Source organism: Peptoniphilus sp. GNH, from assembly GCA_021307325.1.
In the GTDB taxonomy this organism is placed as follows: domain Bacteria; phylum Bacillota; class Clostridia; order Tissierellales; family Peptoniphilaceae; genus KA00134.
In genome coordinates this window covers 922,747-1,038,089 of record CP089931.1, presented here as the reverse complement: position 1 = coordinate 1,038,089, position 115,343 = coordinate 922,747, and the positions used below count along the sequence as shown (strand labels likewise).

At 33.6% G+C, this 115,343-nt stretch carries 89 protein-coding genes, 1 tRNA gene, 8 pseudogenes and 1 other annotated feature (1 of these 99 running past the window's edge); of the genes and pseudogenes, 86 read left to right on the top strand and 12 right to left on the bottom strand.

What is annotated here, in order from left to right:
* The first annotated feature begins 201 nt into the window (after nt 1–201).
* The 14 genes and pseudogenes from LV469_05045 to tnpA all read left to right on the top strand — a co-directional run bounded on the left by LV469_05045 (nt 202) and on the right by tnpA (nt 13,601).
* On the top strand, nt 202–1,836 hold the full coding sequence (locus LV469_05045) for a MobA/MobL family protein (GenBank protein UHR02018.1): 1,635 nt from the start codon (nt 202–204) through the stop codon (nt 1,834–1,836).
* 73 nt (nt 1,837–1,909) lie between these two features.
* Nucleotides 1,910–2,083, top strand: coding sequence for a hypothetical protein (locus tag LV469_05040; GenBank protein UHR02017.1), 174 nt, complete (start codon nt 1,910–1,912; stop codon nt 2,081–2,083).
* A gap of 76 nt (nt 2,084–2,159) precedes the next feature.
* A pseudogene (locus LV469_05035) lies at nt 2,160–2,206 on the top strand (hypothetical protein).
* 79 nt (nt 2,207–2,285) lie between these two features.
* A complete protein-coding gene (locus LV469_05030; protein ID UHR02016.1) occupies nt 2,286–2,678 on the top strand; it encodes a DUF4368 domain-containing protein in 393 nt (130 codons plus the stop codon).
* Between the two features lie 239 nt (nt 2,679–2,917).
* Nucleotides 2,918–3,544, top strand: coding sequence for a TetR/AcrR family transcriptional regulator (locus LV469_05025; protein UHR02015.1), 627 nt, complete (start codon nt 2,918–2,920; stop codon nt 3,542–3,544).
* A gap of 4 nt (nt 3,545–3,548) precedes the next feature.
* Nucleotides 3,549–5,714, top strand: coding sequence for an ATP-binding cassette domain-containing protein (locus tag LV469_05020; GenBank protein UHR02014.1), 2,166 nt, complete (start codon nt 3,549–3,551; stop codon nt 5,712–5,714).
* A gap of 18 nt (nt 5,715–5,732) precedes the next feature.
* A complete protein-coding gene (locus LV469_05015; protein ID UHR02013.1) occupies nt 5,733–6,314 on the top strand; it encodes an MptD family putative ECF transporter S component in 582 nt (193 codons plus the stop codon).
* A gap of 9 nt (nt 6,315–6,323) precedes the next feature.
* Complete coding sequence (locus LV469_05010) at nt 6,324–8,045, top strand: ABC transporter ATP-binding protein/permease (GenBank protein ID UHR02012.1); 1,722 nt, start codon at nt 6,324–6,326, stop codon at nt 8,043–8,045.
* Nucleotides 8,046–8,059: 14 nt separating this feature from the next.
* Entirely contained in the window at nt 8,060–9,790 is a 1,731-nt protein-coding gene (locus tag LV469_05005; protein ID UHR02011.1) for an ABC transporter ATP-binding protein/permease, read from the top strand.
* A gap of 519 nt (nt 9,791–10,309) precedes the next feature.
* Nucleotides 10,310–10,483, top strand: a complete 174-nt coding sequence (locus tag LV469_05000; GenBank protein ID UHR02010.1) for a hypothetical protein — start codon at nt 10,310–10,312, stop codon at nt 10,481–10,483.
* A 183-nt stretch (nt 10,484–10,666) separates the two neighbouring features.
* Nucleotides 10,667–10,797 (top strand): annotated as a pseudogene (locus tag LV469_04995) (PcfB family protein).
* Between the two features lie 33 nt (nt 10,798–10,830).
* A complete protein-coding gene (locus LV469_04990; GenBank protein UHR02009.1) occupies nt 10,831–12,090 on the top strand; it encodes an erythromycin esterase family protein in 1,260 nt (419 codons plus the stop codon).
* A 251-nt stretch (nt 12,091–12,341) separates the two neighbouring features.
* Complete coding sequence (locus LV469_04985; GenBank protein ID UHR02008.1) at nt 12,342–12,953, top strand: class I SAM-dependent methyltransferase; 612 nt, start codon at nt 12,342–12,344, stop codon at nt 12,951–12,953.
* 192 nt (nt 12,954–13,145) lie between these two features.
* Nucleotides 13,146–13,601: an IS200/IS605 family transposase gene (tnpA, locus tag LV469_04980; GenBank protein UHR02007.1), complete on the top strand. Its 456-nt coding sequence runs from the start codon at nt 13,146–13,148 to the stop codon at nt 13,599–13,601.
* A gap of 192 nt (nt 13,602–13,793) precedes the next feature.
* Here tnpA and LV469_04975 read toward each other — a convergent pair whose 3' ends face one another.
* Nucleotides 13,794–14,786 (bottom strand): AraC family transcriptional regulator, encoded by a 993-nt coding sequence (locus LV469_04975; GenBank protein ID UHR02006.1) that lies wholly within the window; start codon nt 14,784–14,786, stop codon nt 13,794–13,796.
* Nucleotides 14,787–14,946: 160 nt separating this feature from the next.
* Here LV469_04975 and LV469_04970 point away from each other — a divergent pair, with 160 nt between their 5' ends.
* The 11 genes and pseudogenes from LV469_04970 (at nt 14,947) to LV469_04920 (ending at nt 25,706) form a co-directional block, all read left to right on the top strand.
* Nucleotides 14,947–16,701: an ABC transporter ATP-binding protein/permease gene (locus LV469_04970; protein ID UHR02005.1), complete on the top strand. Its 1,755-nt coding sequence runs from the start codon at nt 14,947–14,949 to the stop codon at nt 16,699–16,701.
* A complete protein-coding gene (locus LV469_04965) occupies nt 16,685–18,406 on the top strand; it encodes an ABC transporter ATP-binding protein/permease (protein ID UHR02004.1) in 1,722 nt (573 codons plus the stop codon). The genes LV469_04970 and LV469_04965 overlap by 17 nt, the downstream gene beginning before the upstream one ends.
* Nucleotides 18,407–18,416: 10 nt before the next feature.
* Nucleotides 18,417–18,998 (top strand): MptD family putative ECF transporter S component, encoded by a 582-nt coding sequence (locus LV469_04960; protein ID UHR02003.1) that lies wholly within the window; start codon nt 18,417–18,419, stop codon nt 18,996–18,998.
* Nucleotides 18,998–19,687, top strand: a complete 690-nt coding sequence (locus tag LV469_04955) for an energy-coupling factor transporter transmembrane protein EcfT (GenBank protein ID UHR02002.1) — start codon at nt 18,998–19,000, stop codon at nt 19,685–19,687. The genes LV469_04960 and LV469_04955 overlap by 1 nt, the downstream gene beginning before the upstream one ends.
* Nucleotides 19,681–21,045 (top strand): ATP-binding cassette domain-containing protein, encoded by a 1,365-nt coding sequence (locus tag LV469_04950; protein UHR02001.1) that lies wholly within the window; start codon nt 19,681–19,683, stop codon nt 21,043–21,045. The genes LV469_04955 and LV469_04950 overlap by 7 nt, the downstream gene beginning before the upstream one ends.
* Before the next feature lie 295 nt (nt 21,046–21,340).
* Nucleotides 21,341–21,655: pseudogene (locus LV469_04945) on the top strand (hypothetical protein).
* Nucleotides 21,656–21,739: 84 nt separating this feature from the next.
* Nucleotides 21,740–22,567, top strand: coding sequence for a class I SAM-dependent methyltransferase (locus tag LV469_04940; protein ID UHR02000.1), 828 nt, complete (start codon nt 21,740–21,742; stop codon nt 22,565–22,567).
* A gap of 53 nt (nt 22,568–22,620) precedes the next feature.
* Nucleotides 22,621–23,247: an L-2-amino-thiazoline-4-carboxylic acid hydrolase gene (locus LV469_04935; GenBank protein ID UHR01999.1), complete on the top strand. Its 627-nt coding sequence runs from the start codon at nt 22,621–22,623 to the stop codon at nt 23,245–23,247.
* Nucleotides 23,248–23,312: 65 nt separating this feature from the next.
* A pseudogene (locus tag LV469_04930) lies at nt 23,313–23,849 on the top strand (alpha/beta hydrolase).
* Nucleotides 23,850–23,859: 10 nt separating this feature from the next.
* The gene (locus LV469_04925; GenBank protein UHR01998.1) at nt 23,860–24,297 is read left to right on the top strand and encodes a GNAT family N-acetyltransferase; all 438 of its coding nucleotides are present in this window, start codon (nt 23,860–23,862) and stop codon (nt 24,295–24,297) included.
* 134 nt (nt 24,298–24,431) lie between these two features.
* Entirely contained in the window at nt 24,432–25,706 is a 1,275-nt protein-coding gene (locus LV469_04920) for an MFS transporter (protein ID UHR01997.1), read from the top strand.
* Nucleotides 25,707–25,859: 153 nt separating this feature from the next.
* Here LV469_04920 and LV469_04915 read toward each other — a convergent pair whose 3' ends face one another.
* Together LV469_04915 and LV469_04910 are read right to left on the bottom strand one after the other, a co-directional pair.
* The gene (locus LV469_04915) at nt 25,860–27,191 is read right to left on the bottom strand and encodes a relaxase/mobilization nuclease domain-containing protein (protein ID UHR01996.1); all 1,332 of its coding nucleotides are present in this window, start codon (nt 27,189–27,191) and stop codon (nt 25,860–25,862) included.
* A 1-nt stretch (nt 27,192) separates the two neighbouring features.
* Nucleotides 27,193–27,549 (bottom strand): MobC family plasmid mobilization relaxosome protein, encoded by a 357-nt coding sequence (locus LV469_04910; GenBank protein ID UHR01995.1) that lies wholly within the window; start codon nt 27,547–27,549, stop codon nt 27,193–27,195.
* A 283-nt stretch (nt 27,550–27,832) separates the two neighbouring features.
* On the opposite strand from LV469_04910, the gene LV469_04905 reads away from it, so the two are divergent.
* The 8 genes and pseudogenes from LV469_04905 to LV469_04870 all read left to right on the top strand — a co-directional run bounded on the left by LV469_04905 (nt 27,833) and on the right by LV469_04870 (nt 35,839).
* Nucleotides 27,833–28,405 (top strand): TetR/AcrR family transcriptional regulator, encoded by a 573-nt coding sequence (locus LV469_04905; GenBank protein UHR01994.1) that lies wholly within the window; start codon nt 27,833–27,835, stop codon nt 28,403–28,405.
* Nucleotides 28,406–28,455: 50 nt separating this feature from the next.
* Nucleotides 28,456–28,974 carry a ClbS/DfsB family four-helix bundle protein gene (locus LV469_04900; GenBank protein ID UHR01993.1) on the top strand — a complete coding sequence of 173 codons (519 nt, stop codon included), beginning with the start codon at nt 28,456–28,458 and terminating at the stop codon, nt 28,972–28,974.
* Nucleotides 28,975–29,114: 140 nt separating this feature from the next.
* Complete coding sequence (locus LV469_04895) at nt 29,115–30,902, top strand: ABC transporter ATP-binding protein/permease (protein UHR01992.1); 1,788 nt, start codon at nt 29,115–29,117, stop codon at nt 30,900–30,902.
* Nucleotides 30,895–32,604, top strand: a complete 1,710-nt coding sequence (locus tag LV469_04890; GenBank protein UHR01991.1) for an ABC transporter ATP-binding protein/permease — start codon at nt 30,895–30,897, stop codon at nt 32,602–32,604. Before LV469_04895 ends, LV469_04890 begins: the two co-directional genes overlap by 8 nt.
* A 2-nt stretch (nt 32,605–32,606) precedes the next feature.
* A complete protein-coding gene (locus tag LV469_04885) occupies nt 32,607–34,112 on the top strand; it encodes an ATP-binding cassette domain-containing protein (protein UHR01990.1) in 1,506 nt (501 codons plus the stop codon).
* A 1-nt stretch (nt 34,113) separates the two neighbouring features.
* The gene (locus tag LV469_04880) at nt 34,114–34,818 is read left to right on the top strand and encodes an energy-coupling factor transporter transmembrane protein EcfT (GenBank protein UHR01989.1); all 705 of its coding nucleotides are present in this window, start codon (nt 34,114–34,116) and stop codon (nt 34,816–34,818) included.
* 10 nt (nt 34,819–34,828) lie between these two features.
* Nucleotides 34,829–35,413, top strand: coding sequence for an MptD family putative ECF transporter S component (locus LV469_04875; protein ID UHR01988.1), 585 nt, complete (start codon nt 34,829–34,831; stop codon nt 35,411–35,413).
* Nucleotides 35,414–35,663: 250 nt separating this feature from the next.
* Nucleotides 35,664–35,839, top strand: a pseudogene (locus LV469_04870) (sigma-70 family RNA polymerase sigma factor).
* 220 nt (nt 35,840–36,059) lie between these two features.
* Here LV469_04870 and LV469_04865 read toward each other — a convergent pair.
* Nucleotides 36,060–36,407, bottom strand: a complete 348-nt coding sequence (locus LV469_04865; GenBank protein UHR01987.1) for a plasmid mobilization relaxosome protein MobC — start codon at nt 36,405–36,407, stop codon at nt 36,060–36,062.
* A 393-nt stretch (nt 36,408–36,800) separates the two neighbouring features.
* Between LV469_04865 and LV469_04860 the strand changes: the two genes are divergently transcribed.
* From LV469_04860 to LV469_04845, 4 genes and pseudogenes are all read left to right on the top strand, one after another.
* On the top strand, nt 36,801–37,397 hold the full coding sequence (locus LV469_04860) for a TetR/AcrR family transcriptional regulator (GenBank protein ID UHR01986.1): 597 nt from the start codon (nt 36,801–36,803) through the stop codon (nt 37,395–37,397).
* 4 nt (nt 37,398–37,401) lie between these two features.
* On the top strand, nt 37,402–39,120 hold the full coding sequence (locus tag LV469_04855; protein UHR01985.1) for an ABC transporter ATP-binding protein/permease: 1,719 nt from the start codon (nt 37,402–37,404) through the stop codon (nt 39,118–39,120).
* A complete protein-coding gene (locus tag LV469_04850) occupies nt 39,113–40,849 on the top strand; it encodes an ABC transporter ATP-binding protein/permease (protein ID UHR01984.1) in 1,737 nt (578 codons plus the stop codon). The genes LV469_04855 and LV469_04850 overlap by 8 nt, the downstream gene beginning before the upstream one ends.
* A gap of 9 nt (nt 40,850–40,858) precedes the next feature.
* Nucleotides 40,859–40,986 (top strand): annotated as a pseudogene (locus LV469_04845) (sigma-70 family RNA polymerase sigma factor).
* Between the two features lie 190 nt (nt 40,987–41,176).
* On the opposite strand, the gene LV469_04840 reads toward LV469_04845, so the two are convergent.
* Complete coding sequence (locus tag LV469_04840; protein UHR01983.1) at nt 41,177–41,533, bottom strand: MobC family plasmid mobilization relaxosome protein; 357 nt, start codon at nt 41,531–41,533, stop codon at nt 41,177–41,179.
* A 366-nt stretch (nt 41,534–41,899) separates the two neighbouring features.
* Between LV469_04840 and LV469_04835 the strand changes: the two genes are divergently transcribed.
* From LV469_04835 to LV469_04775, 13 genes and pseudogenes are all read left to right on the top strand, one after another.
* A complete protein-coding gene (locus tag LV469_04835; GenBank protein ID UHR01982.1) occupies nt 41,900–42,487 on the top strand; it encodes an MptD family putative ECF transporter S component in 588 nt (195 codons plus the stop codon).
* The gene (locus LV469_04830; protein ID UHR01981.1) at nt 42,487–43,203 is read left to right on the top strand and encodes an energy-coupling factor transporter transmembrane protein EcfT; all 717 of its coding nucleotides are present in this window, start codon (nt 42,487–42,489) and stop codon (nt 43,201–43,203) included. The genes LV469_04835 and LV469_04830 overlap by 1 nt, the downstream gene beginning before the upstream one ends.
* Nucleotides 43,204–43,212: 9 nt before the next feature.
* The gene (locus LV469_04825; protein ID UHR01980.1) at nt 43,213–44,685 is read left to right on the top strand and encodes an ABC transporter ATP-binding protein; all 1,473 of its coding nucleotides are present in this window, start codon (nt 43,213–43,215) and stop codon (nt 44,683–44,685) included.
* 32 nt (nt 44,686–44,717) lie between these two features.
* Nucleotides 44,718–45,644: an AraC family transcriptional regulator gene (locus LV469_04820; protein UHR01979.1), complete on the top strand. Its 927-nt coding sequence runs from the start codon at nt 44,718–44,720 to the stop codon at nt 45,642–45,644.
* A 96-nt stretch (nt 45,645–45,740) separates the two neighbouring features.
* The gene (locus tag LV469_04815) at nt 45,741–47,510 is read left to right on the top strand and encodes an ABC transporter ATP-binding protein/permease (protein UHR01978.1); all 1,770 of its coding nucleotides are present in this window, start codon (nt 45,741–45,743) and stop codon (nt 47,508–47,510) included.
* Nucleotides 47,510–49,258 carry an ABC transporter ATP-binding protein/permease gene (locus tag LV469_04810; GenBank protein ID UHR01977.1) on the top strand — a complete coding sequence of 583 codons (1,749 nt, stop codon included), beginning with the start codon at nt 47,510–47,512 and terminating at the stop codon, nt 49,256–49,258. The genes LV469_04815 and LV469_04810 overlap by 1 nt, the downstream gene beginning before the upstream one ends.
* A gap of 236 nt (nt 49,259–49,494) precedes the next feature.
* Nucleotides 49,495–49,685: pseudogene (locus LV469_04805) on the top strand (sigma-70 family RNA polymerase sigma factor).
* A 72-nt stretch (nt 49,686–49,757) separates the two neighbouring features.
* Nucleotides 49,758–50,216 carry a GNAT family N-acetyltransferase gene (locus tag LV469_04800; protein UHR01976.1) on the top strand — a complete coding sequence of 153 codons (459 nt, stop codon included), beginning with the start codon at nt 49,758–49,760 and terminating at the stop codon, nt 50,214–50,216.
* Between the two features lie 404 nt (nt 50,217–50,620).
* Nucleotides 50,621–51,646, top strand: coding sequence for an alpha/beta fold hydrolase (locus LV469_04795; protein UHR01975.1), 1,026 nt, complete (start codon nt 50,621–50,623; stop codon nt 51,644–51,646).
* Nucleotides 51,647–52,192: 546 nt separating this feature from the next.
* A complete protein-coding gene (locus LV469_04790) occupies nt 52,193–53,131 on the top strand; it encodes an alpha/beta hydrolase (protein UHR01974.1) in 939 nt (312 codons plus the stop codon).
* 170 nt (nt 53,132–53,301) lie between these two features.
* Nucleotides 53,302–53,919, top strand: coding sequence for a methyltransferase domain-containing protein (locus LV469_04785; GenBank protein ID UHR01973.1), 618 nt, complete (start codon nt 53,302–53,304; stop codon nt 53,917–53,919).
* A gap of 182 nt (nt 53,920–54,101) precedes the next feature.
* Nucleotides 54,102–54,193, top strand: a tRNA-Ser gene (locus LV469_04780).
* A 140-nt stretch (nt 54,194–54,333) separates the two neighbouring features.
* On the top strand, nt 54,334–55,002 hold the full coding sequence (locus LV469_04775) for a DUF1275 domain-containing protein (protein ID UHR01972.1): 669 nt from the start codon (nt 54,334–54,336) through the stop codon (nt 55,000–55,002).
* A 149-nt stretch (nt 55,003–55,151) separates the two neighbouring features.
* Here the strand turns inward: LV469_04775 and LV469_04770 are convergent, their stop codons facing one another.
* Nucleotides 55,152–56,072 (bottom strand): L-lactate dehydrogenase, encoded by a 921-nt coding sequence (locus tag LV469_04770; protein UHR01971.1) that lies wholly within the window; start codon nt 56,070–56,072, stop codon nt 55,152–55,154.
* A 275-nt stretch (nt 56,073–56,347) separates the two neighbouring features.
* On the opposite strand from LV469_04770, the gene LV469_04765 reads away from it, so the two are divergent.
* On the top strand, nt 56,348–61,162 hold the full coding sequence (locus LV469_04765; protein ID UHR01970.1) for an S-layer homology domain-containing protein: 4,815 nt from the start codon (nt 56,348–56,350) through the stop codon (nt 61,160–61,162).
* Nucleotides 61,163–61,485: 323 nt separating this feature from the next.
* Nucleotides 61,486–69,099: an InlB B-repeat-containing protein gene (locus LV469_04760; GenBank protein UHR01969.1), complete on the top strand. Its 7,614-nt coding sequence runs from the start codon at nt 61,486–61,488 to the stop codon at nt 69,097–69,099.
* Nucleotides 69,100–69,203: 104 nt separating this feature from the next.
* Here LV469_04760 and LV469_04755 read toward each other — a convergent pair whose 3' ends face one another.
* Nucleotides 69,204–69,941 (bottom strand): TIGR02206 family membrane protein, encoded by a 738-nt coding sequence (locus tag LV469_04755; GenBank protein UHR01968.1) that lies wholly within the window; start codon nt 69,939–69,941, stop codon nt 69,204–69,206.
* A 102-nt stretch (nt 69,942–70,043) separates the two neighbouring features.
* Here LV469_04755 and LV469_04750 point away from each other — a divergent pair, with 102 nt between their 5' ends.
* From LV469_04750 to LV469_04700, 11 genes are all read left to right on the top strand, one after another.
* On the top strand, nt 70,044–71,753 hold the full coding sequence (locus LV469_04750) for a proline--tRNA ligase (protein UHR01967.1): 1,710 nt from the start codon (nt 70,044–70,046) through the stop codon (nt 71,751–71,753).
* A gap of 118 nt (nt 71,754–71,871) precedes the next feature.
* On the top strand, nt 71,872–73,194 hold the full coding sequence (hisS, locus tag LV469_04745) for a histidine--tRNA ligase (GenBank protein UHR01966.1): 1,323 nt from the start codon (nt 71,872–71,874) through the stop codon (nt 73,192–73,194).
* 27 nt (nt 73,195–73,221) lie between these two features.
* Nucleotides 73,222–74,874, top strand: a complete 1,653-nt coding sequence (locus LV469_04740; GenBank protein UHR01965.1) for a formate--tetrahydrofolate ligase — start codon at nt 73,222–73,224, stop codon at nt 74,872–74,874.
* 8 nt (nt 74,875–74,882) lie between these two features.
* Nucleotides 74,883–75,509 carry a cyclodeaminase/cyclohydrolase family protein gene (locus LV469_04735; protein UHR01964.1) on the top strand — a complete coding sequence of 209 codons (627 nt, stop codon included), beginning with the start codon at nt 74,883–74,885 and terminating at the stop codon, nt 75,507–75,509.
* Nucleotides 75,506–76,129, top strand: coding sequence for a ribonuclease H family protein (locus LV469_04730; protein ID UHR01963.1), 624 nt, complete (start codon nt 75,506–75,508; stop codon nt 76,127–76,129). Before LV469_04735 ends, LV469_04730 begins: the two co-directional genes overlap by 4 nt.
* A complete protein-coding gene (locus LV469_04725) occupies nt 76,110–76,556 on the top strand; it encodes a cytidine/deoxycytidylate deaminase family protein (protein ID UHR01962.1) in 447 nt (148 codons plus the stop codon). Before LV469_04730 ends, LV469_04725 begins: the two co-directional genes overlap by 20 nt.
* Nucleotides 76,540–76,983 (top strand): large conductance mechanosensitive channel protein MscL, encoded by a 444-nt coding sequence (mscL, locus tag LV469_04720; GenBank protein ID UHR01961.1) that lies wholly within the window; start codon nt 76,540–76,542, stop codon nt 76,981–76,983. The genes LV469_04725 and mscL overlap by 17 nt, the downstream gene beginning before the upstream one ends.
* A 3-nt stretch (nt 76,984–76,986) precedes the next feature.
* A complete protein-coding gene (locus tag LV469_04715) occupies nt 76,987–78,126 on the top strand; it encodes a patatin-like phospholipase family protein (protein UHR01960.1) in 1,140 nt (379 codons plus the stop codon).
* Nucleotides 78,116–78,757, top strand: a complete 642-nt coding sequence (locus LV469_04710; GenBank protein UHR01959.1) for a CoA pyrophosphatase — start codon at nt 78,116–78,118, stop codon at nt 78,755–78,757. Before LV469_04715 ends, LV469_04710 begins: the two co-directional genes overlap by 11 nt.
* A gap of 348 nt (nt 78,758–79,105) precedes the next feature.
* The gene (locus tag LV469_04705; protein UHR01958.1) at nt 79,106–80,125 is read left to right on the top strand and encodes a G5 domain-containing protein; all 1,020 of its coding nucleotides are present in this window, start codon (nt 79,106–79,108) and stop codon (nt 80,123–80,125) included.
* A 223-nt stretch (nt 80,126–80,348) separates the two neighbouring features.
* Nucleotides 80,349–81,491 carry an iron-containing alcohol dehydrogenase gene (locus LV469_04700; protein UHR01957.1) on the top strand — a complete coding sequence of 381 codons (1,143 nt, stop codon included), beginning with the start codon at nt 80,349–80,351 and terminating at the stop codon, nt 81,489–81,491.
* 72 nt (nt 81,492–81,563) lie between these two features.
* Here the strand turns inward: LV469_04700 and brnQ are convergent, their stop codons facing one another.
* On the bottom strand, nt 81,564–82,895 hold the full coding sequence (gene brnQ / locus LV469_04695; protein ID UHR01956.1) for a branched-chain amino acid transport system II carrier protein: 1,332 nt from the start codon (nt 82,893–82,895) through the stop codon (nt 81,564–81,566).
* A 63-nt stretch (nt 82,896–82,958) separates the two neighbouring features.
* Nucleotides 82,959–83,190: a binding site (T-box leader), on the bottom strand.
* A gap of 189 nt (nt 83,191–83,379) precedes the next feature.
* Between brnQ and LV469_04690 the strand changes: the two genes are divergently transcribed.
* Entirely contained in the window at nt 83,380–83,811 is a 432-nt protein-coding gene (locus tag LV469_04690; GenBank protein UHR01955.1) for a rhodanese-like domain-containing protein, read from the top strand.
* A gap of 25 nt (nt 83,812–83,836) precedes the next feature.
* Here LV469_04690 and LV469_04685 read toward each other — a convergent pair whose 3' ends face one another.
* Entirely contained in the window at nt 83,837–84,370 is a 534-nt protein-coding gene (locus LV469_04685; protein UHR01954.1) for a hypothetical protein, read from the bottom strand.
* 83 nt (nt 84,371–84,453) lie between these two features.
* Between LV469_04685 and LV469_04680 the strand changes: the two genes are divergently transcribed.
* From LV469_04680 to LV469_04635, 10 genes are all read left to right on the top strand, one after another.
* Nucleotides 84,454–85,497, top strand: coding sequence for an ABC transporter substrate-binding protein (locus LV469_04680; protein UHR01953.1), 1,044 nt, complete (start codon nt 84,454–84,456; stop codon nt 85,495–85,497).
* Entirely contained in the window at nt 85,484–86,221 is a 738-nt protein-coding gene (locus LV469_04675) for an ABC transporter permease subunit (GenBank protein UHR01952.1), read from the top strand. The genes LV469_04680 and LV469_04675 overlap by 14 nt, the downstream gene beginning before the upstream one ends.
* Nucleotides 86,214–86,786, top strand: coding sequence for an ATP-binding cassette domain-containing protein (locus LV469_04670; GenBank protein ID UHR01951.1), 573 nt, complete (start codon nt 86,214–86,216; stop codon nt 86,784–86,786). Before LV469_04675 ends, LV469_04670 begins: the two co-directional genes overlap by 8 nt.
* Nucleotides 86,787–87,767, top strand: a complete 981-nt coding sequence (locus tag LV469_04665) for a polysaccharide deacetylase family protein (GenBank protein UHR01950.1) — start codon at nt 86,787–86,789, stop codon at nt 87,765–87,767. It abuts the gene before it with no gap.
* Nucleotides 87,768–87,771: 4 nt separating this feature from the next.
* On the top strand, nt 87,772–88,473 hold the full coding sequence (locus LV469_04660; GenBank protein ID UHR01949.1) for an ABC transporter ATP-binding protein: 702 nt from the start codon (nt 87,772–87,774) through the stop codon (nt 88,471–88,473).
* Between the two features lie 12 nt (nt 88,474–88,485).
* Complete coding sequence (locus tag LV469_04655; protein ID UHR01948.1) at nt 88,486–92,415, top strand: FtsX-like permease family protein; 3,930 nt, start codon at nt 88,486–88,488, stop codon at nt 92,413–92,415.
* Between the two features lie 206 nt (nt 92,416–92,621).
* Nucleotides 92,622–94,181, top strand: coding sequence for an acyl CoA:acetate/3-ketoacid CoA transferase (locus tag LV469_04650; protein ID UHR01947.1), 1,560 nt, complete (start codon nt 92,622–92,624; stop codon nt 94,179–94,181).
* Between the two features lie 18 nt (nt 94,182–94,199).
* Nucleotides 94,200–95,597, top strand: a complete 1,398-nt coding sequence (locus LV469_04645; protein UHR01946.1) for a GntP family permease — start codon at nt 94,200–94,202, stop codon at nt 95,595–95,597.
* Between the two features lie 329 nt (nt 95,598–95,926).
* Nucleotides 95,927–96,274: a Spx/MgsR family RNA polymerase-binding regulatory protein gene (locus tag LV469_04640; GenBank protein ID UHR01945.1), complete on the top strand. Its 348-nt coding sequence runs from the start codon at nt 95,927–95,929 to the stop codon at nt 96,272–96,274.
* A gap of 92 nt (nt 96,275–96,366) precedes the next feature.
* Complete coding sequence (locus tag LV469_04635; protein ID UHR01944.1) at nt 96,367–96,861, top strand: DUF4342 domain-containing protein; 495 nt, start codon at nt 96,367–96,369, stop codon at nt 96,859–96,861.
* A gap of 226 nt (nt 96,862–97,087) precedes the next feature.
* Here LV469_04635 and LV469_04630 read toward each other — a convergent pair whose 3' ends face one another.
* The 3 genes from LV469_04630 to LV469_04620 all read right to left on the bottom strand — a co-directional run bounded on the left by LV469_04630 (nt 97,088) and on the right by LV469_04620 (nt 101,851).
* Nucleotides 97,088–99,376, bottom strand: a complete 2,289-nt coding sequence (locus LV469_04630) for a bifunctional dihydroorotate dehydrogenase B NAD binding subunit/NADPH-dependent glutamate synthase (GenBank protein UHR01943.1) — start codon at nt 99,374–99,376, stop codon at nt 97,088–97,090.
* Between the two features lie 181 nt (nt 99,377–99,557).
* Entirely contained in the window at nt 99,558–100,928 is a 1,371-nt protein-coding gene (locus LV469_04625) for a TIGR00366 family protein (GenBank protein UHR01942.1), read from the bottom strand.
* Between the two features lie 14 nt (nt 100,929–100,942).
* Nucleotides 100,943–101,851 (bottom strand): 3-keto-5-aminohexanoate cleavage protein, encoded by a 909-nt coding sequence (locus LV469_04620; GenBank protein ID UHR01941.1) that lies wholly within the window; start codon nt 101,849–101,851, stop codon nt 100,943–100,945.
* A 212-nt stretch (nt 101,852–102,063) separates the two neighbouring features.
* Between LV469_04620 and LV469_04615 the strand changes: the two genes are divergently transcribed.
* From LV469_04615 to LV469_04560, 12 genes and pseudogenes are all read left to right on the top strand, one after another.
* Nucleotides 102,064–103,467: a sigma 54-interacting transcriptional regulator gene (locus tag LV469_04615; GenBank protein ID UHR01940.1), complete on the top strand. Its 1,404-nt coding sequence runs from the start codon at nt 102,064–102,066 to the stop codon at nt 103,465–103,467.
* 75 nt (nt 103,468–103,542) lie between these two features.
* Nucleotides 103,543–105,291 carry an oligoendopeptidase F gene (pepF, locus tag LV469_04610; protein ID UHR01939.1) on the top strand — a complete coding sequence of 583 codons (1,749 nt, stop codon included), beginning with the start codon at nt 103,543–103,545 and terminating at the stop codon, nt 105,289–105,291.
* A 110-nt stretch (nt 105,292–105,401) separates the two neighbouring features.
* Nucleotides 105,402–106,250 (top strand): Cof-type HAD-IIB family hydrolase, encoded by an 849-nt coding sequence (locus LV469_04605; protein UHR01938.1) that lies wholly within the window; start codon nt 105,402–105,404, stop codon nt 106,248–106,250.
* Nucleotides 106,241–107,098 carry a ribosome biogenesis GTPase YlqF gene (ylqF, locus tag LV469_04600; protein UHR01937.1) on the top strand — a complete coding sequence of 286 codons (858 nt, stop codon included), beginning with the start codon at nt 106,241–106,243 and terminating at the stop codon, nt 107,096–107,098. Before LV469_04605 ends, ylqF begins: the two co-directional genes overlap by 10 nt.
* The gene (locus LV469_04595) at nt 107,085–107,699 is read left to right on the top strand and encodes a ribonuclease HII (GenBank protein UHR01936.1); all 615 of its coding nucleotides are present in this window, start codon (nt 107,085–107,087) and stop codon (nt 107,697–107,699) included. Before ylqF ends, LV469_04595 begins: the two co-directional genes overlap by 14 nt.
* Nucleotides 107,689–108,045, top strand: coding sequence for a YraN family protein (locus tag LV469_04590; protein ID UHR01935.1), 357 nt, complete (start codon nt 107,689–107,691; stop codon nt 108,043–108,045). The genes LV469_04595 and LV469_04590 overlap by 11 nt, the downstream gene beginning before the upstream one ends.
* A gap of 2 nt (nt 108,046–108,047) precedes the next feature.
* Nucleotides 108,048–109,571 (top strand): annotated as a pseudogene (locus LV469_04585) (YifB family Mg chelatase-like AAA ATPase).
* Nucleotides 109,571–110,653: a DNA-processing protein DprA gene (gene dprA, locus LV469_04580; protein UHR03567.1), complete on the top strand. Its 1,083-nt coding sequence runs from the start codon at nt 109,571–109,573 to the stop codon at nt 110,651–110,653. The pseudogene LV469_04585 and the gene dprA overlap by 1 nt, the downstream one beginning before the upstream one ends.
* 14 nt (nt 110,654–110,667) lie before the next feature.
* The gene (topA, locus tag LV469_04575) at nt 110,668–112,752 is read left to right on the top strand and encodes a type I DNA topoisomerase (protein UHR03566.1); all 2,085 of its coding nucleotides are present in this window, start codon (nt 110,668–110,670) and stop codon (nt 112,750–112,752) included.
* Nucleotides 112,742–114,109 (top strand): GspE/PulE family protein, encoded by a 1,368-nt coding sequence (locus LV469_04570; protein UHR03565.1) that lies wholly within the window; start codon nt 112,742–112,744, stop codon nt 114,107–114,109. The genes topA and LV469_04570 overlap by 11 nt, the downstream gene beginning before the upstream one ends.
* Nucleotides 114,106–115,284 carry a type II secretion system F family protein gene (locus tag LV469_04565; protein ID UHR03564.1) on the top strand — a complete coding sequence of 393 codons (1,179 nt, stop codon included), beginning with the start codon at nt 114,106–114,108 and terminating at the stop codon, nt 115,282–115,284. Before LV469_04570 ends, LV469_04565 begins: the two co-directional genes overlap by 4 nt.
* 10 nt (nt 115,285–115,294) lie before the next feature.
* Nucleotides 115,295–115,343, top strand: the beginning of a protein-coding gene (locus LV469_04560) for a Sir2 family NAD-dependent protein deacetylase (protein ID UHR03563.1). 692 nt of this gene lie beyond the right edge of the window; 49 of the gene's 741 nt are visible here — the first part of the coding sequence; its start codon is at nt 115,295–115,297; the stop codon falls past the right edge of the window.

Sequence of the window (115,343 nt, the reverse complement as noted above, 5' to 3'; positions counted from 1 at the left end):
CGCCCTTGACTTTTAAAATTTGAAATGAAAGTAACAATTAAGCCGACTAACTGCCTGTACCCGTAAGGGTGAAACAACAAAATTAATTCAGTAGTCGGCTTTTTTTAATTCTATCATTTCAAAACGCTCATTCACAAAGTGGATATAAAAAATCTATTAAGCCTCCACCTAAAACAACAAGAAAGAAAGGAAGTGATAAAAATGGCAGACAGTTTTCATTTTTCAGTAAACATAATATCAAGAGGAAAAGGCAAAAGTGCAGTAGCAAGTGCAGCATATATAAGTGGAGAAAAAATAAAAAATGAATGGGACGGAGTAACCCATGACTACACCAAAAAACAAGGAGTAATTAGCAAAGAAATATATTTGCCAGATCAAGCAACAAAAGAATATAAAGACCGAAAAACCTTGTGGAACTCGGTAGAACTATTTGAGAAAAATTCTAATGCCCAACTTGCAAGAAACTTTATCATATCTTTACCAAAAGAGTTAAGCATAGAAGAAAATAAAAAGATGATAGAAGAATATGTTCAAAACAAATTTGTAAAAGAGGGAATGATAGTAGACCTAGCAATTCATGATGAAAGTAGAGATGGAAATCAAAACATTCATGCTCATATAATGACCATAGTAAGACCAATAAATGAAGATGGAACATGGGGGCAAAAAAGTAAAAAAGAATATATCCTAGATGAAAAAGGAGAAAAGATTTTAAGCAAAAATGGAAAACCAAAGACAAGAAAAGTAGAACTAACAACATGGAACGATAAAGGCAATGTAGAAAAATGGAGAGAAAATTTTTCAGACCTTTGCAACGAATGCTTAGCAAAAAATAATATAGAAAAAAGAGTAGACCATAGGAGTTTTAAAAGACAAGGCATAAAACAAATACCAACAATACATCTAGGGGCAAGTGCTAGTGCAATGGAAAGAAAAGGAATAAGAACAGAAAAAGGAGATATAAATCGTGAAATAAAAAAACAGAATGAACTATTAAAAAACATAGGCAATGAAATAAAGAAAATAACATCATGGTTAGCAGGCTTTAAAGATAAGCTAAAAGAATCATACAAGGAATATAAAGACCAAAGTAAAAAGCAAATAGAAAATGAATCAGGACTCTTTAACCTCTATGAATATTTAAGCTTTTATCAAGAAATGCAAGAAAATAATAGAGCTGAATTATCATTTTATGGGAAAAGAAACAAGGCAATCTATGATCTAAAAAGATATGCAAGTGGAATAAATTATCTAAGAGAAAACAAAATAAAAACCATATCAGACCTACAAGGGCATATAAATAACCTAAGAAGCAAAAACTCTGAAATATATAAGACCATAAAAGAAAACAGTCAAAAGATAGAAGACCTTAATAAGTGTTTAGCCTATGCAAAGACTGTAAGAAAAACAAAAGCAACCTACCAAGAATATGAAAGCAAGAAAATATTCAAAGAAAGCTTCTACAAGAATAATCAAAAGGAAATAGACCAACATATAAGGGCAAGAACCTTAATTGAAAAAATTAGTGGAAAGAAAAATTTAAGAGAAAAAGAATGGATAGGAGAAATCAAAAACTTAGAAGATGAAATCAGTAAATTAAATACAGAGTCAGAGAAGATAAGGGAAAGATACAAGGAAATAAATCATATCAAATATGCAGTAGAAGTAGTAAATAAAGAATATGGTATCGACCTATCAATAGAAATTGACAAGGCGATTAAGAGAGGAGAAAAAGAAAGTATCATAGAAAAGATAAAAGAATATAAGCAAGATAGTGATATGTTTAATAAAAAAAGACAATCAACCAAAGACTATTACAAAAATCAAGAAAGATAAGACCTGGTAAAAATATTTTATCCAAGCTACAATATGACCAAGAAAATAAAGGCAGATCTAGGAGGTAATAGAGATGAATAAAAGGCAAGAGCTAATAGATGAACTCATAAAAGCAGACCAAGATGGAAAATATAAAACATATAAAAGCACAGAAGAAATAAAAGCAATGAATAATGAGGAAATACAGATTATATATTCCAACATGAAAAACTATCTATCAGACAAAAGAACACATATAAACTACTAAAGGTGGAAAAGCCGGATTTAAAAGAGATTGGTCAGGCAGAAAAACAGATAAAAGCCGCCCCCCTAAAGATGAATATATTTGTTCAACATATAACTTAGCAAAAGGGAATTTTGAAGAAAAATGTTCATCACACTATATCAGGAACGAAGTTCTTAATAAATTAGTTTTAGAGACTATCAAAGAAGTAAGCGAGTATATAAAGTTGAATGAAGAAGAATTTATAAAAAAAGTGTACTCAACCTCAAAAGAGCAAATGGCATTAGAAAAATCCATTGAACATTCAAAAAGTATATTAAAAAACTTTGAGGAAGATAGTATTAGAGCAGATAAGTTTATATCACTTGTAAAGAAATATGCTGATTTTAGCGAACTTACAACTCCAATGATAAATGAATTTGTAGATAAGATACTGGTTCACGAGGGTAAATGGGATAACTATGAAAGAACACAGGAAGTTGAAATATACCTGAACTTTATTGGCAAGTTTGAATTGCCACAAGAAGAACCTAAAGAACTTACGCAATATCAACTTGATGAACTAGAGAAGCTAAGGAAAAAGAGAGAGAAGAAGCGAGAGTATAATTACAGATATTAAAAAAAGAAAAAAGCCAGTATGGAAAAAAATTATGACTTTGTGGTCGGCGTAGTTTTAAAACTGCACCGACTATTTTATTTCATACAAATAAATATGTAAATCAGTAAATTTTCTAAAAAACATCTTACAACTATTGTTAGATAAAACTAACTGATGTATAATCAATAATATCATTATTGATAATTTGATTATTGATTATACTATTAAAATTAAAGTTTTGTAAGAATGGAGGAATGGACATGGCAAATAGAAACCATGAACTTGATAAACCAATCATTGAAGCTGCTAAAATAGAGTTTTTGCAAAATGGATTTCAGGCTGCTTCAATAGGCAATATTGCTAAAAGAGCGGGAGTTACAACGGGAGCAATCTATACAAGGTATAAAGGGAAAGATGAACTTTTTTATAGTTTGATAAAAGAATTTTTAGAAGCTATAAGTGTGAAAAGAAAAGAGAACGAATACTCGTATAGGGAATATTGCGTAGATAAAAACTTTGATCATTTTTTGCGTAGCATTCAGAAAGAAACCAAAGGATATGTAGATGTGTTATTTAAATATTATGAGGAGTGCAAACTAATACTTTGCTCAAGTAAAGGCAGTTCTGTAGAAGCAATATTTCGTGAAATGATGAATAAAAAAATTTCCATAACAAAACAATTTATAAGGGAAAATATAGACCCGAATATAAGTGAGATGAAATTAGATTTGGTAGAGCTTTTGATGAATCAACAATTTAGTGCTTTTAAATTAGTGATTGAAAAAGGATATAGCAAAGAGGAGACAATCGAGTACACAAAAATGCTCGGCGAATTTATTGGGGCGGGTTGGGAAAAGATATTTGATGAAATTATAAATAGGTATTGAATTTATGTACGATAAAGGCAAGAAGGACGAAAATATTTTAGATTTTAAAATAGATTTTTCCTATGAAGGCAAAAAGGAAAAGTCGTTAGATGATGTAATTGGCAGCATATCAAAAGGAGATTGCATAGTTCTTTGTGGCGAAAGTGGATGTGGAAAATCAACATTACTTAGGTGCTTAAACCATTTAATACCAGAGTTCTATGATGGGATATTTAATGGCTATATCTTGGTAAATAGCAACAATATAGAAAACAAGAACATTGGAGAAGTTGGAGAATTGATTTCGTCCGTTTTTCAAGATCCAAGAAGTCAATTTTTTACAATGGAAAGCGATACGGAAATATCTTTTGGACTTGAAAATAAAGGGTTAAGCCAGGAAATAATAAAAAGAAGAACAGAAGAAGCTTTTTCAAAATTTGGCTTGGAGTATTTGAAAAACAGGGAAGTATTCAAACTTTCAAGCGGAGAGCGTCAACTAATAGCGATTATGTCTGCTTGGGCAATGGATACGGATATTATTTTACTTGACGAGCCAACTGCAAACTTAGATTATTTAGCCATAGAAAAACTGAAAAATATCTTATTGCTTCTAAAAGAAGATGGAAAAACTCTAATAATCAGTGAACATAGGCTTTACTATTTGAAAGAGTTGGCTGATGAATATTGGCTAATAAAAAATGGAAGCTTTTATGAAAAGTATGATAAGGACGATTTTAAGATATTTTCTAAGGATGAATTAAATAATTTGTGTTTACGAGTTACGGATTTGAATCAGATTGAGGTTCAGAAGAAGTGTTCTAATGTTGTCAATGATAAATTAGAGGTAAAAAATATATCCTTTGGATATAAAAAACAATATATTTTAAATGATTTGTCGTTTATAGCTTATTTGGGAGAAGTGACTTGCTTGATTGGCAAAAATGGTTCAGGTAAAACCACCTTAGGAAAATGTGTATGTGGACTATTGAAACCAAAAAAGGGAAGAGTTTTTTTAAAGGAAAAAGAATTGAGCCATAGGCAGCTATCGCAGGATAGCCTATTTATTATGCAAGAAGCTGAATTTCAATTTTTTACAAATTCTGTATTATCTGAACTGAAGTACGGTGTAAATCGAAACAAATATGATGAGATAGAAGCTCTACTTAAAAAGTTTGATATGTGGAAATATCGTGATAGACATCCATTTTCTCTTTCAGGTGGGCAAATGCAAAAATTAACCTTAATGATGGCGTATCTTTCGGATAAAAGTGTGGTTATTTTAGATGAACCAACCTCAGGAATGGACAAAAAAAGTTTAGATGCTGTAGTGGGATTGATAAACGATATGAAAAAGAAAAAAATCGTGATAACAATTAGCCATGACTTAGAATTTATTTCATCAGTTGCGGATAAATGTTTGGAACTTGATGATGGAACGATACAAAGGATTTGTGAAGTAAAAGAGAATAGAGATATTGAAAGCATTAAAAGTATATTTGAAAAAGATTTAGAACATCAACCTCCGGCAAAAAGAGAAAAAAATCTTTTAGATCCGAGAACAAATATTTTGTTTTGGCTTCTTTGTATGGTTGCAGTAGGAATCGACAATAAAAGTTTGATTTTTGAATGCAATTTATTAGCTCTCGTTTTTTCTCTTGCAAATAGAAGATATAAGACTTTAGGAATTACTTCTATCATTATAGGACTTATTTACGGTCTTGAAATCATATATCCGAATGAAATTACAATGTTTACGGCAAATTTGTTTCCTAGATTTATTTTAATATTTCTACTATTTCCTATTATTCTTGGAGGTAGAGGGGCAACAAATATGCTCGCGGGACTTAGAAAAATAAGAATACCTGAGAAGTTATTATTGATTCTTGCAGTTTCTTTCAGGTTTTTCCCGGTGCTAAGGAATGATTTTAAATTACTTAGACATGTGCTTAGAAATAGAGGAAGTTGCAAGCATAAAAATATAATAAAAGAAAAAATAGATTATCTTGAGGCTCTGATTGTATCACTCATTTTTCGAGTGATAAGAATAGGGGAAACTTTATCAGCTTCAGCAGAAACAAGAGGAATTGCTTTAAATCATAAAAAATCATCTTATGTTACTTTACAGTTCAATTTATGCGATTACATATTGATGATTGGAATGATAGTAATTTTGATGATAAATATTTTATAAAAATAGGAGGACTTAATCATGAACAAAAACAAATTGAAAGCGAAAGATATCATTACAGTTACTTTATTATCATTGTGTAACATTTTGATATTTTCGATTGGAACATTCATGTATGCAACACCAATTACCATACTCTTAACACCGGTGCTTTACTCATTATTACAGGGTATTGTTTTCTATGTTATCGGAGTGAAAGTGAAAAAAAGAGGAGCGTTTTTTATATATTCCCTTATTCAAGGAGTGATAGCATTCTATCCACCATATATTTTGATGTTTGTAATTTCAGGATTGATAGCAGAGTTTTTATTATATAAAAAAGGTTATGGTAATTTAAAAGTTATTGGAGTCAGCTATGTTATTCAGCAAACTTTGGCTTCAATTGGAAGTGTAATTTATCCATATACAATAGCCTTGAATAAAACTATAGGAGCCATGAAACAAAAGGAGTTAGCTTCAAATATTATAGCGGCAGGCAAAATGATTTCTTCTTGGGGAACGCTGGTTTTACTTGCCTTAGTTATAGTTTCAGCAATCGCAGGAGCTTATATAGGTAGCAAGGTCGTAAGGAAACATATTTTAGAAAAAGAAGCTAATGCATAGGGTGAAGTCATGAAAAAAGAGAAAGAACCAAACTTTTTTAAAGAAATGGATTCGTTTATAAAGCCATACAAAAAAAGATATATTTTATCTGTTATGCTAAGTATGCTTTCTGTTCTATGCGAACTGTTATCCTACGCTTTTGTTGGAATTTTAGCGGGATATATCTTCAAAGGATTTCATGGAAACAACATGATATATGTCTTGATTTTCACTATAATCTGCAAAATATCAGGGGTGCTGCTTTCAAATATTTCAACACTTATATCTCATAAAGCAGCATACTTAACGCTAAAGGACTTAAGATATGCAATTTGTGATAAATTTGTTAGATTGCCGATGGGATATTTTGATATGAATCCTAGTGGAACATTAAAAACGATATTGGTAGATAGGGTGGAAGATATAGAAAAAACATTAGCACATCTACTTCCTGAGATGACTGCAAATTTATTGATACCTATTGCCATGATTGTTTGGATGCTTGCAGTTAATATTAAGCTTACCGGGATTATATTTCTTTGGGTTATATTTGGACTATCAATCGGAATGCTTATGATGATTGGATATAAGAAAAAATATGAGGGACAAGTACAGGCACAAAAGAATATGAATCAAGCGGTTATAGAGTATGTCAAGGGGATTGATGTAATTAAAACTTTCAATATGGAAGATAGCTCCTATGCTAAATATAAAAATGCAGTCATACGCCATGCGGAGTATGCTATAAACTGGATGAAAAGCTCACAGATTTATGCGTCTCTTTCCTATAGCATAGCTCCTGTATCTATATTTCCAACAATTGTTGTGGGATTGATATTTTTTAATAATGGGTTTCTTACTGAGCAAAGTTTATTTTTGTTTATGATGATTTCTCTTGGAATATTTAAACCGATTGTTAAAGCATCCAGTTATGTTGACCAATTGGCACAGATGGGAACTGTTACTAAGGAAATAAAAGGAATCTTAGATTATCCGGAACTTAAGAGAAGTGAGAATTCTAATTTAAAAGAAAAAATGACATACGACATAGCGTTTGAAAATTTACAATTTTCTTATGATGGTACAAAAAATGATGTTGATGATGTGAATTTAACCATTAAAGAAAAAACTATGACTGCAATTATTGGTACTTCAGGTTCAGGAAAATCAACTCTAATGAAACTTTTAGCCGGATTTTGGGATTTTGAGAAAGGAAACATAAAAATAGGTGGTATAGGGGTAAAAGACCTTTCAATGAATGATCTGAATACTCTTATATCCTATGTGGATCAAAATACATTTTTATTTGATGATACTATTTTGGAAAATATTAGAATAGGTAAAAAAGATGCAACGAATGATGAGGTGATAGAAGCTGCTAAAAGAGCCGGTTGTCATGATTTTATTCTAACTTTGCCTGATGGATATGACACCATCGCAGGGGATAGGTTATCCGGTGGAGAAAAGCAAAGAATAGCTATTGCCAGAGCAATTCTAAAAAATGCTCCAATTATCATATTAGATGAAGCAACTGCAAGTACAGATATTGAAAATGAAGAAAAAATTCAAGGAGAGTTACTGGAATTTACCAAAGGAAAAACACTAATTGTTATTACACATAAAATTAAAACTGTCATAAATGCAGATAAGATCATATATATGGAAAATGGGAAAATCATTTGCGATGGAAAACATGAAGAACTTATTAAGTCGTGTTCTGCGTATAAGCATTTATATGAAATAGCAAATTGATTGGAGGTGAGAATATGTTTGAAGCTATAAAAAGTGTAAGGAACTTTAGTAAGAAAAGGCAAGGCAGTTTAGTCAAAATTTTAATTCTATCATTTATAGAAGGCATATTCGTTATGCTGAAAATGATAGCAATAATTTTAGCGGTAAACGCCATGTTTAATAGTAATTTAATGGACAATTATATTTATAAGGTAATGATACTCGGAATTGTATGTATCATCGGAGTATTTGGTCTTGGTTATTTCACACAACTGGGTTCTGTATCCGTTGGATTTGAGATGGCGAAAGATAAAAGGTTATATTTTGGCTCATTATTTAAAAAACTCTATTTAGGGTTCTTTAGCAAAAATTCAGTAGGAAATATAAACTCAACACTGACTACATCTATTTCAACTGTAGAACAAGTCGCACCAATCATTTTAATTCATGTGATAGGTGGAATTTTATCTGCTATATCAATAGTTTTAGGATTTGCTTACTATGAATGGCAAGTTTCCGTTGTAATATTTGCAGGCATATTAACATATTTGTTTGTAGTTAATTATCAAATGAAAATTTCAAGAAGCGAAGCTCCCAAAAGACAATTAGCACAAACAAAATTAACGGAAAGTGCTATTGAATTTATACAGGGAATAAGCGTAATTAAGGCTTTTGGTATGGGAGAAAAAGATGAAAGAGTAAAAAAAGATATAGATGGTAGTTGTGTTAATAATATAAATTTATCCGAAAAATCTATTCCCTCAAGCATAGGTGCCGGTCTTACGATACAACTGTTTGAAATTATGATTATTAGCTATGCGTTTTTTATGTGGAATAGTGGAGAAATTTCTCCTCAAAAAGCCATCAATTTATTGATTATGAGCTTTGTAATATTCCAGTCTGTAAGTCAAGCAGGTTCTATTCTTTCTATGATTGGGCTTTTAGATAGTTCACTAAAGGATATAAGCAGTATGGAAAATGCTGAAGAAATAAAGGTATTATCACCTATTCAAAATATAAAATCCAATGAAATAGAATTTAAAAACGTGAGTTTTTCTTACGGAAAAGGAGAAGCTTTAAAGGGAATATCAGTAGCTCTTAAACCGAACACACTTACAGCGATTATCGGACCTTCAGGTTCAGGAAAAACAACGTTTTGCAAGCTTATACCGAGATTTTATGATGTAAGCGAAGGAGAAATTCTGATTGGTGGAGCAAAAATAACAAATATCTCCACCGAAGAATTGATGAAAAATATAAGTATGGTATTTCAAAATGTGTATTTGTTTGAAGATACAATTATGAATAATATTCGTTTGGCAAAGCCAAATGCCAGTGATGAGGATATTATATCCGCTGCAAAAAAAGCGCGCTGTCATGACTTTATAAAAAGCTTGCAAAAAGGATACGAAACTAAAATTGGCGAAGCGGGTAGCACTTTATCCGGCGGAGAAAAACAAAGAATAGCGATAGCTAGAGCAATACTCAAAGATGCTCCCATTGTGATTTTAGATGAATTTACCAGTGCTTTAGATGTAGAAAATGAACGCCATATTTTGCAAGCCATCGATAATTTAGTACAGAATAAAACAGTTATTATGATTGCACACAGGTTAGAAACTGTTAGGAAAGCAGATAACATCATAGTTTTAGATAAAGGGGAAATAGCACAAGAAGGAACGCATAATGAGCTTATAACTCAAGATGGGATATATAAATCATTCATTTCAATAAGAGAGCGAGCAAATAAATGGAGTTTTAAGTAAATACATCTATTTTGATGTTTGACTAAATAGATGAGTATTTAATGGGAGATGACGATGTTTTTTGATAATAAAAGTTTTTGAAAGTAACTTTTAACACAAAAATTAAATAATTCAATAACAATAAGAGTTAATTTGATTGTTATTTTCGGAGGACTTTTTACGCCAAAGTGGAGAAGTCCTCCTTTTTTATTCTCAGAAAACCATGATGTCATACGCAATAAAGGCAGCAAAAGAATCCATAAATCTTGAAAAAGAAATAAGAAAAAAGGTGAATAATATTTAGAAAAAGCAAATGGAGTATGATTTTAAATAAGCCATAGCCAAGGTAAATAAAAAAGAAAAAGAAAGTATCATAGAAAAAATAAAAGAGTATAAGCAAGATAGTGATAAGTTTAATAAAAAAAGACAAATGACTAAAGACTTTTATAAAAATCAAGAAAGATAAGACCTGGTAAAAATATCTTATCCAAGCTATAATATGACCAAGAAAATAAAGGCAGATCTAGGAGGTAATAGAAGATGAATAAAAGGCAAGAGCTAATAGATGAACTCATAAAAGCAGATCAAGATGGAACATACAAAACATATAAAAGCACAGAAGAAATAAAAGCGATGGACAATGAAGAAATACAGATTATATATTCCAACATGAAAAACTATCTATCAGACAAAAGAACACACATAAACTACTAAAGGTGGAAAGGCATTGTAAGCTATTTTAAAGTATAAAAGGTACAAATACCTAAGAAATATATAAAATCATCAAAATAAAGCATTCCACCACCAAGAACAACCAAATAAAAACAATCAAAGGGAAGTATAGAAAAATTAAAGTCTATACTTCCCTTTTTTTAATTCAAAAAAAGGAGATAAAACATGATAAACGAAGAAATAAGTAAAGAAGCAGGTCAAGCAGCACAAACCATAATAACATACACAATAAAGGCAGCAAAAGCGAAAATGGAAGCAGAAAAAGAAGCGGCAAAATAAGAAGCAACAGTATGATAAAATATTAAAAAAATGTAGTAAGAGGTGAGAAAATGATAAAGAAAATATTTAAAGGAATTTTAATTTTTTTAGTATCCCTTATTATTCTTATAGGGATTGGAGATTTTTTATGGATTAATCTTCCGAAGTTAAATGCCAGAAAAAATATTTCTGATATAGAAGACTATGGCAAAGCTGTAAGCCAAATAAACTTAGATGACAATATACAAGTCGTTGGACTTGGGGAAGCGGCTCACGGGAATTCTGATTTTCAAGATTTAAAATTAGAAGTTATAAAGACTTTAGTTGAAAAAAATAATTTAAAGAGCTTTGCTATTGAAGCTGATTTTGGCGAAGGAATGATAATCAACAATTACATTCACGGAAACAAGAGAGATGAAAATATTTCAAGAATTTTTTCTTTTAATATTTATCACACAAAGAATATGAGCGATCTTATAAATTATATGTTTGACTACAATCAAAAAGCCAAGGATGAGGACAAACTTTCTTTTTACGGCTTTGACATGCAAAATCCAGAAAAATCTATTGATTTAATATTAGATTTTTGTAAGGAAAATAATATATTACAAGAAAAAGACTTGAAAAAGGAGCTTTCTTTTATAAAAGATGAAAAAATTAAGATTTCACAGATAAAAGATAAGGAAGCTTTGTTGTTAGAGATAAAAGCTTATGCAGACGCCCTATCCTCTTCAGATGCAAAAATAGCTTCAAGAGCTCTTACAAATATATTAAATAGTATAAAATATTACGAATTAGATTTTAATGACTATGTAAAAGTAAATAATGTTAGAGATGAGCTTATGGCTGAGAATGTTAAATGGATAAGTGATTTTGAAAAATCAAAGGGAAATAAGATGCTTTTAATTTCTGGACACAACGGTCACATTGCAAAAAGTGAAAAATTTTATGAGCCAATGGGGTCTCACTTAAAGAAAATTTTTGGAGAAAAATATTTTATTATTGGAACAGACTTTTATAAGGGAATTGTTAATATCAATGTGGCTGGTCCAGATAACAAGAGGTCAAACCATGTCTTTGTATCTGCTGATCCTTTAGCTTACAGTGCGAGAAAATTTAAAGGAAAATATTATTTAGATTTTACAAAAGTTAAAGATGGAGAAACTTTTGACCTTATAAATAAAGAAATCAACATGATAAGTCTGGGTGAAGGATATTCTCCTCTTATGAAATTCATGCCAAGGACTTATAGGGTAAAGGAAGTTCCAAAAGATTTATATGACGCAATGATCTTTGTTTATTATGCAAAGCCAATTGCTGTTAATGATTAATATTATTTATGAAAGAGATGGAAGATGTTAGAAGTTCAAAATATAAAAAAGATATGACCAGAGAAATTTAAGGGAGTAACGAAAAGTCACACCCTTAAATAACCATAATAACAAGAATTCCGAAAATCGGAAATCAAGAATTTCGATTATCGAAAATCTGGGAAATATCAATGTAGAAAGGATATAAAATTGAATAAAGATAAAATTCATGATAAAATTACACTAATAATAGTTATCAATAGGAGATAGAAATGTTAAAAAAATTTTTTGAAAATGTAAAAAATCCTAAAAATAATTTCGGTGGTCGTTTCATGGTGAAAGAAATGAACATTGGTCACGAAAAATTGGCGAAATGGGGCAGATCCTTTTTGAATATTAAAACCTCGGATGTAGTTTTAGATCTAGGATGTGGTGGTGGACGTAATGTTCAATACTTCCTAACAAAGGCTAAAAAAGTATATGGAATGGACTATTCAAAAACAAGTGTAGATATTGCAAGTTCAGTAAATAGCGAAGCTATAAAAGATGGCAGGTGTAAAATTATTGAAGCAGACGTGGCTAAGTTACCTTTTGAAGATGAATCCATAAATATAGTAACTGCCTTTGAAACAATTTATTTTTGGAAGAATATAGAAGTATCTTTTAGGGAAATCCATCGTGTTCTAGTAAAAGACGGTCAGTTTCTAATATGCAACGAAGGAGCATATAGAGAGCATAAAAACATAAAAAAATGGGCGGATATGCTAGATTTTGAAGTTTATTCTCCCGAATATCTTACAGAAACATTGAATAAGATAGGATTTAAATGTGAATACCATCTGGACGAGAAAGAGCATCTAGTATTTTTAGCTAGAAAATTATAAAAAAATTGTGAATAATGAAAAATAAATTTTTAGGAGAAGTAGAGAAAAAATCTACTTCTTTTTGTAATTAGAAAACCCCCAGTTAGACTGGGGGTTCCGTTTAGCTTCAGCGATGAAAAACTGATAAAAAAGACCCCCATGTTAAAATAAATTTGTGGTTTACCAAAACACAAAAACAACAGGAGGTCTTTAATGAATTTAAATCACACTCACAGTCTATCACATACAAAATGGAACTGTAAATATCACATAGTATTCGCACCAAAATATAGAAGAAAAGAATTTTATGGAAGTAAAAGATTGGAAATAGGAGCAATATTAAGAGAATTATGCAGTTGGAAAGAAGTAAATATAATAGAAGCAGAAGTATGCCCTGACCATATACACATGCTATTAGAAATACCACCCAAAATATCAGTATCAAGTTTTATGGGATTTTTGAAAGGAAAGAGCAGCATAATGATATATGAAAAATGGGGAAACTTAAAATATAAATATAGAGGCAGACAATTTTGGTGCCGAGGATATTATGTAGATACTGCAGGGAAGAACACCAAAGCAATACAAGAGTATATACAAAACCAGCTGAAAGAAGACGAATTAAGCGGCCAGATAACAATGGACAATATAGACCCCTTTAGGGGTTAGCAAGTAGAAATTGCAAGTGGTAAACCACAGGCGTCCTTGAGACGCAGCAAGTAAAAAAGGCCCTTTGGGCCGCATAAGAAAAACCCCCAGCTACGCCGGGGGATGATTATTGCTTTTTACCAAATTTATATATACCTATAAAAATATATAGAAACTCATATAAGATAAAGGCCTATAAATATAAAAATTACTTTAATCATAATAATCACATTTTAAATTGTGATGTTTGCAAGCTAAATTACGAACATCACTAGGAAGTTTTCCCTTGTATCTTTTGTAATAAATGGAAAATTTGCTATGGGATGTGTATCCGACAGATTCAGCTATTTCCTTTATAGGTAGTTCGGTATTTAAGAGAAGAGTTTCAGCTACATTCATTCTTTTTCTTTGAGTGTATTCTGTAATGCTTTGACCATATTTTTCTTTGAACAAATTTTTTAATTTTGTTCCACTCATTTTAGATATTTTTTCAAGGGTTTCCTGATTTACATTCATGGCGAAATGATCATCTAAAAACTTAGATACATCTTCAAGTGCTTTATTATCATCAGACTCAATTTTATATTTATTTCTATTTAAGTATGTATCGATTATTATACTTATCCACTCATTTGCTTTAGCTTTAAAGAAAAAATCAGCGGCAGGAACGTCCATCTTACAATTTAATATTTCCAATGCAACTTTTTCTAAGGATTTTGTAAGAATTATTTGATTCGGTTGAAGTAAAGCTGAATAAAATGATTCCGGATTAATGTTAATAGATGCTAAATGTTTTTCTATTAGCTCTTTTTTAAAACCGATGGAAACAGCAAGATAGTAAGAGTTCTCGTGTAATAAAAATAGGAAGTCATCTCTTATATTATCAAAATCAAGAGTATATAAGGAGTTTGCAGTAAGAGTTTGATATGGATTAAACTTTTCTCCGTTTGCGCTTACAATGTAGCTTGAATATATTGAAACATAATCTGACATACTATAAGTATTATTTTTAACTACTTCCTCACTGATATAAAAATCAAGTATATCAATAATGAAGCCGTCTCCTTTATAAAACCAATATAGGCCTTCTCCATAAGTAGAGTCCTCTTTTTTCCAACAAAAAGTGTGGCCTGCACTTGAATATTTCTTGTTATTTTTAAATTCATCTACTTTCATATAATCTTTTACAAAATCAAAATATGTCATAATATACCTATCCCTTTTAGACAATATCCCAATTAGCCTTATTAATTCAAAACTATTGTATTAGTAATTATGCCAGACGTATAATAGAAAAGCAATGATAATTACTATCAGCTAATTAAATTCATATCTAAAAGGAATATCAAAGAAAGGAGATAATATTATGAAGATTTACAAAAAACTATTTGCTTATGTACAGGATAAAAAATATCTTGGTTTTTTAGCTATAGTCTTTTCTGCTATATCTGCTGTACTTACGGTATATGGATTTTATTTAATCTACAAATTTCTGGATAATTTAATAATTAATTCAGATTTATCTGGTGCAGAGAGCATAGCATTAAAATCTGTTATCACACTAACATGTGGAGCAATATTTTATTCTGTTTCAGGAACATGTTCTCACATACTAGGTTTTAGGCTTGAAACAAATTTAAGAAAAAGGGGGATAGACGGCTTAGAGAAAGCAAGTTTTAGGTTCTTTGACCTAAATCCATCTGGTCAAATAAGAAAGATCATAGATGACAACGCCGCGCAAACTCATCAGGTTGTAGCTCACATGATTCCCGATAGTTCTCAGGCAATAGTTACACCCGTACTTGTACTTGCACTCGGCTTTATAGTAAGTATAAGAGTTGGCATAACTTTGCTTGCTCTTACCATAATCGATGGCTTAATTTTAGGTGCAATGATGGGAGAGCAAGAATTTATGAAGATATACCAAGAAGCTCTATCTAAACTAAGTGCAGAGACTGTTGAATACGTTAGAGGTATGCAGGTAGTAAAGATATTTAGAGCAAATGTAGAGTCATTTAAAAGCTTTTACAAGGCAATAAAAGATTACTCGAAGTATGCTTATAATTATACACTATCTTGTAAAAAACCTTATATTTTGTATCAATGGTTATTTTTTGGTTTTATTGCAATTTTAATTATTCCTATAGTTTATTTTATGACTAGCTTAGGCAGCGCCAAGGCGATTTTAATTGAGCTTATTATGATTTTATTCTTATCAGGAGTTCTCTTTGTTTCATTTATGAGGATGATGTGGTACGCTATGTATATTTCTCAAGGCAATTATGCAGTAGATACTTTAGAGGCACTTTACAATGATATGCAAAAAGACAAATTGGTCCATGGTGATGTCAATAATTTTAAAAACTACAATATAGACTTTGACAATGTTAGCTTTGCTTATAATGACAAGGCCGTCATTGAAAATTTATCCTTTAAATTAGAAGAAGGAAAGTCCTATGCGCTAGTCGGTTCATCGGGATCAGGTAAATCAACAGTAGCAAAACTTATATCGGGTTTTTACAATGTTAATGAAGGAAGCATAAAGATAGGCGGCGTAGCAATAAGTGAATACTCTGATGAAGCTTTAATTAAAGCCATTTCCTTTGTTTTTCAAGATTCAAAATTATTCAAGAAAAGTATTTATGACAATGTAGCTTTAGCTAATCAAGATGCGAGCAAAGATGACGTTATGAAAGCCTTAAAATTAGCAGGATGCGATTTGATATTAGACAAATTCCCAGAAAGAGAAAATACTATCATAGGCTCAAAAGGAGTTTATTTATCTGGTGGAGAAAAACAAAGAATCGCAATTGCCAGAGCAATTTTAAAGGATTCTAAAATTATTATTATGGATGAAGCATCAGCATCTATTGACCCAGATAACGAGTTTGAATTGCAAAAAGCTTTCAAGAATCTTATGAAGGGTAAAACAGTTATCATGATTGCACACAGACTATCTACAATTAAAGACCTTGATGAAATACTTGTTATGGATTGTGGCAAAATTATAGAAAGAGGTTCTGACAAAGAATTAATGTCAAGTGATACAAAGTATAAGAGACTGCAAGAAATGTTTAACAGTGCGAATGAATGGAGGGTTTCAAATGAAGGAGTTTTATAAAAAAAGATTTGCTCTTACAGATAAAGGAGCAAGAAATTTAAGTAAAGCAACACTGGCTTCATTTTTCGTTTATTGTATAAACATGCTTCCTGCGATATTACTAATGATTTTTGCTCAGGAAGTTTTGGAAAATATTGTTAAAAGCAAGGGATTTTATATAGCATTCTCAGTTTTTACCTTGATAGTAATGTATATTTTGCTTTCTATCGAATACGATAAATTATATAGAACAACATATCAAGAAAGTGCGGACTTAAGAATAAGGACAGCAGAGAATTTATCAAAATTACCTATATCATACTTTTCTAAACACGATATTTCAGACCTAGCACAGACAATCATGTCTGATATTGAAGGTATAGAGCATGCAATGAGCCACTCGATACCCAAAGTGGGCGGTATGGCACTCTTCTTCCCACTAATATCCATTATGATGCTAGTGAGCAATGTCAAGATGGGTTTAGCTGTACTTATACCAACGATATTAAGCTTTATATTTATACCACTATCTAAAAAACATCAGGTTAAGGGACAAAAAAGATATTATGACGTCTTAAGAGAAAACTCAGAAAGCTTTCAAGAAAATATCGAGATGCAAATGGAGATCAAAGCCTATGGCTTATCAGAGGAAATGAAAGATAAGCTATATGAAAAAATGGATAAAAGTGAAAAAGTGCACTTAAAGACAGAGATAGGACTTATTTTAATTATGTCACTTTCATCAATTTTTAGCTTTATTTCCCTTGCTGTTGTGATATTTGTTGGCGTAAATCTAATTATTAATAAAGAGATAAGCGCCCTCTACCTTATAGGATATTTACTAGCGGCTATGAAGATAAAAGACGCTCTTGATGCATCTAAAGAGGGAATGATGGAGATATTTTATTTATCGCCTAAAATTGAAAGATTAAAAGAAATTCAAAATCAAGATTTACAAGAGGGCGAAGTCTATAATCTGCAAAAATTCGATATTGCTCTAAAAGATGTTGAATTTGCTTATAATAATGACGCAAAAGTTTTAAATGGCGTAAGTTTTAAAGCTAAGCAGGGAGAGGTAACTGCTTTAGTAGGCGCAAGCGGATGCGGAAAAACAACCATCTTAAAACTTATATCAAGACTTTATGATTATGATGAGGGACAAATCTTAATCGATGGCAAAGATATAAAAGAAATATCAACAGAATCTCTTTTTGATAAGGTGTCTATTGTTTTTCAAGATGTAGTTCTCTTTAATCAAAGCGTTATGGAAAATATTAGGCTTGGTAAGCAAGACGCAAGTGATGAAGAAGTTAAAAGAGCAGCAAAACTTGCAAACTGCACAGATTTCATAGAAAAAATGGATAAGGGTTTCGATACTCTTATTGGTGAAAACGGTGCTGAGCTATCAGGCGGAGAAAGACAAAGATTATCAATAGCCAGAGCCTTCTTAAAAGATGCACCGATATTGATCTTAGACGAGATAGCAGCAAGCCTTGATGTTGACAACGAGAAAAAAATTCAAGAGTCTTTAAATAATTTAATTAAAGATAAGACAGTTGTAATTATTTCACACAGAATGAAATCCATAGAAAATTCTGACATGATAGTAGTTCTTGAAAACGGAAGAGTAGAAAGCCAAGGCAAACATGGAGAGCTTTTACAAAAATCAAAAGTTTACAAGAATTTAATAGAAAAGACAAAAATGGCAGAAGAATTTATTTATTAGGAGGATTAAAATGGATACTAAAAAATTAAAAGTAAAAGATTTAGTAAGTATCGGTGTTTTTGCCGTAATTTATTTCGTCTTGATGTTTGGTGTTGGCATGATGGGTATGATTCCAATATTGTTTTTAGTTTACCCAACAGTTTTGGGCATAATCTCAGGGCCTGTTCTTATGTTATTTATGGCTAAAGTTCAAAAACCATGGGCACTATTTATACTCGGCATGATATCACCACTTGTGATGTTTGCTATGGGACATACTTATGTAGTTGCAGTCTTATCACTTATAGTAATGATAATAGCAGAATTAATTAGAAAGATTGGCAATTATAATTCATTTAAATACAATATGCTTTCTTATGCAATCTTCAGCACATGGATATGTAGCTCTTTAATGCAAATGCTTTTAGCTAAAGAAAAATATATTGAATTATCTATGATGATGGGAAAAGATTATGTTGATGCAATGGAAAAACTAATAACTTATCCTCACATGGCTTTAGTAGCTTTAGGCGCTTTTATAGGAGGAATAATTGGAGCATATATAGGCAAGGCCCTATTGAAAAAACACTTTGAAAAAGCAGGCATTGTATAATGCCTACTTTTTCTTCAAATGCTCCCTTTAATCCAAACCCCATCAGTAAGATATTAGTTGTATTCATCACAGGCTTAACAGTTGCGCATAGCATAAACATCCGTTTTGAGCTAGCGATTGTATGTCTTATTGGTATTTTACTTTATTTGAATGGTTACAAAAAAACACTTTTCAAATGGATAGTTTTATGCGCAATATTATATGCTTTACCTAATTTTATGGCCCTATCTAATATAAATCCAATAATTAAGATGTTTTTAAGCTTATTTATTATCTTCAGAATGTTTTTATTGCCATTTATGGCAGCAAGCTTCATGATAAAGACCTCTGATGTAGGCGCAATAATTTCATCAATGGATAAGCTTAAAATTTCAAAAAATCTTTCCATACCTATTGCGGTTATGTTTAGATTCTTTCCATCTTTTAAAGAAGAGAAGAAAAACATCAAAATGGCTATGAGGGTAAGAGGGATAAATTTTATAAACCCAATCGAATATCTTGAATATGTTTCAGTGCCGCTACTAATTATATCTTCAAACATTGCAGATGATATAGCAAAAGCGGCAGAAACAAAGGCAATAGAAAATCCAATTGCCAAGACCAGATATACTCGTGTAAAGGTACAGCTAATTGACTTTGTCTATGTTTTAGTAATTGCTGGACTTATTGTGGGAGGCTTAATATGGTAGAAATTAAAAATTTAAGCCTTGATTATGGCAAAGAACATATAATAGATGATATATCACTATCCATAGCTGAGGGAGAGTGTGTGTTATTTACAGGAAAAAGCGGAAGTGGCAAGTCATCTTTAATAAATTCTATAAACGGACTAGCTGTAAGATATGATAATGCAAAGACAAAGGGCGAAATAATTATTGATGGTAAAAATATAAAAGATTTGGAGCTTTATCAAATCTCGATGCTTGTCTCAACTGTTTTTCAAAATCCTAAGACTTATTTTTTTAATGTCAATACGACATTAGAATTATTATTTTACTTAGAAAATATTGGCCTTGCAAGAGAAGAGATGGACAAGCGTTTGAATGAGATGCTAGAAATTTTCCCGATAAAAAATCTTTTGAACAGAAATATATTTAATTTATCTGGCGGCGAAAAACAAATACTTTGCATTGCTGCTTCTTATATAGCAGGCACAAAGATCATAGTTATGGATGAGCCATCATCAAATTTGGACATTAAAAGCATAGATGTTTTGACAAAGATGCTAAAGATACTAAAAGAAAAGGGCATAAGCATAATTCTAGCTGAGCATAGAATTTATTATTTGATGGACATAGTTGACCGTGTATTTTTAATAGATAAGGGCAAAATTAAAAAAACTTATACTAGAAGTGAATTTTTAAAGCTAGATACAAGGGACTTAAATGATTTAGCCTTAAGGGATAAGAAGCTAACTAAGTTGGTAGTTTCTCATTTAAAAGGAGATGGAGAGTATCAGATAAAAAATCTTAGCTATAAATTTAATGATGGTGAATATTTAAGTGTAAAAAACACTTCTTTTAAACTTGGGGAAATTTATGGCATAATAGGATTCAATGGACAAGGAAAGTCAACGCTCTTAAGATGTTTAATTGGCCTTGAGAAAAAATCAAAAGAAGAAATTTATTTTAAAGGAGAGAAACTATCTAAAAAAGAAAGACTAAAAAACTCTTCGCTTGTTATGCAAGACGTAAATCATCAATTATTTACAGATGAAGTATTCAAAGAACTCAGTCTAGGTGTAAAGAATTTTGATGAAGAAAAGGCAAAAATCATTTTAAAAGATTTAGGCTTAGATGAATTTATTGAAAGACATCCAATGAGTTTATCAGGAGGACAAAAGCAAAGACTTGCAATAGCATCTGTTATGTGTAAAGATTCTCAGTTTGTCTATTTCGATGAGCCTACAAGTGGTATGGATTATTCAAATATGATAAAAATACCTGAGCTAATTAAAAAATATAGAAATAAAGATAAAATAATTTTTGTAGTCTCCCATGATATAGAATTTTTAAATGAAGTGGCAGATGAGATTTTTGAATTGTAAAATAGAGTTTGTTAAACATGTCAATAGAACTGGGAGATTATTTATAAATTTCATGATATTTATTTATGGTATTAATATTTTCCGTATCTTTAGGGAAATTCTTTATTTACTTACATTAATTAAAGAGATGAGGAATAAAAATTGGCAGTCTTCGGACTGCCTTTATTTGTTTAGTTTAATGTAGTAAACCATATGATTGAAAGGAATCTGTGTTATATGCTACAATTAAACTGATAATTGATATCATCTAAGCGAAAGAATGTGCTTAACTGTGACTTTATATAAGAGTATATTGATAGGTCTTTTATCAAGGTACGAAGACAAGGGAGCTTTTGATGAATTTTTAAAATTTTTAAAATTCCAGGCAAAAATAGTTTTTGGAATTGCGGCTTTAGCAAACATAGCATTAGCTTGGGTAATTTTATTTGGATTCACAGTATTTCCAAGATGGCAAGTTTTATTTACACCTATATTTCTTTTGCTCTTTACTCCTCTTACTGGGAGGTTACCAAAGGGACTGCATATGATTATTCGCAGAGGCTGGTTTAACTTAATATATTTTGTTTACTACTTATCTTTATTGATAAATTATACTAATATCAATTTATAAGATTATAAAGTAAAGGATTAAAATTATTGTTTTAGTTGTTAAAGGCAAATTTTATATAATTTATTATTTACAGGAGGAAATTTTATGAAACGAGTAAATTTTATGGATGACGATAAAACAAAGGCTGACTACAAAAATTGGGTTCCCAAAAGCTTGTTAAAGAATTTAATATTTGCAAGCCTTACAGCTTTCATCCTATTTATAGCCTTTGGTGTCAGTGATTTTGTATTTAGTGGAAGAACTCGTCTAATATGTGCCCTTATTCTTGGGCTTGCAACGTTGATACTTATTTTCTTTGCAAGCTGGATGAGATTTTTATATAGGGCTTTTGATTACAACGGGAAAAGAAAGCTTGCCAAAGTCATAATAGAGGGGACTGCCGACTATGTAAAGATCCCAGATGGTGGCGTGGGTTTAGATTTAGGATGTGGTAGCGGTGCACTTACAATTGCTTGCGCAAAGAAAAATCCAAAAGCGACCATGGTGGGTTGTGACATATGGAGGGGCTCATACAAAAGTGAATTTTCTAAGGAACTCTGTAAAAATAATGCAAAATTAGAGGGAGTAGAAAATGTGAGATTTGAAAATGGTAATGCAGTGAATCTTCCTTTTAAAGATGAAAGTTTTGATGCAGTAACTAGCAACTATGTTTATCACAATATTACAGGGAAAAACAAACAAAAACTTTTACTGGAAACATTTCGTGTACTAAAAAAAGGTGGAGTTTTTGTCATTCATGATTTGATGAGCAAGTCAAGATACGGTGATTTGAATAAATTTATGGAAAAGCTTAAACAAGATGGCTACGAAGATGTGCAATTAATTGATACAACAAAGGGTCTTTTTATGAGTCACAAAGAATCTTTATTCCTTGGACTTTCTGGCTCAACCCTTCTTATTGGGAAAAAATAAAATTGTATATAAATTACTATAAAAAATTTTAGAAAGTTGATGGGGTGTGCAAGATGAAATACAAGGGTTTTTATTTCTTATTATTTAAAGGTCCAATGAAGAAAGTTCTTATAGAAAAATATAATAAAGCATATGCTTCAGAAATTATTAAAAAGAGCAAAAAAGTTTATCGAGAACTTGTAAAAAATATGGACGATATCGGCGAGGATAATCCCATGGCATACAATGAGATGTTCGCCCTTGTCTTTGTTGCTCCATATATAGCAAGTGAGAAAAAAATTCCGCCGGAGACCGTCCAGGAAATGATGCGTCGCTCTCTTTATACTTTCAAATGGTTTTTTTCCTTGATTAATCTCAATACTAAAAGGGGAAAAGAGGCCAATAAGAAAAATATTCTTAAGTATTACAAGTGGTATACAGAGGAAAAAGAAAAGCTCTATCCCACATCTTTTAAAGTTGATTTTGAGGGAGAACCCTATGAGGGTGCTTGTTATTACAGAATTACTCGTTGTCCCATTTGTGCTTATATAAAGAAGTTGGGTGTAGATGAATTAATGCCACTATTCTGTGAACTTGATGAGCTTATGATAAGCTTTCAACATGGAGTTTTACACAGAAAAGAAACTATCGCTAAGGGAGGAGACTTTTGTGATTACTTCATCTTGGGAGATAAAGAGTAATAGATAATTTTATTATTAGAGAGGATATTTTTACTTGCTTTTGAAAAAAATTAAATAATGAGGAATTAAATGAAATGGGCGGGAGTGTCTATGGAATGTGCGGATTTTCCATGGGAGCAACAATTGCGGTTGAACTCATCGGAAGAGGAAATGTTTCTGCTTCGAAAGTACTACTAGATGCGGCGATTACTGCAGAGTTGGGTCTTATGGCAATGCCTTTTACATATGCTTTTATCATTGGAACAAGTAGAATCAAAAATAAAAAGCCAATACCTAAATTTATATTAGATAAGATTATGGGCAAGGATAATCTAAGCGTAATAGAAATGATGTATCCGAAAATTCCAAAAAATACTATTAAAAACGCCTGCAAGTTTATCTATCATTATAAAGTCCCGGATAATTTATCCAAATTTTCAAATCCAGTTTTGTTTTGGAGAGGAAGCGAAGAGCTAATCCCTGAAAAAAGTGAAAATATATTAAGAGAAAATCTTCCACAAATGGAAACGGAAGTGTTTGAAGGGATGGGTCACGGACAATTTCTCCACGAACATCCCAAAGAATACGCTGAGAAACTAAAAATATTTTTGGAAAATAAATAAGGAGAATAATATGGAAATTAGAAAAATATCAAAAGCAGATTTAGAAGAATTAGCAAAGTTAATGATAGATGTCTATAATGCTCCACCTTGGAATAATAAATGGACAGTGGAAACAGCCTTGGAATCCTTAATAGATATTTCAGACTTTTCAAAATTTTTTGGCAATGTAATTGTCGATGGAAATAAAATATTCGGTGCAATAATTGGTCATATAAGAAGATATTCTAGTGAATCAACTTTTTATATCGATGAGTTTTTTATTGCTGAAAAATATAGGGGGACTGGTCTTGCAAAAAACCTTTATCAAACGAGTATAAAAGAATTGCAGCAAAGAGGTATAAGCGGTGCATTTTTCACTACTTTAAAAAATTCTCGAGCCTATAATTTTTATGTAAAACAGGGTGCTTGGGATTTGGATGATTCAGCATGCTTTTACCATCAATTTTAGTAAATTTTTATCATGTCGAAAGGTGTTTATTTGAAAAATTATCAGAGATAAGGCAGATATAAGCTTGGGAATGAACGGATATGAATAAAGTGCGAATAATAGTTAAAGTATTAGGAAAATAGAAAGGGGTTTAAATGATGAAAAAACCGATTAAAACTTTATTAAAAAACAAGAGCTATCTTAGCTATTTTTTTGCGACAACATTTTCTATGGGCTCTAGCAATATTCTTCAATTTACCCTGGCCCTATATATTTTGGAAAAAACAGGATCGCCACTTGTATATGCTTCAATACTTTCCATTATAGTTATCCCAAGAATTTTACTCACTCCTGTGGGTGGAGTTGTAGGTGATAGACTAAAACGAATAAGCATAATGAAAACTTTAAATATGGTGCAAATTTTAGTTATGACCATATATGCGGTTTACTCAGGTATCTGTGGCGATATTTCACTCGTATCAGTATATATTCTTGTTATAATTTTAGAGATGGTTGAGGTATTTTATAATTCAGCCGAAAGCTCTATACTATCTGAGATTATAGATAAGGATTTAATGGAAGAAGCTGTTACTTTATCAAGAGTCGATGATGGCATTGTATATATTACAACTCCAATGCTGGCAGCATTTATATATAAGAGCTTTGGAATTTTTGGTTCCTTTGTTTTGATAAGTGTTTTATTAGTTTTCTCCCTAATATTAAACTTCTTTATTGAAACACCCTTTGCTGATGAATTAAAGGAGAAGAATGCTAAGGGCATCAAATCTTTCTTTACTGAATTTATTGAAGGCATTAATGAGTTAAGGAAGGACAGGTTCTCAAAAATTTTTGTAATAGTAGCTCCCTTAATTAATTTTTCATTTTCAGCTATCTTTAGTGTTGTTATAACATATGTATTCTTGGAGGTATTTAAAACGAGTGAGTATATCTATGGTATGTATAGGATGGCAACTGCAGGTATAAGTATCCTGCTGCCGTTCTTGATACTTCCAATTATTAAAAAGATTAAACCGGAAAAATTATTAAAGTACAGTGCCATATCTATAGCCGGATTTCTGTTTTTAATTGCTTGGTGTGTTTATTATGGAATGGGAGCCGGAAAAAACAATATTGTTTTGGTAGTAGGTCTAATAACATTTTTAGATTGCCTGGTAATTAGTTCGGTTATGCCGTTAAATATAGCTACACAAGTATTTTTTCAAAAAAATATTAAAAATGAATTTAGAAGTAGAATTATGTCAGTTTTTAGCATGCTTGCATTATCATCTATACCCTTAGGAAATATGTTCTATGGATTTTTGGCAAATATTATGCCGGCATATATGTGTATATTTATTGCAAGTTTAGCTGTACTGATTGCCTACCCACTTATTTTGTATATATCGAAAGATAAAAGTGTTTATAATTAAAAAATATAAATAGATAAATTAGAGGCATTAAAATAGTTCTTATTTTTGCTAAGAAAATATTGTAATGCCTTTAGCTTTAAATATTATTAATGTTAGATTTATAGTTCTTTTAGTTTATGCGTGTTAAATAAGGGATATAAGTGTAAATTAATTTTATCTTTCTACTTCCTTCCCATAATAATTTTCATAGTTTTTCCTATACTGAACAAGGTCAGAAAATTGTTCTTTATTCAAAGAATACTCTTGCATAAGGGTGTTCTTTTTTTCTTGCAATTCATCGAGTTTCGTTAATATTTCTTTTGTATTTGGTAGTTTTTTATAGCTTTCTAAAATTTCTTTTGTGGCTATTTTATAGACGGAAAGTTCACTATAATATTCTTCTGCAAATTGCTTGTCTTTAGGATTTTTCTTGTGGTATTTATAGATTTCACGATACTTATTTATAGTATTTATATTTTCCATATCTTGGGATAAACTCTTCATCTCAGTTTCAATTTTCTTTATTTTATCTAATAAGTCTTGTCTATCATCAGCAGACTTTTTGATCAGGTCATCGAGTTGAGTAATTGAATTAATTCCTTGTTCTCTTAATCTAATTATTGAATCAGCCATAGTTTTGATATTGTGTTTTCTTGCCCAGACTTCGTAACCTTTAGATGATTGAGCTTTTTCATTAGTAGATATATCAATAACATTTCCTACACGTTTTTTAATAGGATTAGCTTTGTTTTTAATCGCTAAATCTATTCTTTCTTTGATTTTTTCTTCAGTATAATCTTCTCCGATAGTCTTAGCTCTTGTAAATCTTTGCTTATCTTTATGACGAAAAGCAATGTGTTTACCAAACTTAATTTCATAATCAAGAGTTTTCATATTTTCCAAAAACTCTTCCCATGAGTTAGACCTATTAATCATTCTATCTATATCAAATTGCAGTTTAGACTTCCAAGAATTTCCTTTCTTGTTTTGGTCATATTCGTACCAAGATTTACCTGCAGTTTTATATTTTCTTTTGTAAGCTTCATAATATTCATCAATGACTGAAAGCTTGTTTTCTTTACATAATTCGTCACTTTGATACCTAATTTTATGGTAAGATTTTTTGTTAGATTGGTAGCATTTACCAGTCTTGTAATTAACATTATTAAAAATAATATGGTTATGGATATGCTCTCTATCTATATGAGTTGCAAGAACAAATTTATAATCTTCTTTTAAAATTTTTTTACATAATTCCATTCCTATCTCGTGAGCTTTTATAGGATCAACCTCTCCTGGTAGAAAAGATTGTATTAAATGTCTAGCCAAAACTGTACCTTTAGTATCATTGTCTTCTCTAGTTTTCATAAATTGAATATGAGCAGTAGATGGATGACATTTGAATGAAGATACCAAGACTTTTTCATCAGTTTTTTCACTCTTAGTTATATAATCTATTGCCAAATTTAGAGTTGATTTTATTGGATGTATTTTTGTAATTGCCATACTAATCACCAGAACTTTCTTTTGATTTTTTAAGAAGTAGGGAATGGATCTGCCATATTTCTTTTGATAATTTTTCTATCTGTTTATTCATTGATTCAATTTCATTTTTGTAAATAACACCAGTCGTATTAGTTGCTTTTGCAATCTGGTTTATATTATTTGTTGCATTTGAAAGTAGCCATTGTAGGTTTCTAAATGGTTCTAAATCTACAACATAAATCTCTTTTTCTAATACACATTTCCTAAGAAAGTGGGACATAGTTTTACAATTTGCAAGCTTCATTTTCTTTTCAAAGATTTCTTTTTCTTCATCTGTTAAATATATTTTAAGCTGATTATTTCTTTTTCTATTATCCATAGTATATCTCCTTATCATAAAATATTGGGGTCTTAGGGTTCTCCCTAACAAGGTAAAATTGATAAAAAAAGAAGCAGTCCATAAAGGTTCTGCTTCATCAATTTTTCGTAAGTGGGTACTCACTTACTGTGTTTGCTATTATAGTTATAAGCGTTAAGCGTGTTATTTATAATAAATGAATTATACCATACTCAGAATATAATTTCAGGGCACTATTGAAAAATATTGAATTTAGATTTATTATTAAATCAAGATTCAGTATTTTATTTGAAAGAGGTGTGATATGGCACAAGTATTGAAAGAAGAAGTTAGAAATAGGATACTTGATGCAGCAGAAAAAGTATTTTACAAAAATGATTATAGAGGTGCTAAATTAACAGAAATTGCAAAAGAAGCAGATATTCCTGTGGCATTAATTTATACCTATTTTAAAAATAAGGAAGTTTTGTTTGATGCATTAGTAAGTTCTGTTTATATAAACTTCGAGTCAGCTTTTAATGAGGAAGAATCCTTGGAAAAAGGTTCTGCTTCTGAAAGATTTGATGAGGTTGGAGAAAAATATATTCACGAGCTTTTAAAAGAGCGTAAGAAGTTAATTATTTTAATGGATAAAAGCTCAGGAACAAAGCATATAGAAGCAAAACAAAAACTCATATCGCAAATGCAGGTTCATATTGAAGTAAGTTTAAAAAGACAATCGAAACAGGAATATGATCCAATGCTTGCCCATATTTTAGCCAGTAACTTTACAGAGGGACTTCTTGAAATAGCAAGGCATTATCAAAGTGAAAAGTGGGCAAAAGATATGCTAAAACTTATTGCAAAGTGTTATTACAAGGGAGTGGAATCATTGTAAGTTGATTTGATATTTAAATGCGATAAATTTAAATTTTTGGAGGAGATATTTTGAAGATATATAAAGATAAAGAAGAACTGAAATCTGAGATAAATAAAAGTTTTGAAAAGTATATTTCTGAATTTGATATTATTCCTGAATCTCTCAAAGATAAGAGAGTCCCTGAAGTTGACAGAACACCAGCAGAAAATCTTGCTTATCAACTCGGATGGACAACATTAGTTTTGAAATGGGAAAAAGATGAGAAAAACGGTTTTGAAGTAAAGACACCGTCGGATATGTTTAAATGGAATCAACTTGGAGAATTATATCAGTGGTTTACCGATACTTATGCTCATTTATCGATAGAAGAATTAAAGAAACGATTGAAAGAAAATATTATATCTATCTATACAATGATTGATACACTAAGTGAAGAAGAATTATTTCAACCGCATATGAGAAAATGGGCTGATGAAGCTACTAAAACAGCGACATGGGAAGTTTATAAGTTTATTCATGTTAATACGGTTGCCCCTTTTGGAACGTTTAGAACTAAGATTAGAAAATGGAAAAAGATTGTGCTATAATTTTTGATTTGCTGATACAGTAATTTAAAAAAATATAGTGATCGGATAAAATAGACTTTGCGTAATCAGCAAAGTCTTACTTTAAACCTTAATACTGAATTAAAATTCAATATTATTCAATTTTGAAAGGAGAGTTGTTCATGCCGGAAAAAGAATTAAGAAAAAAAGTGATTGGGAAAAACGGTTTATCCAATTCACTTCTTGCTTTAAAAATAGTATTTGATTTGATACCACAAATCTTACTCGTATATTTGATTAGTTCTTTAATTACAAACAATATTAACGAAGGTAATTTAAAGTATATATTTTTGGGAATCTTTATATCGTTTGTATTAAAAGGAGTGTTTTATTATTTTGCAACAAAGGTTGCCCATGAGAAAGCATACGAAAAATTAACAGAACTTAGGTTAGATATTATCGGTCATCTGAAAAAACTAAGTTTGGGATTCTTTAAAGAACATAATACAGGAGAGCTTACCAACATTGTCCAACATGATGTAGAACAAGTGGAAGTATATCTTGCTCATGGTCTCCCTGAAATAATGTCAGTTACACTTCTGCCTACCATTATTTTTGTAGCTATGATTTTTGTGGATTGGCGTCTTGCTCTTGGGATGATTGCCGGAGTTCCACTCATGTATTTGGTAAAAGTTCTTTCACAGAAAACAATGGATAAAAACTTTGCGATTTACTTCAATCATGAAAACAGAATGAGAGAAGAGCTAATGGAATATGTAAAAAATATTTCTGTGATTAAGGCTTTTGCTAAAGAAGAGGAAATTAGTGAAAGAACATTAAAAACGGCAAGAGAATATATTTACTGGGTTAAAAAGAGCATGGGGATGGTTACAATTCCAATGGGACTCATTGACATATTTATGGAAATTGGAGTGGTTATTGTCATGATTTTGGGAAGCATATTTCTTTATCATGGAAATATTACAACGCCTAATTTTATCCTTGCCATTATTTTATCGTCTGCTTTTACTGCTTCTATAAGTAAGACAGCTACATTGCAACATTTTTCTATTGTGTTTAAGGAAGCGTTAAAGGCGATAGGGAAAGTATTAACAGTTCCACTTCCAAACAAAAAGACAGAACAAGGTTTAGAATTTGGAAACATAGAATTTAAAGATGTGAATTTTGCATACGAAAAAGATAGCTTTGAGCTTAAAAATATCAATTTGAATTTTAAGAAAAATAGTTTGAACGCCTTTGTAGGAGCAAGCGGTTGTGGAAAGAGTACGGTATCTAATTTGCTTATGGGATTTTGGGATGCAGATGAAGGACAAATACTGATAAATGGAAAAGATATAAAAGAATATAGTCAAGAAAATATCTCAATGCTGATTGGTAGTGTGCAACAAGAAGTTATCCTTTTTGACTTAAGTATTTTTGAAAATATAGCAATTGGAAAACTAAATGCAACAAAAGAAGAAGTCATAGAAGCTGCTAAAAAAGCAAGATGCCATAATTTTATTTCAGCATTGCCAAATGGATATGAAACACGAGTAGGTGAAATGGGAGTTAAGTTATCCGGTGGAGAAAAACAAAGAATATCAATTGCGAGAATGATACTTAAAAATGCACCGATTTTGATATTAGATGAAGCAATGGCAGCTGTTGATAGTGAAAATGAAAGACTAATCGGTGAAGCGATCGATGATTTAAGTAAGGATAAAACCATCATTACAATTGCTCATCATCTAAATACGATTAGAGATTCAGACCAAATTATCGTAATGGATAAAGGTCTTGTTCTTGATGCAGGAAGTCATGAAGAGCTGATGAAAAGATGTGAGTTCTATAAGGATATGGTTGAAGCACAGAACAAGGTAGATAGATGGAATTTGAAAGACGAAAGTCTTTCACGAGCAAGAAACGAAGTGGATTGCGAGTGTACGGAGGTGGTAACAGAAAATGTTTAGAGAAATGTTAAAACTACTTACAAAAACCGGCAAGAGAGATTTGATTATATCAAGTGTATTCTTTGCCCTTTATGGACTCAGTTCCATAGCCATGATTGTTATCGTATTTTCTATACTGTTCCAAATCTTTGACGGAACGAGCTTAGCAAGTCTGTATAAATATTTTATTGCGATTGGATTACTTGTAGTCTTCAAAGGTATTTGTAATATGTTCGCAGATATGAAAAAGCATAGTGCAGGTTTTGATATTGTTCAGCAAATCAGAGAACGCATGATTATCAAATTAAAGAAATTCAGCTTGGGATTTTATACCAATGAAAGACTGGGCGAGATCAACACAATTTTACACAAAGATGTTGATAATATGTCCCTTGTTGTAGGACACATGTGGTCAAGAATGTTTGGTGATTTTTTGATAGGTGCAGTCGTATTTGTTGGTCTTGCAAATATTGATATAAAGTTGGCACTGATAATGGCTGTATCTGTTCCGATTGCACTTATCTTTTTATATCTGACAATTAAGCAATCTGAAAAAATAGAGAATCAGAATAACTCAGCACTTCTTGATATGGTTAGCCTATTTGTTGAATATGTGAGAGGAATACCTGTATTAAAGAGTTTTTCTAACAATAAGAGCTTGGATAATGAGCTTATGAATAAAACAAAGAAGTTTGGAGAAACAAGTAAATCAGCTTCAAGATTTAAGGCAAAACAATTATCTATATTTGGATTTTTGCTGGATATTGGATATTTGGTTCTTTTAATTGCAGGAACAATATTTGTTGTAAAGGGAAATCTTGATGTACTTAATTTTATTATCTTTGCGGTAATTTCAAAAGAGTTTTATAAGCCATTCGCTTCTATGGAACAACACTATATGTACTATGTTTCGGCGGTAGATAGTTACGAAAGACTTTCAAAAATTTTATATGCCGATGTAATCCCAGATAAAGTGAATGGAATTATTCCGAAAGACAATGATATAGCTTTTGAAAACATAGATTTTTCCTACGAAAAAGACGAATTTAAAATGGAAAACTTGAACTTTTCTATTGCTGAAAAGACAATGACAGCCTTAGTTGGAGAATCAGGAAGTGGAAAGACTACGATAACCAACTTGCTTTTAAGATTTTATGATGTGCATAAAGGGAAAATTACACTCGGAGGAATTGATATAAGGGATATTCCTTATGATGAGCTTTTAGATCGCATTAGTATTGTCATGCAAAATGTTCAACTGTTTGATAACACGATTGAAGAAAATATCAGGGTAGGTAAAAAAGAAGCAACGAAAGAAGAAATCATTGAAGCTGCAAAGAAAGCAAGGATACATGATTTCATTATGAGTTTACCAAAAGGTTATGAAACTGATATTGGAGAAAATGGTGGGATTTTATCAGGTGGACAAAGACAAAGAATATCTATGGCAAGAGCTTTTCTAAAGGATGCACCTATTTTAATTCTTGATGAAATGACAAGTAATGTTGATCCTGTAAATGAATCCTTGATACAAGATGCCATTACAGAACTCGCAAAGAATAGAACTGTACTTGTAGTGGCTCATCATTTAAAAACAATTCAAAAAGCTGACCAAATTCTCGTATTTCAAAAAGGAAATTTACTTGAAAAAGGAAAGCATGGCGAACTTCTTGCAAAAAATGGTTACTACACAAAATTATGGAAAGCTCAGTATGAGGTATAACCATGATTTTGCTAAAAAATGTTTATTATGAATGGGAAGATGGACGAACTGCTTTAAAAAATGTCAATCTTGAAATTAGAAAAGGTGAATTTGTTTTAATTTCAGGGAAAAGTGGAAGTGGTAAAAGTACTCTTGGAAGTGTGATGAATGGTCTTATTCCACATTATTACAAAGGCAAAATGAAAGGGGAAGCCTTTGCGTCCGGAAAAGATATAAGCAAATTATCGCTTCATGAAATAGGGCATATTGTAGGGACTGTATTTCAAGATCCAAGAAGTCAATTTTTTACGACAACGACAGATGAAGAAATAGCTTTTGGGCTTCAAACCATTTGCAAATCAAGAGATGAAATAAAACAGAGAGTAGAAGAAGTATATGCAGAACTGGATATTGAGGAACTGAAAGGAAAATCTGTTTTTGAATTATCAAGCGGACAGAAACAAAAGATAGCTATTGCAAGTATCTATGCGATGAATCCGAAAGTTTTAATTTTAGATGAACCTTCAGCAAATTTGGATATGAAAGCAACATTTGACCTATTTTTAATTTTGGAAAAATTAAAGAAAAAAGGAACAACAGTTGTTCTAATTGAACATCGTTTGTACTATGTAAAATCTTTATTTGACCGTTTTCTTTTGGTGAAAGATGGAGAAATTGCACTGGACTTGAGTCGGGAAGAAGTTATTCATCTTGAAGGGGAGTTTTGGGATGAGAATGGACTAAGAACTCTTGAATTAGAAGAATATAGGATAAGTGAGAAGAAAGACTCATATCAATTAAATGATGAAAGTATAAACGGAAAAGGCTTGAGATTTTGCTATCCGAATGTAGCTAAGGATGGAAAGAAGCAAAAACAGTACATTTTAAATCATCTTGATTTTAATATGGAGTGCGGAATAGCCATTGGTCTTATCGGCTTAAATGGTACCGGAAAAACTACCTTTGCAAGAGTGATTTCAGGACTTGAGAAGATAAAAGAGGGGAAGATATGGACGGGGAAAGATAATTCGCTTAATCATAAAGATTTAATGGATATGTCATATTTTGTCTTTCAAGATTCAGACTATCAGTTGTTTTCGGAAAGTGTACTTGATGAAATGCTGCTTGGTATTTCAAGTAAAGATAAAAAAGAAAATACTCAAAAGGCAAAGTCTATTTTGAATGTACTTGGCTTAGATAAATACATTGATAAGCATCCGTTTGCTTTATCAAGAGGAGAAAAACAAAGACTCACAATAGCTTGTGGAATGATGAAACAGGCAAAAGTTTTTATCTATGATGAACCAACATCAGGTTGTGATAAAGACTCAATGCTTTCAGTGGCAAAATTAATTGAAGAACAATTAAAAAATGGAACAACAGTTTTGGTGATAAGTCATGATTTTGAGTTTTTAGCGAACACAGTGAGTAAGCTCTGGGTAATGGGAGATGGAAAAATAGAAAGTGTTTTGAATATGAGTGAAAGTAATAAAATTCTCATATTGGACAAGATGAGAGGAGGTAGATAACTTGATGGATAGAAAAACAGTCGATCCGAGAATAAAACTTACTCTACTTCCAATTGTTGGATTTACGAGCTTTTTTATAAGCGATACAATTCTACTTTTCGGACTGATTCTCTTTGCCTTTTTTCTGTATGTATACAGCAGTATGTGGAAAAGAGCATTACGCTTTATTTTGTTTTTTGTGATTTTATACTGCATAGAGTTATGGCTTGGAAAGTTTTGTGAAGCAAGTATCGTATTTGCAATATATATGTTTATTTACTTTGCATCAAGGATGACCTTAATTGCTATGTTTGGTGGATATATAACAAAGACTACAAGTGTAAGTGAAATGCTTGAAGCATTAAATAGAATGAAAGTACCAAGAAGCATTGGTATACCTTTTAGTGTTTTGCTTAGGTTTGTACCAACTATAAAAATAGAACTCAAGGCATTAAAAGAGAATATGAAGATTCGAGGAATCGTAACAAGTAGATTTTTCCCGTTGCTACATCCAATTAAATATATTGAATATACGCTTGTTCCGCTTTTAATGAGAATGATTAAGATTTCAGATGAACTGTCAGCTTCAGCACTCATTAGAGGACTTGATAGTGATGCGAACAGGGTTACATTAACAAAATTGAGGTTTAGATGGGCGGATTTGTTGATTGGACTATTAGGAGCTTTGATGATTGCTCTTGTGATAGTAATACAGAAAATTTATTAGGAGGACTTTTATGAAAAACAAATTAAATGGTCGTGATTTTATTACAATCGGAATCTTTAATGCAATTGGAATTGTCATATACATGGTGGTTGCATTTGCTATGGCAACAACAGTGATTGGAGGATTTATTGCTTCAGGAGTTAGCTTTATGGTAGCTGCTACCGTTTATATACTTATGGCTTTGAAAGTTAAAAAGAAGGGCGTATTTACAATATCAGGAACGCTTCTTGGTTTAATTGCATTGTCAGGAGGACATTTGCCTCATGCAGTCTTTGCTGTAATCGGTGGGATTATATGTGATTTGATTATAGGAAATTATGAGAGCAAGGGACGAATGATTATTGGATATGGGACATTTGCATTAGCAGATTTTTTAGGGACTGTAATTCCTGTGATTTTATTCGGAACTGCTTCTTTTGTGGAAAGAGCATCAAAATGGAAAATGAGCGAAGCACAAATAAATGAAGTATTATCTTATTTTAAAGTTTCGTGGGCTGTAGGCTTTGGTTTGATAACTTTTATTCTTGCTTGCATAGGAGCTTTTGTTGCAACAAGAATACTTAAAAAACATTTTGAAAAAGCCGGAGTGATTTAATCGATTTATATTAGTGAGAGAAAAAAGGATTAAATAATGGAGGTAATTGCTATGTATTATTTAGGGTATGTTATTCATATAGAAAAAAACAATATACCTTTTTGATACTGGTAATTATCATAAAAAATCAAATTTAAAATATAAGGAAAGAGCAAGTTTCGTTCATTTTAGAGGACTTCTTATGCCAAGATGCAGGAGTCCTCCTTTTTTGTCTAAAAACGCAGACAAAAAAATAAATGGAGTAAATAAAATGCCAAAAGAATATTACCTTTATGTCAACGGACAAAAGGTCAAAGTCAGTGAAGATATTTATAAAGTCTACTGGCGAGAAAAAGAACACGAAAAGTATTTAGAGCAGGTGGACAAGAAAAACCACTTTCTCTTTTTTCGTCCCTAAATCATGATGGGAACTTTGAAGATAATCTATAAGATAAAAATGTTGATGTGGAAAAAGTTGTAGCTACACAAATGATGATTTAAGCATAAAAAATGTATCAACACTCACCCTTTTATCAGTATTTAGGTTGATACACAAAATTATTTACAGACCCTTTCATCAGTTTTTTCACTTTTAGTAATGTAATTTATTGCTAAATTTAGAGTTGATTTTATAGGATGTATTTTTGTAATTGCCATACTAATTACTTTAACTTTCTTTTGATTTATTAAGAAGTAGGGAATGGATCTGCCATATTTCTTTAGATAATTTTTCTATCTGTTTATTCATTGATTTGATTTCATTCTTATAAATAACACCAGTTGTATTAGTTGCTTTTGCAATCTTGTTTATAGTATTTGTTGCATTCGAAAGTAGCCATTGTAGGTTTCTGAATGGTTCTAAATCTACAACATAAATTTCTTTTTCTAATACGCATTTCCTAAGAAAGTGGGACATAGTTTTGCAATTAGCAAGTTTCATTTTCTTTTGAAAAGCTTCCTTTTCTTCTTTAGTTAGTTTAATTTCTATTCTTTCATTTCTAAATCTATTTGCCATTTTATTCTCTTTTATAAAATATATTTTGGGGTCTTAGGGTTCTCCCTAACAAGGTAAAAATTAGCAATAGACTTCAACCAATCGCTAACTATATTAGCTCTTGGGAAGTCCTTGCATAGCACCTACCAAACACTCAAGTAAACTTTCGTGTGGTTAGGTGCGTAAAAAAATGGAGCATTCCGTAAAGGTCTGCTCCATTAATTTTTTCGTAAGTGTACGTACACTTACTGTGCTTGCTATTAAAGTTATAAGCGTCAAGCGTGTATTAAGTTTTATTAATTATACCGCATTTAAAGAAATTAATTAAGAAGTATAAACGAATGCATTGACAATGATTATCAGTGCTGATACAATAATACCGACAGCAGTGTCGGTTTGGAGGTTATTTATGAAATGAAAATGGAAGCTGATGAAAGAAAAAAGCAGATTAGACAAGCAGCTATGAAAGTCTTTTTGGATAAGGGATTTAGAAATACAGTTATGAATGACATTATGGAAGCTACTGGGCTTTCTAGAGGTGGCTTGTATCATCATTATGGTTCTACGCATGAAATCTTATACGACATTATGATGGAAGGTAATTTAAATAGAAAAGATATTGTTCAAAAATCAAGTTATGATGAAGGATTAATATTAAGTCCACATTTGTTTTCAAGAATGATTATAGACAAGATACTTGCAGATAATGATTATGTAAAGCTTTATGTTATGTTTTTATGTGAGTTAAAAGAAAGTGATGATCTGAAAGAACTATATGTGAAAATAAAAAAAGAGTCCATACAAGTATTTAAGGAATTGTTTTCTACTTTGTTTAACGAGTTACCTTCTGATGAAACATTTGAATTTATGATTAATATTATGAATTCTGGATTGATGGCTTGCGAAATTTTGAATGCACGTGAGAATTTTACAAAAAATAAGATATATCTAACTGAAATGATAGAGACTTATTTTATAAATGTAATGAAAAAAGATGAAGAAAGGAGTTAAATTTATGGATCTATTAAAAAAATACATTAAGAGAAATAAAGCACCATATTTTATTTCTGTCTTGTTTGCAATACTTGGAGTAATTTCAAATCTTTTTGTATATATTATTCTAAGTAAGATAATTATATCATTAATTGATGGTAGTCAAGATTTTTATTACTATATAAATAAAATTTTCTTTATACTTTCATGTCTTATAATCAAAGAAGTGTTTATGTTTTTGTCAACAATGATTTCTCATAAAACAGCTTATAAAATAATACGAGATATAAGAAAAAGCCTTATGGAAAAATTATTTAATATGCCATTAGGAGATATATTGAATGAATCTACTGGTAAGTTAAAAGACATAATTGTAAATCAAGTTGATAATACTGAAACAACATTGGCTCATATGATACCTGAGATGACAGCTAATTTAGTCGGACCTATAATATTATTTGTTTACATGTTAATTTTAGATTATAGACTAAGTTTAATATCTTTAATTCCATTAGTTATTGGTGGATTTTTTATGGCAGGGCCCATGAAAAGAATGAAGGTAAAGTTTCCGCAAGCAGTTAAAATTGGTCAAGATATGAATAATTCCGTGGTTGAATATATAAATGGAATAGAGGTTATTAAAACATTTAATCAAGGCGAAAAATCTTATAGAAAATACAGGGACAATGTATATAAAAAGGCAAATTACTATTATGATTGGATGGGGGAAAATACAAGAGACTATGCGATAAGTATGTCTATTGCTCCAGTTGGTATTTTGACAATTATACCATTTGGTTTATATTTCTGTATGAATGGTTCACTAGATGGTGGTGTATTTTTAACATTGATAATCCTTTCTTTTGGGACTATCCAAAATATTATGAGAGTAATGACTTTTGAAGATGATATTGGAAGAATGTCAACTATTTTCGAAGAGATTAAAAATATACTTTCTGCGAGAGAATTATCTCATAAAAATGAAAATTTGGATATAAAAAATTATAATATAGAGATAAAAAACGTAGATTTTTCTTATGAAAAAGATAAGCAGGTACTAAACAATATAAATATAAATATAGAAGAAGGAAGTGTTAATGCTTTAGTAGGCGAATCGGGTTCGGGTAAGTCGACTATTGCAAAACTAATTTCAGGATTTTGGGACGTAGATAGTGGTTCTATAAGTATAGGAAATGTAAATATTAAAGATATGTCCCTTGAAAAGCTATCTACTATTATTTCCTATGTAGCACAAGATAATTTTCTTTTTGATATGTCAATTAAAGATAACATCAGGATAGGAAATGAAAATGCAAGTGATGAGGAAATAATTGAAGTATGTAAGAAAGCAGCCTGCCATGATTTTATAATGAAGTTGTCAGATGGATATGATACAAGGGTAGGAGAAGCTGGCAAACATTTATCTGGAGGAGAAAGGCAAAGAATATCAATTGCAAGAGCTATGATAAAGAATGCTCCAATAGTTATTTTAGACGAGGCTACCTCTTATATCGATCCTGAAAATGAAGCCTTGATTCAAGATGCAATATCAGAACTGGTCAAAGGGAAAACTCTAATTATAATTGCCCATCGTTTAAAGACAATAACAGATGTAGATAATATATTTGTAATTAAAAATGGAGAACTTGCATGTAAAGGAAGTCATGAAGAGCTTTTGAAGGAATCAAAAGATTATCACGATCTTTGGGAAACTGCCTTGAAAGGAGAAGAAAATGCTTAGTGTTTTTAAAAAAATATGGAATTTTTCTATTGAAGAACAAGTGTATATAAAAAAATCAATCTTTGCTAATTTTTTCGGTTCTATTTTTAATGCTCTACAATTTGCAGCCATTTATTATGCGATTTTTGGGATAGTAAACAAGGATATAAGCTTTAAAACAATAGGAATATCAAGTTTATTTTTATTAATTAGTATAGCCGGAGTAATTATTTCAAAAAATTCCTCTATGCTCAAACAAACACATGCCGGATATTTTATGGCTGGACACAAGAGAATTGAATTAGGTGAAAAAATAAAAAAAGTTCCCATGGGATTTTTCTCAAGTTTAAGCCTTGGAAATTTAACAACTATTGCAACTACTAACTTAGATAATATAGAGACTTGGGTTCCAACTTTGTATATTATGGTTTTCGGTGGTATGCTTAATGCTATTGTTTTTATCTTATCCTTATTTTTATTTTCTTATAAGGTAGGTCTTGTAGCAATAGTTGGCTCTATTGTATTTTTGTTGATTGTTGCTCGTATGCAAAAAAGGTCTAGTAAAAATGCAGACAAGATTCATGAGATTCAGGTATCACTTACCAAAGAAGTCTTATCAACATTGCAAGGAATGCAAATTATAAAATCATACAATCTAAGAGGAAGTAACAATAAAAAACTTGATAAAAGCTTTGATGGTGCAAGCAAATATTCTTTTGATTTAGAAAAAACTATAATGCCATATAGTTTATTAGCTAAAATAATAATAGCTATAACAATTTGTTTGATGTTATTTATATCAATAAACTTATATTTTGTTGAAAACAGTCAAATAGTCAATACTATTATGATACTTATAGCAAGTTTTGTAATATTTGATGGGCTTATAACATCTGGCTCTGCTATGGCAATGCTAAGAATGGTTGAGAATGCAATAGATTCTTATTCTTATGTAAATGATATAGAAGATATGGAAGAAGGAGGAGTCTCAGAGCCTATAAAAAATCACAACATAGTCTTTAAAAATGTATCATTTTCTTATGATGATAGACCAATTTTAAAAAATGTATCAGCAGAGATAAAAGAAAATACCATGACTGCTATAGTTGGTCCATCTGGTTCTGGTAAAACAACATTTTGCAATCTAATAGCGAGATTTTGGGATGTAAATTCTGGTGAAATTTTAATAGGTGGAAAAAATATTAAAGACTATAAGATAGAAAATCTTATGAATTCTATTTCTATGGTCTTCCAAGACGTCTATCTCTTTGAAGATACAATTGAAAACAATATAAAATTTGGAAAACAAGATGCAAGTCACGATGATGTGGTTGAGGCTGCAAAAAAAGCAAGATGTCATGAATTTATAGAAGCTTTACCAGAAGGATATAACACTATAATAGGAGAAGGTGGAGCAAGTCTATCAGGTGGAGAAAAACAAAGAATATCCATTGCAAGAGCTATGCTTAAAGATGCAGACATCATAATTTTTGATGAAGCCACAGCAAATATAGACCCAGAAAATGAAGATAAATTAAAAGAAGCCATAGAACAACTTACGAAAAATAAAACAGTAATTATGATTGCCCATAGACTAAAAACAATTAGAAATGCGGATCAAATTTTAGTTTTAAAAGATGGAGAAATAGTAGAACGAGGAAATCACGAAGAACTGATTAAAAATAATGGACTTTACTCTGACCTTATCAATGCAAAAGCTAAGGCAGAATCATGGAAATTAAATAATTGATAGTAAGAAATATTTAAAGTCTTTGAACAGGAAAAACATTTAGAGCAGGTGGACAAGAAAAACCACTTGCTCTTTTTTCGTCCCTAAATCATGATGGAAATCTTGAAGATAATCTAGAAGATAAAAATGTTGATGTATAAAAAGTTGTAGCTACACAAATGATGATTGAAGCATAAAAAATGTATCAACCCTTATTCTTTAATCAGGATTTAGGTTGATACACAAAATTATTTACAGACCCTTTCATCAGTTTTTTCACTCTTAGTTATATAGTCTATTGCCAAATTTAGAGTTGATTTTATAGGGTGTATTTTTGTAATAGCCATACTAATCACCAGAACTTTCTTTTAATTTATTAAGAAGTAGAGAATGGATCTGCCATAGCTCTTTTGAGAAATGTTCAATCTCTTTTTTTATATCACTTATGTCCTCTTTGTAGATTATACCTGTCGAATTTACTCGCTTTGCAATCTGATTGATGTTGTTTGTTGCATTAGAAAGCAGCCATTGTAGGTTTCTAAATGGTTCTAAATCTACAACATAAATTTCTTTTTCTAACACACATTTTCTAAGAAAGTGGGACATAGTTTTGCAATTAGCAAGTTTCATTTTCTTTTCAAAAACTTCTTTTTCTTCATCTGTTAAATATATTTTAAGCTGATTTTTTCTCTTTCTATTATCCATAGTATATCTCCTTATCATAAAATATCGGGGTCTTAGGGTTCTCCCCAACTAGGTAAAATTGATAAAAAAAGAAGCAGATCCCCAAGGGCTGCTTCATCAATTTTTTCGTAAGTGTCCGTACACTTACTGTGCTTGCTACAAAAGATATAAAAGAATAGTTTGTAAAACAAGCATTAAGCAAATTATTATTATGGTTATATCACAAGTAGTAGATTTTATAAATCTTTTAGAAATGGTTTGTTTTATAAAAAGCAAACCATTCAGAGCGACATAGGGCTTTTTGGGGCGGAAAGAAAAAAATGATAAATGCTATCATGGTTAAAGTTAGTATAAGCTAATCAATATTATATGGACGAGGTGAGATATATGGAGAAACAAAATAAACTTGAAGCAAAGGACTTGATCAATATTGGAATTTTTACAGTAGTATATTTTATGATTGAATTTGCTGTTTCAATGTTAGGATATATTCCGATATTTAATTTACTATTAGTTTTTTTATGCCCATTAGTTTGTGGTATACCAAGCATATTCTATATAGTTAAGGTCAAGAAGTTTGGTGTAATTTCAATAACAGGAATATTATTAGGTCTTTTTTATATGCTAATGGGTGGTGGCATAGTTGTCCTCGCTTTTGGGATTATCTTTGGATTTTTAGGAGATTTGATAATAAAAAAAGGTAAATATGAACAATGGAAATATATTTCTATTGGATATAGCGTATTTTCTTTTTGGATAGTTGGATGTGTTGCAAGATTGTTTATTGGAAGAGAAGCATATTTGGCTAAGGTAGCTGAAGGGTATGGTAAAGTATATGCAGAATCGTTGCGTATGTATACGCCATATTGGATTATTCCTGTGCTGTTTATTATTAGTTTTATAGGAGCATATTTAGGTTCGCTATTAGGAAAGAGTATTCTAAAAAAGCATCTTAAAAAAGCAGGAATAGTGTAATGATAGAAGAAACAGTAGTTAGATATAAACCATCATATATTACAATAGATCCACGCACAAAAATTTTTCTTATGGTAACTGTAACGAGCATCATGGCTACTGGAAGCAGTCATGGTGCTATGTTTTATTTGCGGCATCTTTTAATGGTTCTGTCCTTTGTTGCATTATTTATTTCTAAAAAAGGTAAAGCAGCTATAAGATTTTTGATATTGTATTTGATTATATTTGCATTAAATTTTGTTGTTTTACCTTATACGACAGGATTTTTGAGTTTTTTGGTATTAGCAACAGTAGGGATATATACAAATATATTGCCGGGATTTATTATGGGTTACTATTTAATCAGTACCACTTCTGTTAGTGAATTTATCGCAGCTATGGAAAAACTTAAAGTGTCATATAAAATCATTATTCCATTTTCGGTAGTATTTAGATTTTTTCCAACAGTAAAAGAAGAATATATTTCTATACAAAATGCCATGAAAATAAAAGGTGTAACAATAAGGAAGAGTCCAATAGAAATGATTGAGTATAGATTAGTTCCTTTGCTAATATCTGTAACAAAAATTGGTGAGGAATTATCTGCATCAGCTTTGACAAGAGGGTTAGGATCTCCGATTAAAAGAACTAATATTTGCAAAATCGGACTAAAAAAAATAGATTATTTTCTGCTTTTACTTGCGAGCTTATGTTGGGTTGTTTTTATATTTTTTTAGGAGCAAAATATGATTGAATTTAAAAATGTATCATTTAGATATGAAGAACAAAAAAAATACTCCATTCAAAATATAAACATAAAAATTAAGTCAGGTCAGATAGCTTTGGTTTGCGGAACTTCGGGTAGCGGAAAGACTACTTTAACTAAATTAATTAATGGCTTGATTCCCAATTATTATAATGGGGAACTTAATGGTACTGTGTGTATAAATGGAGTTGAAGTAAGTAAAATCCCGTTGTATGAAACAGCGAAATATGTAGGAAGTGTATTTCAAAATCCTAAAACTCAATTTTTCACAATTGATACTACAAGTGAATTGGCATTTTGTTTGGAGAATTTTGGATTACCTGAAAAAGAAATTGAAGATAGAATACTAAAAGTAAGTAATGAATTAAGTATTGAAAACTTAATGGGGAGAAATATATTTAACTTATCGGGAGGAGAAAAGCAAAAAATAGCATGTTCTTGTGTTTTTGTAAGTGGGCAAGAAATAATTGTATTAGATGAACCTTCATCTAATTTAGATATTTCAGCAACTATGGAACTTAGAAAATTAATTAAATTATGGAAAGAACAAGGCAAAACAGTAGTAATTTCTGAACATAGAATATATTATCTTAAAGGCTTAATAGATAGAGTAATTCATTTGAAAGATGGAAATATCTATGGTGAATACACGGAAGAAGAATTCAATAAATTCATGGAAAAAGATAAATGCAAAGCTGGATTAAGACCTTTGGATTTAAATACTTTTCCATTTTGTTTGAGCAATGAAGTTAAATGTGAAAGCCAATTTACAATTTCTGATGTCATATATAGTTATCAGAAAGGTGGGTACATACTAAAAATAGGAGAGATAAAGTTACCACAAAATAGGATTATTGGCATCATTGGTCATAATGGTGCAGGAAAATCAACATTTGCTGATTGCTTGTGTGGAATAAGTAAAAATGATAAAAGTGTAATTTCTTATGGGGGTAGATTATACTACAAAAAGAAGAAATTTAAATTGTGTTTTTTAGTTATGCAAGATGTTAATCACCAACTATTTACTGAAAGTGTTGAAGATGAAATGTTGTTGTCCATGACACAAAAAGATAAAAATAAGTTGCATAATATACTAAAAGAATTAAATCTATATTCACTTAAAAATAAGCATCCGATGTCATTGTCTGGAGGGGAAAAACAAAGAATTGCAATAGCGAGTGCGTTAGTTTCAAGTAGAGATTTTATTATTCTTGATGAACCTACAAGTGGATTAGACTTATTTCACATGAGAATGGTTGCTGATGAATTAAAGAAACTTAAAAGTAGAGGTAAGTCTATTTTTTTGATAACTCATGATTATGAGATGCTATTAAGTTCTTGTGATTATATTTTACACTTAGAGGATGGCAAAGTTAAAGATAGTTATTTTTTAGATGGAGAAGGTATAAAGAAAATAAAAAAATATTTTATAAGAGAGGAAGTGAGTCCTTAAAAATGTTAAATACGAAAATGATTGAAGAAAGTATGGAATTGTTAACTCGAAGCAACACTTGCTCTACATATAAAATGGGAGTTGATGGAGAAGATGGAACTGTATTGTATTATAGTGTTTGCCCAGGAATTTCAGTAATGTATAATAACTTTCATATTGAAAAAGGACCAGATAGAGTTATAAGGGACAGTAATTCTTTTAGTATACACTATTGTATTGAAGGTAGGATAGAAGCGGAAGTTTCATCTGGAGAATATTTGTATTTAGGTGCTGGTGATGTGTTGCTTGAAAAACTTGATTCCAAATATAGATATTGTAGCTTTCCAACAAAACATTATCATGGGATAACAATCACTTTTTCTCCTGATGAAATGGATGAAAATTTGAATACATTATTGTTAAATTTTTCAATAGATATTAATAGAATTAAGGAAACATTTTTATCAAAGTATGTACCTTTTGTTATACATGAGGATGTGATTATTAATCATATTTTTGAAGAACTTTATAAAATTCCGGAACTGTTAAAATATGATTATTTAAAATTGAAAGTAATTGAACTGTTGATGCTCTTGAGAGTAGTAGAAAATAAAAATGGGAATTATAAATATCAATATTTTTACAAATCGCAGATTGAAAAAGTAAAAGATATTAAAGAGTTTATAACAAATAATATTGAAGAGCATTTTACGATGGAAGAATTATCACAAAAATATGATATCCCGTTGTCTACATTAAAGAAATGTTTTAAAGCAGTTTATGGAGAGCCTATTTATCAATTTATTAGAAATTATAGGATGAATATAGCCTCGACATTGTTGATAAAAACAGATGATTCTATTATCGTTATTGCTGGCAAGGTTGGATATACGAATAGCAGTAAATTTACTGAAGCGTTCAAGAGTGTTATAGGAAAAACTCCGACAGAATATAGAAAAACAGTTATCCAAACAGAGTGAGTACACACTGTTTAAAGGAGAAATAAAATAGAATATTTTTTAAAATAGAATTGTCAATAGAATTGACAGTTCTATTTTTTTAGGAGGTTAAAAACTATGAAACAAAAAAGTTGGATTTCAATAGCTTTTTCGTTTGCATCGCAATGCAAATGGAGAATAATTTTATCGGTAATTTTTGCCATTATAGGAGTATTCGCTGGAATAGTGCCATATTGGTGTATATACAAGATTATTACTTTGTTTGTAAATAAAAATATAATCTTAAATCAAATTTTATATTACTGTATTATAGCTGTTTTGGGATATGGACTTAGATATTTATTTCATGGTATTTCAACAACATTGTCTCATTTTTCTGCATATAAAATACTTGAAAACATAAGGATGAGTTTGGCTAAAAAGTTAATTGATGCTCCTTTAGGATATGTATTAGGGGAATCTGTCGGAAAACTAAAAAGTGTAATAGTTGATAGAGTAGAAACAATTGAGTTGCCATTAGCCCATGTGATTCCTGAATGTATATCGAATATAACTCTTTCTATAAGTGTGTTTGCTTATTTGGTGTTTATAGATTGGAGAATGGCGATTTCCATGTTAATTACAGTCCCAATTGCAGGAACAGCGTATATGCTTATGATGAGAAATTTTAATGAGGAATATGCAAAATACATGGAAACAAGCAATTATGTTAACGGAGTAATTGTTGAATATGTAGAAGGTATTGAAGTAATTAAGGCTTTTAATCAATCAACCAATTCATATAAACGATTTGTAGAAGCCATAGAAACCTTCAGAGACTCAACACTGGCGTGGTATAAGGGTGTTTGGAAATATATGAATTTTGGTAACGCAGTACTTCCATCTACATTTTTGGGTGTGTTACCAGTAGGATTGATACTCTATTTGAACGGAGAAATCTCCCCGCAGAATTTAGTTATTTCTTTAATTTTATCATTGGGAGTAGTGGGACCTATGATGAATTTTACTAATTATATAAATGAAGCAAAGGCAATAGAATATGCTTTACATGATGTAGATAAATTACTTCAAATACCAGTATTGAGTAATTCAAAACAAGATACTGAAATAACAGACTATAATATTAAACTTCAAAATGTTTCTTTCTCATATGATGGAAATATGGCGAACAAAGTGTTATCTAAAATAAATTGTATCTTTGAAAACAAACAATTCATAGCTTTAGTTGGACCATCTGGTAGTGGAAAAACGACAATAGCGAGATTAATAGCAAGATTTTGGGATACCACAGAAGGAAATATTTATATTGGTGGAAAGGATATTAAAGACATACCTATTTCAAAGTTAAATGAATTAATCAGCTTTGTTACACAAGACACATATCTATTTAACTGTTCTGTTAAAGAAAATATTAGATTAGGGAATCCGGAAGCAACAGATGATGAAGTTTTCCAAGCAGCAAAATTAGCTTGCTGCGATGAATTTATTCAAACATTAGAAGACGGATATGACACAATTGTAGGAAATGCAGGAAATAAATTATCTGGTGGAGAAAAACAGAGGATTTCTATTGCAAGAATGATTTTAAAAAATTCTCCGATTGTTATATTGGATGAAGCTACTGCATTTACAGATCCTGAGAATGAAAGCAAGTTACAACAATCTTTAGGGGCATTATCGAAAGGAAAGTTATTGTTGGTAATAGCTCATAGGCTTTCTACTATTAAAAATGCAGACAGAATTTTTGTAATAAATAGTGGAGAAATTCAGGCGGTTGGAAAGCATGAGGAATTATTAGATACTAATAATCTTTATAAAAATATGTGGCTTGCACATATTGGGGCAAAAAATTGGTCTGCAAATTCAAACGGGAAGGAGGAGTTGTAATGTTCAGAATGATAAAAAGGCTTATAAATTGGACTGGAAATTTTAAAAAGCGTATCTATACAGGGTTTGTATATGCTTTTATAAATAGTATTTTCACATCAATGCCAATAATTCTTGCTGCATACGGATTGAAATTAATTTGGAATGATTACAATGGTGTTCAACAAATTGATTATAAGCAGATATTATATATAAGCATTTTAATGATTATTGTGGTAGGTGGGAGATTTGTATTTTCTTATTTAAGGGCGTGTTCGCAAGAAAGTGTAGGTTGTGAAGCTACTGCAAAGCAGCGTATTCGATTAGGAAATATTTTGAAGCGAGTTTCTCTTGGATTCTTTAATAGCAATAATATGGGCGAAATTTCTTCTGCGGTTACAACAGACCTTTCTTTTATTGAAATGTTATCTATGAATATGATTAATACTGTTGTTAATGGATATATTACAGTTTTCGTTATGATTTCGTTTTTGCTATTTTATTGCCCATTAGCAGGAGTTGTTTCGTTGGTTGGAGTAGTTTTATCTGCGATATTCTTATATATTGCAGATAAAATTAGTGATAGAAATGCGAGTTTGCATCAGAAAGCTCAAGATGACATCGTGGAAAATACAATTGAGTTTTTAAGGGGTATGCAAACAATAAAAGCATTTAAACAAGAAGGAGTATCAATTAAAGGGATTGAAACAGCATATAAAAATCATAAGGATCTCAATATTAGAATTGAAATAGAAAACTGTCCGTACAATTGCTTGCATCAATTTATTCTTAAAGCGGCATCTATTGGAATAGTGGCAGTAAGTGCGTATTTAACATATGTTGGTAAAATGGATTTAAACATAATGCTTATGATGGATATGTTTTCATTTGTGATGTTTAGTCAAATAGAGCCTTTGAGTAACGCAATTCATGTTATAGAAGTTGTGAATAAAACATTAGATAAATTGTCCAAGATAGAAAATGCGGAGATTATAGATGAGAATGGTAAAGAGGTTGATTTAAATCATTATGATATAAAATTTTCTGATGTTTGTTTTTCGTATGATAAAAAGCAGATATTAAATAATATATCTTTTGACATTTACGAAGGTAGTACGACTGCTATTGTAGGTCCATCTGGTAGTGGAAAGACAACTATTTGTAATTTGATAGCACGATTTTATGATGTAAATAGTGGATCAATAACTATTGGAGGTCATAATATAAAAGATATAACCTGCGATAGTTTATTAAAGAACATATCAATGGTATTTCAAAAAGTATATCTATTTAATGACAGTATAAAAAATAATATATTATTCGGTAATCCGAGTGCAAGTGATGAAGAAATTATAGAAGCATCAAAAAAAGCACATTGTCATGACTTTATTTCAAAATTACCTAATGGATATGACACTATTATAGGAGATGCGGGAGCAACATTATCTGGAGGTGAAAAACAGCGTATTTCAATAGCAAGAGCTATTCTAAAGGACTCACCTATTGTAATTCTTGATGAAGCAACAGCAAGTATTGATCCTGAAAATGAGCATTTGATTCAAAAAGCAATAAGCTCTCTAACGAAAGGTAAAACTGTCATTGTAATTGCTCATAGGTTAGCAACAATACAAGACTCAGATCAAATATTAGTTATTGATAATGGCAGAGTAGTTCAGCAAGGTACTCATAGAGAATTAGTTGTTCAAGATGGTACTTATAAAAGATTTATTGATATTAAAGAAAGTGCAGAAGGATGGTGCATTAAATGAATTAAATGATTAGGAGGAGTTATGATAGCATTACAATTTTTAGAAATAGTATGTAGAACAAAGAATTGTTTTTGGGATTTGTAATTTATCATATATTCCATTTTTATATCCATATTTATATATTGAAAAAATAATCAAATTCTTTCATTTTAGAGGACTTCTTATGCCTATGTGCAGAAGTCCTCCATTTCTTTTTTGTCTTAAAATGCAGACAAAAAAGAAATGGAGGAAATTAAATGCCAAAAGAATATTACCTTTATGTCAACGGACAAAGGGTTAAAGTCAGCGAGCAGATATATAAAGTCTACTGGCGAGAAAAAGAACACGAAAAGTATTTAGAGCAGGTGGACAAGAAAAACCACTTGCTCTTTTTTCATCGTTGGATCATGACGGATGCTTTGTATATAATATTTCTGATGAAGCTATAGCTATTCTTTTTAGAGAGTAAAACAAAATTAATCGTGAGTTAATTGCTAGAATATTTATAAAGAGGTAAATTGTGGAATATACTTTTGAAAAACTAAACAAAGATAATTTTAATAAGTATTATGATTATTTGTTATTGGCAATGGCATTGGAACCGGAACTTATGTGTTCATCTGATACAAGCAAAGAAGAACTTTATAAAAGATTAGATGATGAATTAACAAAAAGAAGCACTTCAATACTTGCGATGCATGAAGATAAAGTAGTCGGAAGAATAGAATATCATTTTTATTCTTGTTTTCAAGACGGATATAGAATATGCTATGTTGACTGGGTGTATGTACTATCTGAGAATAGAAATAAAGGGATAGCAAAAAAGTTATTTGATGAAATGACTAAAGATTGTGTTAAAAATAATATTGATGAGTTTAGATTAATAAGAGCTACAAATAAAAATGCAAATGACTTTTACGAAAGTTTTAAATCGGCCCAAATTTGTGAAATGCCATTTTTTATAAAATCTTTACATTAAAATATTTAGATATAGTGGTGAAAGGTCAAGTTTTAGAACGGTTTAACCTACAAATAATATTTAGAGATCGACATAGCGGTTTAGCTAAAGGGAGTTATAAAGTGATTAATAATAATCAACAGCGCCCGACACGCCCCTAATTAAGCGGACAAAGTCGGGTTTTTATTGCAAAACAACTACTACTTATGTCGGGGTTTACTCATTAAGTATTTTATCATGAGTAAATATAGAATAAACGACCAAACACTTGAATGAATTATGGACAAATACTTGTTAATGAGTTTTATAATCATTATCCTAGGTTAGTGTAATCAATTCAGCATTAAAGATGATATAATAACAGCAAACAGATTTTTATTAAATATTATTAGAATTTGCATATTATTTTAAAAGAAGGTCATAAAATGAAGAAAATATTTTTTAGAATTTTTTTGCTTGTCATTATTATACTAGCTTTAGTTTTTATTCTTAGAATATATAATGACCATAAGTATAAAGATACAAATGCTTTGAAATTTCCAGAATATTTTAAAGATGTAACTAATACAAGTCTATATCCTACAGATATTGACGGAGTTGATGTAACTTATGTAGATGAGGGTAAAATGCAAGGCTTTAGATTTGTACCCAAGGAAAAATCGCATAAGGGTCTTGTAATTTGTTTTGGAGGTTCTGAAGGAAGTCCAAATTTTGAAAATGCTAAAAGATTAGCTGAGGATGGTTATGAAACCTTTGCTCTATTTATGTTTGGTATGAAAAATCAAGAACAAACTCTGAGAAAAATTCCCTTAGAACAATTTGAAGATGTCATTAATTATATAAATAAAAATATAAAAGACAATAAACCGATAAGTGTTTTGGGAGCGTCAAAAGGGGCAGAATATGCACTTAATTTGGCTAGCAAATATCCTGAAATAGATAATCTGATTTTGATAGCACCTTCAGCTTATAATTTTGCGGGTCTAGATTTTAAAGATTATGGTTCATCATGGACATATAAAAGCGAGGAGCTTCCATATATAGATATTAAAAAATCATCATTTAACTTATTTTTAAAAAATATTCTTGTTCCAGCTATTATTAAAAGTCCTATTAGCTTTAAAGATACTTATAACAGCGCAATAGAAAAAGACTCATCAAGCCAAGATAAACTAATACCAATAAAAGATATTAAGGCAAATATATTGATGATAGTAGGCGAAGATGATTTGATGTGGAATAGCCTTGCCATGGCAAATAAAATAAAGGAACAAAACCCTAAGGCAAAGATCTATTCTTATAAAGAAGCAGGGCATATATTTGCTGGCAATGGTATTTTAGATTTAGGAAAAATTAGAGTTGCGACAGGTGGAACAGCTCAAGGCAATGAAAAAGCAAAAAGTGAATCAAGAAAAACTATTGATGCTTTCTTAAAAGAAAATCATAAATAGAGAAACGAAAGTTGATAGAAATTATAGGTAAAATTATGATAATAGACAGTTATGATAAAGACACAGAGCCAAGTATAAGTCTAAAAGACTTTTATGGGAAAAATATTTGAAAGAGAAATGCTTGGTAATGTTTTCGAAAAGTATTCTAGAATAGTTACTCGATAACTTTGAATATAAGGACAGATAAATAAATCTAAGTTCACTAAATAAATATTAAATACTTTAAGCACTTACAAAATTGTAGGTGCTTTTTTGATACCTAATAAAAAGAATAATTTTAGACAGGAAAAGTATTATAAATCATATAAAATATCTTTCCATTTTAAGAAAAAATTAATGCCTCTGGCAATGAGGATAAAATTATAAATTTTTTTAATTCCATTGGAAATGAAAGCCCTAGTATAATTTAAAAATGAAAAATTGAATAAATTATTGATGTAAAAAAGAGTATAATTAAATAAGTGGACAGTAGAGGAGCGGCTTAGAGCTAATTGGTTTTATGTGAAAGGCTTTAAGGATGGTTATAATCTTAAATGGAGGTGTAAAATGAGCGCTATATATCAAATTGCAGCTGGCATAGTCAGACTTTTAAATGTCAAAAAAATGTTTTTAAAGGACAAGGAAGAGATGCTTGAGTATGCAAAAGGAGAAAATGCAAAAGTAGTTTTTGAGCTGGATAAGGCGCAAAAAAGGGCGGCTAGAAAAAAATATTATCTTTTCGACAGAGATGTAATGGGATATAGGCTGCTTTCATATCAAGAAAATCGAGACTTCGCTAAGGGAGCTGTCCTATATCTTTTTGGTGGAGGAATGATCACCCAGCCGAATAAATTAGATTTTTCTCTATCTGAAAGAATAATGGAAAAAACCCATAAAGATGTGTGGTTTTTATTTTACCCTCTTTGCTCCGAAGATGTAAATGTTAAAAAGACATATGATGTTTCTCTAGAAGCCTACAAGCTCATGACCGAGATATATGAAGAAAAAAACATAAGTGTGCTTGGATTTTCATCTGGAGCTTGCCTATCTCTTGGAATTTTTTTACATAATAACGCCTTGGGTAGACCTCTTAAAATGCCCGGCAAGATTATTTCAGTTTCACCCGGCGGCATACCCGATGTAACTCTTGAGGAAAATAAGAAAATTTGGGAGGAATTAAAAGAACTTAACCATAAAGACGTAATGATTGATCCTACATATCTAAAGACAGCAAGGGAAATATTAAAAGGCGATCAAGACCTGCCAGAATATATGCTAGACGGGACTGTGGGAGATTTTACCGACTTTCCCAAAACATATTTTTATTATGGAGAAAATGAATGCCTCTATGCCTTTGCGGACGAATTTAAAAAAGCAATGGAAAAATACCATATCCCCTATGAAATCATTGTCGGCAAGGGGATGTGCCACTGTTATCCTCTAGTGAGATTTTTTAGAGAGGGTAGAGTTGCACAAGATGAAATTATTGAATTGCTAAAAAAATAGTTAAGAGAAAGTGAATCTTGAAATGATAAAAATAAGTTTTAACCTAAAGTCAGGTGGCTTTGTAACTTTATTTTATAGGTGGATAAATTACATTAATAGAATATTCTCTTGTTAGATTTACCCAGATGGGTATAATGAAAAATAAATAATTGAATTAAGACGGAGGTAAAATGTTAAACAATAAAGGGTTTGATTTATGGGCCGATAATTACGATGAAAGTGTTGCTATTTACGATAATGATGAATCGTATCCATTTGCAGGTTATAAAAAGATGCTAAACGAAATATATAATCGCATATTAGATTCATCATGTAAAAATGTTTTGGATATCGGGTTTGGCACAGGTACTTTGATATCCAGATTATATGAACATGGACTTGAAATATATGGGCAAGATTTTTCTAAAAGGATGCTAGAGATAGCACAAGAAAAAATGCCTAAATCCAAGCTTTTTGAGGGTGATATTTCCAAGGGTTTGGTAGATCCTCTTTTAGAAAACAAATACGATGTCATAATTGCAACATACTCACTTCATCATTTAACTGATTCTGAGAAAGCTATTTTATTAAAAAGCTTACTTGATCTATTGGATGAAGGTGGAGTGATATACATTGCAGATGTGGCATTTGAATCACGTGATGAGCATAATAAATGTATGAAAGAAGTAGGAGATGAATGGGATGAGGATGAAATTTATTTTGTAATAGATGAGTTTTCGTCCTATTTTCCAGAAATAAAATTTGAAAAATTTTCTAAATGTGCAGGTCTAATCACATTAAAAAAATAAGTTTGAAAAAATAAATAGCAATTTTAATAGAGCGCTTACTAAATGTAGGCGCTTTTTAGGACTTTGGAAAATTTTTCTATTTTATTTATCTTGCATAATCTAGGACAAATAAAGAGCGGGGGATTAGTAAAAAATCTTGAAAAGCCTTTTTCTTTGTGGTAAACTGTCTTAGTAGCTCGAATGGAGAAATACCCAAGTGGCTGAAGGGGCTCCCCTGCTAAGGGAGTAGACCTCGTTGAGGGGTGCGAGGGTTCAAATCCCTCTTTCTCCGCCAAGATCCCAAGAGGGATCTTTTTTTATGCCCATAAAAAGACCTACATAGATTTTTTATAGCGTAACATCTATAATTGAGATAACAGTAATCAATAAAATTTACTTTAGAAGATTTAATCGGCTATTAATAAGGAGGAAGATATGAGAAAAGATTTTTCGAAGACCCTTTTTATAGTCCTTATAATAAATTTTATAGGTGGCTTTATGGACGGATATTCCTACCTCATAAGAGGGGGGCTTTTCGTAAATGCTCAAACGGGAAATATTATAATTTTTGCCAAGGGTCTGGCTTTGAAAGACTATCTCCTGGCCTACCATTCTCTGATTCCGCTTGTGTTTTTTTCGGCTGGAGTCTTGTTGTCCACCTATGTCGAAGAGAAAAAAAGACTCGGCGTCTATTTTTGGAAGGAGACCATAATATTTTTTGAAATGCTGGTAGTGGTATTTGTGGCTCTTATGCCTGATGGATTTAATCTGCTAGCAAATGGATTTATGGCATTTGCAGCAGCCTTGCAGGTAAACGCCTTTAGATCGGCAATAAATATGGATTATCCCACGACCCTCTTTCTTGGCAATGTTAGAAATACAATGGAGCTAGTGGCAAAATATGCCATTTATAAGAGTAGACCTCATGGGCTTATGGCTTTAAAATATTTGGCAATAATAGCTACTTTTATTTTGGGAGCTTTTGTGGGCTTTATCCTTTCGGACATCTTTCACCATTTTGCCCTGCTATTTTTAGAGCTGATCCTTTTTGCAGTCTGGATGACTCTTTTAAAAAAGGGCAGACGGATTAAAAAGTCTTTATAAATCATAGGACTATTTCAGAATATTGAAATAATTAATAAGAAAAAATAAAATTAACATTAAAAAACACAAGTCCAAATTTTGAGTAGACTTGTGTTTTTATAATTGTCTTTGCAAGCAAAACCACCTGTTATAAAACAGGTGGCATTTTTCTATTTGTACTTATCTCTGTTGAACTTCAAGACTTCTTCAGAGTGTTTCAACTTCTTCAATTCTTCTTCTGTAAGGTCAAGCTCTAAGGCTTTTTCCATGCCGCCCTTACCGAGAACACATGGTGTCGACAGATAGATATCATCAAGACCATACATGCCATTTAGAAGGGTAGATACAAGGATTATTTTCTTTCTGTCATTTACAATTGCATCTATCATAGAGCAAACTGTATTTCCTATACCGCATTGGGTGTGGCCCTTGCCGTCTACTACTCTCCAGGCTCTTTCTCTGACGAGATTTTCAACTTCAACTCTTGAGAAATCTCTCGGATTTGCCTTCAAATATTCATCCAATTTTATATTGCTAATTAGGATATTTGACCAAGCGACAAATTGGCTTTCGCCATGTTCGCCCATGGTAATACCCCTCACATCTGAAGGATCTATTTCCAAAATTTTTGCAAGAGTTGTATTTAGTCTTACAGTGTCAAGAGCTGTGCCTGATCCGATAACTCTTTCTTTAGGAAAGCCACTTGCCTTGTAAACCAGGTTAGCCATCAAGTCGCAAGGATTGCTTACAACTATAAATATACCCTTAAAACCAGCCGCTACTATTTCTTTTACATAAGCTTCGGTAGCGTCTTTAAATTGCACATATTCTTGAAGTCTATCGTTGATACCGGACAAATCGCCAGTGGCAAGCACTATGATGTCCCTATCAGCCATATCGGCATAAGAACCCCAGCCCATCTTTACATAGTGGGGATAGAAGCTTGAAGCATCTTCTATATCCATGGCTTGAGCCTTGGCCTTTTCTTCGATTATATCGTTGTATTTGATATCAGATACTATGCCCATTTTTGCTGCTGTATATCCAACAGCAAAGCCGACAGCACCTGCACCTATAATACCTAATTTCATAAATATCACCTCGAAACTAATTATAACAATATAAGAATAATTTGTAAAATAATTAGCAAATAAATAATCACCAATAAAAAAATTGATAACTTTTAAATATACATAATAAAGCGTTAGCTTTTCAATCTTTGTAGGTTTTTTGAATTAGATTATTAATAAGTGAGGAGAAAAAAATTTGTAAATTAAAAATTTTAGAAAAAAATTAATACAATAGACAATCCTTATCAATTAATGATAGAATTACAATTAAACAAGTATTAAAAAAGGAGGAATAAATGAAAGGATATTTTAAAAAAATGTTTGTGCTCTTGTTAGCACTAATTATAAGTATATCTTCTCTGGGAAGTGGTGCTTATGCAGAGAGTGCGTACTTTCGAGATGAAAATCAAGATGAAATGTATAATCTAAACGAAAGTATAACTGAACCAGTCCTAAACCCTGAATACACATACTACATCAATCACAAGGACGAATTTATTTACGGATATATCCCAGAAAAATACATAAACACAAGGGAGAAAAGCAGTCTTAGAACCAGAAATAGAAGGTCTTTAGATCAATTGAGGGAAGCAGGGTTTCCCCAAAAATATGATTCAAGAGAAAGAAATATTATAAGCCCTGTAAAAAATCAGTACATGGCGGGAATTTGTTGGGCCTTCTCATCTCTTTCGACGATTGAAACTCTTTTGCTAAAAGAAGGCAAGGGAGAATTTGATTTTTCTGAAGGCCACATGGCATACAATGCATCTAAGGATGTGGACTTGGAAAGGGGCGGCAACAATCTGATTGCCATGAGATATTTTTCAAGACTGGCAGGGCCTGTTCAAGAAAAAAATGCTAAAGAATACGAAATCTTAGAGAACAATCCAAAAGCAGGTAGCAAAACTTTTGACAATAGGACAGTAAATCTCATGGATGATGCCGACAAACAATTACACGAATTTTATGTGCCGGACATGATAGAGCTAGATTGCAACGTGGATAATATAAAAAAATGTGTCATGGAATACGGCTCTGTTGCGAGTGGATACTATGATGATGACGGTTTTAATGATGCTTATGGATATGAAAAGACCAATCCTAAAGACAAGTATCACAGAGTCAAAACACAAGATTCTGGAAATTTAGGCGAAAGGGCTATAGTCAATCACCAAGTCACAATAGTGGGTTGGGATGACGAAATGAAAATCATCAACAAGAAAAACGAAGAAGCTAGGGGAGCTTTTTTAGTAAAAAATTCTTGGGGCAAGAAAAAAGTCGGAGAAAAAGAGGATGGATTTATGTGGATATCCTATGACTCCTTTACTAAAGGGAAAAGAGATCCCCTATTCATCTTTCCGAGAATAGAAGATGCTAAAGACAAGTCTACTCACATCTATACCTACTCTGACTACAAGGGCAACAGAACTGAAATTGGAAATGGAAGCAATGCCAACGGGGCGATAAATATCTATAAGAGACATACCAAAGAGCCTGAAAAGTTAACTGATGTGAGATTTTATAATAGCTCCAATACCCCGATATGGTATGAGATATATTTGACAGAAGATAGTGACAATTTCAAAACTCAAGAGAGAACTTTCAACTATCAGGGAGAGAAATTTAAAAAACTCATTATAAAAGACAATTCAAATTGGAAAAAAATAGCAAGTGGAAACTTGAGCCATGCGGGATTTTATACAATCAAAATAAATGACGACATAAGCCTATCCAAGGACAAGTTTGCCCTAAAATTCAGAAGCAACGCAAAGACTATTTCTTGTTACGACTACCAAAGCAATCAAGATGTGTCCTTCCTTTATAATGGCCCAGAAAGCGAATCATATTACAACATAGACAGAAACTTCACTCTAGGTGCCTTGACAAAAGAGATAGACATGTCGGCGGTGCAAGTATCTGTCTTAGATAAGTTTGAAAAAGTAAAAGAAAATTATAAGCTTGAAGAAATAAATCCGCTTAAGGTGGAAATAAAAAACATAGGTAACACAGATATAAGCAAGCTAAACATCAGCTTGGAAGGCAAAGACGAGGCATCTTTTGACATAGTTGAAGGTGAGCTTTCAGATGTAAATCTAACAAAGGGTTCCAGCTTAGAAATCAAAATAAAGCCCAAAGAAGGACTAAAAGCAAAAAGCCAAGTGGGCGAAGCTTATGAAGCTTATCTGAGTATTTCGGCAGAAAATTTAAAGCCAGTAAAATCTGACAGCTTTAAATTCCAAGTAGAAAAAGATATAGAAGTAAACAAAGAGATTGTTGAATTTGGAGATGAGGATTTAAAAGAATTTATTTTAGACCTTTTAAAAAATAAGAATCATTCCACAAGAAGGGGTAGAGGCCAGCTTAAAGCTGATATAATTTTAGATAACCCCAACTATGAAAAGGATAAAGATAGCGAAGATCTATATGACTTTGAAATGAAAATGTTCAAGAAATTCACATATAGGGGGAAAGGTCTAAAAGACACTAAAGGTCTAGAAAAAATGACCAATCTCACAGAGCTAGCCTTGCAAGGAAACAAAATAGCAAGCTTGGATTTCTTAAAAGACTTTAAAAATTTGACGATTTTAAAAGTTAATTCTAATGAAATAGAAGACATAACACCACTAAAAAACTTAGCAGGATTAAAGACTTTATATATCAATGAAAATAAAATAAAAGACTTTTCGCCTATAAAAGACTTGAGCTTATCACAATATAAATTCGCCTTTGGCAATCAAAATATCGACATCAAGCTAAAAGAAAATGCCTTTAGCCTAAACTTAATTGACAAAGAAGGCAGAGACTATAATCTGGAAGAGGCAAAACTCGGCTCTAGCTTAAACGGAGATTATCAAAACATAATTGAAAGAGGCGAAAATGGCATTTACAAATTCATACAAAAGCCAGAAAATACGGTAGTAAATATAGGAAAAGCCAAAGATACAGGAACTCCAATATGGATAATAAATATAGATGCATCTGCTCTTCCCAAGCATGAAGATGAAAAGCCAAACCCAAATGAAGGCGGAGGCAATGAAGAAGAAAAGCCGACTCCACCAAGCCAAAGAACAAGGGTAGATTTTGAAATAGACGACACGCTAAAAAATATATCTGTCCTCAAAGAAGCCCTTTTGAAAATTTTAAAATCTGGAGAAAAAGACTTTGAGTCTAAGGATGGATACGGAGGAGAAATTTCTGCTGCGCTTTCTAAAACTTACAAAAAGCCCCAAGCAGAAAATGAAATTTTCGAAGACGAAATGGCTCTATTTACTAATCTAAGCATCACAAAAAACATGTACTTGGTGAGCCTAAAAGGACTTGAAAATGCGACAAACCTAGAGAACTTGACTCTTTTTGAAAACTCAATAAGAAATCTAAGTCCTATCAAGACTCTAAAAAACTTGAAAACTATAAACATGGACTCAAATTATATAGAAGATATCAGTGCTTTGGAAAATCTATCCAGTCTGCAATCTATAAGTTTTATAAATAACGAGATTAAAGACATGGCTTCCTTGCAAAATCTGAAAAATTTGAAACTTATTGATCTTGGCAAAAATGAGATTCAAGATTTGAGTCCCTTGAAAAATCTAGACAAGTTAGAGAATTTGAGCCTATATGACAATAAAATAGAAGACATAAGCACTTTGAAAAATTTGCCAGGCATCAAATATCTTAGATTGGAAAACAACAACATAAAAGATGTCTCGGACCTTGAAGGGCACAAAGTATTCGCAAACTTTTCCTTTGCAAACAATAAAATTTGCGACTTCTCAGCCTTGAAAAATACAATAAGAGGCTATACCTATGCAAGGGTCACAAACGATCAAAGAATAGAGCTCACACCAGAAAAAAGTCCCTTCACTCTAGTTTTAAAAGACTGCAGCGGCAAGAGCTATGACTTGAAAGCAGATTTCATAGAAAAAGTAGGAGAAAACACCTACAAGTACAAGGCTCAAACTAAAAATACAATAAGAGTAAAGGATGATTTTTATAGCAAAATAGAAGGAAAATATGCCTGGATTGTGACAATTGATCCTGTAAAGTTAATGCAAGCTGACAAGGAAAAACTTGAAAAGGCAATAGAAGATGGCGAAAATAAAATAAATCAACTGCAAAAATTGTCGCCAGAAGAAAAGAAAGACTTTATAGAAAAGATTAAAAAGGCCCAAGATCCAGCTCAAATTGAAAAAATAAATAAAAAAGCAGCTAATCTTGATAAGACTAGAAAAGATGAAGAAGCAGCAGCTGATGCAAGGCTCAAGGAGCAAAAGGACAAGACTTTAGAAAAAATAAAAAGTCTTGTGTATTTGACAGATGCTCAAAGAAAAGAAATAGAGACAAAAATTGCAGCGGCATCCGATCTAAATGTCCTCAATGAGATAATTGAAAGTGCTACAAGACAAAATGAAATAAATAAAAATTCTAAAGAAGAACCCAAAGAGGATAAAAAAGAGGACAAAAAGATAGAGGACAAGAAACCTGAAAATAGGTTCGTCTTTGACATTTCCCAAGTACCAAGAGCAAAAACCGAAAAAACCCAATCAAAAGAAGAACCTAAAATGCAAGAAAAGACCGACTATCAAGACATAAAAAATCACTGGGCAGAAAAACAGATAAAATATGCCCTAGAAAAAGGCTACTTCAAAGAAATAGTAGATGGTCAAGATTTCAAACCTGAAGCCAAAATCACCAGAGCAGAATTTGTGTCGATTTTAGGCCGAAGGGCGGGCATAGACGAAAGCAAATTTAAACTCAAAAAATTCAAAGACATAAACTCAAACAAGTATTATGCTTCCTATATAGCCTGGGCATACGAAAACAAAATAATCCAAGGTAGGAGCGAGAACTCCTTTGCCCCGGACAAGGAAATGACAAGAGAAGAAATGGCTGTCATCTTGACGAGATTTAATAAAATCATCAAACTAGACCTGAAAGAAAAAGATGCGAAAAACTTCAGTGATACACATGAAATCTCAAGCTGGGCAAGAGAATCTGTAAAAGAACTTTCAAGGCTAAATATCATAAAGGGCATGGGCAAGAATAAATTTAGTCCCAAGACCGGTTTAACCAGGGCGCAGATAGCAACCATAATCTATACAATCAAATAACAAATCTAAAACAGAGATCCAAGAGGTCTCTGTTTTTTTGATAAAAAAGATGAAAAAATACGAAAAAAAAGTTCGAATAATTAAAAAAATAAAAATAAATAAAACAATAAGATAATTAAAAAATCGCCAATAAAAATAAAAAAATGAAATTCATATCAAAAAAAACACTTAGATTATTGATTTATAGGCAATTTTAACATATGATGAGTGTATATAGATACAAATTTATTCGCCAGTCGAATTCTAATTTACATAGATTAAATTTTTAAAGCTGGAGAAGATATGAAATTTGTCAAGAAGAAAAGGAGAGAATAAAAGGGAACATGGAAAACTATTTAAAGAAGATGATGACACTTATACTCGCCATATTGATGCTCTTATCTGCACCCATTGGGGCCTTTGCAGAGGTTAATAAAGAGGATAACATCAATTATGACATCACACCCCTTATGTACAAGAGGGATGTGAACAAATTGGATGTCAAACCTGCAAAAGCAGATAATGCAAAAGAATTTGTCAAAAACCCAGTGCAACCAAATATCTATACATTTCGTACAGATTACAAGGTACAAAGGGGAGAGTATTATAGAGTCAACTATCAACCCTATGTGGCAACGGTAGGAGAAAAAGCTAGTGAAGATGAAAAGGCCAAGGTCAACAGGGATATTTTAATTCCCGACATGCCGGGCTATGACAAGCCAACATATGCAGACTCATTTAAAATCGACTACAAAACTGTAAAATCAAAAGCGGAAGGTGGAGAACAAACCGCAAATAAGTTTGAGGGAAAGCAAGAGTTCAAATACAAGGCAAAAGAAAATGAAATAAAGGTAAAACACATCTTCCAAAGCTTGGAAGACTTTTCCAAATACACCAATTCTGACGGAAGCGTTACAGATCAAGAAGGAAGATATATAGTGCCTGTAAATCCTTCAAATAAAAAGGGGGACAAAAGCGCCGAAGGTGTTGAAAAGATAACTTTACAAAAGGGCAACACTGGTTCGACCATTACAGTAAATCCTTTGGAAGAAAAAGATAGGCCTGGATATGTCCAAGAAAATGACTACGTCAGCATGCAAGTGCCAGATGATGCCAGCAATTTTAAGATAGAGTATCGCTACAGAATCGCCCACTATGATGTAATATTTGATACAGATGGTGGCACACCAATTCCAAGCCGCACCCTTTATTATTCACAAGAAATTCCAAAAATAGATGAAAAAAGCATACCTAAAAAGGATGGATGTGTTTTCCTAGGATGGAAGCCGTCTAATGATATCGTATCAGCTGATAATAGAAGGTTTAAAAAAGATAATATTATAACTAAGGCTGATGGCAGACCGTCCCTTGATCTAGATGTAAAGCTAAAGATGCCAGCTCTAAAGCTGGGTAACAAGGTAGAAGAAAGAGAAAAGCTTGTTTTCAAAGCCACTTGGAAGGAGAAAGAAAAGGCAGACTTCGCTGTCCAATTTTGGGCAGAAAAGGCAGACCATGCTGATAATGCATCTTTTTTAGAAAAGTACGAATATATAGGTACTCATATCTATAAAGATATTGATAGGGGTTTTAGACCTTATCTAGCTGATATGCCAATAAATGGCATAAAATTCCCTGACCTAGATGATGCCCGTCTAAAAAAAATATGGAGTGGTGCTAAATTTTATAAGAATATGTATAAGGAATTAAACAAGTTTTATGTTTACAACAAAGAATTAACTGAAAGAGAAAATTTAGAACCGATAGACCCTGAACATCCTAACAAGGTTAGAGAAATTAAGCCGGTTTCATCAACTGGTAAAACGGTCTACAACATCTACTATGATAGACAAGTCTACGACCTTTATTTCACCAAATCTAACGCCTTATCTGATAAAGAAACTTTTTACCCTGAGATTTGGGGATACGATTCAAAAAAATATAAGCAGGTAAGATTAGGTGGACCAGGAGACCCTTACCACTTCAAGGCTCGCTTCAACGAGGTGATGTATAAGTGGCCAAACGATGCCATGCAAACTAAGGGCTTTACTCCTGGATTGCAAAGTTTTGGTTGGGGACCAAACTATAGTGCGCCGAATTGGCCAAGGTATTTGGACACCCCTCCTTATAGGCTAAATGCAGATGAGTTTGTCGATATGGAAAACTATGATAGTTGGGGTGGCTATGTGAAAGAAATCGATGGCGGCAATGGTGTAAAGATAAAAGCCAAAGATTTTACAACTATCTCTTTCGGTATAAAACAGCAGAAGGATTCTATCCCTCACCATATGGACTTTTGGATGGATGGATTTAAGCCGAATGAAAAAATAATAGCCTATGACCTAGTTCGGACCAAGGCGGATACATCTTCCCTAACATATGGTCACAAGTACCCAATAGTTCAAGGTTTCACCCCTTATGGTTATAATGCTAAGTCTGGATGGCCAAGTATTAAAGAGGGTGAAGAGGAGCATGGTAGAGTTAGTGAAGATGACATTGATAATATAAACGATGAACGTGAAGAAATTACCCCCTATCCTGAAACAAAAGAGCGACACTATGACATTTATGGAAATGTATGCAATGTAGGCCAACTAAACTTTATAAAAGATTTTTTTAACGATGCTGATGAATTTGGAGATTCTTTGGATGGGGATGAATTTGAAGAAAATGGCTATTTACGATTCTTCTACCATCGCAACAAGTATCCTTTGAGGTTTAACTATGACCCGTCAAAGACCAAGGGCGATGATGAATTTAATAGCACCAACTCCTTGGAAACTTTATACCAATTCCCACTAGTTAACTTAGATCCTAAGATAGTGGCAAAAGAAGACGAAGAAATAAAAGCTGGCACAATAACAAAGAGAGAAAAATTCAAAATAGATAATCCCCAAAATCTGAAGGAGATGGGTCTTAATGAACTTATATTTGTAGATCCTAAAGATGGCAAACTAAAGGTTAAAAGACCAGACAACATCACAGATCAAATGGAATTTAAAGGCTGGGCTCTAGATCCTGCAGGCACAAAACTTATTTATCTAAACGAAAATGAAATTATGCCTACTCACCCTGTCAACCTCTATGCTAAATGGGCAGAACCTGACTACCGTTGGAAAATCACTTTTGATTCTAATGGAGGAAACTTAAAATCACTTAGTGAAAATGAAATCACAACAGAAAGAAAGACCATCAAGGTAGGGGACATAGGATTTGAAGAAAAGAAAACTTATCCTGAAAAAGACGAAAACAGTGATAAAGACAAGCAAATCTTTACTGTAGTCCAAAGACAAAAACTCGTAAAACCAGTGAACCCTGAAAGGAAGGGCTATGATTTTATGGGTTGGGAAGTCATTCGATACAAAAAGAATGCAAAAGGCGACTATACAGAAGAACTAGATGAAGGTAAAAGTAATGACTATAAAGGAAAATACAAAGTTCCCGAACTATACGCTTTTGGCAACGATGTGGTGTCGCCTCTTTATTTAAAGGCTATTTGGGTGCCCAACCAAAAAGTGGATATCAAGGTCAAACACTATATGTTGGACAATGATTATAAGTTAGATGCCAGAATAAAAAATAACCCTAGAGAAGTCACTCTTGAAGACAAACGTGCTGGATATATGGTTGCGACAGTCGGAGAAATGCAAAATAGTAAGTACATCTTGGCTTCCAAGGACGAATTGGGCTGCTACAAGGATAAAGATGGCAATTTTGTAGAGGGTAGATTAGACAATACTGAAAAGGTTATAGATGGTAAGACCATAAAAGAAATATATAAGGACTATAACGAAAAGATCAAGCTAAATAACTCATTTTTCCAAACTTTTGAAGTAGTTCCAAAAAGGATTTTAGATGCAGAGAATAAGCTGATTGATAATCCTAATTTCAAAGAAAATGAATCCAATATCTTCAGATTCTTTTATAGACCTTTTAGAACTCGTAACTACAAGGTCAACTATATAGATGAAAGAGGCAAGGAAGAAATAGAAAATTGCATCAAGAAAATGGAACTTGGAAAGCTTGATGATTTGAAAGATGATGAATACTTTAAACGATTGACAAAAGAAGAGCAAGAAGCGAAAATTACAGATTTAAATAAGGCTAACAAGGTCAAATTCGGCGAAAACAAGGCGGCTTTAAAAGAAATTTTAGATAAATATAGCATTGTGGCTGCGGAAAGTGTAATAAGCCAATGCCGCCATTACGACGCCAGAAACTATAGACCAATACCAGGATGGGTTTTAGCAGATGGAGAAAAGCCGCAAAAACAACTCTTTTATGATGTGAATGAAAACACCAACGAATTGTTGGGCATCAATGGAACTGGAGCCGATGAGATTATTTTCTACTATAAGGATGCAAGAGTTATAGAAGTCACAGATCCAAAAGACCCAGTACCAGATGGTTATGTAAGAGTTACCTTCAAGGTAGATGAGACAAACAAGGGTGGAGTATTTAAGGACAAAGCCGGAAAAGAAGTAACAGCAATTTACTATGATGTAATCAAGGGATTAAAGTCTGATAAGCTTCCTCATCCAATAATCTGGGAAGATGGCAAAGACGCTAGTGGAAATCCTAAAGCAAAAGAAGAAGGCAGATACTATATCACTCCAGATTCAGGTAAGAGCTTTAGCAAGTGGGACAATGAAAAGTGGCTTAATGAGTCAACTGACATCCAAAGGCCCTATACTTTCACTGCCTATTTTGACTGGTCTGGTGCTGCTGCTAAGGGCATGGTCATAACAGAAGCTTTCAAAGATGATAAGGCGGATGCGACAAAAAACTGGTCGAATAAATTTGCTCCGACTCTTGAAAATCTAAAGAAGCAAATTGTTTGGAAAGAAAAAGTAAAGGAAAATGGAAGAGAAAAACTTGTAGAAAAAGAACTTCCTCAAGATACAACTGTTGAACTTTTTGACGACAAAGACCAGGCTTTAACTGATGAAAAAGTTTTTGAATTAGTAAATGAAAAGAAAAAAGCTGACAAGGATGAGCTGGTTCGCACAGTAAATATCAAGGCTAAAGTTAAATTTAAAGATAAAAAGGACACACAAGAGCTTGTTATTCCGATAAAGATTTACAAGAATGTCTACGAAGCCTTGAATGAGAATGCTGACAAGCCTAAATTCCTATCAGATGCAGAAAAACTAGAAGCAAAAGATGGCGGCTTGAAAGATGTAACTGGAGACTATATAAAAGTAAGGGTAAAACCAAACAAGGACTTTGATGCAAGAGACTCAAAAGTTTATTATGTAAACAAAAATGCTTGGGTAGAAATACCGAAAATAGACACTGCAGGCGATTCTAGATTCACAAACTGGACAGCAGACAAGAAAGCACAAAATGAAGAAGAAAAAGAAAATGGCATCTTCGACTTTACAAAGCGCCACAAATTCACAGAAGAAACCTTGATCACACCAAGATCTGCACAAGATGTGGTAGAACAAACAGACCCGGCAAATAAACCGGACGTACCAGCAAGCTATGTAAAAGTCATAATAGACAAGACGGAAAAAGCAGCACTTGAAGCAGACGAAAAACAAAGTCAAACCTTCTGGGTAAACCCAACAAAAGAAGTGGCAATAACAGTTTCAAATCCAAAAGGCAAAGAAGACCAAGAAGTCGAACTAAAAGACAATAATGGAGAATCTCTAGGCACTCAAAAAGTAAAATACAACTTCGACAAGTGGCAAAAGATAAAAGAAGGAGCAGATGACAACAGCTTAACAGACCTAAATCCAGTCTTAGACATAGACTTAGCTAAAAACAAATTCACACAAAAAGTTACCCTAATAAAAGCAAGCTATGAAGAAGAAATAGACGCAAAAGAATTAATAGGAAAAAGCACGATTGCTCCCCTAGATACGCCTAAGGGAAAAGAAATCACATCTGATATATTAAAAGGCAAGATAACTCCACCAGACGGCAAGCAAATAGGCTCAATACAAGTAATTAGCACTCCGAATAAAGACGAGGTTGGAAAAGCGGAAGCAAAAGTAATAATAAAATACACCGATGGAACAACAGAAGGCTCAGACGCAAACCCAATCAAAATACCTGTAGAAGTGCATGATAACATAGTCAAAGCAGGGTCAAATGGAGAAAGACCAAAAGAAGCCCTTGAAAACTATGTAAAAATTACTTTAAAAGCCAAAGAAGGCGGAAAACTAGAAGGCACACTCACAGGCGACTTCATCTATTATGTATCACCAGAAGTAGAAATAGATTTAGAAGCAATAGCAGCATCAATCAAAAAGACACCAGACACTGGATACTTTGTGAATGGAGAAAATTGGACTAATGCAAATGGCAAGACCCTAAAAGGACAATTTGCACAAGAGGCAGTTTTCGAATTTGAATTTGAAAAGTCAAATGACATAATTACTAAAACTGATGATAGCGTTAAAAAGCCAGAAGGCTATGTAACAGTCACCTTCAAAACAGATGGCAATGGAAAAGTAGATGGCAAAGATGAAATAGTCTACTTCGTAAATCCAAACGCTGGTATTAAAATAGGCCAAACAAAAACACCGGACAACAAGACCATAGTAATACCAAAGGTCACTGCGAATGAAGATTGCGAATTTAAAGAATGGCAAGAAAATATTGACGAAGGTTCAGTTATCAAAGGAAACAAAGAATTTGTTGCTATCTTTAAAGCAATAGAAAAGACGGTAACATTGATTTATGAAAATGGTGGAGCTGATGTAAGAGGAACAGTGCCAGATGCTATAAGGGTAAAAGTTGGTACCGTAGTTAACTTGGCAAACAAAGGCAAATTACAAAAAGAAAATGCGGTATTTGCAGGCTGGAAGATAGATGACACAACTTATGGAGAGGGAGATCAAATAACATTAAATGAAAATAAAACAGCCATAGCCCAATGGACAAGCACTAAGCACACCGTAACCTTCATCTCAATGGGAGGAAGCAACGTAAAAAGTCAAGAAGTTTCCCATGGACAAAAACTACAAGCCTTTGACGAACCAAAACTTGAAGGCAAAGTATTCGTCGGTTGGAAAGAAAAAGGCAAAGAAAATGAGGCCGCTTACTTCGATTTAAACACAAGCATAGAAGAAAACAAAACCCTAATAGCTACTTGGCAAGACCCAGTAAAAGAAATAAGAGAAAACGACCAAGTAGAACCACAATTTATAAAAGTAAGCTTCAAACAAGAAGCAAATGGAAGTCTAAACAAAGAAGAAGTCACCTACAAAGTTGCAAAAGACCTATCCTTTGAAGACGCAAAACAAGCCGGAATGAAAGTGCCAGAAATAAAAGCAGCAAAATACTACAAAGCCATAGGCTGGGACAAGGAACTCAAACTAGAAGGACAAGACATAGTCTTTAACGCCAAATACGAATCAGAAGACATCATCCCAATAGATCCAAACATACCAGACGACCAAATAAAAGCAAATAGGCCAGACGGTATGATAATCGTAACCTTCAAAGTAGCAGAAGCTGATACAGACAAAGCCTTCATAAAAGCTATAAGAAAATTCTACGTAAGAAAAGACAAAGAAGTAACAATAGACCCGCCAACAGTCTACAACAAAACCATGGACTACACATTCAAAGGCTGGGAAGGAAAAACTCTTGAAAACAACAAACTAGTCATAACCTTCACAGAAGACACAGAAATAAAAGCACTTGGAGCAAGCCTGCCACAAATGGAAATCCAATTACCAAGAGCAGGCTACAAGACAGTCTATGTACTAAGCAACCTAAATGGTGCAAGCGGAAAACTCGCAGTAAAAATAAATGGAACTTGGAAAGAATATACAGCAGAAACCAAAACTGTAAGAAGCAGAAGGGGAAGAAGAATAATAAGTCAAGACTTTACAACCTTCACCCTAGAAAAACAACTAATAGCAGGAGATCAAATCCGTTACTGGGCTGAAAAAGACGGAGTAAAATCCGAAGTAAGAGAATATACAGTAAAAAGTTTTAACTAAGAAATACGTAGAATATGTATAAAGAAAAGAGCAGTTTGAGACTGCTCTTTTTTTAAATATTTAATTTTTCATAAAAAAACGGCGACCTCAAGTCGCCATAAAAATTATTTTAGAGTTTGGTTTGACATTTCATCGTCCTTAGACAAAAGGTGGATGAAGATGTATTTCGCCTTATATATAACAATCATGATTAAATCGTAAACTATCAAGGCTAGGACCTTGTAACCAACTGAGCCCAAATTATTTAAAAGAAGCTCGGATGCTATTGGTGGGCTTGTGAAAAAACCGTAATCTGATTTTAAGAAGAAGTTCACTATGATTAAAAAGATATTAAAACATAGGGTAATCTTTCTCACAGTAGAAAGGGGGAGCTTGTTGTTTCCGTCTTTAGCAACTACCACCGTCATCATAAAGAGGACGCTGTGGTAGAGGAAAAATAAGACGAGAAGTATATGGGGGAAGGCAAAAGGATCTGGAATCGGATGCAAAAGTGCCAAGATGCCACCCATGAGTCCCCAGTAAAAGATGATTGTACCCAGAGCATTGGAAGGTCTAAGAAAGTAGATAAGAGAGAGTATGGCAACTATCCTACAATGATAGAGGGGCAGGGACTCTTTAAGACCTGAATAGCCTGTGAATATATAAAAACCGTATCGGTTTACTATATCAAAAATTAAAAGCGAGGCGAGAACTTTTTTTAATTTTCCTATTTCATCTTTATTTAATCTGGATGCCAGAATAACTAAGCTGGCTACAAAAAGAATAAATGCCAGATGCATGGGTGAATAGGCTTTGAAAGCCCCGTCAGGCTGTGTTCTATAAAATTCTTTTAAAAAGTTCATAATTCCTCCTTTGGATAGTAAGATTCTATCATAAGAGCTTAAAATCTTGCAAGAGAGGATTTTTGTAGTAAAATTATATTATATGAATAAAAGGAGACAGACATGAAATTATCTAAATTTTATATGCCTACCTTAAAGGAGGACCCTCAAGATGCAGAGGTGGCTTCCCATAAATTTTTGGTTAGAGCTGGAATGATTAGAAGAAGTGCATCAGGACTTTATTCTTACTTGCCCTTGGGATATAGGGTTGTAAGGAAGATTGAAAATATTGTAAGAGAAACTATGGATAAATATGGTTCTCAAGAGATTTTGATGGGGGCTCTTCAACCCAAGGAGATTTGGGAAGAGTCTGGCAGATGGGCAGTTTTTGGACCGGAAATGTTCAAGTTGACGGACAGAGCTAATAGAGAGTATTGCCTAGGACCTACCGCTGAAGAGTATTTTACTTCTCTTATAAAAAATGAGGTTTCTTCTTATAAGGACCTACCTCTTAATATATATCAAATTCAAACTAAGTATAGGGATGAGAAGAGACCCAGATTTGGAATTAATAGATCCAGGGAATTTTTGATGAAGGATGCCTATTCTTTTGATAGAGATGTCGAAGGGATGAAGGAGTCCTATATGAATATGTATAGGGCTTATGAGGAGATTTTTGACAGATTGGAGTTAAATTACAAGGTGGTGGAAGGAGATTCTGGAGCCATGGGAGGCAATAAGAGCCATGAGTTTATAGCTCTTGCTGAAACTGGGGAAGGTGTGATTGCCTATTCGGAAAAGACTTCCTATGCTGCAACTGATGAAAAGGCTCCCGTAAACTATCAACTTCCTAAAAGAGAAGATAGGCTTGATCTTGAAAAGGTGGCGACTCCAAATTGCAAGAGCATAGAAGAAGTGGCGGCTTTTTTGGGCATTGAACTTAGAAGGTGTGCCAAGGCCATCTTATTAAAGGCAGAAGATGAAAAGTTTTTGGTTTTGATACCCGGAGATAGGGAACTCAATATGTCTAAGCTTTGTGGTTATCTTGGAATACCAGAACATGAAATAGAAATGCAAGATGAAAAGGATATAGAATCCATTGGCGGTGTGGCTGGATATACAGGTCCTCTTGGCATCAAAAAGGCCAGGATAATTGCAGATGCTAGACTAAGAGATATGGACAATTTGATTGTGGGAGCAAATGAAGAAGGCTACCACCTAAGAAATGTAAACATGCAAAGAGATTTTACTGCTGAGCTGGTTGATGACCTTTTAATGGTAAGAGAGGGCGACCTTGTGCCAGCCGGAGATGAAACTTTTAAGTTTGCAAGAGGTATCGAGGTCGGCAATATTTTCCAATTGGGAACTAAGTATTCCAAGTCCATGCATGCGACTTTCTTAGATGAAAATGGCAAGGAGCAATTTTTCGTGATGGGCTCTTATGGAGTTGGAGTGACTAGATCTGTGGCAGCCTTGGTTGAACAATTCCACGATGATGACGGGATAATCTGGCCTATGACTGTGGCACCTTATCATGTGATTATAACTTGCGTAAATCCAAAGAAAGAAGAACAACTGCAAGTGGCTGAAGAAATCTATGAAGAATTTAAGAAGGCTGGAGCGGAAGTCCTTTTAGATGACAGAGATGAGAGAGCTGGAGTCAAGTTTAAGGATAGGGACCTCATAGGTATTCCTATAAGAATCACTGTTGGCAAGAAGGCGTCTGAAAATCTTGTAGAATATTCTAGAAGAGCTGATAGAGAAAATCATGAAGTGTCTTCTAAAGACGCTATAAAGATGGCCTTAGAAGAAATAAAAAAAGAAATTAAATAAAAGAAATTAAATAATAAAATAACCGGGTCTAGAACCCGGTTTTTTTAAAATTCCAAGATGACTTGACAGCCTATAAAGAGGCTCTTTATGCTATACTTAATAAAAAAGGAGAGATATTATGAGAGAAATTATAAAACCGTCTACGCTTCCGGGATTTGGCGAACTTTTACCTAAAGATCAAATTTTATTTAATAGATTACTTGAAATAATAAGAAAAAATTATGAATTTCACGGATTTTATCCCTTGGATACTCCAGTTTTGGAAAAGACAGAGGTCTTGCTTGCCAAGGGAGGAGGAGAAACTGCAGCTCAGGTTTATTCTTTTACAAAGGGTAGCACTGAGATGAGTATGCGTTTTGATCTTACCGTGCCTCTTGCAAGATATGTTGCTGAACATATTTCAGATTTAGCTTTTCCTTTTAAACGCTATCAAATTGGCAAGGTTTATAGGGGCGAAAGGGCACAGAGAGGTCGCTTTAGAGAGTTTTACCAATGCGATATAGATGTTATTGGTAATGAGAAGTTATCTTTGGTAAATGATGCCGAGATGCCTGTTATAATTGCAAAAATATTTAGAGAAATGGGCTTTGAGGATTTCAAAATTTGTGTAAATAATAGGAAAATTCTCACGGGTTTTTATAGATCCTTGGGGGTTTGCGATGCGACTTCTGTACTTAGAATTGTGGACAAGCTCGACAAGATTGGTATTTGCAAGGTCAAGGAACTTTTAGAGGATGAGGGCTTAAAGGCTGATCAGATTGAAAAAATTTCTGATTTTCTAAAAATAAAGGGTAACAGAGAAGAAATCTTGCTAGCTCTGGAAGGGCTTGGCATTGAGGATGAAGATTTTAAGCTTGGTGTTGATGAGCTTTCAAAGCTCACTTCTTATATGGAAGATTTTGGCATTGAAAGAAAGAATTACAAGATAGATTTAAAAATTGCCAGGGGACTTGACTATTATACCGGCTCTGTCTATGAAACCTTTTTAGATGCCTATCCAGAGCTGGGCTCTGTCTGCTCGGGTGGTAGGTATGATGATTTGGCTGCCAACTATACCAAGGCAAAGCTTCCAGGGGTGGGGATTTCGATTGGACTATCAAGACTATTTTTCCAACTCACTGAAAAGAAGCTAATAGAGTCAAAGAATCAGTCTATGGTTGATGTTCTTGTCATTCCTATGGATGATTGCATAGAAGAAGGAATCAAGCTTATCAAAAAATTGAGGGACAGAGAAATCTCTACTAGTATATATACTGAAGCTGGCAAAATGGGCAAGAAGTTTAAGTATGCTGATGATTTGGAAATCCCCTATGTAATAGTTTTGGGCAAGGATGAAATCGAAAAAGGCATTTATGGTTTGAAAGATATGAAGGAAGGAAATCAAGAAAATTTGGATTTTGAAAGTCTATGCAAAAAACTTTCAAGTCTTGCAGGCGTTTAAATATTATTTACAAAATTGGAGGGAAAAATGAAGACAGACATTCAAATTGCTAAGGAAACCACTTTAAAACCCATAGACGATTTGGCAAAGGATTTGGGACTTGCCAAGGATGCTATTGAGCTATATGGCCCCTACAAGGCCAAGATAGACTACAAGAAGATAACTGGCGACAGAAAAGGCAAGCTTGTGCTTGTTACGGCAATGAGTCCAACTCCTGCAGGCGAAGGCAAGACCACAGTTAGCATAGGTCTTTCTGAAGGCTTAAATAAACTTGGAATAAAGTCCATGTTGGCATTGAGAGAGCCTTCTTTGGGGCCTGTTTTCGGCATCAAGGGGGGAGCGGCTGGAGGAGGATATTCACAAGTGCTCCCCATGGAAGATATAAATTTGCATTTTACAGGAGACCTTCATGCCATCACTTCTGCCAACAATTTGCTGGCGGCTCTTTTGGATAATCACATGCATCAAGGCTTTGAACCAGAGATTGATCCGAGAAAGATAAATTTCAAAAGGGTTTTGAATATGAATGACCGCTCACTTAGGAATATAGTTTTGGGTCTTGGTGGAGAGCTTGCATCTATTCCTAGAGAGGAACATTTTATGATAACTGCAGCAAGTGAAATTATGGCAATAGTCTGTCTAGCAGAAAATCTTGAAGACCTAAAAGAGAGAATAGGAAGGATAATAGTTGCTTATACAAGAGATGATAAGCCCGTCTATGCGAGTGATATAGGAGCTGCTGATGCTGTTACCATTCTTTTGAAGGATGCTATAAAGCCCAACTTAGTTCAAACCTGCGAGAACACTCCGGCAATAATCCATGGTGGACCTTTTGCCAATATTGCGCACGGTTGCAATAGTGTAATAGCAACAAAGACAGCTCTTTCTCTTTCTGATGTGGTGATTACAGAAGCAGGTTTTGGAGCTGACTTGGGGGCTGAAAAATTTTTTGACATAAAATGTGGATGCTCGGGTCTTAGCCCAGATGCTGTTGTCTTGGTGGTTACTATAAGGGCCCTTAAGTACCATGGTGGATTGAAGGACTTGTCTTTAGTTGATTTGCAAGCCATTAGAAGGGGATTTTCCAACGTGGGAAGACATTGCCAAAATTTGAAAAAATATGGCTTGCCGCTTATTGTTGCCATTAACCACTTCTACAAGGACACTGATGAAGAGATTGATTTAGTTAAGGAGCTTTTAAAAGAAGAAGGCATAAAAGCTCAAATAAGCAAGGGCTTTGAATTGGGGGGTCAAGGTGCAGAGGATTTGGCTAAGCTACTTTTAGAAACTTTAAAAGAAGGTAAAAATTTCAAACCTCTTTATTCTTATGAGGATTCTATAAAATCAAAGATTGAAAAAATTGCCAAGGAAATTTATAGGGCCTCTCATGTATCGTATTCGACTGTAGCAAATAAAAAAATAGCTCAATTAGAAAAAAATGACCTCGATAAGCTTCCTATTTGTATAGCTAAAACTCAATACTCCTTTTCTGATAATAAGGATTTATTGGGAGCTCCAGAAGATTTTGAATTTACAATATCAGACATCAACATATCAAACGGAGCAGGTTTCATAGTGGCTCTTTCGGGAGACATGATGGTCATGCCTGGTCTTAACAAAAACCCAGCTGCTAAGAATATGAAAATTGATGCTAATGGAAATATAGAGGGACTTTTCTAGTGGTAAGTATGTTAATCGATAAGACTGTAATAGAATTTGCAAAAGAACTTTCCTCTTCTTCACCGACACCAGGTGGGGGAGCGGCAAGTGCCTATACTGGTCTTTTGAGCATTTCTCTTGCCATGATGGTTACAAATCTGACTCTTAAAAATAAGTCTTATGAAGCAGTTCATAAAAAAATGCAAAGATTACTTGAAAAGGGTGAGGACTTAAAGGCTGATTTGCAAGTTCTAATAGATGAAGATGCCAAGGCTTTTGAAAATCTCATGGCTGCTTACAGACTGCCAAAATATGAAAAAGCTGTTTCATCTTTTAGAAGTGATGAAATAGCAAAGGCTCTAGTAAAAGCTGTGGATGTGCCTTTTGAAATAGCCTACAAGACATTTGAAGTCTATCCCATTTTAAAAATGCTGCTTGAAGATGGCAACAAAAATGCCATAACTGATGTGGGAGCGAGTGCTTCTTTGGCAAATGCCGCTATAAAAGGTGCACTTTTAAATGTGTATATAAACATCAAATCTTTCAAGGACTACAATAAAGCCGAAAAATTAAGAACGGAGGCCTTGGAACTAGAGAAGATCTCAAGTGCTTTGGCAAAGGATATAGAAGAGGAAGTAAAGGCGGAACTCCTATGACAAGCATCAGCTATTATGTGGTAAAAAAAGGAAGAAAACCGGGTATTTATACAAGTTGGCAAGAGTGTAAAGAACAAGTGCATGGATACAAGGGAGGCATATATAAAAAGTTTAAGACTCTTAAAGAGGCAGAGGCTTTTTTTAATGATTCAGAAGGCGAAAATGATAAAAAAGAAGAAAAAGATTTAAAAGAGGGAGAAGTCATAGCCTATGTAGACGGCTCTTTTCAAGTTAAAACTTTTAGATATTCTTTCGGATATCTTCTAATAGGAAAAGATTTTTACGAAGAGGGCAAGAAGGCCTTTGAAAAATCGGATATGTCTTCTATGAGAAATGTAGCAGGAGAAATTGAGGGAGCCATGTATGCCATGAAAAGAGCGGTTGAACGTGGTTATAAAAAGCTCTATTTGCACTATGACTACACAGGAATTGAGATGTGGGCAAAGAAGGCGTGGAAGGCAAACCTAAAAGGCACTAAGGCCTATTCTGATTTTTACGAAAATATAAAAAAAGATATAGATGTCGACTTTATACATGTCATGGCACATACGGGCATAGAGTACAACGAGAGAGTTGACAAATTGGCAAAGGAGGCCTTGGATGAGAAAGTCTTGGACTGATTATTTTATGGAAATTACAGAGATGGTGGCAACTAGATCAACTTGTGATCGGGCCTTGGTGGGATGCGTTCTAGTAAATGATGAAAACAGAATAATCTCTACTGGCTACAATGGTTCTGTTGCTGGCAATCCCCATTGTGATGATGTAGGTCACACCTTAAGGGACGGTCACTGTATCGCCACTATTCACGCTGAGATGAACGCCCTTTTATATTGTGCAAAAGAAGGCATATCTGTGAGAGGAGCTAGGGCATATATTACACATTTTCCCTGTTTAAATTGTGCCAAGGCTCTTATTCAGGCAGGCATTAAGGAGATAATTTACAAGGTGGATTATAGAAAAGACCCATATGCGATTGAGCTTTTCAAAAAAAACAAGCTGAAAGTATCAAGGTATAAGGAGGGAAAACTTGAAGAAATTTATTGAAGAATTTAAAGGTTTTATTGCTAGGGGAAACGTCATAGACATGGCAGTCGGTGTCATCATAGGTGGTGCTTTTGGAAAAATTGTATCATCTTTAGTTGAAGACATCATTATGCCACCCATATCCATGATATTATCAGGGGTTGATATTCAAAACATGTTCTTTTCACTTGATGGAAAGAAATATGCGTCGCTTGCAGAGGCAAAAGAAGCCGCAGCTCCAGTCTTTGCCTATGGAAATTTTTTGCAGACGGTAATAAATTTTCTAATCATAGCCTTTGTAATTTTTGTAGTTATAAAGCAAATGGCAAGATTTAAGTCTAAAAAGGAAGTAGAAAATAGCGAACAGGCAAGCAAAACTTGCCCCTATTGCAAGAGTCAGATAAATCTTGAGGCTACTAGATGTCCTCATTGCACATCGGAGTTATAAATTATGGAAAAATATTCTTTAGTTTTAGAAGGAGGCGGCTCAAAGGGGGCCTATCAAGTAGGCGCCTTTATCGCACTTAAAGAAAATGGATACGAATTCAAGACCATAGTAGGCACCTCAATAGGAGCTATAAATGGAGCCATGTTTGCTCAAAATGATTTGCAAAAGTGCATTAATCTTTGGGAAAATATGGACTTAAATAAAAATATGGGTTTTGAAGAAACTTTAGATGATGAAAATCAAGATGATTCATCCAAGCTAGAAGATGCGCTGTCGTTTATATCTGGAAATTTGAAAAATATCAAAAACTTAATTTCAAGCGGAGGTAGGATGGATCCCAAGCCCTTGAAAGACTTGGTAAATCTTGCCGTAGATGAAGAAAAGCTCAGAAAATCCGACATAAATTTTGGGCTGGTAACTTTTAATATCACAGACAGAAAGACGGAAGAAGTCTTTATAGATGATATTCCGGAGGGCAAACTTAAAAATTATGTAATGGCATCTGCCTATCACCCAGCCTTTAAACTGGAACCGATTGATGGCAAGTACTACCTAGACGGAGGAGCCACCAACCGCATCCCCCATTCTATGGTGGACAAGCTAGAAGAAAAGATTATAATAGTGAGGACTAGACCCAGAGATTTTAGAAACTTACTCTTTCCAAAGGATGCAATAGTCATTGAGCCACTTGAAAAATTAGCATCATCTATGAGTTTTGACTCGGACAAGTCTAAGACTCTTATAAAACTTGGCTATTTGGATGCTATGAAAATTATAAAAGGACTAAAGGGCAAGGAATATTATTTTAAGCCCATAGGAGAATTGCAAGCTGAGAAGATATTAAGAAATGTGTATCTATCATCTATGGAAGACTTTATAAAGGAAAAAAATATAAAAGGCAAGTCTATCATAAGATGTCTTTATGAGGACAGATTTAGTTCGATAGCCAAGGGACTAGGCTTGGATAGAAGTTTTAGTCTGGAAGATTTGCTCTTTGCCCTTATAGAAAGAGAACTTTCAATATTTAAGTTGGATAAACTGAGAGTAAGAAGCCTACAAGAATCCATAAATGAAATCTCGGAAGCTTCAAAAAAAGTGGATTCAGCTTATTTGAAAAAACTTGTAGAGTCCTATGAAGAATAAAGAAGCCTTAAACAAAATCGCAAGCATAGTAGAAAGACACAGACCATCTATAATTGATGCCGGGGATAAGTATGCCGTATTTATCCCCTTGATTGAAGTGGACGGGAAAATATGTTTGCTTTACGAAGTTAGATCGGCAAGTCTTAGAAGGCAACCAGGAGAGATTTCCTTTCCTGGTGGCAAGATAGACAAGGGGGAAGGGGCAGGCCAGGCTGCTCTTAGAGAAACTTGTGAGGAACTTTTGTTAACTAGACAAAAACTCGAATATTTTGGAGAGCTAGACTTTATCTACACTCAGTCGGGGACACAAATTTATTGCTTTGCAGGGCTTATAAAAGACATAACTTTAGAAAATATAAGACCCAACAAAGACGAAGTCGAGAAAGTTTTTTGCATACCTCTTGACTATCTGATAGAAACAGAACCCGAAGTTCATAGTTTAGATATTGGAATTTTAAAATCGGACACCTTTCCCTATGATTTAATACCTGGAGGAAAAGCTTATAAATTTGCAAAAGGAGTTCACAAGATTTACTTTTATAAATATGCAGGCTATTTGGTCTGGGGTCTTACAGCAAAATTGACCTATAATTTTATAAAAATACTAAAATCGAATAAATTTTGGCGATAAAGTCATTCAAAGATGGGATGGCTTTATTTTTTTGACTTAAAATCTCATTAAAAATGGGAAGAAGTCAGATGTAACCAAATTGTAATAAATTAAAGAGGACATTTTTTAGAAAATGTTCGAAAAACGTGATTATCACTAAAAAGATAAAAATGATAAAAATAAGCCTAATATTACGAAAATATTACAGAAAATGGCAAAGCAAGTAAAATACACAAGTTCCAAAGGTAACAAAATAGTTACAAAAAAATTGACAAAATAGTCCTTGATCCATATAATCTAATAAGAATCAAAAAGTTACAAAAAAGTAACACTCTTATTTTTTGTAGCGGGAGGTTAGAGATTTAAAATATGCAGATAGGAAAGACAAGGCTCAATAAGGGCTATTTATTTTTCTTTATGAGTTTTTTGCTTTTATTTTCAGTAATTTCAATAACTTATGCTCAAATACTTGGCACTAAGGTGAATTTGAAAATAAAGGGAAAAGATAAGGAAGTCGTGACTTATGCGACAACCGTAAAGGATTTTATAAAACAAGAGAAAATAATTTTGGACAAAAACCAAGCTGTAAGTCCAAGTTTGGATACAGAAATTGTAGATGGCATGACCATTTCAATTTCAGGACTTGCTAGCTACACAGTGATTGATGAAAAAGGCAAGCATTTATTAGAATCTTCTGGATCAACTGTAGAAGAAGTCCTGGAAAATTCAGAAATTAAGCTTGGCAACGAAGATTATACAAGGCCGGCAAGATCAGAAGAGATTGAAGCTGGACAAGAAATTGAAATTTTTAGGATCAAGCACACAGAAACTACAATCGAACAAGAAGAAAGTTTTGATGTTGTAGAAAAAATAAATGAAAATCTAAAAAAAGATCAAAGAAGAGTAATCCAAAAGGGTAAGACGGGGATTATAACTGAAAAAGTTAGAAATACTTACGCAAATGGAGAACTGATAACTCAAGAAATTTTAGACACTAAAGTCACTAGAAAACCAGTTACTGAAATAGTAGAAGTTGGAAATAGCGAAGCAGTAAAAGAAGTTGTACAAGCCTCTGATAACTCTTTTGATCCGACAACAGCAAAAAAAGTATTCACAATGGAAGCTACAGCCTATGACCCATCTGCTGGCTCAAAAACTGCAATGGGAACTAGAGCTAGAGTAGGTGCGGTTGCAGTTGACCCAAAAGTGATTCCACTAGGATCAAAACTCTATATAGAAACAACAGATGGATGGCCGTCTTATGGCTATGCAGTAGCAGAAGATACAGGTGGAGCTATCAAGGGTAAGAAGATAGACCTCTTCTTTAACTCTAAGTCAACAGCTCTTAAGTTTGGCAGAAGACTTGTAAAAGTATATGTAATTGAATAAGAAATGAAAAACGTCGTGAAAAGCGGCGTTTTTTTAATGTTTAAATCGGATGTAGTTCTAGAAACTTTTACAATGAAAAATTTAAAAATAAAAAAAGCCATATTGTAATAAATATTAGTCGAGAAAAATAAAAAATTGACAAGCAAAAAAAGAAATGATAAAATTTAAATAAGTTCGCATAAGGGAAATAAAATTGTATTTACGAACAAGGAGGTTTTTAAAAATGATTTATTATGTACCACCAGTTAATTTACTGGGAAGGGGTTGTTTGGCAGAGCTTGGGGAACCTGTGAAGAGATTAGGTCTAAAAAAGGCTCTAGTTGTCAGCGATAATTTCTTGAAATCTAATGGAACAGTTGACAAGGTTTGTGATGTTTTACATAAGGCTGATATAAAAACAGTCGTATATACTGATGTAAAACCAAACCCAACTGTTAAAAATGTAGAAGGCGGATTGGCACTTCTAAAAAAAGAAGGATGTGACTTTGTAGTATCCATCGGGGGAGGATCTCCGCAAGACTGTGGTAAGGCGATAGCTGTACTAGCAACAAATGGTGGATGTGTTCAAGACTACGAAGGCATCAACAAGACTGAAAAAGAAAGTCTTCCAATAGTTGCGATTGCGACAACAGCAGGAACTTCTGCAGAAGTTACAATAAACTATGTAATTACAGATGAAGATAGAAAAATAAAGATGATTTTGGTGGATAACAATGCCCTCGCTAAGATAACTGTAAATGATCCTGAACTGATGATTTCAAAGCCTGCTGCGCTTACAGCTGCGACAGGAATGGATGCTCTTACTCATGCAATTGAAGCTGTAGTTGCTGCTGGAGCAAATGATGTTACAGATGCCACAGCCCTTTATTCAATAAAACTAATATTTGAAAACTTAGAAGATGCAGTTAAAAATGGAAGCGACATCAAGGCAAGAGAAATGATGACTTTTGCTTGCTTCTTAAATGGAATTGCTTTTTCAAATGCTGGACTTGGAAATGTGCACGCTATGGCTCATCAACTAGGAGGTCTATACGATCTTCCACACGGAGTTTGCAATGCTATGCTTCTTGGAGTAGTTGAGGAAGAAAATGCTAAATCAGCTCCAGGCAAATTTAGAGATATAGCAAGAGTAATCGGATATGATGTAGAAAATAGATCTGACAAGCAATGTGTAGACTATGTAATAGGAAGAATAAATGAACTTGCTAAAAAAGTAGGAATTCCTGAATCACTAAAGCAAGTAGGAGTTGAAAATCCTGATTATGATACTTTAGCAGAAAATGCAATGAAGGATGCTTGTGCAGGAGCCAACCCAGTATTTTTTGACAAGGAAAAATTAATAGAACTATTTAAGAAAATTTCTTGAGACTTTAATATAAAAAATACCAATAAAAAACATAGGTCATCTAGTAGACCTATGTTTTTTTTGTATAAATTTTCAAGCATTTTGTCTTCTTGTAGCTAAACAAGAAAGCTTAGATAGCAATGTTGTCAAAAGAAGTACTACAAAACAAGGGAGAATCCATGACAGGCCTTGAGCTGCAAGTGGAAGGGATTCTTCAAATTGAGTTAAGTAGGGAACTTTAATATTAAATACTTTATATAGCATTTCAATAAGCGGTAAAAATACAGTCACAAAAGATGCCGTTAAGTATGACAGCTTTGTGTAGTGCATAAAATCGTGGCTTATACCCATAAATATCAGAAGTAAGGCTACGGGGTAAATTAAAGTTAAAAGTGGCACAGAGAAGCTAAGAAGGTTATTTAAACCGAAGTTAGCAACTACAAAGGAGAAGAAAGTCCAGATTATTATCCAAGTTCTGTAACTCAATTTTTCCTTGAATAGGTGGTGGAAATACTCTCCGCCACTTGTTATAAGGCCTATGCAAGTTGTAAGACAAGCTAGGGTAAATATTGCTGCTAGTAGGACAAGACCGAAATTGCCGAAAGATAATTTTACTGCTTGGGCAAGTATTACAGCTCCGTTTTTAGCTCCAACAAAAACACCTGATGTTGTCATGCCAATACTTGAAAGCATAAAATATACAATAAAGAGGACAAGACCTGCCAAAAATCCAGCCTTGACAGTGTATTTTGTGACTTCGTTGGTGTCCTTGATGCCAAATCTTCTTATAGCTAGGGCAATTACATGGCCAAAATTCAAAGCGGCAACTGCATCCATTGTGTCATATCCAGATAGAAAGCCTTTCAAAAGTGGAGAGGCTTTGTAGTCGCCAAGGGGAGCGGCAACATTTTTTTGAAGAAATATAACTCTTACAAACATCAAAAAAATCATGATTAATAAGGCGGGTGTCAGATATTTGCCGACTCTTTTTACAAGTTTGTTGGGCTTTAAAGCGACCCAAAGTGCCACACTAAAAAAGATTAGGGTGTAGACAAGTCTTGCTGTAAACACATTTATAGACTTGGGAAGATAAGGGAGTATTGCCATTTCAAAGGGGACACTTCCAGCTCTTGGGATGCCTAGTCCGGGACCTATGGAAATATAAATTGCTGTTGTAAAAATTATTGCAAAGCTTGGGCCTACTCTTTTGGCAAGATTTAAAAGGCCGCTAGTCCTTCCGACTACTATGGAGCCAATAACTGGGAAAAGGACAGCTGTCACAGAAAATCCCAAAAGACTTATTAGAGTAAATCTTCCTGCTTGATTACCCAAAAGGGGTGGAAAAATTAAGTTTCCTGCTCCGAAAAACAGTCCAAATAACATAATACTTACCTGCAAAAATTGACTTCTTGTTAGTTTTTTCATTCTAGTTTCTCCTTGTATAAATTGTTTAAATTTTATAAATAAAAAAAGTCCCTTGTCTTATAGACAAAGGACGAAAATTCCGCGTTACCACCTTTTATTCTTATTAAAATAATAAGCACTCAAGCATCTATCAATGCCGGGTGTAGATAACGCCTACCAAAGCGTCAAGTCTTACTTTTGTTTCAGACTTGCAAAAAGAAAAATGATTTTCAATCTCGCCGCAATTATGAGCTTTCACCAAGCGCCCACTCTCTAAAAATCTAAACGAGCTTACTCTTTTTTTCAAGTTTTATTATAAAATTTAAATTATTGAAGCAATGATAATATATTTTTAAATGCTTGTCAAGAAAGTTGGGGAAATATTTTTTGGATTTTTTCTTTTCTTGCTTAAATCACTTAAAAAATGTAATATAAAGCTATATGCAAGAAGGCTAGAGTAAATTTTCTTAGAAATGATTTATATAAAACTAAGAGGAGGAGATTTATGGGACTTTTCAAAAAGAAAAAGCTTCAGGAAGAGAAGCGTTACATAGGCAAGGTTAGCAAAAATTATAGATTTAAATCTAAAAAGGCAGCCAGCGTTTTGACTTTTATTTTAGTTTTGATAGCCTTATATATGGGCTTGCAAGGTGTTTTTGGAGACAAGATAAGCGCTTATAAGGCAAAAGAAATCTTGAATAGGGGTGGAGTTCTAATAGATATTTCTTCAGAGACCCTTTATGAAAAGGGGCATATCATGGGAGCTGAAAATGTACCTTATGATAAGTTGAAAGAATCTGGTCTTGAATATGACCATGAAAAGAACATAGTGATATGTGGCAGAAATGGAATAAGGACTTCAAAGGCAGTCAAGTATCTGAGGTCTTTAGGTTATAAAAATGTATATGATTTGGGGTCTTTGGACTCTTTTAGATAAAAATCGGGTGAACTTACCCGATTTTTTAATGCAAAATTTTTTTAAGCAAGTCTAAAAGATTGGCATAAACCAAGTCAAAAGGCTCTTCGCCATTTAGCTTATAATCATAAAGCCCTTCGTAATCTGTAAAAGAAGCCAGGCGATCTTTTATTTTTAAATGAGAGTCATTCCTCATCTGCATTCTTTCAAGGCAGGTATTTTTAGATATGTCCAAATATATGCCGATTACCTTGCTAGGATAGAGGTTTTTTAAATTTTTGATGCCCTCTTTTTCAAGTGCCAGGATGGCATTTTCTTTGCCGAGGTATTTTTCTACTTCTCTTTTTAGACTGCCATAGTAATTTTTGGAAAAGACAGTGTATTCTACAAATTCGCCATCTGAAATTTTCTTTTCAAAATCTTCTTTAGAAAGAAAGATGTAGTCTTCTCCATTTACCTCCAATGGCCTTATTTGTCTACTTGTTGCAGTTATGATTCTTTTTATATTAAATTCTTTTACGAGTTTTTTGATAAGACTTGTCTTACCTGATCCTGAATTTCCGAGCAATACGACTAGCATAACGACCCCTTTGATTAAGTTTATATTTAGATATTTGAAATGAGATATTATTAATACTATAATAACATTAAGAGGTGGGAAAAATGAAAAATAAAAAAATATTCTTGTTAGTTCTTATTTGTTTGATGAGCTTTGGCCTTTTTGCCTGCTCAAGCAATAAGGCTAATGCACCAAAAGAAGGAAATAAGGTCGAAGCCAAGGAAGACAAGAATAATAAAAAAGACGAAAAAGACGAAAAAGACGAAAAGGATTCTGATTTCAAAATGCCGAGAGTTGCAGCTTTGAAAGGTCCAACTGCCATGGGCATGTCTAAGATGTTTGAAGAAGATCAATCTAATTTGACAATCCTTACAGCACCAGATCAAGTTGTAGCAGGTCTTAGTAAGGGAGAATTTGATGTGGCTGCAATACCAAGCAACATGGCATCTATTCTCTACAACAAGACTGAAGGAAAGCTTCTAAAGGTCGCTGCTATAAACACTCTTGGTAATCTTTATATAGCATCAAGTGATGCAAGTATAAAATTTATTCCTGATTTAAAGGGAAAGAAGATTGTTTCTGCAGGTCAAGGAGCAAGTCCGGAGTATGTTTTGAACTACCTTCTAGAAAAGAATGGCTTGGCTCCTGATGATGTTACAATCGAATGGAAGTCTGAGCATCAAGAAGTGTTGGCATCTAGCGGAGAAGATAACACAGTGCTTTTGCTACCACAACCTTTTATGACTATTGCTCTTAGCAAAGATAAGACCTTGGTTGAAAATATTGATCTCAACAAAGAGTATAAGAAGGCAACTCAAGGAAGACCTATGGTCATGGGTGTACTTGTTGTGAGCAAGGCCTACCTTGAAAATTCTAAAAAAGATTTTGAAGAATTTCTAGATAAATACGAAGATTCTATTAAATTTGTAAATGAAAATCCTAAAGAGGCCGCAGCCATTATAGAAAAGCTTGGCATAGCTCCAGCAGCTCTTGCTGAAAAGGCAATTCCAAAGGCAAATATGTCATATGAAGATGGAATGGACATGAAAAGAGATTTGGAAGGATTTTTGAGTGTATTGGAAAAGGCAAATCCAAAATCAATCGGTGGAAAGATGCCTGGAGAGGATTTTTATTTTGTGGAAGACTAGAGCTTATAAAATAGCGTCACTGGCTTTTTGGGTCCTCGTTTGGCAACTTATAAGCATGAAGATAGGAGAGGGGATACTTTTTGTGTCTCCTCTACTTGTATTTAAGGAGTTCTTGGGCCTTTTTTTAAAGAAACATTTTTATGTGGATGTGCTTGCAACTGCTCTAAGAGTTTTGGCTGGATTTTCAATCGGAGCTTTTGTGGGTGTATTTTTGGGCATCTTTTCATACAAGAGTAAAATTGTAAAAGAACTCTTGCAGCCTTTTATGAATATGGTAAGGGCTACACCTGTGGTGTCATTTATCGTACTGGCTCTTATATTTATAAAGATTAACCTCTTGCCAGTTTTGATAGTTTCGCTTATAGTGGCCCCTCTTTTTTACTTTGTAAGTCTTGGAAGCTTGAAGTCAGTGCCAAAATCCTACTTAGACCTTGCAAAAGTGTTCAAATTTTCAAAAAAAAGAATTGTAAAATACATATATATGCCTAGACTACTTAGAGATTTGAAGCCTGCTCTTTCAACTGGAATCGGCTTTGCATTCAAGTCTGGACTGGCAGCTGAAGTCCTGGCAAGACCAGGCATAGGACTTGGCCATAGAATTTATGAGGGCAAGGTTTACATGGAAACATCAGAGGTGTTTACCTATACTTTTGCAGCTATAATTTTGTCCGTGGTTTTTGAAAAATTGATGCTTAGACTTATGAGGAGGAGACGAGATGATTGAAATAAAAAATCTGAATAAGTCTTTTGGCGATAAAGAAATCTTAAAAAATTTTAATCTGAGTATAAAAGAGGGAGAAAGACTAGCCATTTTTGGCAAGAGTGGCATAGGAAAATCGACTCTTTTAAAGATTATAGAAGGACTTTGCCCCTATGATTCGGGTGAAATAATTTTTGCTAAGCCACCTATTTTTAAAACTGTCTTTCAAGAAAATATCCTCTTTGAAGACATGAGCTTATATGAAAACATCTTGGCAGTAGGTGAATTTTCTAGAAAACAAGTCTTGGAACACTTGAAGGCTCTTGACATGGAAGGCGAAATTGACAGACCTGTGAGGGAAATTTCTGGGGGGATGAAAAGAAGACTTGCAATTATAAGAGCTATAATTTTTCCTGGAAACATTTTTGTGATGGATGAGGGGCTAAGAGAGGTTGATGAAAAGACAAAAGCTTTTATAATAGAATATATCAATGATAATACAAAAAATTTGACTGTGATTTTTACCAGCCACAACAGGGATGATATTAAAGCTCTTAGGGCTGATAGAGTCTTAGAACTTGGAGGATAGATGAAAAAGTTTTTTAAAGCTTTATTTGTGCTTATATTTTTAGTGGCAGTGGGTATTTTATGCTTTATGATTTTTTTAAATGTCAAAGGGATAAATCCCATAAACTATGCCGAGAAACTGGGATTTAAAAGTGAGAACAAAAAAATTTTCATAAAGAGGGTTAAGGAAAGTGAAGAAAAAATCCCTGAGCCTCAAGATGATAAAGAGGCTATGGAGTCTGCTCTTTCATATAAACAAAGAGTTGGAAAATTTCCAATTTTAACCTATCATTACTTTATACCAGGAGATCAAAAAACTAAAAATTATGCAATAGTAAATGCCAATGAGTTTGAAACTATGATTAAGAAACTTTTGAATTTGGGGTATACTTTTATTGACACGAGAGATATAAAAGAAGCACTCTATGAAACTGGTAGTCTACCTAAGAAATCTGTTATGATTTCAATGGATGATGGTTACAGAAATAATTATGAAATAGCCTATCCAATTTTAAAAAAATATAAGGTGAAAGCTACAATTTTTGTAATTGGGACTGCTGTTGGTAGTAATGATAGATTTTTGACTTGGGATATGATAAAAGAGATGTCGGATTCGGGGCTTGTGGATATAGAAAACCACACTTATGATATGCATTCTTTCGCTGAAGAATCGGTTGACAAGAAAATTCCCAAGCTTGCCTATAAGTTTCCGACAGAAACAGATGAAGAATATGTGGAAAGAATTCAAGATGACCTTATAAAAAATAATCTGGTGATAGAAAAGCATACAGGAAAAAGACCTGTTGCCCTTTCTTATCCGGGAGGATTTTGGAACAAGAATATCCAAAAGGCCACTATAAACGCTGGCCTCTATATGGGCTTTATAGGAGCCAACAACGATAATGTCGATATTAAAAATTCGTCCATCTACAAGATAATCAGATACAATGTTTATCCGGGTATGGATCTGGATGGATTTATAAAAAAACTAGAAAGGGATTGATGTCATGCCTTTTATCCAAGTCAGAGATTTAGTTAAAAAATTTAAAGCGGGAGAGGGCTATATAGTTGCCAACGACCATATAAGTTTTGATGTTGAAGAGGGAGAGTTTTGTATAATTGTAGGCCCTTCTGGAGCTGGCAAGTCAACTCTTTTAAATATAATTGGCGGTATGGATACGGCAGACTCTGGAGAGCTCATAGTAGATGGCAAAAATATAGTGGGCCTTTCAGAAAAAGAACTCACCAAATACAGAAGAGAAGATGTGGGTTTTGTTTTTCAATTTTATAATTTGATACCAAATTTGACTAGCCTTGAAAATGTAGAGTTGGCAAGTCAAATTGTAAAAGATGCTCACGATTCTGAAGAAATTTTAAAAGAACTGGGGCTTTCGGACAGGATGCAAAATTTCCCATCTCAACTTTCGGGAGGAGAGCAACAGAGGGTCTCCATAGCAAGAGCCTTGGCAAAAAGGCCTAAGCTTTTGCTCTGCGATGAGCCAACTGGAGCCCTGGACTACCACACCGGTAAACAAGTTTTAAAAATCTTGCAAGACACTTGCAAGAACACAAAGATGACAGTGATTCTTATAACTCATAATCAGGCCATAACACCTATGGCTGATAGGGTCATTGAGATAAAGGATGCGAAACTTTCTCTCATGAAAACAAATAGCAAGCCTAAATCTGTGGATACTATAGAATGGTAGAAGTGATCGAGTATGAAGCGCAGGCTGGAAAATATTAATTTAATAAGAGAAATAAGGGGATCTTTTTCTCGTTTTATATCTATTCTCATGATAGTGGGCCTGGGCGTTTTTGTCTTTGTCGGTCTTTTGGTAACTGGGCCTGTCATGAGACATACTCTAAATGAAGCTATCGACAAATCCAATATGGAGGATATAGAGATAATCTGCTCCATGGGTTTTAGAGATGAGGATATAGAAAAAATAAAGAGTCAAACAGGGCTAGAAGATTATGAAATCTTGTATGATATTGACACCACTGAAAAAGACAACGGTTCAGTCTTTAAACTTATTTGTCTACCCCAAAAAATGGGACTTCCCATTGTAACAGAAGGAAGACTGCCTTCAAATTCGGGAGAAATTATCCTAGATGAAAGTGCAGAGAATGAAGGATTCAAACTGGGCGACACTATAAGTTTTTCCAAAGAAGTAGATAAATTTAATCTGGAAAAAACAAAAAAAGACAAGCTCAAGACTTATACATTTAAGATAGTTGGACTTTGCGACTCAACCAATTATATAGCAAATTATTACAGAGGCGTTTCTCAAAGGGGGCTTGGCCAAATCAAGCATTATGGATATATTCCAGAACAAAGCTTTGAAGATAAGACATACACCATTGCAAAGATTCGCTACAAAGATACTAAAGGACTTTTGACCACATCCAAAAAATACAAGCAAAAGCTAAGTTCGCATTTGGATGATCTCACCTTGGATTTCAAGTATGACCCCGAGAGAAGACTAAAAGAAAATAGGGATAAGATAGAAAAGAGTTTGGCTGATGGCAAAGACCAAATAAATAAGGCAAGGCTAGAATTAGATGATGCCAAAAACAAGATATTGACAGGAAAAGACAAACTAAAATCTGGTGAAAAGGCTTATATATCTGGCAAAAAAACTTATGACCAAAAGATATATGATGCCGAAAAAGAATTGGAAAACTCCAAGACTGATTTGGACAAGGGCTCTGACAAGCTCGAAAAATCAGAAGGACAATTACAAGAGGGCAAGGCCAGTCTTTTAGAGGGCAAGAAAAAACTTGATCAAGCAAAAGCTCTCTTAGATGAAAATTCGCTCAAATATCAAAATGGAATGCAGGACTATAAAGAGGGCAAGGGCAAGCTTGAGGCTAGCGAGGACTTCTTGATAAAGAGCAAGAGACAATTAGATGAGGCCTTTGCAAAACTTCTCGAAGGAAAGACCAAGTTAGAAGCAAACAAAAAGCAACTCGACTCTGGAAAGGCTCAACTGGATGAGGGACAAAGGGCTTTTGAAGAAAATCAAGCCAAGATAGATAGGGCCTTTGCTGAAGCTAAAACTCAACTAGTCCAATATGGACTTGTAAAAGAAGATGACTCCATAGACCAGGCTTTGGGAAAGATAAATGGCATAAAAGAAGCTTTAGACAAGTTGCCTGCGCAAGGCTTGGAATTTGGAAGCGAAATAGACAAGCAGATTAAGGATTTAGAAGCTGAAATCGAAAGACTAGATCCTGTAAATGACAGCGACAAAATAGCAAATTTAAATATCCAGTTGGCAAGTTTAAAAATGCTAAAAAAAGAAATAGATGGCATCAAGGAGAAGTATCCACAAATAAACTTGGCAAATTTGAAGGCTGTAAAAGAACAAATTGCAGCAGCAGAATCAGGACTTGAGCAACTTTCAAGTGGACAAAAAGCACTCGATCAAGCAAAAATAGAACTTGAAAAAAATAAAGCCAAATATGAAGCGGGACTTTCAGCCTATAATGAAGGACTAAAGACCTTGGATGAATCTGAAATCCAATACCAAGAAGGCCTAGAAAAATATCAAAAAGGCTATGAAGAATATTTAAAGGGACTTAAAAAACTTCAAGATGCCAAGGAAGAACTGGATGCAGGAAAGACAAAACTAGATCAAGGCAAGCTCGACTACAAAAAAGGGCTTTTAGATTATGAAAAAAATAAGGCCAAGCTCGACTCAGCTCAAATTGATTTGGAAAAGGGCAAGGCAAAGCTGCAAGCTGGGAAAAATTCTTACGATGCAGGTTTAAAGAGATTTCAAGACGAAAAAATCAAAGGCCAAGCTAGCCTTGACAAATCCAAGGCTAAACTTCAAAAGGCAAGGTTTGACATAGAAGAAGCGGAAAAGAAATTTCAAACAGAATCTAAAAAGGCAGAAGAAAAAATTAGAGATGGTCAAAAAGACCTCGACCACACAAGGGATATTTTGCAAATATTGGAAAAACCTCAATACGAAATCATCTCAAGAAACAAAAATTTTTCAGTCGACCAATATATAGATTACTCAAAAAGGGTAGACCTTCTCTCGGGAATATTTCCAATCTTCTTTTTTGCCATAGCTATGCTTGTATCTTTTACTACCATGAAGAGGATGGTAGAAGAAGAGAGAATAGAAATAGGTACCCACAAGGCACTGGGATATTCTCCAGCCTATATAGCAAGAAAATATTTCGCCTATGGATCTCTAGCGGCAACCATAGGAGGAAGTATAGGAGCCTTAATAGGACATACTAGCCTTGCAAGGCTTATAGGAAATGCCTATTCAACATCGACAATTTTTCAAGACAAACTAATTTTCAAATTTTATCCTCAATGGGTAATCTTAGCTATGGCTCTTGGCATTGGCTTTACAGGAGTGACAGCCATCTTGACAGTGTATTCTAGTTTGAGAGAAAAAACGGCTACTCTTTTAAGAGGAAAGCCACCCAAGAAGGGCACCAGAATTTTCTTAGAAAAAATAGGACCTCTCTGGAAGAGGATGAATTTCTTTAAAAAAGTCACAGCCAGAAATCTCTTCCGCTACAAGGGAAGGATGATCATGACCATAGTAGGCATCATGGGCTGTGTTGCTCTTTTAGTCTTGGGATTTGGACTAAAAGGATCGGTTAGAGGAGTGTCTGAAAAACAATTTTTCGAAATATTCAAATACCAAGCCTCGGTCATATACAATAAAAATTTGGATAGAGAATCTTTTATAGCCTATACAAAGACTTTAAACGAAAATAAGCAAATTAAATCTTATAGAGAATATCTGCAAAAATCTCTATCATTCGACTACAAAGACAGACACCAAGAAGTAAGCCTCATAGTGCCTGGTGACAAGGATACAATGAAAGAAGATATATTTCTTAGAAAAAGAGGTCACAAAGAAAACCTAGACCTACCAGACAAGAAAGCCATAATCTCAGAAAAAATGGCAAATCTGATGCGAGTTAAAAAGGGGGACAAGATACAAGTAAAAGATGACTTTGGAACAAGTTATGATATAAGAGTTGGCGAAATTTGCGAAAACTATGTAGGTCACTACATCTACATGGACAAGGACTACTACCAAAAAGTCTTCGGTCAAGAATTTAGATCTAACATGGACCTCATAAGCTTCAATACAAACGATGCGAAAATGCAAGATAAAATCAAGGCAGAACTTCTAGACTATAAGTCGGTCCTAGCAGTAACAGACCTAACCCTTGCCCAAAATGCGATGGGACAATTTGAATTTTCCATAAGCCTTGTTGAATTAGTAATTTCAATTTCATCAAGCCTTTTGGCATTAATAGTCCTCTACAATCTTACCAACATAAATATAGAAGAAAGACGAAGGGAAATTTCGACCATCAAAGTCTTGGGCTTCTACACTGACGAAGCAGTAAAATATATTTACAGGGAAACATGGGCCTTGACCTTCATGGGAATGGTTCTTGGACTTATAATGGGAAAAGTGCTTCACTATCTAGTCGTATCAGTAGTCACACCACCAAATGCCATGCTATCCCCAACCCTACTTTTAAGGTCCTACTTTATAGCACTTGCAATAACAGTAGTCATCACATTTTTAACCAGACTAATCTTTTATAAAAAGATAAAAAATACAAACATGGTCGAAGCTCTAAAAGCGGTAGAGTAAAATAAAAATGTAGAATAGAAATAACAGGTGAGCATTCTAGCTTATCTGTTATTTTTTTATTTAAAATTTTATTATTAATAAATAGTTGCGCCAACCTAAAGTTTAAAAATTATCTTGCATATATATATATATATATAATCAAAACATAAGCTTTTGCTTCAAAAATTAAGCAAAATGTTTAAATTTAAATTAAAGGGGGAGCGTTAATGAAGGTCAAATTTTTAACTGCAAGAGAAGCGGTTAATCTAATATTTGACGGTGCAGTTGTAGGAACCGGAGGATTTGTTGGAGTTGGGGTTCCAGAAGAGCTTGAAGCTATATTGGAAGAACGTTATTTGGAAACATCCAGTCCTAGAAATTTAACTATTTATTATGCTGCAGGTCAAGGGGATGGAAAGGATAGAGCACTTAATCATCTAGCCCATGAAGGATTAATAAAAAGAGTAATCGGAGGACATTGGAACTTGGCTCCGAAGCTACAAGCCTTAGCTTTAGAAAATAAGATTGAAGCTTATAATTTTCCACAAGGAGTCATTTCACATATGTTTAGGGATGCGGCTTCATCAAAACCATTTACATATACTAGAGTTGGGCTTAAAACATTTGTTGATCCTGACCTAGAGGGTGGAAAATTAAATGAAATAAGCAAAGAGGATATAGTAAAAAAAGAAAAAATAAATGGAGAGGAATTTCTTTTATATCCTACTCCAAAGTTAGATTTTGTGATACTAAGAGGAACGTTCTCAGACGAAAATGGTAATATAAGCTTGCAGGAAGAGGCAGCTTATGGAGAAACTGTTGCAATGGCTATGGCTTGTAGAAATAACGGTGGAAAAGTTATAGTCCAAGTAAAAGATATTGTCAAAAAAGGAAGTTTAGATCCTAGATTTATTAAGCTTTCAGAAGCCATGGTGGATGTAGTTGTAAAGACATCGGATGTGGAAAAATATCACAGACAAACATTTGGTTCAGTCTATAACCCTAAGTATTCTGGAGCCTTGAAAGCTGCAGATGGAGATGTTGCTGCACCCAAGATGGATAATCGTAAAATAATAGGAAGAATTGGAGCAAAGATGATGAAAGCCAATTCAGTTGTCAATTTAGGCATAGGAATTCCTGAACTTGTCGCAGCTGTTTTAAATGAAGAAGGTCAAGGCGACAAAATGACCATGACGGTTGAATCTGGAATACATGGAGGAACACCAGCAGGAGGAACTGATTTTGGTGCTGTTGTGAATCCTGATATTATTTTGGATCAAGATAGACAATTTGATTTTTATGATGGAGGCGGCTTGGATATAACTTTTTTGGGTCTTGCACAATGCGATGAGAAAGGGAATATAAACGTATCCAAATTTGGTCCAAAAATTCCTGGATGTGGAGGATTTATAAATATATCGCAAAACACTAAAAGAGTTGTATTTTGTGGAACTTTTACAGCAGGTGGTTTAAAACAAGAAATAAAAGACGGTAAACTTAACATTATTCAAGAAGGAAAAATGAAAAAGTTTATTAAAAAAGTTGAGCAAGTAACTTTTTCTGCTGATTATGCAAATGAAACAGGTCAGGAAGTAACATATGTAACAGAACGAGCTATTTTTGAACTTACACCTGACGGATTATTACTCACTCATATTGCACCAGGAGTAAGAGTACAAGAAGATATCATAGATCAGATGGAATTTAAACCTATTGTTGCAAAAGAATTGGAAATTATTGATCCGATTATTTTTAATGAAGGTTTAATGAATTTAGAATTGAAATAAGCAATAAAGGAGAAAAACATGACAATAGGAGTTATATCAATAATTGTTTCGCTAATATTACTAATGTATCTTGCCTATAGAGGATTCTCAGTAATAGCAATTGCACCAATATTAGCCCTTTGTGCTGTTTCAGTCGCAGCACTAGCTTTAGGACAAAGTCCTGAAGTAATGGCTCATTATACAGAGCTATTTATGTTAAATGTAGGTAATTATGTAAGAAATTTCTTTCCAATATTTCTATTGGGAGCTGTTTTTGGAAAACTTCTTGAAGCATCTGGAAGTGCAGATTCTATATCTGAATATGTAACTTCAAAGTTAGGATCAAAAAATGCTATATTAGCTGTTGTTTTGTCTTGTGCAATTTTGACATATGGAGGAGTTTCCTTATTCGTAGTTTCGTTTGCCATATATCCAATTGGAGCAAAGTTATTTAGGGAAGCTGGAATAAATAAGAGATTGTTACCAGGGGCAATAGCCTTAGGTGCATTTACATTTACTATGACAGCACTGCCAGGCTCCCCACAAATACAAAATGCAATTCCAATGAAATATCTTGGAACAGACGCATATGCAGCACCTATATTAGGTCTTGTTGCTAGTGCAATAATGTTTGGAGGAGGCATGTTATGGCTTATAAGTAGGGCAAAGTTCTTTTCCAAAAAATATCCTGGATATGGAGAATGGAAAGAAGATTTAATACAATTTGACGAAGAACATTTAAAGAATATGCCATCAGTTATAGTGGCTGCTTTACCGATATTAGTTTGTTTAATTACAAATTATGTACTGTCTAAACATGTATTTCCTAATCAAAATTTAGAATATCTTGAAAAATATAAAACTACAGCAAAAGCTGTAATAGGAAACTGGTCTCTTATTTTAGCATTGCTTCTTGCGATAGTAGTTACAATAATATTAAATCATAAGAGAATGAAAGATATTGTTGGAACAGTAAATTCTGGAGTAAGTGGATCATTTTTAGCAATATTTAATACTGCATCTGAAACAGGATATGGAAATTTAATAGCATCAATGACAGCTTTTACTGTAATAGCATCAGTAATAACAAGTATATCATCTAATACACTTGTAACAGCTGGTATATCTACGTCTGTATTAGCTGGATTTACCGGTTCGGCATCGGGCGGATTATCCATTGCTTTAAATACAATGGGCGATCAATTGCTTCAATCAGCAACAGCAGCTGGAATAAGACCTGAAGTTTTACACAGAGTAGCATCTGTTGCTTGCGGAGGAATGGATACTTTACCCCATAACGGAGCAGTTATAACTTTACTTGCAATAACACAAATGAAGCATAGAGATTCATATTTAGATATAGGTATGAATACTGTAATAATACCACTTATAGCACTTGCTGTAATCATGGTTTTAGGTTCAATGGGAATTGCATGATATTAAGTAGTTATTGATTTATTTTATGATTGGACTGCTCCATTCTTGCACTCACCATCTCTTTAGAGATTGGAGCAGCTGGTCTGTATAGATTAATAAAATGTGTTGAAGGGAGATGTTAAAGAATTTTTTAGAAGAATTAAAATGGAATAAGAATTATAGATTTTAAACTGATTCGATTAACTGCTATAAAATTGATTAAAGATAGAAATTTATAATTGCGTTTATCAAAAATCTCCAGGCTATTTGAGCTTGGAGATTTTTTAAAAATTAAATTTTATAGATTTAAAAACTTCTAAGAGTGGTATATTCTCCTATAGGAGGATATTATGATTTACATTTGCTATAAAAGATGCTCTACTTGCAAAAAAGTAGAAGATATCATGAAAGATAAGAACATTTCATATGATTTGAGGGAAATAGACAAAGAAAATCCGACCAAGGAAGAACTAAAAAAATGGCACGAAAGCTCAGGACTTGACATTAAAAAGTTTTTCAACACTTCTGGACAAATTTACAGACAAATGAATCTAAAAGACAAGCTAGATACTATGAGTCTTGATGAAAAGTACGAGCTACTTGCAACAAATGGCTTGCTTGTAAAAAGACCAATTCTTCTAAACGGAAAGGATGTATATGTAGGTCCTCAAGTCAAAAAATATTTGGAATCGCTTTAATTTTATTTTAGTCAAATCTTTGCCTATACTTAGGGATTTGGACTAGAATGTGATTTTGCTATGTTATAAAATTTAAAAAGGAGGGAAAGTTTATGATAAATTTGGAAAAGATAGATTATGTAATGTCTGCTAGTGGTTGTTCTTTTGAGGAAGTCAGAGAGGCTCTCGTGCAAACAGATGGAGATGTGGATTTGGCTATTGCTTATTTGAAGGGCAAAAAAACTGGTAAAGACGACAAGTCATCGACATTTCAAGAAAAAGTTGAAATTTTTGCAGATGATATAGTATCTTCTGTCAAAGAAATTTGGAAGAAGGGCAATGCATCAAGGCTTCTTGTAACAGATGAAAAGGGGCAAGTGCTTTTAAACATTCCTCTAACTGCAAGTCTTGTGACAGTAGCCTTGAGTCCACTTTTGTTCTTGTTAGGTATTGGTATGATAGTGATTTCTAAGGCTGAATTTAAGCTGATTATGGAGGATGGCAAGGAAATCGACTTAAAAGACTATATAAGAAAAAATAAAAAATCCGATGACAAAGACAGTCTAGATATTGTAGTCCTAGACGAAGAAGACAAAGAAGATAAATAAGCTAACGAGTATAAATAGTTAAAAGTCCAGTCTAAAAGGCTGGGCTTTTTTATTAAGAGTTTTTGAAAAATTAAAATGCCTTAAAAAACTTTACACTAAAAATCTGCAAGAATAATTTATTTTAAACCTATGTAAAAATAATATAAAAGAGACTCCCTAAAGAGCCTCTCAAATTTACATCTCTAAAAATAAAACATTAGATAAATATATTCTCAAAGTAAAATACTTAAAGCAAATATTCTGCAATGGACTTGGCAGCTTCTTTGCCAGCACCCATGGCAAGTATAACTGTGGCAGCACCTGTTACAGCATCGCCACCTGCATACACACCTTCCTTGGATGTCTTGCCATGTTCATCGGCTACTATGCATTTCCATTTATTGATTTCAAGTCCTTGAGTTGTAGATGAAATCAAGGGATTTGGTCTAGTACCAAGGGCCATCACAACAGTGTCTGTTTCGATTACATATTCGCTTCCTGGGATGGGGATAGGTCTTTTTCTGCCAGACTCGTCAGCTTCTCCCAGTTCATTTTTTATAACTCTTAGACCAGTAACCCATCCATTTTCATCGCCCAAGATTTCAACGGGATTGGTTAGCATGGAAAATTTAATACCTTCTTCAAGGGCGTGGTGGACCTCCTCTAGTCGAGCAGGAAGCTCCGTTTGAGTCCTTCTATATACAACAGTTACATCGGCCCCGAGTCTTTTTGCAACTCTGGCAGCATCCATTGCAACATTTCCACCACCTATAATCGCAACTTTTTTGCCCACCTTTATAGGAGTGTCATATCCTTCTTTAAAAGATTTCATAAGATTATTTCTTGTCAAAAATTCATTTGCAGAAAAAACTCCGTTTAAAGACTCGCCCTTTATATTCATAAAAATCGGTAGGCCAGCACCAGAGCCTATGAAAACAGCATCAAAGCCCTTGTCAAACATTTCATCAATTGTGATTGTACGACCTACAACAACATCGTTTTTAATTTTAACTCCGAGAGATTTTAAATTTTCGACTTCGTAAAGCACAACATCATCGGGTAATCTAAACTCGGGTATGCCATAGACCAATACCCCGCCAGGAAGGTGGAGAGCTTCAAAAATGGTGACCTCAAAACCCATTTTAGCAAGTTCACCAGCACAAGTAAGACCGGCAGGACCAGCCCCTATAACTGCAACTTTTTTGCCATTTAAAGGAGCCTTGTCAAGAAAATTTATGTGATTATTTCTGGCATAATCAGCAGCAAATCTCTCCAACCTGCCTATGGACACAGCGTCCCCTCTTTTTGTGAGCACGCATTTTTCTTCACATTGTTTTTCTTGAGGACACACCCTGCCACAAACAGCAGGTAAAGCAGTGTGCCTTGCAAGGACTTTGCTAGACTCTTCAAAATTTCCCTTGGCAATCTCTCTTATAAACCCTGGTATATCAACAGATACTGGACAACCCTTAACACAAGATGGCTTTTTGCAATCCAAACATCTGTTAGCTTCATATACAGCTTGAGGATAGTCATAGCCCAGACAAACCTCATCAAAATTTTTGTTGCGGACATTAGGATTTTGTTCCGGCACAGGAATGCGAGTGAAACGATTTTTCTTCATATCATTTACTATGTCCTCATCAATTTTGAACTTAGCATGAGAAGCATCCACGGCCTTTTTTAAATTGCATACGTGATCTTTGGTCTTTAAAAGCTCATCTGGCTTAGCCATATATTGAGCCTGCCTTTTAATAGCTGTATCAAAATCAACCAAATGGCCATCAAACTCAGGCCCTTCAACACAGGCAAACTTGACATCACAACCGACATTGACCCTACAAGCACCACACATACCAGTGCCATCGACCATAATAGGATTTAGAGAAACAATCGTAGGAATCTGCAGCTTTTTAGTCGCAAGGCAAACAAACTTCATCATAATCATAGGACCTATGGCGACACACACATCATAAGACTTACCTCTATTTATCAAATCTTTAAGTAAGTCGGTTACATTTCCCCTAAAGCCATAAGAGCCATCATCAGTACATATATGCACTTCTTTGGCAGCATCTCTCATCTTGTCCTCAAAAATTATATAGTCTTTAGATTTAGCACCAATTATGACCTCGCAGTCCAGGCCCTTTTCCTTAAACCATTTTACTTGAGCATATACAGGAGCAGCCCCTATACCACCAGAAACAAAAATATATTTTTTAGTTTTTAAAAGAGCCAAATCCTCATTCACAAACTCAGAATAGACTCCGAGAGGGCCCACAACATCTTTCAAAAATCCGCCCTCAGAAATAGCATTTATTTTTTTTGTAGCAAGTCCAGCAGATTGGACAACTATATCAACAGTCCCCTTGTCCTTGTCAAAATCCGCAATAGTAAGAGGAATCCTCTCCGCAAACTCATCAGCAATAACAATCAAAAACTGACCCGGAAGAGCAGACTCGGCAATCAAGGGAGCCTCTATACGCAACATATAAACATTTGGTGCCAAAAAATCTTTTTTAACAACCTTAAACATAAATCACCTCAAAAAATTTCCCCAAATAAAAGAATATAATTCTTTTATAATATAACATAAAGTAGTTAAAATAATAAATCGTAAAGATAAAAAAGGATGTAGACCAATAAGGTCGACACCCTTTTTTTATAAATACTAAATAAATTTTATGAATTTATAAAACATATTGCTAAAATCTATTCTATATACCGAAAAATTTAATCCATATAAACAAAGATGCTAATATGATTATTCCAGTCCATAAGAAAATACTTACCATGAACCCCATTATATCTCTGACACCTAATTTGGCAATACCTAATATAGGCAATGCCCAGAAAGGTTGAATCATATTTGTCCATGTGTCTCCCCAGCACAAAGCTGTGACAATTATTCCTGGTGATACACTTAAAGCTTTTGCGGCGGGGAGCATAACAGGAGCTTGAACAGCCCATTGACCACCGGCAGAAGGAATAAACATATTTACTATAGCGGCACTTGCAAATGTTGTAAATGGAAGAGTTGTAGGGGTAGATATTTCTGCCAACTTAGTAGTTAGAAGACCGCCTATAGATATTCCAGCTGCGTTTTTGCCTGCCATCATACCCATTATTCCAGCATAGAAGGGGAACTGCAATATTATTCCAGCAGAGCTTGAAGCGGCATCTTTAATTGCATTTACATAATTTATAGGAGTTTTATGCAAAAGCACTCCTAAAGCTAAAAGACCAAGATTCATAATATCTATGTTTAGAGATCCTTTTAAAATTACAAAGTGGTGGAAAATATAAACCAATCCGGCTATAAATATTAAAATGGATACCAATGGACTATTTTCAATCCAATTTGCAAAATTCTTCTCTAGATTTTTGGGCTCAACTTTTGATTTCAATTCATCTTCGTCAATTAATCTAGGATCAATAGTGACTGTTTTATCAGGAGATGGATGCATTGCGGCGTTCAAAAGAGGAAGGGTTATTAACATTGCAACAAGTGCCATTAGCGTTGCTGGATGATAAGCTGTTTGTATAAGAGGTATTACATTTGTATATGCACCACCAGTAATTTTTGAAAGTTCTTCGGGATTACTAGCGGCTTTTAATGTTATTGAACTTGTTAAAACTGTAAGCATAAAAGTTGAGTAGGCAGATGCAGCTAATAGTCTGAAATCTACACCTTTTACTTTTTTAGCAAGTTCTTTTGCGAAAATAGCTCCTATAACCAGTCCAAATCCCCATTGTGCCATGCAGCAAAGACCTGTTACAAAAGTACACAAGGCAACTGCTTGTTTTGGTGTCTTTGGAATAGAGGAAAGTCTTTGCAAGATTCTTTTAAATATGGGTGCTGATGCTAAACAGTTTCCAAGCATTACAACCAAACTCATTTGCATTGCGAATCCCAAAAGTCCCCAGAATCCGTTACCCCAATGCACTATCATGGAGTAAGGACTTTCTCCATTAAAAGCTATTCCTGAAATAAACAGGATTACTGACAAAAATACAGCGAAAATAAATGGGTCAGGAAGCCATTTATTTGCAATATTGATACAAGCATTTGTAAACTTCTTAAACATATGATTCATCCCCCTCAACTCAATAAAATTTGTCTAGCCTCATTAGGATTAGCAATCTCAATGCCAAGCTCATTCAAAATTCTTCTAAATTTTTCTATTTGCTCAGCAGATGATTTTGCTAATTTGCCTTTTTCAATATATAAGTTATCCTCAAGACCTAAACGGGCATTTCCGCCAAGTATAGCAGCTGTTGTTGTTATATTAAATTGTTGTTTGCCAGCAGCAGCACAAGACCAAACTATATCTTCTCCCAAAACTTTTTTAGCAGTATTAGCCAAAAGAAGCAGGTTATCTATACTTGCAGGTAGACCTCCTAATACTCCGAGAACAAATTGTAAATAAATTTTTCCGCCTATTTTGCCTTTATCTTTTAAATATTTTAAATTATAAATCATTCCTAGATCATAGACTTCGAATTCGGGCTTTGTGTGATATGTATTCATTATTTTTACATAATCTTCAATTCCCTGAAATGTATTTGGGAAAGTAGTATCATATGTAGCCTTGGTAAAAGGAACTTCCCAATCATATATGGCATTGCCATCGGCTTCTATTTTATTTCCTATATCAGCAAAACAAAAATTCATAGATCCAGCATTACAAGATGCTAAATCTGCTTTGCAGATAGGAACAGCTTTTAGCCTTTCTTCAACGCTCATACCTATTGCACCACCTGTAGTGATTCCTATTACAACATCACACCTTGACCTAACCCCATCAACTATGTATTTCATTACATTAGGATCACTTGTAGGGCTACCATCTTTTTCACTTCTTCCGTGTAAATGAACCACTGCTGCTCCAGCATTTGCCGCTTCAACCGCTTGATCAATTATTTGATCGGGTGTGATTGGCAAATATTTTGAAAGTGTAGGTGTGTGAACTGCACCAGTTATAGCAGCTGTTAAAACAATTTTTTTCAAGAATACCTCCTAAATCAAAATAACGATTTCCCGCATAACGAGAAAAGAGTTTTTATTAACATCTACTACAATAGCAAAGAATGTGCCAAAATATTTAAAAATATGAATTAGATATTCTCAAGCTATTTGACCGTATCAACATAAAGTGTTTATAATATAAAACAAAAACTATATGAAAATATAAACATGTTTATTAAATAAAACATATTGGGGTGGTTAAAATTAGTCTTGATTTTAAAAATGTTGATTTTGAAAAAATATGCGAAAATGTCTTTGATGGAATATTTGTTGCAGATAGAAATGGAAATGCGATTTATATAAATTCTTCTTATGCAAACTATGCTGGTACTCCTAGAGAAGAGATAGTTGGCAAGAATATAAAAGAATTAGATGGAGTATTATATAGGGGTTCTGTTGGCTTGGATGTAATAAGAAAAAAAGATAGGATAGATTCAATAGGATACCTCTTTAAAAATAAAATCCCTGTATTAGTTACGGGTGTACCTGTATTTGATGAAGCTGGAAATGTTGAAATGGTAGTTATAAGCAATAGAAACTTAACTGAACTAGATAAGCTAAAGCGAGACTTAGAGGAAATCAAAATATCCCTTAACAAAAACAAAGAAAGCTTAAATTATATTATAAATAAAGACGTTTCAAGCAAGAAAATTATATTTAGTTCAAATAAAATGAAAAAGTTAATTGCTTATCTGGATGAGATAGCAAAGACGGATGCCAGTGTTTTAATTACGGGGGAGACTGGTACAGGAAAAGAACTAATAGCTAATTACATTTTTCAAAATTCAAGTAGAAAGAATGGACCTTTTATAAAGATAAATTGTGCAACTATTCCTGGCAATTTGATCGAGTCAGAATTATTCGGCTATGAACCAGGATCCTTTACAGGTGCATCTAAAAATGGAAAAACAGGCATATTTGAATTGGCTAATAAGGGTACTATATTACTAGATGAGATAGGTGAATTACCTCTTAAGTTACAGTCAAAGCTATTTAGAGTTCTTCAAGAGAAAGAAATTTTCAAGATAGGTGGGCAAAAGCCAATTCCAATAGATGTTAGAATTTTGTCGGCTACAAATTCTGATCTCGTTAAGGAAATAAACAATGGAAGATTTAGAGAAGATCTATATTATAGGTTAAATGTCATTCCTACATATGTACCATCTTTGAAAGAACGACCTGATGATATAAGGTTGTTGGCTGATCATTTTTTGTATATCTATAATAAAAAGTATGATAAAAGTTTAACTCTTGAAGACACCCATTATAAAGCTTTGGAAGAATATGATTGGCCTGGGAACATAAGAGAACTCGAAAGTGTAATTGAAAGACTTGTAGTAACAAATAAAAGATTAAGATATTCTTCAATTTCTTTTGAAAGAAGTAAAAAAATCAACCTTAACAGTAATAGTGATGAAGAGTCTTATGAAGATGCTTTAGAGTATTTTGAAAAAAATCTTTTCAAAAGCAAACTATCTAAACACAATAGTTTGAGGCAGGCTGCAAAGTCGTTAAAAATTAGCCCAAGTACTTTAAGTGTTAAGTGTAAAAAATATGGAATAGTAGTCCATGAATTTTTGGGCAAGGATTTAAAATAAACTGATGTAATTTGTCGGAATTATTGTGTTTGGTATATAATTTTCTTATAATTTAGATATAGAAAGGAGTTTTTTATGGATAAATATAAATGGGATTTGAGTAAAATGATTAGGGATGAGGCTCATTTTGAAAGCGAGGTAAGCGATTTAAAGGGCCTTTATTCTCGCATAAAGATGCTTGAGGCTGATTTTAAGCAAAATTTCAAGGACTATATTTCTACTATTACTGAGGCTGAAAGAAGGGTGGGACATATTTTTGCTTTTGCTAAGATGACTTTTGATGAAAATACTAGGGACCCCAAGGGACAAAAGTATTATCAAGCTGCTAGCAATTTGCTAAATGATTATTATACGAGTGTGTCTTCTCTTAATCCTAATATTTTGAGTTTGGATAAGGCTGAGTTTGATCGTTTGATAAAAGATAATGACATGGAGAATTACAGGCTGTATTTGGAAAGGATTTATAGGTTCAAAGACCACACTCTTTCTGAGGCTGAGGAAAGGGTTATAAGTAGTTTTGCTTTTTTGGCTGCTGCGCCGACTGATTCTTATGAGCTTTTGACTAATGCTGATTTGCATTTTGATGAGCTTGAGTCTACTGATACAAAGCTTTCTCATGCTACTTTTATTGGCCTTTTGAGAAATCCTGATGTCAAGATTAGAAAAGAGGCTTTTGAAAAATATTACAAGGCTTATGCTTCTGTGGCTAATACTATTTCGTCTATGTATCTTAATAATGTCAAGGCTCTTACTAGTGAAGCGGCTCTTAGAAAGTATGAGTCTGCTGTGGAAATGGAGCTTTTTAAGGATGATGTAAAGCTTGATGTATATGAAAGTATGATTGAGGCTTGCCATGAAAATCTGGATAAATTAAGCGAGTATTATGATATAAAGGGCAGGTACTTGGGCCTAAAAGAGCAACATATGTATGATGTTTATCTTCCTATGGTAAAGGGTGCAGGTAAAAAATATTCTTTTGAAGAGGCTAAGGAAACTGTGCTTAAATCTCTTGCTCCTCTTGGCGATGAGTATGTAAAAGTTGCAAAGGAAGGCTTTGAGTCTAATTGGATTGATGTGTATCCCAAAGAGGGTAAGGCATCTGGAGCGTATTCTTATGGTTCTTATGATTCTGATCCTTATATTATGATGAATTTTAATGATGATTTTGAGTCTATGTTTACTCTTGCTCATGAACTGGGTCATTCTATGCATTCTTATTTTTCTAGACATAACAATGAGTATGTTTATTCTGATTACACGACTTTTGTCGCTGAGGTAGCTTCGACAACTAATGAACTCTTGCTTTTAAATTATCTTTTGAAAAATTGCCGAGATAAGGATGAGGAAATTCAACTTATAAATCATTATTTGGATTCTTTCAAGTCTACTGTATTTAGACAAACTATGTTTGCTGAATTCGAAAAGATTTGCCATGAAAGGATTGAGAAGGGGGACATCTTGACTTTGGAGGATTTCAATCAGATTTATTATGATTTAAACAAGCTCTATTATGGAGAGAATGTCATTTCTGATGAAACTATAAGATATGAGTGGACAAGGATCCCACATTTCTTTATGAATTTTTATGTTTATAAGTATGCGACTGGATTTTCAACAGCAGTAAAACTTTCTCAAAACATCTTGTCTGGAGATCCTAAAAAGGTTGCTGCGTATTTGAATTTCTTAAAAGATGGCTCTAATAATTACCCCTTGGATCAGCTAAGAGCTGCTGGGGCTGATATTTCTAAAAAGGAAAATATAAATTCATCTCTAAAAGTCTTTAGAGATTTGGTTGATAGGATGAAGGATTTGCTTTTAAAGTAAATTTGTCTCCCCAGGTTTAAAATCTGGGGGGATTTTTATTTTTTAGGAAAATTTAAATTCAATTATTAGCAAGTGAGTGCTCTTTTATGCTATCATTTTCATGAGGTGAGATGATGTATAAGATGGTCGCATTTGACCTTGATGGGACACTTTTAAATGATGACAAATTAATAGAGGATAGATTTTTTGAAAGCATAAGAAAGATAAGTAAAGCTTGTGAGTTTGTAATTGCAACTGGAAGAAGATATTATTCAGCCAAGGGGTTTATAGGAGGCATCCTTCCGGAAGCCAAAGTCATAGCCAATAATGGGGCTTTGATAAAATCTCTTGAAGATGATAAGAGCATTTTTTCAAGTAGCATGGCTTACAAAGACTTAAAAGGGGTCATAGACATGATATATGATTCTGATTTAGAGGCTCTTTTTGCGATAAATCACGCTGATTATGATGTGGCTGTAGTGAGAGATACTTATGAAATTTCTGCTATGGATAGTGCCTATTATGGGGACAGAATAAAGCTTGTTGATAGTTTTGAGGGTTTGAGTTCTTATGATTTGATTTCTGCAATTGTCCATGGAAGCAAAAAGGACTTAGAAAAATTTAAAGATGATTTAAAAAAAGCTTATCCAGGTCTTTATAATATTTATCTTATGCATCTTAGTGGATCTGATAAATATATTTTAGAAGTCCACGATTATCAATGTTCTAAGTGGAAGAGCTTAGTTATATATGCTGCTAGTCTTGGCATAAGACCGGAAGAGATAATCTGTATAGGAGATTCTGAAAATGACATGGAGATGCTTGAAAATGCTGGGCTTGGGATTGCGATGTCAAATGCCAGGACCTATATAAAAGAAAAAGCAGACAGGACTTCTTCTTATGACAACAATAGGGGCGGAGCAGTATTTGAAGCTATAAAGGTACTTGGAATAGATTATGAGGAGGGCTTATGGGATTAAATATAAATTGGTATCCAGGGCACATGAAAAAGACTCATGAGGCCATAAAAAATAATTTAAAATTGGTGGATTTTGTAATAGAAATTATAGATGCAAGGATTCCAAGAGCAAGCTCTAATCCAATGCTGGCAAAAAATTTGGATGAAAAACCTAAATTGATTTTGCTAAACAAGGAAGATTTAGCTGATCCGATTGAAACGGACAAGTGGATAAATTATTTTACTAAAAAAGATAGCCTTGCCTTGGCGTTTAATTCTGCATCCAACAAAAACATCAACAAGATAATAAGGGCTTCTGAAAAGCTCATGCAGGAAAGACTCGATAAAAATAGAGAAAAGGGAATAAATAGTCAGGTCTTAAATGCTATGATAGTGGGAATACCCAATGTGGGAAAGTCCACTCTTATAAATAACATATCAGGCAAGCGGTCTGCCAAGGTAGGTAACAGACCAGGGGTCACAAAATCGAATCAGTGGATAAGACTGCATGATAAAATAAAACTTTTGGATACGCCGGGAGTTCTTTGGCCCAAGTTTGAGACTGAAGAATTGGCTCTTAATCTCGCATTTACTGGGGCAATCAAGGATGAGATTATGGACAAAGAGAGCCTGGCTCTAGAACTTATAAAGAAACTAAATGAATTGGATGAAAATATTTTATGCAATCGCTATATGATTTCAAAAGGACTAAGCCCCTTGCAAGCTATGGAAGATATAGGAAGAAAAAGAGGAGCTCTTTTAAGAGCAGGACAAATTGACTACACTAAGGTAGCCTCGATTGTCTTGGATGAATTTAGAAAGGGTACCTTGGGCAGGATAAGTTTGGAGAAGTGCGATGGAGAATTTTGAAAAAAAATATAGAGAACTTGGCTACAAAAATATATGCGGCATAGACGAAGTGGGCAGAGGATGCCTTTTTGGAGATGTGGTTGCCGCCGCTGTAATAATGCCTTCTGACAAGATTATAGAAGGTATAACTGATTCAAAAAAATTATCTGAAAAAAAGAGAAACTACTACTACGACCTCATTTTGGAATCGGCTCTTGCAATCGGAATTGGTAGAAAACCCGCCGATTTAGTAGACAAGATAAATATAAAAAATGCAACTCACAGAGCTATGGAAGAGGCTGTAAAAAATATGTTGGACAAAAATTCCAAGCTAGTTAGACCAGATTTACTCTTAATAGATGCAGAAAAGATAGACTTGGATATAGATCAGGTGGCCCTTATAAAGGGGGACTTGAATTGTTATTCAATTGCCTGCGCATCTATTGTAGCCAAGGTGTTTAGAGATAGGCTCTGCTTAAAATGGGAAGAGCAATATCCGGGATATGGCATTGCAAAACACAAGGGCTATGGTACCAAGGCCCATATGGATGCCTTGAGAGAAAAAGGACCCAGCCCCTTGCATAGGAGGACTTTTTTAAAGAATTTATTAAATGAGAAATAAGAAAAATCTGGGGGACTTAGGAGAGGAACTTGCTGCAAAATTTTTAGAAGAAAAAGGATACCAAATCCTTTATAGAAATTTTCTTGGAAGGGGTTTTGAGCTCGACATAATCGCCAAAAAGAATGACTTGATTTGTATATGCGAGGTCAAGACCAGAAAATCTTACAGCTATGGCAGAGCCATAGAAGCTATTGATACCTATAAAATAAATTCCATAATCTATGGAAGTCAAGTTTTTCTAAATAAATTTAACCTCTATAATTTTCAAATAAGATATGATGTCATAGAGGTCTATCCCATCGAGAAAAAGATAAATCATATAGAAAATGCGTTTGATCTGGGGTGAATATGTATAGTTGTGTAAAAACAATAAGTCTTACAGGCTTAGATGGAGAAATAATAGACGTAGAATGTGATTTGACAAATGGCTTGCCCAAATTTTTGATTGTGGGTCTGCCCGATCAATCCATAAAAGAATCAGCAGAAAGAGTCAGAGCCGGGATTAAAAACTCTGGTTTCAATTTTCCGGTAAAGAGAATAACAGTGAATTTGGCACCAGCCTCTATAAGAAAAGATGGCTCACATATGGACTTGGCTATTGCTTGTTGCCTTTTGGGAGCGATAGGAGAAATTAAAGCTGAAAATCTTGAAAATTACATAATATTTGGAGAACTCACTCTCGACGGAGAAATAAATCCCATTGAAGGAGCCCTTCCCATGGTCATCTCTGCAAGGCAAAGAGGTTTTAGAAAGGTCATAGTTCCAAAGGCAAATCTCTTGGAATGTTCAATCTTGGAAGATATGGAAATATATCCAGTCCAAAATTTAAGACAGACGGTTAATTTTTTAAATGGAGAAGAAGAAATTTTGCCCAAAAAAGCTCCAGTCATCTTTGAAGAAGAAGACTACACCTTGGATTTTAAAGATATAAAGGGGCAAAAAAACATGAAAAGAGCCTATTAAATTGCAGCTGCAGGAGGTCACAATGTGATTTTAATAGGCCCGCCCGGCTCAGGAAAAAGCATGGGAGCTGCAAGATTTCCTTCAATCTTACCAGCCCTTAGCTTTGAGGAGGCTATAGAAGTTACAAAAATTTATTCTGTCGCAGGTCTTATGATGGGCAAGAGACTTATGAAAAAACGCCCCTTTAGATCTCCTCACCACACAGCGTCCAAAGTGTCCCTGATAGGAGGGGGAAGGATCCCAAAACCAGGAGAGATATCCCTTGCCCACAAGGGGGTGCTATTCTTAGACGAGCTGGCTGAATTTGATAAAAATGTCATAGAAGTTTTAAGACAACCTCTTGAAAAAAAGGTGGTAGACATAGCAAGAGCTCAGGCAAGTCTTTCCTATCCAGCAGATTTTATCCTTATAGCTGCTATGAACCCCTGCCCTTGTGGCTACTATATGGATCCGACTCACACTTGTACTTGCTCTATGGCTCAAATAGACAGATATCTAGCTAAAGTTTCCCATCCACTCTTAGATAGGATAGATATTCATGTAGAGGTTGCGCCTGTAAAATATGACGAGATGAAGTCTGATGCCGAAGAAGAATCATCAGATGAAATAAGAAAAAGAGTCATAAGGGCAAGAGAAATTCAAGCGAAGAGATATAAAAATGAAAAATTTAAGACTAATGGCAATCTCAAGGACAATCTTTTAAAAAAGTATGCTCCTCTTTCTTGTGATGTTGAAAAAATTATGAGGCAGGCTTTTAAAAAGTATGGTTTTTCAGCTAGAAGTCATAATAAAATAATAAAAATTGCAAGGACAATTGCCGACTTAGATGAGAGCGAGGACATTTTGAGTTCTCACTTGCTAGAAGCCATAAGGTATAGAACGGCTGCGAATAAATATTGGAGTAAATAATGGATTTTAAAAGAGAACTGCTAGTATTTCTATCTTCTTTAGACTTTGAAAATGAAAATATCAAAGCAGCCTATGAAAAGCTTGAAGACTTGGAAAATTTTTTCGAAGTAGACAGCGAAAGCTTGGAGCAAATTTTAGAAGGCCTTGGAGGATTTGCAAAAAATAGGATTATAAAATACAGATCCAGACAGAGAGTGGAGAAGGTATTAGAAATATGCCAAAAACAAAATATACAAATAATCACAAGTTTGGACGACTATTTTTTTGACAATTTGCGTATGATTGAAAATTCACCCATGTTAGTGTATGTTAAAGGGGAAGACTTGGAAATTACAAGGGGAATCTCCATAGTGGGTTCGAGAAAACCCACAGCCTATGGGCAGATGGTAGTAAAGTCAATAATAGAAGGAGTAGTAAGTCTTGAGCCTACCATAATAAGCGGTATGGCTTATGGCATTGATGCTCTTGCCCATGAGAATGCCTTAGAAAATGGCTTGAGGACAATTTGTGTTTTGGGTTGCGGGGTAGATATTATCTATCCCAAGAGAAACAAGACGATTTATGAAAGAGTTTTGTCATCTGGTGGGCTTATAATATCTGAATATCCACCAAAAGTTGAGCCAAGGCCCCACAAATTTCCTTTGAGAAATAGGATAATATCGGCACTTGGAGAGGCTACTATCGTGGTTGAAGCCGCTGAAAAATCAGGCTCCCTCATCACAGCGACCTATGCGGCAAGCCAAGGCAAGGAAGTCTTTGCTGTGCCGGGCAATATAAATTCTATAAACTCCAAGGGTTGCAATAAATTAATAAGAGATGGAGCGAGCATCTACACATCTTGTGAAGATCTCTTGGAAGCTCTGCCCTTTAAAAACAAAAATAAAGTCAATAAGGAAAAAGTAAGTCTGGACATGGACCAGACTCTGGTCTATGATTTAATATCCAAGGGCATATCCAAGTTTGACGATATCTTGGAAAAAACAAAATATCCTACAAAAAGACTAAACGAAATAATTACAATATTGGAAATGGAAGACTTGATTTATGCTTCTTCCTTTAATGAATACGAAATAGTTAGATAGAAAGATGGTGGAGTATGGCAACAAATCTTGTAATTGTGGAGTCGCCTACAAAAGCAAAGACGATTAAAAAAATTTTGGGAAAATCTTATAAAGTTATGGCATCAGTCGGTCATATAAGAGATCTTCCCAAGTCAACCCTAGGAATAGATATAGAAAAGGACTTTGAACCCAAATATATAAATATAAGGGGCAAGGGAGATCTTATAAAGGAACTAAAGAAAGAGGCCAAAAACTCTAAAAATATTTATTTGGCAACTGACCCTGATAGGGAAGGCGAGGCGATTGCTTGGCATTTGGCTCATATTTTAGATTTGGACCCCAAGGATAAGGTGAGGGTTGCCTTTAATGAAATCACAAAAAAGACGGTCACAGATGAAATAAAAAGCCCCAGGTCCATAGATTTGGATTTGGTAGATGCCCAACAAGGTAGAAGAGTCCTAGACAGGCTTATGGGTTACAAAATTTCGCCCATACTTTGGAAAAAAATAAAAAGTGGTCTTTCTGCTGGCAGGGTGCAGTCTGTAGCTCTTAAAATAATTTGCGACAGAGAACAAGAAATAAGAGACTTTGTAGCAGAAGAATTTTGGACCTTGGAGGCCGAGCTTTCAAAAGAAAAGAAGAAAAAGAAATTTACTGCTCTTTACTATGGAAGAAGGGTAGATGGCAAAGAAGAGAAAGTTGAGCCAAAAAAAGAGGAAGAAGTAAAGCGGATTTTAAAAAGAATTGATAAGGAAAATTTCTTAATAGAAGAAATCAAGGATGGCACTGCTAAAAGGTCTCCCCAAAAGCCTTTCACAACATCAACCCTGCAACAAGAGGCTTCCAGAAGGCTCAATTTTAAAACTAAAAAAACTATGATGATAGCCCAAAGGCTTTATGAAGGAATTGAAATAAAGGGCAAGGGTTCTATTGGTCTTATAACTTATATGAGAACAGACTCTACCAGAGTATCGGATGAAGCCAAGGCCAAGTGTCTTGCTTTTATAGCGGATGAATACGGAAAAGACTATCTCGGATATGAAAGAAGAGGCAAAAATCAAAAGGGAGCTCAGGATGCCCATGAGTGTATAAGACCGGCAGATCCCTTTATTACACCTTATTCTATAAAAGATTATTTAAGCAAGGATGAGTTTAAGCTTTACAGCTTGATACATCAAAGGTTTGTGGCATCTATGATGAAGGATGCAGCATTTAAAACGCAGGCTGTAAAAATAAATTCAAATGACGAGATATTTAAAGCAAGAGGTCGGGTTTTGATTTTTGATGGTTTCTTAAAGGCCTATTCCTATGGACAAGAAAAGGATGACCTTCTACCAGACTTGGAAGAGGGTGAAAGATTAAAGCTTTGGGATTTAAAAGAAGAACAAAAATTTACCCAAGCTCCTCCTAGATACAATGAAGCGTCTCTTATAAAGTATTTGGAAGAAAAGGGAATAGGTAGGCCATCGACTTATGCACCGACAATTTCCACCATCCAATCTCGCTACTATGTAGTGTTAGAAGATAAGAAGTTCTTGCCGACTGAATTGGGAGAAGCTGTAAATGATCTTTTGAGCAAATATTTTAAAGATATGGTAAATATTGATTTCTCGGCTGACTTGGAAGAATCTTTAGACGAGATTGCCGAGGGCAAAAAACAATGGAAAAATTTGGTAGAAGATGTCTACTCCTCTCTATCTAAGGACTTAGAAAGAGCCGATGAGGATGCCAAAAAGGTCGAAGTCAGAGATGAGGTTTCTGATGTGATATGTGAAAAGTGCGGCCGCAACATGGTGATAAAAATTGGCAGATTTGGCAAATTTTTAGCTTGTCCAGGCTTTCCAGAATGTAGAAATGCCAAGCCACTTGTAGAAAAAATAGGAGTTAAATGCCCCAAGTGTAAGGATGGCGAGATAGTAAAGAGAAGATCCAAAAAAGGGAGAATATTCTTTGGTTGCTCTAATTATCCAGACTGTGATTTTGTAACATGGAATAAGCCAGTCGACAAATTTTGCCCAAAATGCGGCAAAATCCTTACAGAAGTCATTACAAGAAAAAGTAAAATGTTAAAATGTTCTGACTCCAATTGTGATTATAGTGAGGCAGTAGATGAAAAATAATTATAAAATAACCGGGGAAATTTCCAAAAGAGAGAATGTCGTACCTGGTCTTGAGAAAGACGGTAAATTAGAAATTTACTGTCTTTTAGCAAATTTGAGCCTAAAAGATAGGCTCGAGTACATAACATCAAAAAGAGTAAGGCTCATAGAAGTGGATAAAGAAGTCCTAGATAGAATGAGAGAGGAAGTTTACAAAAAGGAAAAAGAAGAAATAGGAGTAAAAGACTTAGATTTATTAGATTCAATTTTGCTTAGGGCCAAAGAAAAAGAAGCCTCTGACATCCACATAGATCCAAAAGAAAAAGGAGCCTGTATAAGAATGAGAATAATGGGCGCCCTTATAAATTTTCAAGACTTGGAAGAGGAGACTTATCTAAGGCTAGTATCCAGAATAAAAATACTATCCAACTTAGATATCACCCAAAAAAGATTGCCCCAAGACGGGGGATTTAATAAAAAAATTCAAGATGAAAAGTTTGATATAAGAGTTGCGGTAATTCCCACTATACATGGCGAAAAGCTAGTATTGAGACTCTTGAACTCTGAAAATATAAGCTATACTATGCAGGGAATCGGCATCTGTGAAAAAGACAAAGAGAAAATCGAAAATTTAATCAAACAACCATCTGGCTTGATTTTAATATCAGGACCGACAGGCTCAGGCAAGTCGTCTACTTCTTATACTCTCTTAAACTTATTAAACAAAAGCAGTAGAAACATAATGACAATAGAAGACCCAGTAGAATACAAGATAGGTGGAATAAATCAAATACAAGTCAATGAAAAATTGGGTTTAGATTTTTCCAAGGGTCTACATTCAATTTTGAGGCTAGATCCAGATATAATAATGGTTGGGGAAATAAGAGATGAGGAATCTGCCAAGGTAGCTCTTAGATCTTCAATTACAGGCCATCTTGTCATATCGACCTTGCACGCTCATGACGGGATAGCTTCAATAATAAGACTTTTGAATATGGGTCAGGCTGCCTATATGGTAGCAGGCGGACTTATAGGGATAATTTCTCAAAGACTTTATAGGAAGCTTTGTCCCCATTGCAAAAGAGAAGTTCAAAAGTATTCTAAACTTTTGGGAAGAGTGGCAAAACTTTATGAAGCGGGATCTTGCGAATTTTGTCAAGATGGCTATTATGAGAGAGCGGCAGTATTTGAAATCTTGACAATCTCTGATGGACTAAGACAACTCATAAAAGATGATATATCTGAAGAAGACCTAAGAGAACAGGCAAAAAGGGAAGGACTTATAGGATTAAAAGAAAAATTTAAAAACTTGGTTGAAGAAGGAATCACAAGCGAAGATGAAGTCTTTAGAAATATCTTCACTCTGGAGGACTTATGATTTATAAAGTAAGGACAATAGATAAGGCTGGCAAAAGCAAAAAATATAAAATAGAAGCCGAATCCATCGAGGATTTGAAACTGATTTTAAAAATGAAGGACTTGGAGCTTGTAAAAGTCCTAGATCAGATATCGCCAAGAAAAGATTTTTATAAAAGAAATTTGTATAAGGATCAAGACTTAGCCATTGTATTTGAGCAGCTCGCTCTTATGGTAAAACAAAATGTGACCTTGCAAAGAGCATTTTCAGTAATTGCCAAGCAGTCCAAGGGCAGAAAGAAAGACAAGCTTAATAAGTTGGTTTTAGACTTGGAAAAGGGCTATTCATTAAGAGAGTCTTTAGAAAGGAATACTATATTTCCAAAGTTTGCTTCAAACTTAATTTATCTCGGTGAAGAAACAGCAGAGCCTGGGAGAATTTTCGAGGAGCTTGCACAATATTACAGGCAAAAAGCCTATTTCGAAAACAAATTTAAGGCAGCCCTTGCCTATCCCATAATCTTACTTTTTGTGAGTGTTTTTGTAACTGAGTTTTTGATAATTTATATTCTGCCGAGTTTTTCAGAGATGTTAAAAGATATGGGAGCAGATTTACCACTTTCTACTCAAATGCTTTTACACATAGCCGAATTTTTAAATACCTACAACATCTATATACTAGTGGGATTTTTACTCTTGATTTTACTTATTTATCTCTTGTCTATGACGAAAAAATTTAGATTTAAAATGGATAAATTTATATTTTCTTTTAAACTTGCCAAAAGAAATTTTTATTACAGATTTTCCAAAGGCATGGCGCTTGCCCTTGAATCTGGCTTGACCCTACAAAGAGGACTTGCAGTTTGCGAACCTATTTATGCAAACACATTTATAACAGAAAAAACAAAAGAGTTGGCAAACAAGTTAAAAGAGGGTATAAGTCTATCAGAATCCATGGAGGAGCTTGGAATATTTTCAGATATTTTAGTAGCCATGGTCAAATCTGGAGAGGAAGCGTCGGGGTTGGCTGAGGTTTTAAAAGAAGTTTCCAAGCACTATTTGGAGGAGTTAGAACTTGAAAGACAGAGGTTCACAGCTCTTATTGAGCCGGCTCTGATTTTAATAATGGCACTTTTAGTTGGCTTTATAGTGATTTCAATAGCTATGCCAATGTTCGATATAATAAATAGAGTATAGGGGGTCTAACTTGGATAAGATAAATAAAGCTGCAGAATTAATTTTAAAAAGCAAAAAGC

What these genes read in the sequence shown, in the direction of transcription:
- LV469_05040 (UHR02017.1), top strand. Translation starts at nt 1,910, where the DNA reads ATGAATAAAAGGCAAGAGCTAATAGATGAACTCATAAAAGCAGACCAA.
- LV469_04750 (UHR01967.1), top strand. Translation starts at nt 70,044, where the DNA reads ATGAAATTATCTAAATTTTATATGCCTACCTTAAAGGAGGACCCTCAA.
- LV469_04710 (UHR01959.1), top strand. Translation starts at nt 78,116, where the DNA reads ATGAAGAATAAAGAAGCCTTAAACAAAATCGCAAGCATAGTAGAAAGA.
- LV469_04705 (UHR01958.1), top strand. Translation starts at nt 79,106, where the DNA reads ATGCAGATAGGAAAGACAAGGCTCAATAAGGGCTATTTATTTTTCTTT.
- LV469_04935 (UHR01999.1), top strand. Translation starts at nt 22,621, where the DNA reads ATGAAATACAAGGGTTTTTATTTCTTATTATTTAAAGGTCCAATGAAG.
- LV469_04690 (UHR01955.1), top strand. Translation starts at nt 83,380, where the DNA reads ATGGGACTTTTCAAAAAGAAAAAGCTTCAGGAAGAGAAGCGTTACATA.
- LV469_04665 (UHR01950.1), top strand. Translation starts at nt 86,787, where the DNA reads ATGAAAAAGTTTTTTAAAGCTTTATTTGTGCTTATATTTTTAGTGGCA.
- LV469_04755 (UHR01968.1), bottom strand. Translation starts at nt 69,941, where the DNA reads ATGAACTTTTTAAAAGAATTTTATAGAACACAGCCTGACGGGGCTTTC.
- LV469_05005 (UHR02011.1), top strand. Translation starts at nt 8,060, where the DNA reads ATGTTTGAAGCTATAAAAAGTGTAAGGAACTTTAGTAAGAAAAGGCAA.
- LV469_04920 (UHR01997.1), top strand. Translation starts at nt 24,432, where the DNA reads ATGATGAAAAAACCGATTAAAACTTTATTAAAAAACAAGAGCTATCTT.
- LV469_04775 (UHR01972.1), top strand. Translation starts at nt 54,334, where the DNA reads ATGAGAAAAGATTTTTCGAAGACCCTTTTTATAGTCCTTATAATAAAT.
- topA (UHR03566.1), top strand. Translation starts at nt 110,668, where the DNA reads ATGGCAACAAATCTTGTAATTGTGGAGTCGCCTACAAAAGCAAAGACG.
- LV469_04680 (UHR01953.1), top strand. Translation starts at nt 84,454, where the DNA reads ATGAAAAATAAAAAAATATTCTTGTTAGTTCTTATTTGTTTGATGAGC.
- tnpA (UHR02007.1), top strand. Translation starts at nt 13,146, where the DNA reads ATGAATTTAAATCACACTCACAGTCTATCACATACAAAATGGAACTGT.
- LV469_04760 (UHR01969.1), top strand. Translation starts at nt 61,486, where the DNA reads ATGGAAAACTATTTAAAGAAGATGATGACACTTATACTCGCCATATTG.
- LV469_04835 (UHR01982.1), top strand. Translation starts at nt 41,900, where the DNA reads ATGGAGAAACAAAATAAACTTGAAGCAAAGGACTTGATCAATATTGGA.
- LV469_04785 (UHR01973.1), top strand. Translation starts at nt 53,302, where the DNA reads ATGTTAAACAATAAAGGGTTTGATTTATGGGCCGATAATTACGATGAA.
- LV469_04950 (UHR02001.1), top strand. Translation starts at nt 19,681, where the DNA reads ATGGTAGAAATTAAAAATTTAAGCCTTGATTATGGCAAAGAACATATA.
- LV469_05045 (UHR02018.1), top strand. Translation starts at nt 202, where the DNA reads ATGGCAGACAGTTTTCATTTTTCAGTAAACATAATATCAAGAGGAAAA.
- LV469_04660 (UHR01949.1), top strand. Translation starts at nt 87,772, where the DNA reads ATGCCTTTTATCCAAGTCAGAGATTTAGTTAAAAAATTTAAAGCGGGA.
- LV469_04890 (UHR01991.1), top strand. Translation starts at nt 30,895, where the DNA reads ATGTTTAGAGAAATGTTAAAACTACTTACAAAAACCGGCAAGAGAGAT.
- LV469_04770 (UHR01971.1), bottom strand. Translation starts at nt 56,072, where the DNA reads ATGAAATTAGGTATTATAGGTGCAGGTGCTGTCGGCTTTGCTGTTGGA.
- LV469_05000 (UHR02010.1), top strand. Translation starts at nt 10,310, where the DNA reads ATGAATAAAAGGCAAGAGCTAATAGATGAACTCATAAAAGCAGATCAA.
- LV469_04595 (UHR01936.1), top strand. Translation starts at nt 107,085, where the DNA reads ATGGAGAATTTTGAAAAAAAATATAGAGAACTTGGCTACAAAAATATA.
- LV469_04590 (UHR01935.1), top strand. Translation starts at nt 107,689, where the DNA reads ATGAGAAATAAGAAAAATCTGGGGGACTTAGGAGAGGAACTTGCTGCA.
- LV469_04940 (UHR02000.1), top strand. Translation starts at nt 21,740, where the DNA reads ATGAAACGAGTAAATTTTATGGATGACGATAAAACAAAGGCTGACTAC.
- LV469_04895 (UHR01992.1), top strand. Translation starts at nt 29,115, where the DNA reads ATGCCGGAAAAAGAATTAAGAAAAAAAGTGATTGGGAAAAACGGTTTA.
- LV469_04965 (UHR02004.1), top strand. Translation starts at nt 16,685, where the DNA reads ATGAAGGAGTTTTATAAAAAAAGATTTGCTCTTACAGATAAAGGAGCA.
- LV469_04625 (UHR01942.1), bottom strand. Translation starts at nt 100,928, where the DNA reads ATGTTTAAGAAGTTTACAAATGCTTGTATCAATATTGCAAATAAATGG.
- LV469_05020 (UHR02014.1), top strand. Translation starts at nt 3,549, where the DNA reads ATGTACGATAAAGGCAAGAAGGACGAAAATATTTTAGATTTTAAAATA.
- LV469_04795 (UHR01975.1), top strand. Translation starts at nt 50,621, where the DNA reads ATGAAGAAAATATTTTTTAGAATTTTTTTGCTTGTCATTATTATACTA.
- LV469_04730 (UHR01963.1), top strand. Translation starts at nt 75,506, where the DNA reads ATGACAAGCATCAGCTATTATGTGGTAAAAAAAGGAAGAAAACCGGGT.
- LV469_05015 (UHR02013.1), top strand. Translation starts at nt 5,733, where the DNA reads ATGAACAAAAACAAATTGAAAGCGAAAGATATCATTACAGTTACTTTA.
- LV469_04715 (UHR01960.1), top strand. Translation starts at nt 76,987, where the DNA reads ATGGAAAAATATTCTTTAGTTTTAGAAGGAGGCGGCTCAAAGGGGGCC.
- LV469_04670 (UHR01951.1), top strand. Translation starts at nt 86,214, where the DNA reads ATGATTGAAATAAAAAATCTGAATAAGTCTTTTGGCGATAAAGAAATC.
- LV469_04985 (UHR02008.1), top strand. Translation starts at nt 12,342, where the DNA reads ATGTTAAAAAAATTTTTTGAAAATGTAAAAAATCCTAAAAATAATTTC.
- LV469_04640 (UHR01945.1), top strand. Translation starts at nt 95,927, where the DNA reads ATGATTTACATTTGCTATAAAAGATGCTCTACTTGCAAAAAAGTAGAA.
- hisS (UHR01966.1), top strand. Translation starts at nt 71,872, where the DNA reads ATGAGAGAAATTATAAAACCGTCTACGCTTCCGGGATTTGGCGAACTT.
- LV469_04915 (UHR01996.1), bottom strand. Translation starts at nt 27,191, where the DNA reads ATGGCAATTACAAAAATACATCCAATAAAATCAACTCTAAATTTGGCA.
- LV469_04790 (UHR01974.1), top strand. Translation starts at nt 52,193, where the DNA reads ATGAGCGCTATATATCAAATTGCAGCTGGCATAGTCAGACTTTTAAAT.
- brnQ (UHR01956.1), bottom strand. Translation starts at nt 82,895, where the DNA reads ATGAAAAAACTAACAAGAAGTCAATTTTTGCAGGTAAGTATTATGTTA.
- LV469_04865 (UHR01987.1), bottom strand. Translation starts at nt 36,407, where the DNA reads ATGGCAAATAGATTTAGAAATGAAAGAATAGAAATTAAACTAACTAAA.
- LV469_04825 (UHR01980.1), top strand. Translation starts at nt 43,213, where the DNA reads ATGATTGAATTTAAAAATGTATCATTTAGATATGAAGAACAAAAAAAA.
- LV469_04820 (UHR01979.1), top strand. Translation starts at nt 44,718, where the DNA reads ATGGAATTGTTAACTCGAAGCAACACTTGCTCTACATATAAAATGGGA.
- LV469_04765 (UHR01970.1), top strand. Translation starts at nt 56,348, where the DNA reads ATGAAAGGATATTTTAAAAAAATGTTTGTGCTCTTGTTAGCACTAATT.
- pepF (UHR01939.1), top strand. Translation starts at nt 103,543, where the DNA reads ATGGATAAATATAAATGGGATTTGAGTAAAATGATTAGGGATGAGGCT.
- LV469_04635 (UHR01944.1), top strand. Translation starts at nt 96,367, where the DNA reads ATGATAAATTTGGAAAAGATAGATTATGTAATGTCTGCTAGTGGTTGT.
- LV469_04630 (UHR01943.1), bottom strand. Translation starts at nt 99,376, where the DNA reads ATGTTTAAGGTTGTTAAAAAAGATTTTTTGGCACCAAATGTTTATATG.
- LV469_05025 (UHR02015.1), top strand. Translation starts at nt 2,918, where the DNA reads ATGGCAAATAGAAACCATGAACTTGATAAACCAATCATTGAAGCTGCT.
- LV469_04740 (UHR01965.1), top strand. Translation starts at nt 73,222, where the DNA reads ATGAAGACAGACATTCAAATTGCTAAGGAAACCACTTTAAAACCCATA.
- LV469_04645 (UHR01946.1), top strand. Translation starts at nt 94,200, where the DNA reads ATGACAATAGGAGTTATATCAATAATTGTTTCGCTAATATTACTAATG.
- LV469_04975 (UHR02006.1), bottom strand. Translation starts at nt 14,786, where the DNA reads ATGACATATTTTGATTTTGTAAAAGATTATATGAAAGTAGATGAATTT.
- LV469_04970 (UHR02005.1), top strand. Translation starts at nt 14,947, where the DNA reads ATGAAGATTTACAAAAAACTATTTGCTTATGTACAGGATAAAAAATAT.
- LV469_04840 (UHR01983.1), bottom strand. Translation starts at nt 41,533, where the DNA reads ATGGATAATAGAAAGAGAAAAAATCAGCTTAAAATATATTTAACAGAT.
- LV469_04885 (UHR01990.1), top strand. Translation starts at nt 32,607, where the DNA reads ATGATTTTGCTAAAAAATGTTTATTATGAATGGGAAGATGGACGAACT.
- LV469_04960 (UHR02003.1), top strand. Translation starts at nt 18,417, where the DNA reads ATGGATACTAAAAAATTAAAAGTAAAAGATTTAGTAAGTATCGGTGTT.
- LV469_04570 (UHR03565.1), top strand. Translation starts at nt 112,742, where the DNA reads ATGAAAAATAATTATAAAATAACCGGGGAAATTTCCAAAAGAGAGAAT.
- LV469_04685 (UHR01954.1), bottom strand. Translation starts at nt 84,370, where the DNA reads ATGCTAGTCGTATTGCTCGGAAATTCAGGATCAGGTAAGACAAGTCTT.
- LV469_04910 (UHR01995.1), bottom strand. Translation starts at nt 27,549, where the DNA reads ATGGATAATAGAAAAAGAAATAATCAGCTTAAAATATATTTAACAGAT.
- LV469_04925 (UHR01998.1), top strand. Translation starts at nt 23,860, where the DNA reads ATGGAAATTAGAAAAATATCAAAAGCAGATTTAGAAGAATTAGCAAAG.
- LV469_04725 (UHR01962.1), top strand. Translation starts at nt 76,110, where the DNA reads ATGAGAAAGTCTTGGACTGATTATTTTATGGAAATTACAGAGATGGTG.
- LV469_04990 (UHR02009.1), top strand. Translation starts at nt 10,831, where the DNA reads ATGATAAAGAAAATATTTAAAGGAATTTTAATTTTTTTAGTATCCCTT.
- LV469_04830 (UHR01981.1), top strand. Translation starts at nt 42,487, where the DNA reads ATGATAGAAGAAACAGTAGTTAGATATAAACCATCATATATTACAATA.
- LV469_04810 (UHR01977.1), top strand. Translation starts at nt 47,510, where the DNA reads ATGTTCAGAATGATAAAAAGGCTTATAAATTGGACTGGAAATTTTAAA.
- LV469_04875 (UHR01988.1), top strand. Translation starts at nt 34,829, where the DNA reads ATGAAAAACAAATTAAATGGTCGTGATTTTATTACAATCGGAATCTTT.
- LV469_04655 (UHR01948.1), top strand. Translation starts at nt 88,486, where the DNA reads ATGAAGCGCAGGCTGGAAAATATTAATTTAATAAGAGAAATAAGGGGA.
- LV469_04650 (UHR01947.1), top strand. Translation starts at nt 92,622, where the DNA reads ATGAAGGTCAAATTTTTAACTGCAAGAGAAGCGGTTAATCTAATATTT.
- LV469_04955 (UHR02002.1), top strand. Translation starts at nt 18,998, where the DNA reads ATGCCTACTTTTTCTTCAAATGCTCCCTTTAATCCAAACCCCATCAGT.
- LV469_05010 (UHR02012.1), top strand. Translation starts at nt 6,324, where the DNA reads ATGAAAAAAGAGAAAGAACCAAACTTTTTTAAAGAAATGGATTCGTTT.
- LV469_04905 (UHR01994.1), top strand. Translation starts at nt 27,833, where the DNA reads ATGGCACAAGTATTGAAAGAAGAAGTTAGAAATAGGATACTTGATGCA.
- ylqF (UHR01937.1), top strand. Translation starts at nt 106,241, where the DNA reads ATGGGATTAAATATAAATTGGTATCCAGGGCACATGAAAAAGACTCAT.
- LV469_04855 (UHR01985.1), top strand. Translation starts at nt 37,402, where the DNA reads ATGGATCTATTAAAAAAATACATTAAGAGAAATAAAGCACCATATTTT.
- LV469_04605 (UHR01938.1), top strand. Translation starts at nt 105,402, where the DNA reads ATGATGTATAAGATGGTCGCATTTGACCTTGATGGGACACTTTTAAAT.
- LV469_04565 (UHR03564.1), top strand. Translation starts at nt 114,106, where the DNA reads ATGATTTATAAAGTAAGGACAATAGATAAGGCTGGCAAAAGCAAAAAA.
- LV469_04860 (UHR01986.1), top strand. Translation starts at nt 36,801, where the DNA reads ATGAAAATGGAAGCTGATGAAAGAAAAAAGCAGATTAGACAAGCAGCT.
- LV469_04735 (UHR01964.1), top strand. Translation starts at nt 74,883, where the DNA reads ATGTTAATCGATAAGACTGTAATAGAATTTGCAAAAGAACTTTCCTCT.
- dprA (UHR03567.1), top strand. Translation starts at nt 109,571, where the DNA reads ATGGATTTTAAAAGAGAACTGCTAGTATTTCTATCTTCTTTAGACTTT.
- LV469_04850 (UHR01984.1), top strand. Translation starts at nt 39,113, where the DNA reads ATGCTTAGTGTTTTTAAAAAAATATGGAATTTTTCTATTGAAGAACAA.
- LV469_04700 (UHR01957.1), top strand. Translation starts at nt 80,349, where the DNA reads ATGATTTATTATGTACCACCAGTTAATTTACTGGGAAGGGGTTGTTTG.
- LV469_04815 (UHR01978.1), top strand. Translation starts at nt 45,741, where the DNA reads ATGAAACAAAAAAGTTGGATTTCAATAGCTTTTTCGTTTGCATCGCAA.